The sequence below is a fragment of the Streptomyces sp. SN-593 genome (assembly GCF_016756395.1).
Classification (GTDB): domain Bacteria; phylum Actinomycetota; class Actinomycetes; order Streptomycetales; family Streptomycetaceae; genus Actinacidiphila; species Actinacidiphila reveromycinica.
Map to the genome: position 1 here is coordinate 2,531,688 of NZ_AP018365.1, position 115,343 is coordinate 2,647,030.

The 115,343-nt window shown below is 74.4% G+C and carries 90 protein-coding genes and 3 tRNA genes (2 of these 93 cut by a window edge); 51 read left to right on the forward strand and 42 right to left on the reverse strand.

Features of this window, described 5'->3' with window-relative positions:
* The 19 genes from RVR_RS10415 to RVR_RS10505 form a co-directional block, all read left to right on the forward strand.
* A protein-coding gene (locus tag RVR_RS10415; protein WP_202233574.1) for an NAD(P)H-binding protein crosses the window boundary here: on the forward strand, positions 1-273 show its 3' portion. 558 nt of this gene lie to the left of the window's left edge; 273 of the gene's 831 nt are visible here — the last part of the coding sequence; its start codon lies off the left edge, out of view; its stop codon occupies positions 271-273.
* A complete protein-coding gene (locus RVR_RS10420; protein WP_202233575.1) occupies positions 270-1,094 on the forward strand; it encodes an SDR family oxidoreductase in 825 nt (274 codons plus the stop codon). Before RVR_RS10415 ends, RVR_RS10420 begins: the two co-directional genes overlap by 4 nt.
* Before the next feature lie 77 nt (positions 1,095-1,171).
* Positions 1,172-1,660, forward strand: a complete 489-nt coding sequence (locus tag RVR_RS10425) for a flavin reductase family protein (RefSeq protein WP_237404672.1) — start codon at positions 1,172-1,174, stop codon at positions 1,658-1,660.
* A gap of 117 nt (positions 1,661-1,777) precedes the next feature.
* Positions 1,778-3,304 carry an FAD-dependent monooxygenase gene (locus RVR_RS10430; protein ID WP_202233576.1) on the forward strand — a complete coding sequence of 509 codons (1,527 nt, stop codon included), beginning with the start codon at positions 1,778-1,780 and terminating at the stop codon, positions 3,302-3,304.
* Positions 3,305-3,429: 125 nt separating this feature from the next.
* The gene (locus RVR_RS10435) at positions 3,430-4,488 is read left to right on the forward strand and encodes a methyltransferase (protein WP_202233577.1); all 1,059 of its coding nucleotides are present in this window, start codon (positions 3,430-3,432) and stop codon (positions 4,486-4,488) included.
* A gap of 149 nt (positions 4,489-4,637) precedes the next feature.
* A complete protein-coding gene (locus tag RVR_RS10440; protein ID WP_202233578.1) occupies positions 4,638-5,684 on the forward strand; it encodes a methyltransferase in 1,047 nt (348 codons plus the stop codon).
* 246 nt (positions 5,685-5,930) lie between these two features.
* Positions 5,931-7,319 (forward strand): FAD-binding oxidoreductase, encoded by a 1,389-nt coding sequence (locus RVR_RS10445; protein ID WP_202233579.1) that lies wholly within the window; start codon positions 5,931-5,933, stop codon positions 7,317-7,319.
* 319 nt (positions 7,320-7,638) lie between these two features.
* Positions 7,639-8,706, forward strand: a complete 1,068-nt coding sequence (locus RVR_RS10450; protein WP_202233580.1) for a glucose-1-phosphate thymidylyltransferase — start codon at positions 7,639-7,641, stop codon at positions 8,704-8,706.
* Complete coding sequence (gene rfbB, locus RVR_RS10455) at positions 8,703-9,740, forward strand: dTDP-glucose 4,6-dehydratase (RefSeq protein WP_202233581.1); 1,038 nt, start codon at positions 8,703-8,705, stop codon at positions 9,738-9,740. Before RVR_RS10450 ends, rfbB begins: the two co-directional genes overlap by 4 nt.
* Positions 9,730-10,767, forward strand: a complete 1,038-nt coding sequence (locus tag RVR_RS10460) for an NAD-dependent epimerase/dehydratase family protein (protein WP_202233582.1) — start codon at positions 9,730-9,732, stop codon at positions 10,765-10,767. The genes rfbB and RVR_RS10460 overlap by 11 nt, the downstream gene beginning before the upstream one ends.
* Entirely contained in the window at positions 10,764-12,068 is a 1,305-nt protein-coding gene (gene rfbH / locus RVR_RS10465) for a lipopolysaccharide biosynthesis protein RfbH (protein WP_202233583.1), read from the forward strand. The genes RVR_RS10460 and rfbH overlap by 4 nt, the downstream gene beginning before the upstream one ends.
* A 129-nt stretch (positions 12,069-12,197) precedes the next feature.
* On the forward strand, positions 12,198-13,607 hold the full coding sequence (locus tag RVR_RS10470; RefSeq protein ID WP_202233584.1) for an NDP-hexose 2,3-dehydratase family protein: 1,410 nt from the start codon (positions 12,198-12,200) through the stop codon (positions 13,605-13,607).
* The gene (locus RVR_RS10475; RefSeq protein WP_272933071.1) at positions 13,604-14,563 is read left to right on the forward strand and encodes a Gfo/Idh/MocA family protein; all 960 of its coding nucleotides are present in this window, start codon (positions 13,604-13,606) and stop codon (positions 14,561-14,563) included. Before RVR_RS10470 ends, RVR_RS10475 begins: the two co-directional genes overlap by 4 nt.
* Before the next feature lie 242 nt (positions 14,564-14,805).
* On the forward strand, positions 14,806-16,188 hold the full coding sequence (locus tag RVR_RS10480; protein ID WP_202233585.1) for a carboxylesterase family protein: 1,383 nt from the start codon (positions 14,806-14,808) through the stop codon (positions 16,186-16,188).
* Positions 16,189-16,304: 116 nt separating this feature from the next.
* Positions 16,305-17,267 carry a cyclase family protein gene (locus RVR_RS10485; RefSeq protein WP_272933072.1) on the forward strand — a complete coding sequence of 321 codons (963 nt, stop codon included), beginning with the start codon at positions 16,305-16,307 and terminating at the stop codon, positions 17,265-17,267.
* Positions 17,264-18,682 (forward strand): MmgE/PrpD family protein, encoded by a 1,419-nt coding sequence (locus tag RVR_RS10490; protein WP_202233586.1) that lies wholly within the window; start codon positions 17,264-17,266, stop codon positions 18,680-18,682. The genes RVR_RS10485 and RVR_RS10490 overlap by 4 nt, the downstream gene beginning before the upstream one ends.
* 186 nt (positions 18,683-18,868) lie before the next feature.
* Complete coding sequence (locus tag RVR_RS10495) at positions 18,869-20,059, forward strand: CaiB/BaiF CoA transferase family protein (RefSeq protein ID WP_202233587.1); 1,191 nt, start codon at positions 18,869-18,871, stop codon at positions 20,057-20,059.
* On the forward strand, positions 20,056-20,931 hold the full coding sequence (locus tag RVR_RS10500; protein WP_202233588.1) for an HpcH/HpaI aldolase/citrate lyase family protein: 876 nt from the start codon (positions 20,056-20,058) through the stop codon (positions 20,929-20,931). The genes RVR_RS10495 and RVR_RS10500 overlap by 4 nt, the downstream gene beginning before the upstream one ends.
* Positions 20,932-20,992: 61 nt before the next feature.
* Positions 20,993-22,099 (forward strand): phenylacetate--CoA ligase family protein, encoded by a 1,107-nt coding sequence (locus RVR_RS10505; RefSeq protein WP_202233589.1) that lies wholly within the window; start codon positions 20,993-20,995, stop codon positions 22,097-22,099.
* A 192-nt stretch (positions 22,100-22,291) separates the two neighbouring features.
* Here the strand turns inward: RVR_RS10505 and RVR_RS10510 are convergent.
* The 3 genes from RVR_RS10510 to RVR_RS10520 form a co-directional block, all read right to left on the reverse strand.
* Positions 22,292-22,365: transfer RNA gene (locus RVR_RS10510), tRNA-Ile, on the reverse strand.
* A 164-nt stretch (positions 22,366-22,529) separates the two neighbouring features.
* Positions 22,530-22,602 (reverse strand) — tRNA-Asn (locus tag RVR_RS10515).
* Between the two features lie 4 nt (positions 22,603-22,606).
* A tRNA-Asn gene (locus RVR_RS10520) sits at positions 22,607-22,679 on the reverse strand.
* Positions 22,680-22,859: 180 nt separating this feature from the next.
* Here RVR_RS10520 and RVR_RS10525 point away from each other — a divergent pair.
* The 3 genes from RVR_RS10525 to RVR_RS10535 all read left to right on the forward strand — a co-directional run bounded on the left by RVR_RS10525 (position 22,860) and on the right by RVR_RS10535 (position 26,809).
* Entirely contained in the window at positions 22,860-23,156 is a 297-nt protein-coding gene (locus tag RVR_RS10525; RefSeq protein WP_202233590.1) for a YtxH domain-containing protein, read from the forward strand.
* Between the two features lie 123 nt (positions 23,157-23,279).
* A complete protein-coding gene (locus RVR_RS10530; RefSeq protein WP_202233591.1) occupies positions 23,280-24,731 on the forward strand; it encodes an FGGY family carbohydrate kinase in 1,452 nt (483 codons plus the stop codon).
* A 341-nt stretch (positions 24,732-25,072) separates the two neighbouring features.
* On the forward strand, positions 25,073-26,809 hold the full coding sequence (locus RVR_RS10535) for an ABC transporter ATP-binding protein (protein ID WP_202233592.1): 1,737 nt from the start codon (positions 25,073-25,075) through the stop codon (positions 26,807-26,809).
* Positions 26,810-26,826: 17 nt separating this feature from the next.
* On the opposite strand, the gene RVR_RS10540 is transcribed toward RVR_RS10535, so the two are convergent.
* Positions 26,827-28,047 carry an IS110 family RNA-guided transposase gene (locus RVR_RS10540; RefSeq protein WP_202233593.1) on the reverse strand — a complete coding sequence of 407 codons (1,221 nt, stop codon included), beginning with the start codon at positions 28,045-28,047 and terminating at the stop codon, positions 26,827-26,829.
* Positions 28,048-28,475: 428 nt separating this feature from the next.
* On the opposite strand from RVR_RS10540, the gene RVR_RS10545 reads away from it, so the two are divergent.
* Positions 28,476-30,398: an ABC transporter ATP-binding protein gene (locus RVR_RS10545; RefSeq protein ID WP_202238524.1), complete on the forward strand. Its 1,923-nt coding sequence runs from the start codon at positions 28,476-28,478 to the stop codon at positions 30,396-30,398.
* An 82-nt stretch (positions 30,399-30,480) separates the two neighbouring features.
* On the opposite strand, the gene RVR_RS10550 is transcribed toward RVR_RS10545, so the two are convergent.
* From RVR_RS10550 to dnaG, 4 genes are all read right to left on the reverse strand, one after another.
* Positions 30,481-31,353 (reverse strand): hypothetical protein, encoded by an 873-nt coding sequence (locus tag RVR_RS10550; RefSeq protein ID WP_237404673.1) that lies wholly within the window; start codon positions 31,351-31,353, stop codon positions 30,481-30,483.
* Between the two features lie 158 nt (positions 31,354-31,511).
* A complete protein-coding gene (locus RVR_RS10555) occupies positions 31,512-32,168 on the reverse strand; it encodes a hypothetical protein (RefSeq protein WP_202233595.1) in 657 nt (218 codons plus the stop codon).
* Between the two features lie 152 nt (positions 32,169-32,320).
* A complete protein-coding gene (locus RVR_RS10560; RefSeq protein ID WP_202233596.1) occupies positions 32,321-33,439 on the reverse strand; it encodes an RNA polymerase sigma factor in 1,119 nt (372 codons plus the stop codon).
* Between the two features lie 251 nt (positions 33,440-33,690).
* Positions 33,691-35,652 carry a DNA primase gene (gene dnaG / locus RVR_RS10565; protein WP_202233597.1) on the reverse strand — a complete coding sequence of 654 codons (1,962 nt, stop codon included), beginning with the start codon at positions 35,650-35,652 and terminating at the stop codon, positions 33,691-33,693.
* A gap of 136 nt (positions 35,653-35,788) precedes the next feature.
* Here dnaG and RVR_RS10570 point away from each other — a divergent pair, with 136 nt between their 5' ends.
* Positions 35,789-37,738 (forward strand): glycoside hydrolase family 9 protein, encoded by a 1,950-nt coding sequence (locus RVR_RS10570; protein ID WP_202233598.1) that lies wholly within the window; start codon positions 35,789-35,791, stop codon positions 37,736-37,738.
* 148 nt (positions 37,739-37,886) lie between these two features.
* Here the strand turns inward: RVR_RS10570 and RVR_RS10575 are convergent, their stop codons facing one another.
* The 5 genes from RVR_RS10575 to RVR_RS10595 all read right to left on the reverse strand — a co-directional run bounded on the left by RVR_RS10575 (position 37,887) and on the right by RVR_RS10595 (position 42,302).
* Positions 37,887-38,327: a GNAT family N-acetyltransferase gene (locus RVR_RS10575; RefSeq protein ID WP_202233599.1), complete on the reverse strand. Its 441-nt coding sequence runs from the start codon at positions 38,325-38,327 to the stop codon at positions 37,887-37,889.
* A 28-nt stretch (positions 38,328-38,355) separates the two neighbouring features.
* On the reverse strand, positions 38,356-39,618 hold the full coding sequence (locus tag RVR_RS10580) for an NAD(P)/FAD-dependent oxidoreductase (RefSeq protein WP_202233600.1): 1,263 nt from the start codon (positions 39,616-39,618) through the stop codon (positions 38,356-38,358).
* Between the two features lie 538 nt (positions 39,619-40,156).
* Positions 40,157-40,318, reverse strand: coding sequence for a hypothetical protein (locus tag RVR_RS37470; protein ID WP_237404674.1), 162 nt, complete (start codon positions 40,316-40,318; stop codon positions 40,157-40,159).
* A gap of 515 nt (positions 40,319-40,833) precedes the next feature.
* Positions 40,834-41,490 carry an ATP-binding protein gene (locus RVR_RS10590; protein ID WP_202233601.1) on the reverse strand — a complete coding sequence of 219 codons (657 nt, stop codon included), beginning with the start codon at positions 41,488-41,490 and terminating at the stop codon, positions 40,834-40,836.
* Between the two features lie 95 nt (positions 41,491-41,585).
* Positions 41,586-42,302: a GntR family transcriptional regulator gene (locus RVR_RS10595; protein ID WP_202233602.1), complete on the reverse strand. Its 717-nt coding sequence runs from the start codon at positions 42,300-42,302 to the stop codon at positions 41,586-41,588.
* Positions 42,303-42,367: 65 nt separating this feature from the next.
* On the opposite strand from RVR_RS10595, the gene RVR_RS10600 reads away from it, so the two are divergent.
* Positions 42,368-43,177, forward strand: a complete 810-nt coding sequence (locus RVR_RS10600) for a class I SAM-dependent methyltransferase (RefSeq protein ID WP_202233603.1) — start codon at positions 42,368-42,370, stop codon at positions 43,175-43,177.
* A gap of 225 nt (positions 43,178-43,402) precedes the next feature.
* Here RVR_RS10600 and RVR_RS10605 read toward each other — a convergent pair whose 3' ends face one another.
* From RVR_RS10605 to RVR_RS10615, 3 genes are all read right to left on the reverse strand, one after another.
* Positions 43,403-44,722 carry a deoxyguanosinetriphosphate triphosphohydrolase gene (locus tag RVR_RS10605; RefSeq protein WP_202233604.1) on the reverse strand — a complete coding sequence of 440 codons (1,320 nt, stop codon included), beginning with the start codon at positions 44,720-44,722 and terminating at the stop codon, positions 43,403-43,405.
* A gap of 169 nt (positions 44,723-44,891) precedes the next feature.
* Positions 44,892-45,596 (reverse strand): sirohydrochlorin chelatase, encoded by a 705-nt coding sequence (locus RVR_RS10610; protein WP_237404675.1) that lies wholly within the window; start codon positions 45,594-45,596, stop codon positions 44,892-44,894.
* A gap of 584 nt (positions 45,597-46,180) precedes the next feature.
* Positions 46,181-46,555, reverse strand: a complete 375-nt coding sequence (locus tag RVR_RS10615; protein WP_346731445.1) for a winged helix-turn-helix transcriptional regulator — start codon at positions 46,553-46,555, stop codon at positions 46,181-46,183.
* Between the two features lie 285 nt (positions 46,556-46,840).
* Between RVR_RS10615 and RVR_RS10620 the strand changes: the two genes are divergently transcribed.
* From RVR_RS10620 to RVR_RS10655, 8 genes are all read left to right on the forward strand, one after another.
* Positions 46,841-47,701: an SDR family oxidoreductase gene (locus RVR_RS10620; protein ID WP_202233607.1), complete on the forward strand. Its 861-nt coding sequence runs from the start codon at positions 46,841-46,843 to the stop codon at positions 47,699-47,701.
* Positions 47,702-47,906: 205 nt separating this feature from the next.
* Positions 47,907-48,806: a DUF4132 domain-containing protein gene (locus tag RVR_RS10625; RefSeq protein ID WP_202233608.1), complete on the forward strand. Its 900-nt coding sequence runs from the start codon at positions 47,907-47,909 to the stop codon at positions 48,804-48,806.
* Entirely contained in the window at positions 48,803-54,124 is a 5,322-nt protein-coding gene (locus RVR_RS10630) for a hypothetical protein (protein WP_202233609.1), read from the forward strand. Before RVR_RS10625 ends, RVR_RS10630 begins: the two co-directional genes overlap by 4 nt.
* Positions 54,125-54,147: 23 nt before the next feature.
* The gene (locus RVR_RS10635; RefSeq protein WP_202233610.1) at positions 54,148-55,461 is read left to right on the forward strand and encodes an ATP-binding protein; all 1,314 of its coding nucleotides are present in this window, start codon (positions 54,148-54,150) and stop codon (positions 55,459-55,461) included.
* Positions 55,448-59,617 carry a DUF5682 family protein gene (locus RVR_RS10640; protein WP_202233611.1) on the forward strand — a complete coding sequence of 1,390 codons (4,170 nt, stop codon included), beginning with the start codon at positions 55,448-55,450 and terminating at the stop codon, positions 59,615-59,617. Before RVR_RS10635 ends, RVR_RS10640 begins: the two co-directional genes overlap by 14 nt.
* 423 nt (positions 59,618-60,040) lie before the next feature.
* A complete protein-coding gene (locus tag RVR_RS10645; RefSeq protein ID WP_202233612.1) occupies positions 60,041-61,975 on the forward strand; it encodes a hypothetical protein in 1,935 nt (644 codons plus the stop codon).
* A 360-nt stretch (positions 61,976-62,335) separates the two neighbouring features.
* Entirely contained in the window at positions 62,336-63,043 is a 708-nt protein-coding gene (locus RVR_RS10650) for a SanA/YdcF family protein (RefSeq protein ID WP_237405280.1), read from the forward strand.
* A gap of 105 nt (positions 63,044-63,148) precedes the next feature.
* The gene (locus RVR_RS10655) at positions 63,149-63,628 is read left to right on the forward strand and encodes an OsmC family protein (protein ID WP_202233614.1); all 480 of its coding nucleotides are present in this window, start codon (positions 63,149-63,151) and stop codon (positions 63,626-63,628) included.
* On the opposite strand, the gene RVR_RS10660 is transcribed toward RVR_RS10655, so the two are convergent.
* Positions 63,612-64,280 carry a hypothetical protein gene (locus RVR_RS10660; protein WP_202233615.1) on the reverse strand — a complete coding sequence of 223 codons (669 nt, stop codon included), beginning with the start codon at positions 64,278-64,280 and terminating at the stop codon, positions 63,612-63,614. The genes RVR_RS10655 and RVR_RS10660 overlap by 17 nt on opposite strands.
* Before the next feature lie 182 nt (positions 64,281-64,462).
* Between RVR_RS10660 and nirB the strand changes: the two genes are divergently transcribed.
* Together nirB and nirD are read left to right on the forward strand one after the other, a co-directional pair.
* Positions 64,463-67,051, forward strand: coding sequence for a nitrite reductase large subunit NirB (nirB, locus tag RVR_RS10665; RefSeq protein ID WP_202233616.1), 2,589 nt, complete (start codon positions 64,463-64,465; stop codon positions 67,049-67,051).
* Positions 67,048-67,485, forward strand: coding sequence for a nitrite reductase small subunit NirD (gene nirD / locus RVR_RS10670; RefSeq protein ID WP_202233617.1), 438 nt, complete (start codon positions 67,048-67,050; stop codon positions 67,483-67,485). The genes nirB and nirD overlap by 4 nt, the downstream gene beginning before the upstream one ends.
* On the opposite strand, the gene RVR_RS10675 is transcribed toward nirD, so the two are convergent.
* The 4 genes from RVR_RS10675 to RVR_RS10690 form a co-directional block, all read right to left on the reverse strand.
* Positions 67,478-68,881, reverse strand: a complete 1,404-nt coding sequence (locus tag RVR_RS10675) for a glycoside hydrolase family 10 protein (protein WP_202233618.1) — start codon at positions 68,879-68,881, stop codon at positions 67,478-67,480. The genes nirD and RVR_RS10675 overlap by 8 nt on opposite strands.
* A gap of 370 nt (positions 68,882-69,251) precedes the next feature.
* The gene (locus RVR_RS10680; protein WP_202233619.1) at positions 69,252-70,331 is read right to left on the reverse strand and encodes a LacI family DNA-binding transcriptional regulator; all 1,080 of its coding nucleotides are present in this window, start codon (positions 70,329-70,331) and stop codon (positions 69,252-69,254) included.
* 217 nt (positions 70,332-70,548) lie between these two features.
* Positions 70,549-71,166: a MarR family winged helix-turn-helix transcriptional regulator gene (locus tag RVR_RS38585; protein WP_202233620.1), complete on the reverse strand. Its 618-nt coding sequence runs from the start codon at positions 71,164-71,166 to the stop codon at positions 70,549-70,551.
* The gene (locus RVR_RS10690; RefSeq protein ID WP_202233621.1) at positions 71,163-72,584 is read right to left on the reverse strand and encodes an MFS transporter; all 1,422 of its coding nucleotides are present in this window, start codon (positions 72,582-72,584) and stop codon (positions 71,163-71,165) included. Before RVR_RS10690 ends, RVR_RS38585 begins: the two co-directional genes overlap by 4 nt.
* 123 nt (positions 72,585-72,707) lie before the next feature.
* On the opposite strand from RVR_RS10690, the gene dusB reads away from it, so the two are divergent.
* Together dusB and ppdK are read left to right on the forward strand one after the other, a co-directional pair.
* Positions 72,708-73,883 carry a tRNA dihydrouridine synthase DusB gene (gene dusB, locus RVR_RS10695; protein WP_202233622.1) on the forward strand — a complete coding sequence of 392 codons (1,176 nt, stop codon included), beginning with the start codon at positions 72,708-72,710 and terminating at the stop codon, positions 73,881-73,883.
* A gap of 432 nt (positions 73,884-74,315) precedes the next feature.
* Positions 74,316-77,078: a pyruvate, phosphate dikinase gene (gene ppdK / locus RVR_RS10700; protein WP_237404677.1), complete on the forward strand. Its 2,763-nt coding sequence runs from the start codon at positions 74,316-74,318 to the stop codon at positions 77,076-77,078.
* 160 nt (positions 77,079-77,238) lie between these two features.
* Here ppdK and RVR_RS10705 read toward each other — a convergent pair whose 3' ends face one another.
* The 6 genes from RVR_RS10705 to RVR_RS10730 all read right to left on the reverse strand — a co-directional run bounded on the left by RVR_RS10705 (position 77,239) and on the right by RVR_RS10730 (position 81,649).
* Entirely contained in the window at positions 77,239-77,778 is a 540-nt protein-coding gene (locus RVR_RS10705; RefSeq protein WP_202233624.1) for an NUDIX hydrolase, read from the reverse strand.
* Positions 77,779-77,786: 8 nt separating this feature from the next.
* Complete coding sequence (locus RVR_RS10710) at positions 77,787-78,908, reverse strand: adenosylhomocysteinase (protein WP_202233625.1); 1,122 nt, start codon at positions 78,906-78,908, stop codon at positions 77,787-77,789.
* A gap of 107 nt (positions 78,909-79,015) precedes the next feature.
* Positions 79,016-79,864 carry a helix-turn-helix domain-containing protein gene (locus RVR_RS10715; protein WP_202233626.1) on the reverse strand — a complete coding sequence of 283 codons (849 nt, stop codon included), beginning with the start codon at positions 79,862-79,864 and terminating at the stop codon, positions 79,016-79,018.
* A gap of 17 nt (positions 79,865-79,881) precedes the next feature.
* Entirely contained in the window at positions 79,882-80,328 is a 447-nt protein-coding gene (locus RVR_RS10720) for a DUF6879 family protein (protein ID WP_237405282.1), read from the reverse strand.
* 43 nt (positions 80,329-80,371) lie between these two features.
* Positions 80,372-80,605 carry a hypothetical protein gene (locus RVR_RS10725; RefSeq protein WP_202233628.1) on the reverse strand — a complete coding sequence of 78 codons (234 nt, stop codon included), beginning with the start codon at positions 80,603-80,605 and terminating at the stop codon, positions 80,372-80,374.
* Between the two features lie 156 nt (positions 80,606-80,761).
* Entirely contained in the window at positions 80,762-81,649 is an 888-nt protein-coding gene (locus RVR_RS10730) for a helix-turn-helix transcriptional regulator (RefSeq protein WP_237404678.1), read from the reverse strand.
* 293 nt (positions 81,650-81,942) lie between these two features.
* Between RVR_RS10730 and RVR_RS10735 the strand changes: the two genes are divergently transcribed.
* Positions 81,943-83,412, forward strand: coding sequence for an MFS transporter (locus tag RVR_RS10735; protein WP_202238526.1), 1,470 nt, complete (start codon positions 81,943-81,945; stop codon positions 83,410-83,412).
* A 419-nt stretch (positions 83,413-83,831) separates the two neighbouring features.
* The gene (locus tag RVR_RS10740; RefSeq protein WP_202233630.1) at positions 83,832-84,833 is read left to right on the forward strand and encodes an aldo/keto reductase; all 1,002 of its coding nucleotides are present in this window, start codon (positions 83,832-83,834) and stop codon (positions 84,831-84,833) included.
* Between the two features lie 207 nt (positions 84,834-85,040).
* Here RVR_RS10740 and RVR_RS10745 read toward each other — a convergent pair whose 3' ends face one another.
* Positions 85,041-85,466: a Fur family transcriptional regulator gene (locus RVR_RS10745; protein ID WP_237404679.1), complete on the reverse strand. Its 426-nt coding sequence runs from the start codon at positions 85,464-85,466 to the stop codon at positions 85,041-85,043.
* A gap of 262 nt (positions 85,467-85,728) precedes the next feature.
* Between RVR_RS10745 and RVR_RS10750 the strand changes: the two genes are divergently transcribed.
* Positions 85,729-87,111, forward strand: a complete 1,383-nt coding sequence (locus tag RVR_RS10750; protein ID WP_202233632.1) for a glycine--tRNA ligase — start codon at positions 85,729-85,731, stop codon at positions 87,109-87,111.
* A gap of 71 nt (positions 87,112-87,182) precedes the next feature.
* On the opposite strand, the gene RVR_RS10755 is transcribed toward RVR_RS10750, so the two are convergent.
* The 4 genes from RVR_RS10755 to leuA all read right to left on the reverse strand — a co-directional run bounded on the left by RVR_RS10755 (position 87,183) and on the right by leuA (position 91,734).
* Entirely contained in the window at positions 87,183-87,980 is a 798-nt protein-coding gene (locus tag RVR_RS10755; RefSeq protein ID WP_202233633.1) for an isoprenyl transferase, read from the reverse strand.
* A gap of 91 nt (positions 87,981-88,071) precedes the next feature.
* Complete coding sequence (recO, locus tag RVR_RS10760) at positions 88,072-88,818, reverse strand: DNA repair protein RecO (RefSeq protein ID WP_202233634.1); 747 nt, start codon at positions 88,816-88,818, stop codon at positions 88,072-88,074.
* A 149-nt stretch (positions 88,819-88,967) separates the two neighbouring features.
* Positions 88,968-89,669, reverse strand: a complete 702-nt coding sequence (locus RVR_RS10765) for a TerB family tellurite resistance protein (protein WP_202233635.1) — start codon at positions 89,667-89,669, stop codon at positions 88,968-88,970.
* Positions 89,670-89,961: 292 nt separating this feature from the next.
* Positions 89,962-91,734 carry a 2-isopropylmalate synthase gene (gene leuA, locus RVR_RS10770; RefSeq protein WP_202233636.1) on the reverse strand — a complete coding sequence of 591 codons (1,773 nt, stop codon included), beginning with the start codon at positions 91,732-91,734 and terminating at the stop codon, positions 89,962-89,964.
* Positions 91,735-92,032: 298 nt separating this feature from the next.
* Between leuA and RVR_RS10775 the strand changes: the two genes are divergently transcribed.
* Both RVR_RS10775 and RVR_RS10780 read left to right on the forward strand, forming a co-directional pair.
* Positions 92,033-93,157, forward strand: a complete 1,125-nt coding sequence (locus tag RVR_RS10775; RefSeq protein ID WP_202233637.1) for a M4 family metallopeptidase — start codon at positions 92,033-92,035, stop codon at positions 93,155-93,157.
* Between the two features lie 4 nt (positions 93,158-93,161).
* The gene (locus RVR_RS10780; protein ID WP_202233638.1) at positions 93,162-93,425 is read left to right on the forward strand and encodes a protealysin inhibitor emfourin; all 264 of its coding nucleotides are present in this window, start codon (positions 93,162-93,164) and stop codon (positions 93,423-93,425) included.
* An 81-nt stretch (positions 93,426-93,506) separates the two neighbouring features.
* On the opposite strand, the gene RVR_RS10785 is transcribed toward RVR_RS10780, so the two are convergent.
* The gene (locus RVR_RS10785; RefSeq protein ID WP_202233639.1) at positions 93,507-94,943 is read right to left on the reverse strand and encodes an MFS transporter; all 1,437 of its coding nucleotides are present in this window, start codon (positions 94,941-94,943) and stop codon (positions 93,507-93,509) included.
* A 176-nt stretch (positions 94,944-95,119) separates the two neighbouring features.
* On the opposite strand from RVR_RS10785, the gene RVR_RS10790 reads away from it, so the two are divergent.
* Complete coding sequence (locus tag RVR_RS10790) at positions 95,120-96,130, forward strand: Lrp/AsnC family transcriptional regulator (protein WP_202233640.1); 1,011 nt, start codon at positions 95,120-95,122, stop codon at positions 96,128-96,130.
* Positions 96,131-96,154: 24 nt separating this feature from the next.
* Here RVR_RS10790 and era read toward each other — a convergent pair whose 3' ends face one another.
* Positions 96,155-97,117, reverse strand: coding sequence for a GTPase Era (gene era / locus RVR_RS10795; RefSeq protein WP_202233641.1), 963 nt, complete (start codon positions 97,115-97,117; stop codon positions 96,155-96,157).
* A gap of 346 nt (positions 97,118-97,463) precedes the next feature.
* Here era and RVR_RS10800 point away from each other — a divergent pair, with 346 nt between their 5' ends.
* A complete protein-coding gene (locus tag RVR_RS10800) occupies positions 97,464-98,723 on the forward strand; it encodes an ammonium transporter (RefSeq protein WP_430393229.1) in 1,260 nt (419 codons plus the stop codon).
* Positions 98,720-99,058, forward strand: a complete 339-nt coding sequence (locus RVR_RS10805; protein WP_202233643.1) for a P-II family nitrogen regulator — start codon at positions 98,720-98,722, stop codon at positions 99,056-99,058. Before RVR_RS10800 ends, RVR_RS10805 begins: the two co-directional genes overlap by 4 nt.
* 40 nt (positions 99,059-99,098) lie before the next feature.
* Here RVR_RS10805 and RVR_RS10810 read toward each other — a convergent pair whose 3' ends face one another.
* Positions 99,099-99,494 carry a cytidine deaminase gene (locus RVR_RS10810; protein ID WP_202233644.1) on the reverse strand — a complete coding sequence of 132 codons (396 nt, stop codon included), beginning with the start codon at positions 99,492-99,494 and terminating at the stop codon, positions 99,099-99,101.
* A 127-nt stretch (positions 99,495-99,621) separates the two neighbouring features.
* Between RVR_RS10810 and RVR_RS10815 the strand changes: the two genes are divergently transcribed.
* Together RVR_RS10815 and RVR_RS10820 are read left to right on the forward strand one after the other, a co-directional pair.
* Entirely contained in the window at positions 99,622-99,831 is a 210-nt protein-coding gene (locus tag RVR_RS10815; protein WP_202233645.1) for a hypothetical protein, read from the forward strand.
* 174 nt (positions 99,832-100,005) lie between these two features.
* Positions 100,006-101,457, forward strand: a complete 1,452-nt coding sequence (locus RVR_RS10820; RefSeq protein ID WP_202233646.1) for an MFS transporter — start codon at positions 100,006-100,008, stop codon at positions 101,455-101,457.
* Between the two features lie 54 nt (positions 101,458-101,511).
* Here RVR_RS10820 and RVR_RS10825 read toward each other — a convergent pair whose 3' ends face one another.
* From RVR_RS10825 to RVR_RS10840, 4 genes are all read right to left on the reverse strand, one after another.
* A complete protein-coding gene (locus tag RVR_RS10825; RefSeq protein ID WP_202233647.1) occupies positions 101,512-102,915 on the reverse strand; it encodes a hemolysin family protein in 1,404 nt (467 codons plus the stop codon).
* A 19-nt stretch (positions 102,916-102,934) separates the two neighbouring features.
* Positions 102,935-103,429, reverse strand: a complete 495-nt coding sequence (gene ybeY / locus RVR_RS10830; RefSeq protein WP_202233648.1) for an rRNA maturation RNase YbeY — start codon at positions 103,427-103,429, stop codon at positions 102,935-102,937.
* A gap of 13 nt (positions 103,430-103,442) precedes the next feature.
* The gene (locus RVR_RS10835) at positions 103,443-104,531 is read right to left on the reverse strand and encodes a PhoH family protein (protein WP_237404680.1); all 1,089 of its coding nucleotides are present in this window, start codon (positions 104,529-104,531) and stop codon (positions 103,443-103,445) included.
* Positions 104,532-104,634: 103 nt separating this feature from the next.
* Positions 104,635-105,849, reverse strand: coding sequence for a carbohydrate kinase family protein (locus RVR_RS10840; protein ID WP_202233649.1), 1,215 nt, complete (start codon positions 105,847-105,849; stop codon positions 104,635-104,637).
* 287 nt (positions 105,850-106,136) lie between these two features.
* Here RVR_RS10840 and RVR_RS10845 point away from each other — a divergent pair, with 287 nt between their 5' ends.
* Together RVR_RS10845 and RVR_RS10850 are read left to right on the forward strand one after the other, a co-directional pair.
* Positions 106,137-107,543 (forward strand): family 4 glycosyl hydrolase, encoded by a 1,407-nt coding sequence (locus tag RVR_RS10845; protein ID WP_202233650.1) that lies wholly within the window; start codon positions 106,137-106,139, stop codon positions 107,541-107,543.
* 181 nt (positions 107,544-107,724) lie between these two features.
* Positions 107,725-108,534 (forward strand): HAD family acid phosphatase, encoded by an 810-nt coding sequence (locus RVR_RS10850; RefSeq protein ID WP_202233651.1) that lies wholly within the window; start codon positions 107,725-107,727, stop codon positions 108,532-108,534.
* Positions 108,535-108,579: 45 nt separating this feature from the next.
* On the opposite strand, the gene RVR_RS10855 is transcribed toward RVR_RS10850, so the two are convergent.
* Both RVR_RS10855 and RVR_RS10860 read right to left on the reverse strand, forming a co-directional pair.
* On the reverse strand, positions 108,580-109,488 hold the full coding sequence (locus RVR_RS10855) for a ribonuclease Z (protein WP_202233652.1): 909 nt from the start codon (positions 109,486-109,488) through the stop codon (positions 108,580-108,582).
* A 108-nt stretch (positions 109,489-109,596) separates the two neighbouring features.
* On the reverse strand, positions 109,597-109,953 hold the full coding sequence (locus tag RVR_RS10860) for a histidine triad nucleotide-binding protein (RefSeq protein WP_202233653.1): 357 nt from the start codon (positions 109,951-109,953) through the stop codon (positions 109,597-109,599).
* A 166-nt stretch (positions 109,954-110,119) separates the two neighbouring features.
* On the opposite strand from RVR_RS10860, the gene RVR_RS10865 reads away from it, so the two are divergent.
* Both RVR_RS10865 and RVR_RS10870 read left to right on the forward strand, forming a co-directional pair.
* Positions 110,120-110,482 carry a hypothetical protein gene (locus tag RVR_RS10865; RefSeq protein WP_202233654.1) on the forward strand — a complete coding sequence of 121 codons (363 nt, stop codon included), beginning with the start codon at positions 110,120-110,122 and terminating at the stop codon, positions 110,480-110,482.
* 98 nt (positions 110,483-110,580) lie between these two features.
* On the forward strand, positions 110,581-113,994 hold the full coding sequence (locus RVR_RS10870; protein WP_237404681.1) for a S41 family peptidase: 3,414 nt from the start codon (positions 110,581-110,583) through the stop codon (positions 113,992-113,994).
* Between the two features lie 123 nt (positions 113,995-114,117).
* Here the strand turns inward: RVR_RS10870 and RVR_RS10875 are convergent, their stop codons facing one another.
* A protein-coding gene (locus tag RVR_RS10875; protein ID WP_202233655.1) for a glycoside hydrolase family 3 C-terminal domain-containing protein crosses the window boundary here: on the reverse strand, positions 114,118-115,343 show its 3' end. Its footprint extends 1,585 nt past the window's final position; only the last 1,226 of its 2,811 coding nucleotides appear in the window; the start codon falls outside the window, past its right edge; its stop codon occupies positions 114,118-114,120.

Sequence of the window (115,343 nt, forward strand, 5' to 3'; positions counted from 1 at the left end):
TCGCTCAGCTACGCCGACCGGGCGCGGATCATCGGCGAAGTGGCCGGCCGGCCGGTCCGCTTCGAGGAGCTCACCCCCGACCAGGCCCGGCAGGAGTGGCTGCGGGCCGGTGTCCCCCCGCACGCCGTGGAGGCACGGCTGCGGATGTTCGCCCGGCTGGTCGGGCACCCGCACGAGATCTCACCGGTCGACCCCTACCTCGGCAGGCCCGGGCTGAGCTTCGCCCGGTGGGCGGCCGACCACATCGACTCGTTCCGAGAGGCGGCGTCATGATTCTGGTAACCGGTGCCCGGGGCAACGTGGGCGGCGAGTTGCTGCGGCAACTGAGCGCGGGGGGGCACGCCGTCCGCGCGCTCACCCGGGACGCGGCGCGGGCCGGGCTCCCGGCCGGTGCGGACGTGGCCGAGGGCGACTTCGGCACGGCGGGGTCGCTGGCCGCGGCGCTCGCCGGGGCGGACTCCCTGTTCCTGATGACCTCGGGCCACGAGACCGCGGTGCTCCGGGAGGCGGTGCGCGCCGGGGTACGGCGGGTGGTGCTGCTGTCCAGCATGGCCGCGACGACCCGGCCGCAGTCCCTCATCGGCAGGATGCACCGGGAGGCGGAGCTCGCCGTCGAGGCGTCCGGGGTGGAGTGGACGTTCCTGCGACCGGGCCAGTTCGCCTCCAACACGCTGGCGTGGCGGTCCCAGCTCGCGGCGGGCGACGTCGTGCGCACGCCGTTCGCGGACGTGGCCCTGCCGGCCGTCCACCCCGGCGACATCGCGGCGGTGGCCCGCACCGCGCTCACCCGGAACGGGCACGCCGGACAGGCGTACCCGCTCAGCGGGCCCGAGCCGGTCACACCCGTCGAGCAGGTGGCGGCGGTCGGCGAGGCGATCGGCCGGAAGCTGCGCCACGAGGAGATCGGCCCGGAGCAGGCCGCGGCGGCGATGGCCGCGCACATGCCGGCCCCGATCGTGGCGGCCAGCCTGGAGTTCCTCGGCAGCCCCACCCCGGAGGAGACCCGGCCGGTGCCCACCGTCGAGAAGGTGACCGGGACGCCGGCGCGGACCTTCGCGCAGTGGGCGCGCGACAACGCCGACGGATTCCGCTGACACCTGGTCACGAGGGAGGGAACGCGCGTGAGAGCACTGGTGCCCGCCGCGGCGGCCGCATCCCGGGGGGCGCGGCCATGCTGACCCAGCGCGGCTTCCGCGACGTCCTGGGATGCTTCAGCACCGGAGTGGTGCTGGTGACCGCGGACCATGACGGCGCGCCGGTCGGCATGGCGGTGAACTCCTTCACCTCCGTGTCGCTGGACCCGCCGCTGATCGCCTTCTGCGTCGCGCTGACCTCCACCACGTGGCCGCTCATCCGGGCGACCGGCGGCTTCGCGATCACCATCCTCAGCGACACGCAGGAGGACGTCTGCCGGGTCTTCTCGGCCCACGGCGCGGACCGGTTCGCCGACGGCGACTGGACCCGGACGCCCGCCGGGCGCGCCGTGACGGCCGACGGGCTCGGCTGGCTGGACTGCCGGATCAGGACGGTCCAGGTCGAAGGGGACCACGAACTGGTCATCGCCCAGGCGCTGGACTGGTCCATCGGGGCCGACGCCCGGCCGTTGATCTTCCACTCGGGCCGCTACGCCAGCCTCAGGGAGCGTTCGGATGCGGAATGACACCGCCGGCCGGCCGGCGCGCCCCTTCGCACGGCGGGCCGCGGGCCCCGCGGCCGACGCCACGACGGCCGACGCCACGACGGCCGACGCCACGACGGAACCACAGGAGGTGTCCTCATGACCGGAGTGATCGTCGCGGGCGCCGGCCCGACCGGGCTGATGCTCGCCTGCGAACTGCGACTGGCCGGGGTGGACGTCCTGGTCGTGGAGCGGCTCGCGGAGCCGAACGGCCGGTCGCGGGCCGGCGGCCTGCACGCCCGGAGCGTGGAGCTGTTCGACCAGCGCGGGATCGCGGAGCGGTTCGTCGCGGCGGGCCGGCCCGGGCCGTTCGCGCACTTCTCGTTCATCCCGCTGGACATCCGGGACCTGCCGACGCGGTTCCCGTACGCGCTGGCCATCCCCCAGGCCCAGGTCGAACGGCTGCTGGAGGAGCGGGCGGTGGAGCTGGGCGTACGGGTGCGCCGGTCCGCCGAGGTGGTCGACCTGCGCCAGGACGCCACCGGGGTGGACGTGCGGATCGCCGGTGAGCGGGGCGTCGAGTGGCTGCGCGCCGGCTACCTGGTGGGCTGCGACGGCGGCCGCGGCGCGGTGCGCAAGCTCGCCGGCATCGGGCTGTCCGGCACACCGGCCACGCTCACCGCGCTGCTCGGCGACGTGGTGCTCACCGACCCGCCCGCCGACGTGGTCTTCGGCGCCGACAGCCGCCGGGAGCACGGGTCCGTGATGATCTTCCCGGCCGACGTCCCCGGCCTGCACCGGGTGATCACCATGGAGTTCGGCAAGGTGACGGAGCGGGACTCCCCGGTGACCCTGGACACGCTGCGCCAGGCGTGCCTCGGGCTCGGGGGCACCGACTTCGGCATGCACGACCCGCACTGGCTGAGCAGCTTCAGCGACGCCGCCCGGCAGGCGGACCGGTACCGCGAGGGGCGGGTCCTGCTGGCCGGGGACGCGGCGCACGTCCACTTCCCCTCCAGCGGGCAGGGCATGAACCTGGGGCTCCAGGACGCCGTCAACCTCGGCTGGAAGCTCGCCGCGGTCGCCCGCGGGCAGGCCCCGGACGAGCTGCTGGACAGTTACGGCGCCGAGCGGCGCCCGGCCGTCGAGCGGATGCTCGACAGCACCCGGGCGCAGACCGCCCTGTGGCGCCCGGACGCCCAGATCGAGGCGCTGCGCGGGGTGTTCGGCGCCCTGGTCGGCTCCGAGGAGGTCAACCGCGCGCTGGGCGGCACCTGCACCCAGCTCGACGTCCGCTACCCCCTGGGCGACGGTTCGCCGGCCCTCGGCCGCCGGATGCCCGACCTCGACATCACGTCGCCCTCCGGGCACACCCGCGTCTTCGAGTCGCTGCACGCGGGGCGCCCGGTCCTGCTCGACCTCGGCGGCCGGCCGGGCCTCAGGGCCGCCCTTGAGGGCTGGACGGACCGGGTGGACCTGGTCGAGGCGCGGTGCGAGGACGACTTCTGGAGCTACCCGGTGATCGGCGACGTCCCGGCCGCCACGGCCGTGCTGATCCGCCCGGACGGCCACGTCGCCTGGGTCGCGCCCGCCGCGCCCGCCGCGGACGCCGTCGCGTCGGACGCCTCCGCCGCGTCCCTCGGGTCCGCGCTCACCCGGTGGTTCGGCCCCGCCCGCGGCCACTGACCCGTACCTGTACCCGTTCCCGTTCCCGTATCCGTATCCGTATCCGTACCAGGAGACCCGCCGCGACCGGCCCGCGCGCCGGGACGTGCACAGACCGGCACCGCCCACGTTGATCGGAGAATCGCGTGTCCAAGGACGAACTGACGCCCTCCCAGGAAGCCCCCGCGCTGCCCCCGGAGTTCGCCACGCTGATGCGGCTCGGCGACCTGGTGACCCCGATGGCGCTGCGGGTGGCCGCCCGCCTGCGGCTGGTCGACCACCTGCGCGGCGGCGTCCACGACGTCGAGTCGCTCGCGAAGGCGACCGGCTCCCACCAGCAGGCCCTCGGCCGGCTGATCCGCCACCTGGTCGCCGTCGAGGTGCTGGAGGAGTCCGAGCCGGGCCACTACACGCCCACCGCGCTCGGCGAACTGCTGGCCCACGACCACCCGGTGACCCAGGTGGGATGGCTGGACCCGACCCACATGATCGGGCGCGCGGACCTCGCGCTCATCCACCTCTTCGAAGCCGTCCGCGACGGCCGCCCCGTCTACGAGCGGCAGTACGGCAAGGAGTTCTGGGAGGACGTCTCGGCGGACCCGGTGCTCAGCGCCACCTTCTACGACCTGATGGCGCACGGCCAGAAGCACATCTTCGGCCTGGCGGTCGCGCAGCACGACTGGAGCGGCGCACGCCACCTGCTCGACGTGGGCGGCGGCGACGGGGACCTGATCGCCACCCTCCTCGCGGCGGAACCCGGCATCCGCGGCACGCTGGTGGAGCTGCCCGGTCCGGCGGCCCGGGCGCGGACGAAGTTCGAGGAGGCCGGGCTGGCCGGCCGGGCCGAGGTGGTGGCGGGCAGCTTCTTCGACCCGCTGCCGGTGACGGCCGACGTGATCGCGCTGTCCTTCGTCCTGCACAACTGGTCGGACCAGGACGCGGTGCGGATCCTGCGCAACTGCGCGCAGGCGCTGGAGCCCGGCGGGTCCCTGCTGCTCATCGAGTGCGCCGAGCAGTCGCCGTCGGCGCCGGACCCGGCCTTCACCAGCGGCGACCTGCGGATGATGGTCTACTTCGAGGGGCGCGAACGCACCCACGACCAGTGGCGGGAGCTCGCGACCGCGGCCGGCATGAGGATCGACTCGGTGTCCGGCGCGCTCGCGTACGGCGCCCGCGTGCTCACCCTCGTGAAGGCGTCCTCCTGACCGGCCGTCACCTCCACCGTCACCTCCATCTCGCGGTGCGCTCGCCCGGCACCGCCGGGCCGCACCGGCCACGCACACCAACCAGCCGGACCGCGGGACCGCGCCCCCGCGGCCGGATCGCGCACCGGCGCGGCGGAAGGGGAACCACTGTGGCGCACGACGAGGTCCGGGCGGCAGCCGCGGACGACCGCGGACACGTCATCCGACTCGTGTTCGGAAACCTGGCGGCGCGTGCCCTGCACGCGGCCGTCGAGCTGAGGATCGTCGAGCTGATCGGGGACGGGCAGCGGTCCGCCGCCGACCTCGCCGCGCGGGCCGGCACGGACCCGCAGTCCACGCTGCGGCTGCTGCGCGCGCTGACCGCCCTGGGCCTGCTCCGCGAGCCCGTACCGGGCACCTTCTCGGCCACGCCGGCCGGCGCGCTCCTCGACCCGGGCGCCCCGGGCTCGATGGCCGCGCTGGTGCTCTCCTCCGCGACCATGGAGCAGATGATGCGGCCCGGTTGGGACTACCTGGCCGACAGCGTCCGCACCGGGGACACCTCGTTCGAGAAGGTCTTCGACAAGGACTTCTTCAGCCACCTGCGGGACCACCCGGAGCGCTCCGCGCGCTTCAACGAGGCGATGAGCCAGGCCACCCGCAGCACCGCCGCGGTGCTGCCGGGCTCCTTCGACTTCGGCCGCTTCGGCACGGTCGCCGACGTCGGGGGCGGCGACGGCACCCTGCTCGCCGCCGTCCTGCGGGAGCACACCTCGCTGACCGGCATCCTCCACGACACCGAGGAGGGCCTCGCGCAGGCGCCGGAGACGCTGCGGCGCGACGGGCTCGCGGACCGCTGCTCCCTGGTGCCGGGGGACTTCTTCACGTCGGTGCCCGAAGGCGCCGACGTCTATCTCGTCAAGAGCATCCTGCACGACTGGCCGGACGACCGGTGCGCCACGATCCTCGGCCACTGCCGCGAGGTGCTGCCGGCCGGCGGGCGGGTGCTGATCGTGGAACCCGTGCTGGCGGAGGCGGTCGATCCCGGCGCCGTGGGGCTCTACCTCGGCGACCTCAACATGCTGGTGAACTGGGGCGGCCGGGAGCGCACCCGGACGGAGTTCGACGCGGTGTGCCACCGGGCGGGCCTGGAGATCGTGTCGGTGACGCCCCTCGCGGGCCCCGGCTTCTCCCTGATCGAGGCACGGGCCGTCTGACCGCGGGCACCTCCCCTTTCCCCGCCTTCGCGCCCCCGCATTCCGGTCGGCACGATAAACCGGAGGACCGATCCGGGAATTCCCATTTCCCCGACCGGCACCGGCCGTTGGCGTAAGGCGATCGGAGTTTCTCGGCTCCTTGACAGCCAATGGGCCGGGCTGACAGGGTCCGGGCGTCGGTCCGGCCCCGCTCGGAGCCGGACCGATCGGCCCGGGAAATCGCGACGCATATTACGGAGTCACTCCATGACAGCACCTCTCGACCGCGCCCCGCTTTCGGTCGGCGAACTCGACCCCGCACGGTACGGACAGGTCATCGGGCCCGGCGACGCCGGATACGACGCGGCACGCACCGTCTACGCCGGCGACGTCGACCGCAGGCCCGCCGTCGTCCTGCGCCCCGGCGACGCCGAGCAGGTCGCGCACGTCGTCGCCCTGGCGCGGGAGACCGGTCTGGAACTGGCCGTCCGCGGCGGCGGCCACAGCGCGGCCGGGCACAGCGTGTGCGAGGGCGGCATCGTCCTGGACCTGGCAGGCATGCGGGGACTGGAGATCGACGCCGAGGCCCGTACCGCCTGGGCCGAGGCCGGCGTCTTAGCCGGCGAGTACACCGAGGCCGCCGCGCGGCACGGGCTCGCGACCGGGTTCGGCGACAGCGCCGCGGTCGGGGTCGCGGGCATCACGCTGGGCGGCGGCATCGGCTACCTGACCCGCAAGCACGGCATGACCGCCGACGACCTGCTGGCCGCGGAGATCGTCACGGCCGACGGGGCGCTGCTGTCGGTGGACGAGCGGCACCACCCGGACCTGTTCTGGGCGATCCGCGGCGGTGGCGGCAACTTCGGGGTGGCGACCCGGCTGAAGCTGCGGCTGCACGAACTCGACGGCGTGTACGGCGGGATGATGGTCACCCCGGTGACCCCGGAGATCCTCGAAGCCTTCGTCGCCGAGGCCGAGGCCGCCCCCGACGAACTGTCCACCATCGTGAACGTGTGGACCGCGCCCCGGTTCCCCTTCATCCCGAAGGAGTACCACGGCAGGCCGGTCATCCTCGCGATGCTGTGCTACGCCGGCCCCGCCGAGGAGGGGGAGAAGGTCGTCGACCGGTTCCGGGCGATCGTGCCGCCGCTGGCCGACCTGGTGAAGGCCATGCCGTACCCCGGGATGTTCCCGCCGGTGAACCCCGACGAGCACCCGATCTCCGCGGCGCGCAACATGTTCATCGACCGGGTCGACAGGGCCACCGCCGAGACCATCGTGGAGCGGATCAGCACCTCGACCGCGCGGATGGCCTCGGCGCAACTGCGGGTGCTCGGCGGCGCCTTGGCGCGGGTCCCGTCCGAGGCCACCGCCTTCGCCCACCGGCGCAGCCGGATCATGGCCCACCTGGCCGCCGTCCACACCGGCGAGCCCGACGTGCACGAGGCGTGGGTCGAGGAGTTCGCGGCCGCCATCCGGCAGTCGGACTCCGGCTCCTACGCCAACTTCGTGGCGGCCGCGGACGCGGAACAGGTCCAAAACGCGATGTATCCCGGCGCCACGTGGGAACGGCTCACCCGGGTCAAGGCGGAATACGACCCGTCCAACCTGTTCCGCTCCAACCACAACATTCCGCCGGCGACCGCGCGCGGGTAATCAGGAACCGGAGGGAACGGAAAGGAAAGGGGAAGGAACGGCAGGATCGGGCGCGGGCGAAAAGGGGCGGCGGTCATACACCGACGGCTTTCGACGCCCGCCGGAAACGTGCCCGGCACGTGAGATCGAGCGGTCCTCCGAAGGCCGCGGTTCCCCTCAGTCAGCCCCCGCCCGTGCCGGCGGGGGCTCCGTCATGTCCGCGCGAGGCCCGCCCGTCCCGTCGGCGGGCCCGGGCTTTCCCGCGTGGGGCGTCCGGCCGGCCCGAACGCCCCTCGGCCGGCTCCACGGCACGAACACACGAACCCGAGAGGACCTCTCGATGAAGGCTCTGGTGCTCGCAGGCGGCTCCGGTACCCGCCTGCGGCCGTTCAGTTACTCGATGCCCAAACAGCTCATCCCCATCGCGAACACCCCCGTCCTGGTGCACGTGCTGCGGGGTGTCCGGGACCTGGGGGTGACCGAGGCCGGCGTCGTCGTCGGCGACCGCGGGCCCGAGATCGAGGCCGTGCTCGGCGACGGCTCCCGGTTCGGGCTGCGCATCACCTACATCCCCCAGGACGCGCCGCGCGGCCTGGCCCACGCGGTGTCCGTCGCCCGCGGCTTCCTCGGCGACGACGACTTCGTGATGTACCTGGGCGACAACATGCTGCCCGACGGGATCACCGGCATCGCCGAGCAGTTCGCCGCCCACCGCCCGGCCGCCCAGGTCGTCGTCCACAAGGTGCCCGACCCGCGCTCCTTCGGGGTCGCCGAACTCGGCCCCGACGGCGAGGTGCTGGCCCTGGCGGAGAAGCCGGCGCACCCGCGCAGCGACATGGCGCTCATCGGCGTGTACTTCTTCACACCGGCCATCCACGAGGCGGTGCGGGCCATCGGGCCCAGCGCCCGGGGCGAGTTGGAGATCACCGACGCGATCCAGTGGCTGGTCTCCTCAGGCGCGGACGTCCGGGCCGGCCAGTACGACGGGTACTGGAAGGACACCGGCGAGGTCGAGGGCGTCCTGGAGTGCAACAGCCGCCTGCTCGACCGCCTGGGACGGCGCGTCGGCGGCCACGTCGACGACGCCAGCGTCCTGGTCGGCCGGGTCGTGGTCGAGGCGGGGGCGCGCGTGCTGCGGTCCCTGGTCCAGGGTCCGGCGATCATCGGCGCCGGCACCGTCGTGGAGGACAGCCACGTGGGCCCGTACACCTCGATCGGGCGGAACTGCGTGGTCGCTGGCAGCCGGCTGGAGAGCTCCATGGCCCTGGACGGGGCGAAGGTCACCGGCGTCCTCGGCCTGCGCGACTCGCTGATCGGGCGGGCCGCCCTGGTCGGCACCACCGGCGCCGGCGCGGACCACCACTGCCTGGTCGTCGGGGACCACACCCGGGTGGAGGTGGCGGCATGAGAATCCTGGTCACCGGAGCGGCCGGCTTCATCGGCTCCCACTTCGTCCGCGAACTGCTCGCCGACGCCTACGCCGGGTGGGCGGGCGCCCACGTCACCGCCCTGGACAAGCTGACCTACGCCGGCAACCGGGACAACCTGCCCGCCGCGCACGAGCGGCTGGCGTTCGTCCACGGCGACGTCTGCGACCGCGACCTGCTCGCCGAACTCCTGCCGGGCCACGACGCGGTGGTCCACTTCGCGGCCGAGTCCCACGTCGACCGCTCCCTGGAGCACGCCGGCGCCTTCTTCCGCACGAACGTCCTGGGCACCCAGACCCTGCTGGACGCCGTGCTGGACAGCGACGTGGAACGCGTCGTGCACGTGTCCACCGACGAGGTGTACGGCTCGATCGAGGAGGGCTCCTGGACCGAGGAGTGCCCGCTGGCGCCCAACTCGCCGTACGCCGCCTCGAAGGCCGGCGCGGACCTGGTCGCGCGGGCCTACTGGCGCACCCACGGCGTGGACCTGTCCGTCACGCGCTGCTCCAACAACTACGGCCCCTTCCAGCACCCCGAGAAGCTCATCCCGCGGTTCGTCACGAACCTGCTGGAGGGCCGCCGGGTCCCGCTGTACGGCGACGGGCGCAACGTCCGCGAGTGGCTGCACGTGGACGACCACTGCCGCGGCGTCCACCTGGTGCTCAACCACGGCCAGCCCGGCGAGGTCTACCACATCGGCGGCGGCAACGCGTACACGAACCTCGCGCTGACCGAGGCGCTGCTCGACCTGACCGGCGCCGGCGAGGAGATGGTCCGCCGCGTGCCGGACCGCAGGGGGCACGACCTGCGGTACTCGATCGACGATTCGAAGATCCGCGAGCAGCTCGGCTACGCCCCGCGGACGGACTTCGCGACCGGTCTGGCCGAGACGGTCGCCTGGTACCGGGACAACCCGGACTGGTGGAAGGCCGCCGCGCACGGCGAGAGCCCCGCGCCCGGCGAGAACCCCGCGGACGGGGCGCGCCATGAGGACGGGGCGCGCCATGCGGTCTGACGCCCGCCCGGTGGCCGGGCTGCGCGTGGTCGTCCTGGGCGGTACCGGATTCGTCGGCCGCCACGTCGTCGAGGGCTTCGCCGCGCTCGGCGCGAGCGTGCTGCCGGTCTCCCGCACCGGCGGGCACGCCGGCGCGCGGGTGCGCCCGCCGCTGCGCCTCGACCTGCTCGCGGCGACGCCCGGGCGCATCGCCGGGATGCTCGGCGAGGCCGGCGCCGACGTGGTGGTCAACGCGGCCGGCCAGGTCTGGCGGTCGGACGAGGAGCAGATGGCGGCGGGCAACGCCGCGCTGGTCGAGCGCCTCCTCACCGCGCTCGCCTCGATGCCCGGCGATCCGCCGCGGCTCGTCCAGCTCGGCACCGTCCACGAGTACGGGGCCGGCGCGCCGGACGCCGGCACCGGTGAGGACCACCCGCCCGCCCCGGTCACCGCCTACGGGCGGACCAAGCTGCTGGGCACCCGGGCCGTGCTGGGCGCCGTACAGGAGCGGGGCGTGGACGCGGTGGTGCTCCGGCTCGCCAACGTGATCGGGTCCGGGGTGCCGGAGGGCAGCCTCTTCGGCCGGGTCGCGGCCCACCTCGGCGCGGCCGCGCACGCCGTCCGACGCGGCGGGCGGGCCGCCGAGTTGCGGCTCCCGCCGCTGCGCGCCGCCCGCGACCTGGTGGACGCGCGCGACGCCGCCGCGGCGGTGCTGGCCGCGGCCACGGCGCCGGGGGCGGCCGTCACGGGCCGGGTGGTCAACGTGGGCCGCGGCGAGGCGGTCCCGATGCGCGGGCTGATCGACCGGATGGTCGCGCTGAGCGGCATCCGGGTCCCGGTCGTCGAGGAACCGCTGTCCCCGTCCTCGCGCACCGACGTCGCCTGGCAGCGGCTGGAGATCGCGCGCGCCGGGCGGTTGCTGGGCTGGCGCCCGCGCCGGGACCTCGACGACTCGCTGCGCGACCTGCTCGCGCCCGTACTGCCGCCGGACCGGCCACCGCTCGGCGGCACGGTCCACGCACCGCACCCGGAGGAGGAGTCACCGTGAGCGACCGCAAGGAACGGATACTCGAGGACGTCCGCCGGCACCACCAGGAGGTCTCCCCGGAACGGGAGTTCGTGCCCGGCACGACGGAGATCTGGCCGTCCGGCGCGGTGCTGGACGAGACGGACCGCGCGGCCCTGGTGGAGGCCGCGCTGGACATGCGCATCGCGGCCGGGCGCAGCGCCCGCTCGTTCGAGTCCTCCTTCGCCCGGCGGATGGGGCGCCGCAAGGCCCACCTGACCAACTCCGGTTCGTCGGCGAACCTGCTGGCCGTGTCGGCGCTGACCTCGCACGTCCTGGGGGACCGCCGGCTGCGGCCGGGCGACGAGGTGATCACCGTCGCGGCGGGCTTCCCGACCACCGTCAACCCGATCCTGCAGAACGGCCTCGTGCCGGTCTTCGTGGACGTGGACCTCGCCACCTGCAACACGACGGCCGACCGGGTGGCCGCCGCGATCGGGCCGAGGACGCGGGCGATCATCGTCGCGCACGCGCTGGGCAACCCGTTCCCCGTCACCGAGATCGCCCGACTCGCCGAGGAACACGGCCTGTTCCTGATCGAGGACAACTGCGACGCGGTCGGCTCGCGGTACGACGGGAAGCTGACCGGCTCCTTCGGCGCCATGGCCACCGTCAGCTTCTACCCGGCGCACCACCTCACGATGGGCGAGGGCGGCTGCGTGCTGACCTCGGACCTGGGCCTGGCCCGGATCGTGGAGTCGCTGCGGGACTGGGGCCGGGACTGTTGGTGCGAGCCCGGCGAGAACGACAAGTGCCTCAAGCGCTTCTCGTACCAGATGGGCACCCTGCCTGCCGGGTACGACCACAAGTACATCTTCTCCCACGTCGGCTACAACCTGAAGGCGACCGACATCCAGGCGGCGCTGGGCCTGAGCCAGTTGGCCAGGCTCGACGACTTCATCGCGGCCCGGAAGCGCAACTGGCGGCGGCTGCGGGACAGTCTGGACGGGGTGCCCGGCCTGCTGCTGCCCGAGGCCACCCCGCGCTCCGACCCGAGCTGGTTCGGCTTCGTGCTCACCGTCGATCCCCGGGCGGCGTACAGCCGCGCCGAGCTGGTGGCCTTCCTCGAAGCCCGCAAGATCGGCACCCGCCGGCTGTTCGCCGGCAACCTCACCCGGCACCCGGCCTACATCGGGCGGCCGTTCCGGGTGGTGGGCGGGCTGGAGAACAGCGACGTCATCGCCGACCACACCTTCTGGATCGGGGTCTACCCGGCGCTCACCGACGAGATGTTGGACTACGTCTCCGCCTCGATCAAGGAGTTCGCGGCCTCGCACGGCTGAGCCGGCCGGCCGTCCGGAGCAGCCGCCCGCACCGACCGTCCCGAGCGGGCAGCCGCCCGCGTCCCACCGCCCCCGCGCCGCCGCGTCCGACCGCCGGGACCCGGCGCACCGAACCCAGGGAGACCCCTGATGCTTTCCCCGCCCCTCCGTCCCCCGCTCCAGGCGCGTGTGGACGCGCGCCTGCGCTCCCGCATCGCGCTGTCCGCCGCGGCCGAGGAAGGCGTCCAGTTGCGCACCGGGGACTTCGCCGCCTGGCTGGCCGAGCGCGGCCGGGCCACCGACTTCCGCGTGGAGCGCATCCCGTTCGCGGAGCTGGACGGCTGGTCGTTCGACGAGCGCACCGGCAACCTCGGCCACCGCAGCGGCCGCTTCTTCACCGTCGAGGGACTGCACGTCACGGAGGAGGCCGGCCCCTTCGGGGACGGCCCCTACGCCGACTGGTACCAGCCCATCATCAAGCAGCCCGAGGTCGGCATCCTCGGCATCCTCGTCAAGGAGTTCGACGGGGTGCCGCACTTCCTGATGCAGGCCAAGATGGAGCCGGGCAACCCGAACCTGCTCCAGCTCTCCCCCACCGTCCAGGCCACCCGCAGCAACTACACCAAGGCCCACAAGGGCGCGGACGTGAAGTACATCGAGTACTTCGCCGGTCCGCGCCGCGGCCGCGTCATCGCCGACGTGCTCCAGTCCGAGCACGGCTCGTGGTTCTACCGGAAGTCCAACCGGAACATGATCGTCGAGGCCACCGGCGACGTGCCGCTGCTCGACGACTTCTGCTGGCTCACCCTCGGCCAGATCAGCGCGCTGCTGCACCGGGACAACGTGGTGAACATGGACTCGCGCACCGTGCTGTCCTGCCTGCCGCACCCGGACACCGCGGCGCGCGCGCTGCTCAGCGACATCGAGCTGTCCTCCTGGATCACCGGGGAGCGCGCCCGGCACGACGTGCGCACCGAGCGGGTCCCGCTGGCCTCCGTCCCCCGGTGGAAGCGCGGCGAGAGCACCATCGAGCACGAGGACGGCCGCTACTTCCGGGTCGTGGCGGTGTCGGTGCGGGCGGGCAACCGCGAGGTCACCGGATGGACCCAGCCGCTCTTCGAACCGGTGGGCCAGGGCGTCACCGCCTTCCTGTCCCGCGCGTTCGACGGCGTGCGCCACGTCCTGGTGGCCGCCCGCGTCGAGGGCGGCTTCCTCGACACCATCGAGCTGGGCCCCACGGTGCAGTGCACCCCGGACAACTACGCCCACCTCGCCCCGCCGGACCGGCCGCTGTTCCTCGACACGGTGCTGCGCGCGCCCGCGGACCGCATCCGCTACGAGGCGATCCACTCCGAGGAGGGCGGGCGCTTCCTCAACGCGGAGAGCCGCTACCTGATCGTGGACGCGGACGAGTCCGACGCGCCGCAGGACCCGCCGCCCGGCTTCGCCTGGGTCACCCCGGCGCAGCTCACCTCGCTGGTCCGCCACGGCCACTACCTCAACGTCCAGGGCCGCAGCCTGCTGGCGCGCCTCAACGCGGCCGAGCCGGCCGGCCGGTGAGCACACCGGTGCGCATCGGGGTGCTCGGCTGCGCGGACATCGCGGTGCGCCGGATGCTCCCCGGTTTCGCGGCCGGTCCGGACACCGAGGTCGTCGCCGTCGCCAGCCGGCGGCTGGCGGCGGCGGAGCGGGTCGCGGAGCGCTTCGGCGGCCGCGCGGTGCGCGGCTACGCCGGGCTGCTGGAACTCGACGAGGTGGACGCGGTCTACGTGCCGCTGCCCGCCTCGCTGCACGACCGGTGGGCCGAGGCCGCGCTCGACGCCGGCAAGCACGTGCTCGCGGAGAAGCCCCTCACCGCGAGCGCCGCCCGCACCGGGCGGCTGCTGGACCTGGCCCGGGACCGCGGGCTGGCGCTGATGGAGAACGTCCTGTTCGTCCACCACCGGCGGCACGCGGCGGTACGGCGCCTGGTGGCCGACGGCGCGATCGGCGAACTGCGTTCGCTGCACGCCGCGTTCAGCATTCCCGCGCTGCCGGACACCGACATCCGCTACCGGCCCGAACTGGGCGGCGGCGCGCTGGCCGACGTCGGCGTCTACCCGCTGCGCGCGGCCCTGCACTTTCTCGGCCCCGGGCTGGAGGTCGCCGGGGCGGTGCTCGCCCGGGAGGACGGCCGCGAGGTCGAGACGTCCGGCGCCGCCCTCCTGCGCACCCGCGAGGGCCCGACCGCGCAGGTCGCCTTCGGCATCGGGCAGGCGTACCTGTCCCGGTACGAACTGCGGGGCAGCACCGGGCGGATCACGGTGGACCGCGCGTTCACCCCGCCCGCCGACCTCGTCCCGGTGATCGGGCTGCACCGGGGCGGACAGCGGGAGGAGATCCGGCTCGCCCCGCACGACCAGGTGGCCGCCGCAATCGCCGCCTTCGCCGCCGCGGTGCGCGCCGGCTCCGCCCCGGCCGAGGAGACGCTGCGCCAGGCCCGGCTGCTGGACGACGTCCGCGCGCACGCCGCGTGACCCGCCCCCGCCCGCGCGGGGTCCGGCCAGGGTGCGCACCGCGCGGTACCGGAGCGCCGACCCTCCCCCGCCCGCGCGGGGGTCCGTACGCCCTGCCCCGCCCGGGCGCAGGACCCGCCCCGCCCGCGGACGCGGGCCCGTACACCCCGCCCCGACCGCGGGCGACTGGCGAAACGGCCGGCGCCCCGTGGTCCGGCCACCGAGGAAAGACCGCTGCCCTGAGGATTCGGAGACGGCACCCGATGCGTGACCACACCGAGAGCGACCTGACAGTCCAGACCACGTCCGGACCGGCCCACGGCTTCCTGGACCGGGGCACGCCGAACTGGCGCGGCGTGCCCTACGGCCGGATCGAGCGGCGGTTCCGGCCACCGGTCCCCGCCGAGCCGGCCGGGCGGATCACCGCGCACCACTGGGGCCCCGTCAGCTGGCAGTTGCCGATCCAGCTCGGCACGACCTGGGCCCTCGTCCCTCTTGACGACGTCGAGGACGAGCAGTGCCTGAACCTGAACATCTGGTCCACCGGCTCACCCCGCGACGAGCCCCGCCCGGTCCTGGTGTGGCTGCACGCCGGCGGCCGGGTGTACGGCAGCGGCCGCACCTGGGTCGACCCGTGGCACCTCGCCGCCCGCCAGGGCGCGGTCGTGGTGACCGCCAACTACCGCCTGGGCCCGTGGGGATGGCTCTACCTGGGCGGCCACGACCCGGCCTTCAAGGACAGCGCGAACCTCGCGATCCTCGACCAGGTCCTGCTGCTGCGCTGGGTACGGGAGAACATCGCCGGGTTCGGCGGCGACCCGGCCAACGTCACGCTGTTCGGCATGTCCTCGGGCGGTTCCGACGTGGCGACGCTGCTGGCCACGCCCTCCGCCCGCGGGCTGTTCCACCAGGCGGCGGTCTACAGCGGCAACGCCGAGGCCCCGATCCCCCGGGAGGAGGCCGTCCGCTTCGCCGGGGAGTTCCTCGCCGCGGCCGGTCCGCTGGCGAGCACCCCGGAGGACCTGGTGCGGCTGCCGAACGCGGGGCTGCGGCACATCCACCGCAAGCTGCTCGAACAGGGCGCCACCGTCCGCTACGGCCCGGTCGTCGACGGCGACGTGCTGCCCGAGCAGCCGCTCGACGCGATCGGCGCGCCGCGCGGGACCGGCGGGCCGGACGTGCCGGTCCTGGTGTCGGTGACCTCGGACGAGGCGGGGCTGTACGCCGGTTTCGGCGAGGCGGCGGTCGACCGCACCTACGACATGCTGGTCGGCGGCGACCCGTCCCTCGACCAGGACGAGAAGATCAGGAGGATCTCCCGGACGTGCTTCTGGGAGCCCGCCGACCGGCTGGTGCGCGCGGTGCACCGTTCCGGGGGCAGCGTGTGGGCGCAGGAGTTCGCCTACGCCCCGACCACCTCGCACTTCGCGCGGACGAACCCGCACCTCGCGTCGCGTCCCGTGCACGGCACCGACACCGCGGCGCTGTTCGCCGACCCGGAGGGCACCGACGGCACCGCGGCCGACCGGATCGTCGCCGCCCGGGAGCAGGACGCGCTCATGGCGCTCGCCAGGCACGGACGCCCGCGCTGGGAGCCGTGGACCCCGCAGCGGCCGGTCACGCACCGGATCGCGGCACCCCGCTGATGCCCCGCACCCCACCGTCCCCCTCACCGTTCCCCCCGCCGGCGGCTCCCCCGCACGCGGCCCCGCGGACGCCGGCCGCGCCGCGCGCCGGGGAACCGGAAGGAGCCGAAGGAAAGATGCCGAGCAACGACCCCACGCACGCCGCCGCGACCGGCACCGTGACCGACCCCGCGCACGGCGCCGCGACCGACGCCGTCACCGACCCCACGCACGGCGCCGCGACCGACGCCGTCACCGACCCCACGCACGGCGCCGCGACCGCCGCCGTCACCACCGCACTCCTGGCCGGGATCGCCCGGGGGGTGCGCACCGTCGACCTGGGCCAACCGCTGTTCACCGGGATGCCGTGCTCGCCCAACCACCCCGGCTTCCGGATGGCGCTGACCCGCCGGCACGGCGACACCCTCCGCCCGGACGGCGGCTCCGCGAGCAGCGAGCTGATCGTCACCGGCGGGCACGTCGGCACGCACATCGACGCCCTCGCGCACGTCAGCCACGACGGCAGGCTGCACGGCGGCGTGGACGCGGCCGCGGCCCAGGCGGGCGGCTCCTTCGCCCGCCACGGCGCGGAGCACATCCCGCCGCTGGTCACCCGGGCCGTGCTGCTCGACGTGGCGGCCGTCCACGGCGTCGACGTGCTTCCGGCCGGATACGGCGTCACCCGGCAGGACCTGGCCGACGCGGCGGAACGCGCCGGCGTGCTGCCCGGGCCGGGCGACGTCGCCCTGGTGCGCACCGGGTGGGCCCGCACCTTCGCGGACCCGGTGGCCTACCTCGGGCACGCCTCCGGGGTGCCGGGCGTCACCGTGGAGGCCGCCGGATGGCTGGCGGCGCGCGCCGTCGCGGCCACCGGCGCGGACACGACGGCCTACGAGCAGATCCCGGCGGGCGACGGCCACCGGGTACTGCCGGTGCACCGGCTGCTGCTGGTGGAGCACGGCATCTACCTGATGGAGCACCTGAACCTGGAGCAGGCCGCGGCCGAGGGCCTGACCGAGTTCGTGATCGTGGTGGCCCCGCTGCGCATCGTCGGCGGCACCGGCTCCCCGATCCGGCCGGTCGCGGTGGTGGGCGCGTGAGCGCGACCCCCGCCGAGCGCCTGGCCGCGCTGGCCGCGCGCGTGCGCCGCGACGGCCTGCCGGCCCGGCTGCGCGACGACGTCGCCGGCCGGGTCCTGGACCTGCTGGGCAACTGCCTCGCGGCGCTGCCCGAACTGCCGGCCAGGGCGACCACCGCCGCGGTGCGGGAGTGGGGCGGCGCGCCGGACGCCACCGCCGTCGGGTCGGCCACCCGGCTGCCCGCCCCCTCGGCCGCACTGGTCAACGGCACGCTCGCGCACAGCATGGACTTCGACGACACCCACCTCCCGTCGGTGCTGCACCCGTCGGCCGCGGTGGTGCCGGCCGCGCTCGCCGTCGCCGAGGTGACCGGCGCCCGCGGTCCGGCGTTCCTGGACGCGGCGGCCGTCGGCATCGAGGTGACCTGCCGGCTGGGCATGGCCGGCTACGACGCCGAGCACGCGAACTCGGTGTTCTTCGACCGCGGGCAGCACGCGACCGCGATCTGCGGCACCGTCGGAGCGGCGGTGGCCGCCGGCATGCTGCGCGGGCTGACGGCCGATCAGCTGACCTCGGCGATCGGCATCGCGAGCAGCATGAGCTCCGGCATCATCGAGGCCAACCGCACCGGCGGCACCGTCAAGCGGGTGCACTGCGGCTGGGCGGCGCACGCGGGCGTGGTCGCCGCGGACCTGGCGCGGCACGGCCTGACCGGCCCGCCCACCGTGCTGGAGGGGCGGTTCGGGCTGCTGCGGGCGTTCTGCGGCGAGCGGTTCGCCCTCGACGCGGTCACCGAGGGGCTCGGCGAGCGGTGGGAGATCGACCGGATCTTCTACAAGCCGTACCCCTGCAACCACTTCACCCACGCGGGGGTGGACGCCGCCCTGCGGATACGCCGCTCCGGCGCCGATCCCGGGGCCGTCACCGGGATCGTCCTGGGCGTGCCCGAGCCGGTGCTGCGCACCATCGGCGAGCCGGCCGAGGAGAAGCGCCGGCCCCGCTCCGGCTACCACGCCGCCTTCAGCGGCCCCTACACCATCGCCGCGGCGCTGCTCGGCGGCGGCGGTCTCGGGCTGGGCCACGACGACTTCACCGACCGCGCGGTGGCCGACCCCGCGCGGCTGGCGCTGGCGGACAAGGTGCGGGTGGAGGCCGACGCCGAGTGCACCGCGGCCTTCCCGCACCAGTTCCCCGCGGTGCTCACCGTGCGGATGGCCGACGGGACGGTGCTGCGCGAGCGGGTCAGGAACAACCGCGGCGGCCCGGCCGACCCGCTGTCGCCCGACGAGCTGACCGCGAAGTTCCGGTCGAACGCGCGGCGCGCGGTGGACGGGGAAGCGGCCGCGGAACTCGCCCGCCGGGTGTGGCGGCTGACCTCCGACGGCCGGCCCGCACAGGTCGCCGAGGCGCTGCGCGACCACGCCCCCCGGCACTGAGCCCCGGCCCGCGCCGGGCGTCACGGCGGACAGGGCGGTGGGCGGTCACGGCAGTCACGGCGGTCACGGCGGTCACGCGTGACTCGGCCGCCAGGGCCGCCCGGCCGCCACGCGGAGCCGTCACGCGGAGCCGTCACGCGGAGCCGTCACGCAGACAAGCGGAACACGACGACGAGAAGGGTCACCGTGCCAGACACCCCCCTGCCCTTGGCCGGGCTATCGGTCATCGACGCGTCCACGCTGTTCGCCGGACCGTTCGCGGCGCGCGTCCTCGGCGACTTCGGCGCCGACGTCATCAAGATCGAGCAACCGGGCGGGGATCCGCTCCGCCGGTACGGCCACACGTACAACGACGTGCCGTTGCTGTGGAAGACCCTCAGCAGGAACAAGAAGAGCGTCGTCCTGGACCTGCACGAGCGCCGGGACGCGGAGCGCTTCGTCCGCCTTGCCGCGCGGGCGGACGTCGTCATCGAGAACTTCCGGCCGGGCACGCTCGAACGGTGGGGCCTGGGTCCGGACCGGCTCACCGAGGCCAACCCGCGGCTGGTCCTCGCCCGGGTGACCGCCTTCGGGCAGGACGGCCCCTACGCGCGCCGGCCCGGTTTCGGCACCCTCGCGGAGGCCATGAGCGGCCTGGCGGCGATGTCCGGCGAGCCGGACGGCCCGCCGATGCTGCCGGCGTTCCCGCTCGGCGACGCGGTGGCCGGCCTGCACACCGCGCTCGCGGTGCTGATCGCGCTCCGGGGCCGCGACCGCACCGGCGCCGGCCAGACCGCCGACGTCGCGATCACCGAAACCCTCATCGGGGCGCTGGGAGCCCAGATCACCGTCTACGACAAGCTGGGCGTCAAGCCGGCCCGGGTGGGGAACGGCTCGCACAACAGCGCGCCGAGGAACGTCTACCGGTGCGCGGACGGACGCTGGGTGGCCGTGTCGGCCCCCGCGCACTCGGTGGCCGAACGCGTCGTCCGGCTCGTCGGCCGTCCGGACCTGTGCGCGCGGCCCTGGTTCGCCGACGGCGCCGGCCGGGCCCGGCACCACGACCTCATCGACGACGCGGTCGGCCGGTGGATCTCCGCCCGCGACCGGGACGAGGTCCTCGAGGCGTTCGAGCGGGCCGAGGCGTCGGTGGCGCCCGTCTACGAGATCGACGACGTGCTCGCCGACCCGCAGGTGCGGGCGCGCGGCGTCGCGGTCGACGTGCCCGACGCCGAACTCGGCACCGTCCGCATGCCGGGCCTGCCGTTCCGCCTCTCGGCCACACCGGGGCGGATCCGATGGAGCGGCCCGCGCCTCGGCGAACACACCGACGAGGTGCTCCACAGCATCGACGGGGCCGGGGCGGCGGGCCCGCCGGCACGGAACGGACGGTCATGAGCCTCCTCCCCCACAAGCACGCGGTCTTCCGAAGCTGCCTGTACGTGCCCGGCAACCAGCCGGACCGGATCGCCCGCGCCTACGCCTCCGGCGCCGACGCGGTGATCCTCGACCTCGAGGACGCCGTCCCCGCGCCGCAGAAGGCCGCGGCGCGGGACATCGTCGCCGCCATCACCGCGGCTCCGGTGCCCAAGCCGACGTACGTGCGGGTGAACTCCGCCGAGTCCGGGCTGTGCGACGCCGACGTGCGCGCGGTGGCCGGCGAGGGCCTGGCCGGGGTGCGGCTGGCCAAGGCCGGCTCGCCCGACGACGTGCGGCGTGCGGCGTACCTGCTCCGGCAGGCCGGCAGCGCCGCGGTCGTCCACGTGCTGATCGAGTCGGCCGCCGCCCTGGAGAACGCCTACGCGCTGGCGACGGCGTCCCCCTCGGTCGGCATGCTCGGCCTCGGCGAGTCGGACCTGCGGGCCGACCTCGGCGCCGCGCCGGAGAGCCCGACGATGGACGCCGCCCGGGCCCGGGTGATCGTCGCCTCCCGCGCGGCCGGCCTGCCGAGCCCCTGCCAGAGCGTGTACCCCGAGCCCCGCGATCCGCACGGCCTGCTGGTCACCAGCCGGCACGGCCGCGGCCTCGGCTTCATCGGCCGGATGGCGATCCACCCGGCGCAGATCCCGATCATCCACGACGTGTACACCCCGACCCCCGACGAGATCGACGACGCCCGCTCGATCTGCGAGGCGGCCCGGATCGCGGCGGAGGCCGACCGGTCGATCGTCATCACCCCCAGCGGACGCATGGTCGGGCCGCCCGCGGTCGCGCGGGCGAAGCAGGTGCTCCAACTGGCCAGAACCCTCAACCTCATCGAGATCGCGTGACCGGACCGACCAGCGGTGCGGCGACCCGGAACACGGCGGCGGAAGCGGACGGAGACACCTGATGACGAGCACCACGACCGACCGGCGGTGGGACATCCTGGACCCGGCCGCCGACCCGGACGACCCCGAGGCGTACCTGCGGGCCGCCCTGGAGTGGCACTTCGGCGAGGAGACCGGCTCTCCGTTCTGGCTCCGGCGGGCCAGGAGCCTGGACTTCTCCCCGCTGCGGGACGTGCGCACCTACGACGACCTCGCCCTGTTCCCCAACGTCGCGGACGAGCTGCGCGACGTGCCCGTGCAGGACCTGGTCCCCCGCGGCTACGGCCCGCGGCCCCCGGCGCCCCGGGTCTTCGAGACCGGCGGCACGACGGGCGCGCCCAAGCGCGTGATCATGATGCCGGACTGGCTGGAGGCCTCGATCGACCGCATGCTGGCCGGCCCGCAGTTCGCCGGGCGCCCGCCGTCCAACATCCTCATCGCGGCGCCGACGGGCCCGCACAAGATCGGCTGCATGTACGACTACGCCGTCGCACGGCAGAACACCGTCAAGTTCGCCGTCGACCTCGACCCGCGCTGGGTGAAGAAGCTGATCGGCCGGGGCATGGCCGACGAGGCGGCGGCCTACGTCGAGCACGTCCTCGACCAGATCGAGCACGTGCTGGCGAGCCAGGACGTCGGGCTGCTGGTCACCACCCCGCCGCTGCTCGGCGCCTGCGCACGGCGGCCCCGGCTGGCGGCGCTGATCGACGAGAAGGTCGAGCTGGTGTTCTGGGGCGGGGCGCACATGGACGTGGACCAGCGCTTCCGGCTGATGTACGAGTCCTTCCCGAACGTCCGGATGACCAGCCGGTACAACAGCGCGCTGATCCTGGACGGCGCCCGGGAGCGGCCCGGGACCGGCCCGGGCGAGGAGGTCGTCTACGACACGCGCAGCCCCGTCGTCACCTTCCGCGTGGTCGACCCCGCCACCCGCGCACCGGTGGAGTACGGCCGGCGCGGCCAGGTCGTCATGAACCACCTGAGCAAGGGCTGGTTCCTGCCGAACAACCTGGAGCGGGACACCGCCATCCGGATCGAGGCGCCGGCCGGGCACGTCGGCGACTCGGTGGCCGGACCGCGGCCGGTCCAGGAGTTCGGAGGGGAGCGCGTGATCGAGGGGATCTACTGAGCCGGTCGCCGGGGGGCGCCGCGCGTGCCCGGACCGGGTGGCGCGGTCCGCGCCGGCGCCGGACTCGTCCGATCGGGGTACCCGGGTCCGGGCGGGCCCCGCTCCGCCCCGCCGGCGCCTCCCGGGCCGCCACGGCAGGGCCCGGCGGACGGGTCCTCGCAGGTGGGCCCGCCGGGGCGGGGTGCGGCGGGGTGGGGCGGGTGGGACTCGAACCCACGACCGACGGATTATGAGTCCGCTGCTCTAACCGGCTGAGCTACCGCCCCGTACGGCGTGCCGTGCGCGCCGTCTGCCGCAGCATAGCCGCTCATACGATCTGTCGCCCTCGCGGGTGTACGGACGCATCGTCAGGTGGACGGGGCGCGGGCCGAACTGACGGCCCGGAGGCGGCCGGAGACGAAAAAGGACCCCGAAGGGTCCTGATCCCGCGCTCCCCCGACTGGACTCGAACCAGTAACCTGCCGGTTAACAGCCGGCTGCTCTGCCAATTGAGCTACAGGGGATCAGCTCCCCCGACTGGACTCGAACCAGTAACCTGCCGGTTAACAGCCGGCTGCTCTGCCAATTGAGCTACAGGGGATCGCGCTGCGTGCGCCGAATGCACCCACAGGGATCTCCCCGGCGGGCGCACGGTCGGTGCGACACATACATTAGCGCAAGCGGGGGGGTGCTCCGCCAACCGCTTGCGGGGGGTTGTCCCCCACGACGCAGGGTAGGCGTCCAGGAGTCCCGCAGAATCTGAGTGAGGAAGGGTGGAGCCATGCGCTACCGGCTGACGTTCATCACCGGAGCCCTGGTCGGTTTCGTGCTCGGCGCCCGCGCCGGACGCGAGCGGTACGAACAGCTGCGCGAGACCGCCCGGAAGTTCGCGCAGAACCCGGCGGTGCGGAACACCGCGGAATCCGCGGTGCAGCAGGGCCGCACCGCGGCGGGCAAGGCCAAGGAGACGGTCACCGCCAAGGTCGGCGACCGGATGCCCGACGCCCTCGCCGGGAGGATCCGGGCGAGCCGCAACGGCAACACCCCCGACAGCGACTGGGGCACCTCGAACACCTGACCCGCCCCGAGGGCCCGTCCCACCCTCCGCGAGGCCGCCCGCGCCGACAGGCCGGGCGGCTTGGCGCGCACCCGATCCGGAGGAGGCGCGCGCGCCGGGCCCGCCGTACGGCATCATCAGCGCATGGGGAAAGTCGCCGGCATAGACAGCTCGACCACGGGCACCACCATCGTCGTGTGCGACACGGACACCGGGGCCGTGCTGCGCCAGGGCCACGCCCCGCACCCCCTCGACGACGACGGCGCGAAGCCCACCGAGACCGACCCCGAGGCGTGGCTGCTGTCGCTGGGCGAGGCGGCGTCCGGCGGCGTGCTGGAAGGCGTGCAGGCGATCGGCATCGCCGGACAGCAGCACGGCCTGCTGGCCCTGGACGCCGGCGGCGTGACGGTGCGCCCGGCGCTGCTGCGCGGCGACAAGCGGGCCCAGGTGCAGGCCGCGGAACTGGTGGAGGAGCTGGGCGGACCGGCCGGCTGGGCCGAGGCCGTCGGCGCGGTGCCGCAGGCGTCCTACCCCGTGGCCAAGCTGCGCTGGCTGGCCCAGCACGAACCGGCCGCCGCCAAGCGCGTCGCCGAGGTGCTGCTCCCGCACGACTGGCTGGTCTGGCAGCTACTGGGCCGCCCCGAGCGCCGCACGACCGACCGCGGCGACGTCTCCGGCACCGGCTACTGGTCGGCGGCCACCGGCGAGTACCGCCCGGACCTGGTGGAACGCGCGCTGGGCCACAGCGCCCGGCTGCCCGACGTGCTCGCACCCGCCGAACCGGCCGGCCAGACCCCCGAGGGCCTGCTGATCTCGGCCGGCACCGGCGACGCGATGGCCGCCGCGCTGGGCCTGGGCCTGGGCCCGGGCGACGCGGTGGTCTCGCTCGGCGCCGGCGGCACCGTCTTCGCCGTCCACCCGCAGGCGCTGCGGGACCCCACCGGCACCGTCACCTCGTACGCCGACGCGACCGGCAACCACCTGCCGCTGCTCCAGGTCCGCAACGCCGTGCGCACCCTGCGCGGCACCGCCGAACTGCTCGGCACGGACCTGCCGGGCCTGTCCGAGCTGGCGCTCACCTCGACGCCGGGCGCGTACGGACTGGTGCTGCTGCCGTACCTGGAGGGCGAGCGCACTCCCGACCTGCCGCACACCGCGGGCACGCTCAGCGGGCTGCGGCGGGACTCGATGAAGCCGGAGCACCTGGCGCGGGCGGCGTTCGAGGGGATGCTGTGCGCGCTCGCCGACGCGCTGGACGTGCTGCGCGGCAAGGGCGTCGAGGTGCGCCGGGTGTTCCTGCTGGGCCCGTCCGCCGAGCTGCCCGCGGTGCAGCGCATCGCGCCGCCGCTGTTCGGCGTGCCGGTGGTGGTGCCGCAGGCCGGGGAGTACGCGGCGCTGGGCGCCGCCCGGCAGGCAGCCTGGTCGCTCGGCGCGGTCCTCGGTTCGCGGACCGAGGACGGCCCGCCGCACTGGCCCCTGGAGGGCGCCCGGCACTTCGAGCCCGGCGAGGACGCGGCCGTGGGCGGCGCGGTCCGCCAGCAGTACACGTCGGTACGCGAGCACACGCACCCGGGCGCCTTCGACGCGCTGCGCTGAGGCACCGGGCACGGGCCGGGCGACCGGGCCGACCGCACGGGCCGTGACCGGGCCGGGCGGCCGGGCCAGGCGACCACCCGGGCGACCGGCCCGGATGAAGGCCCCACGGCCGGCCCGGGTGACCGCCCGGACGGCCGGCCCGGGTAACGGCCTGCCCGCGAGCCGGCAAACTCCCCGCTATTCCGGTGCGCCGGCGGCATGGCGGACGATACGTTGGCCGGTCGCTCAACCCCCCGGCGCGGCCGCGGCGTCCTAGCGGTCGGCGTCCCAGCCCGTGCCCTGCCCGCGTCCCCGCTCGTGCCCTGCCCGAGGCAACCCGAGGTAACCCGAGGTAACTGATTGTGCTGATCCGACTCCTGCGCTCCCACCTGAGACCGTACAAACGTCCCATCGTGACGCTGATCACGCTCCAGCTGCTGTCCACGATCGGCGCCCTCTACCTGCCGACCCTGAACGCCGACATCATCGACAACGGCGTGGTCAAGGGTGACACCGGGTACATCCTCGGGCTGGGCGGGGTCATGCTCGGCGTGACCGTGGTGCAGATGACGTGCGCGATCGGCGCGGTCTACTTCGGCGCCAGGACCGCGATGTCCGTCGGCCGCGACCTGCGCAGGTCCGTCTTCACCCAGGTGCAGAGCTTCTCCGCGCGCGAGGTCGGCCAGTTCGGGGCGCCGTCGCTGATCACCCGCAGCACCAACGACGTGCAGCAGGTCCAGATGCTGGTGCTGATGAGCTTCACGCTGATGGTGACCGCGCCGATCATGTGCGTGGGCGGCATCATCATGGCGCTCGGCCAGGACGTGCCGCTGTCCGCGCTGCTGCTCGTCGTGGTCCCGGTGCTCGGTGTCTCGGTGAGCCTGATCGTCCGCAGGATGCGCCCGCTCTTCCGCACCATGCAGAAGCGCGTCGACTCCGTGAACCGGGTGCTGCGCGAGCAGATCACCGGGATCCGGGTGATCCGCGCGTTCGTCAAGGACGGCTACGAGCGGCAGCGCTTCGGGGCCGCCAACGACGAGCTGACCGCGGTGTCACTGTCCACCGGGCGGCTGATGGCGCTGATGTTCCCGACCGTGATGGCGATCGTGAACGTCTCCAGCGTGGCCGTGCTCTGGTTCGGCGCGCACCGGATCGACAGCGGCGGTATGAAGATCGGCGCGCTCACCGCGTTCCTGACCTACCTGATGCAGATCCTGATGTCGGTCATGATGGCCACCTTCATGTTCATGATGGTGCCGCGCGCCGAGGTGTGCGCCGAGCGGATCCAGGAGGTGCTCGGCACCGAGTCCAGCGTGGTGCGGCCGGCCGCGCCGGTCACCACCCTGCGCCGGCACGGCCACCTCGAACTGCGCGGCGCGACCTTCGCCTACCCCGGCGCCGAGGCCGCGGTGCTGCGCGACGTCGACCTGGAGGCCCTGCCCGGGCAGACCACCGCGGTGATCGGCTCCACCGGCAGCGGCAAGTCCACCCTCCTCGGCCTGATCCCGCGGTTGTACGACGCGACCGCCGGCCGGGTACTGGTCGACGGCGAGGACGTGTCCCGGCTCGACCCCGCGCTCCTGGCCGAGACCGTCGGCCTGGTACCGCAGAAGCCCTACCTGTTCTCCGGGACCGTGGCGAGCAACCTGCGCTACGGCAAGCCCGACGCCACCGACGAGGAGCTGTGGCACGCGCTGAGGGTCGCGCAGGCCGAGGACTTCGTCCGGAAGCTGGAAGGAGGTCTGGAGGCGCCGATCGCGCAGGGCGGCGGCAACGTCTCCGGCGGCCAGCGGCAGCGGTTGGCGATCGCCCGCTGCCTGGTGCGGCGCCCCGAGATCTACCTCTTCGACGACTCCTTCTCCGCGCTGGACTACGCCACCGACGCGGCGCTGCGCCGCGCGCTGGCGGAGGAGACCGCCGAGGCCACCGTGGTGATCGTCGCCCAACGGGTCTCCACGATCCGCGACGCGCACCGCATCGTGGTCCTCGACGAGGGCCGCGTGGTCGGCACCGGCACCCACAGCGAGCTGATGCGCGACAACGAGACCTACCGGGAGATCGTGCTGTCCCAGCTCACCGAGCAGGAGGCGGCGGCGTGAGTTTCCTGAGTCAACCTCTATGCCGCCAGGGGGGCGTCGGCGGTCGTGTTGATCTTGTTGTTGGCTTGGTGGATGTCGGGGTCGTAGCAGGTGCCGGTGCGCCAGCAGGCCCACATCACCCGGAGCCAGGATCGGGCGAGGATTCGGACGGCGTGGGGGTGCCGCTTTTTGCGGGCCCGGGCGTCGTCGTAGATCTTGGCGGCCCACTGGCTGCCGTGTCGGCTGTTGTCGGCGAAGGTCGTGAGCGCGACGCGGGCTCTGCGGTTGGTCGCGAAGCGGAAAGCGACTGTGCGGGACTTGCCCGAGGCGCGGGTCACGGGGACGACGCCGGCTTCGGCGATCAGCTGTTCGCAGGTCTGGGCGCGTTCCAGGAGCGGGCCGATCTCGCCGATGACCTGGCCGAGGCTGATCGTGCCGATGCGCGGCAGGGTGGCGAACAGCGGCGCGTAAGGGTGCGTGGCGGTGGCCTCGGTGATGGCCTTGTCCAGGGCGCGGATGGTCGCGCGTATGCCGTGCACGAGCTGGACCTGGACACGGATGAGGTGCTCGACGACCGTCTCGCTGAGGCGGGAGGCGGCTGTGGGGGCCGAGCGCAGGCGTTCGATGAGGACGCTGCCGGGCTTCTTGCCGGAGTAGCCACGGCGTTTGCACCAGGTTTCCAGGCGCCCCGCGGTGAGCTTGGCGGCGGAGGCCGGGGTCGGGTAGCGCTCCAGGAAGGCCTGGGCGATGTCGCTGTCGAGCTTGCCGAAGACTGCCTTGCCGCCGGGCCAGTGTTCGTCCAGGAGCGCGGCGAGTTGGTTGACGGCGGCGATGCGGGCCTCGATGTGGTCGGCGCGCTGGCGGGTGAGGGCCTGCAGGTCGAGAGTGGCCGGCTCGGTGGGCTCCAGCCGGGGCAGCAGGTGGCCGTCGGTGCGCAGGTAGTCGGCGAGTTTCATGCTGTCGCCGGCGTCGGTCTTGGCTTTGGAAGCGCCCCAGCGTGCCCGCATCGCGTGAAAGGCGTTCGGGTGCACCGGCACCACCGGGTGCCCGGCGGCCAGGAGCCGGTCGACGGCCAGGCCCCTGGTGGTCTCGATGGCGACCGGCAGGTCGGCGGGATCTGCGTGCTTGCGCAGCCGGGCCAGGGTCTTGGCGAACCCTTCCTCGGTGTGGGTCGGTTCCCACCGGTCGATGCGTTTGCCGGTGTCGTCCATGACCGTCACGTCGTGCGTTTCGGTCGCCCAGTCCCATCCGATGAACACGTGCGTCGTACTCCTGTACCGCTGGCGGAGCACCTGCCCGGTGGTGAGGTCGTCTGCCGGGAGCTCATTAATCGGCCCTCTGCGGGGCGTGTCCCTGAAGCCGATCAGACGGCCTCGGCCCGGCAGGGCTGGCAGAACTCACGCTGGCCGTCGAACGGCTCGCGACGATGGCCATGCACCCGCCGGGACCGAGAGGTCACAACCCTACCGAAGAGGGCTGCAGAAGGGATGGTCCTCTAATGAGCGACGGTGTGAGCGGGCGCGCGAACGGCAGCCCGAACGGCCACGCGAACGGCAGTGGCGGCGACCCGAAGGGCAGCGGCCCGAACGGGAGCGGTGCCGGCGCAGGAGCCGGAGCAGGTGCCGGGGCGGGTGCCCCGGGCGGCGACCGGCTGGCCAAGGCGCCGACACGGCGCGGACCCTCACCGGTGGCCGGGCCGGGAGGGGGCCGCTTCATCGGCGGCGGCCCGATCGAGCGGTCCATGGACTTCAAGGGCTCCCTGAAGCGGCTGATCGGCCTGATGCGGCCGGACCGGGCCTGGACGTACCTGGTGCTGGTGCTCGGCACCGCGAGCGCCGGGCTGGCGGTGACCGGGCCCCGTATCCTCGGCCACGCCACCGACCTGGTCTTCGCCGGCGTGATCGGCCGGCAGACCCGCGGCGCCGACAAGCAGCAGGTGCTCGACACGCTGCGCGCGCACGGGAACGGCAAGGTCGCCGACCTGCTGTCGGGCATCGACTTCACCCCCGGCCAGGGCATGGACTTCGGCGCGATCGGCAACGTGCTGCTGCTCGCGCTGTGCGTGTACCTCGGCGCGTCGCTGTTCAGCGTGATGCAGATGCGCACCGCGACGAAGGTGATCAACCGCGCGGTGTACCGGCTGCGCCGCGACGTGGAGGACAAGCTCTCCCGGCTGCCGCTGGCGTACTTCGACCAGCAGCCGCGCGGCGAGGTGCTCAGCCGGGTCACGAACGACATCGACAACATCGGCCAGACCATGCAGCAGACCCTGGGTCAGCTCGTGAACGCGCTGCTGACCATCATCGGCGTGCTGGCGATGATGTTCTGGATCTCCTGGCTGCTGGCACTGGTCGCGCTCGTCACCATGCCGGTCACGCTGCTGGTCGCCACCCGGGTCGGCAAACGGGCGCAGCCGCAGTTCGTCAAGCAGTGGAAGACCACCGGCCAGTTGAACGCGCACATCGAGGAGATGTACACCGGGCACTCCCTGGTGAAGGTCTTCGGCCGGGCGGAGGAGTCCGCGGCGGTCTTCGAGGAGCACAACGAGGCGCTCTTCCGCTCGGGCTTCCGGGCGCAGTTCATCTCCGGCACGATCCAGCCGCTGCTGACGTTCATCGGCAACCTCAACTACGTCCTGGTGGCGGTGGTCGGCGGGCTGCGGGTCGCGACGGGCGCGCTGTCGGTCGGCGACGTGCAGGCGTTCATCCAGTACTCACGGCAGTTCAGCCAGCCGCTCACCCAGGTCGCGAGCATGTCGAACCTGATCCAGTCCGGGGTGGCCTCGGCCGAGCGGGTCTTCGAACTCCTCGACGCCGAGGAGCAGTCGGACGACCCGGCGCGGCCGGCGCGCCCGCCGGAGACGCGCGGCCGGGTCGCGATGGAGGAGGTCTCCTTCCGCTACGTGCCGGACAAGCCGCTGATCGACGGCCTGTCGCTGGCGGTGGAGCCCGGCCACACGGTGGCGATCGTCGGACCGACCGGGGCGGGCAAGACCACCCTGGTGAACCTGCTGATGCGGTTCTACGAGGTCTCCGGCGGCCGGATCACCCTGGACGGCACGGACATCGCCGCGATGTCCCGGGAGGAGCTGCGCTCCTCGATCGGCATGGTGCTCCAGGACACCTGGCTGTTCGGCGGGACCATAGCCGAGAACATCGGCTACGGCCACGAGGGCGCCACCCGGGAGCGGATCGAGGAGGCGGCCCGCGCCGCGCACGCCGACCGCTTCATCCGCACCCTGCCGGACGGCTACGACACGGTCATCGACGACGAGGGCACCGGCGTCAGCGCCGGCGAGAAGCAGCTCATCACGATCGCGCGGGCGTTCCTCTCCGACCCGGTGATCCTCGTGCTCGACGAGGCGACCAGCTCGGTGGACACCCGCACGGAGGTGCTCATCCAGCGCGCGATGGCGCGGCTCAGCCACGGCCGTACCAGCTTCGTCATCGCGCACCGGCTGTCCACGATCCGCGACGCCGACGTCATCCTCGTCATGGAGTCGGGCGCGATCGTCGAACAGGGCACCCACGACGAACTGCTCGCCGAGGACGGGGCCTACGCCCGGCTGTACTCGGCGCAGTTCGCACAGGCGGTCGCCGAGGTCGACTGAGCGGCCGCCGCCGGGGCCGACCGGACACGGCGCCGCCCCCTCGCGTGTCGGGACGCGAGGGGGCGGCGGTGTGCGCGCGCCGTCAGCGGTTGACGCTCTGGATCTCCTGCACGGTGACCTCCTGCGGGGTGCCGAACGTGCCGCTCGGCAGAGCCTTCGGCGTGGCCTGGCCGGTGCCGGTCCAGCTGATCTTCCACGTCACGGTCGCCGTCAGCCGGTACGAACCGCCGTCGGTGGACTTCAGGTAGGTCACCCCGCACGGCGGGTCGCCCTTCGCACCGTCGGTGTACTGCACGCCCAAGGTGCCGTCCTTGCCGGCCACGCAGGTGCCGGAGGAGGGGAAGAGCTGCGCGTCCGAGGTCCCCGGGTCGATGTGCAGGCTCACCGGGGTCGCGGTCGTGGTGGCCTCGACGCCGTAGTCCGGGAGGTAGGCGCGCACCGACACCGGGTGGAAGTCCGCGCCGTCCATCCACACCCACGTCGGCAGGTTGACCGTCTGCGTCCCCGCGGGGTTGGTCTGCGCGGTGCCCTGCGGGATGAGGATCTGGCGGTAGGCCAGTTCGGCGAGGATCTCCGGGGTGACCGCGTTCTTGTGCTCGGGCGGCGGAGCCTGGCCGATGGGGACCCAGAAGGGTTCGTCGGTGCAGGAGTTCGCCCCGGGCAGGCCGCCGTTCTCCGGCGGGGAGTAGCCCTGCCAGAAATACCCCTTGCCCTGCTGGTCGAGGTTGAAGTCCTTGTACGGCTTGCCGTTGACGTACCGGTCCTTCTCCTTGCTCTTCCACTCCTCGCTGGGCGAGTCCTCCGACCACACCTGCTCCGACTCCGCCTTCATCTCCTTCGGGGAGTAGGTCGGCTGGTACCAGCAGGCAGGCGGCGACCAGTTCCCGACGGGCGTCAGCGGACCGACGCTCGTGCCGCCGCCTGACGTACCGTTCTTGGACTTGTCGTACTGCACTCCGACGGTCGCGGAGATGGATGGGCCGCTGCCGGGGTCCTTCGTGTTGGCCTGACCTGCCGCATCTGTCGTTCCGCCCAACCCCGCATAGGCAACACCTGGTGTCAGGGCGAGGAGAAGCCCGGCACACGCAGCAATTCCCCTCCCCACCCGCGGACTTACGGTTGGCATTGCTTGTCCCCCCTGTAGGACGTCACATTGTCGGTCTGCCAGACACCTTGCGCGTTCTTCTTGAGGTCCGTGTTGTACAGCACGTAGTCGAGAGAACTCCCCGCAGTGTGTTCGACCTCGCCGGTCTTCCGGTCCTTCGGGAACGCCTTGCTCTCGTCCGAGCAGTAGATCACCGCCGCGTCGTTCGAACTCAGCAGGGTCACCTTGCGGTCGAAGAACAGCACCGTCCCCGTCCACGACTTCCCCTTGTCCAGGAAGCCGCGAATGTACGGAAGCGCCTTCTGGTAACCCAGGCCCACTCCGTAGAAGGGCAGCGCCTTCGTCTTCGTGGTCCCCTGGAAGACCGCGTCGTCCATCGCTTCGACCCAGTGGGCGTTGTCCGCGAGGATCGCGTCCTTCGCCGCGTCTCCCGTGCTCTGGTCCTCGAACACGTCATGCGCGTCCGAAGGGAACGTGATCGTCGGGCGGTCGGCTGCCGCGGACGAGGTGGAAGGCGAGGCGGACGCCGCCGCGGACGTGGACGGCGAACCGCTCGGCGACTGCTGGATCTTGTCCGCCGAGTCCGAGCCACCGCCGCAGGCGGTCAGCAGCAAGGCGGTGGACGTCGTCACGCAGACGGCAACGAGTGCGATCGGTGCGCGCATGGTCAACAGGCTCCCGTTCGTTCGACGGACGCCGTCGAACCGGACCCCACGCACCCACGCACATGCGCCCCGCCCGCGGCCCCCTGGCACTTGGTCCCCACATTACCCAACCCCGCGGCGGCCGGACACCGGCTTCCCGTGCGGAAGGAGGGTCAGTCGAGGTAACCGCGCAACTGCTCCGCGAAGGTGTGGTCGCGCAGCTTCGCCAGGGTCCTGGACTCGATCTGGCGGATGCGCTCCCGGGTGACGCCGAAGATCGCGCCGATCTCCTCCAACGTGCGGGGCCGCCCGTCGGTCAGGCCGTACCGGAGCTGGACCACCCGGCGTTCGCGCTCGCCGAGCGTGGACAGCACCGCCTCCAGGTGCTCGCGCAGCAGCAGGAAGGCGGCCGACTCGACGGGGGACGCCGCGTCGCGGTCCTCGATGAGGTCGCCGAACGCCACCTCCTCCTCGCCGACCGGCGCGTGCAGGGAGACCGGTTCCTGCGCCAGCCGGAGCACCTCGCCGACCCGCGCCCGCGGCAGCTCCAGTTGGGCGGCCACCTCCTCCAGGGTCGGCTCGCTGCCGCGTTCCTGGACCAGCCGGCGCTGTACCCGCACCACGCGGTTGATCAGCTCGACGACGTGCACGGGCACCCGGATCGTCCGGGCCTGGTCCGCCAGCGCCCGGGACATCGCCTGGCGGATCCACCAGGTCGCGTAGGTGGAGAACTTGTAGCCGCGCGCGTAGTCGAACTTCTCGACCGCGCGGATCAGGCCGAGGTTGCCCTCCTGGACCAGGTCGAGCATGGTCAGGCCGCGCCCGATGTAACGTTTCCCCACCGAGACCACCAGGCGCAGGTTCGCCTCGATCAGCCGCCGCTTGGCCATCCGGCCCATGACCACCAACCGGTCCAGGTCCACCGCGAGCTGCGAGTCCAGGTCCGGGAACGCGGCCAGCCGCTCCTCCGCGAACAGGCCCGCCTCGACCCGCCGGGCCAGGTCGACCTCCTCCGCGGCGGTCAGCAGCGGGATGCGGCCGATCTCGCGCAGGTACTGGCGGAAGAGGTCGGCCGACGGCCCGGCGGAGAGGTCCGCGCGGTGGAGGGGCGGCTCGACGCCCGGTGCGTCCGCCCGCTCGTCCCCCGGCTCGCCCGGCCCCGCCTCCCGCTCCGCGGCCGGGGCCTCGATCGCGCGCAGTTCCTCCGCCGGGGGCTCCCGCGCCACCACCTCGGCGAGGGCAGGGGGAATCGGCTCGTCGGGCGTGATCTGGACCTGGGCGTGTGTCCGCACGGAAGCGACCTCCGCGGTGAGCGCGTCGTCGGGCTCAATAGAGGGCTCGGCACCGGGACCCCAGTGTGACCCAAGGGGCCGCCCGCCACGAGGGGCGCGCGGCGCCTTTTTCACGCCATGTCACCGCGTGTCCGCCGGCGGTCACGGGTGCCGCCGGCGGCCGCCCTCCTCCGGGACGCGCCGGGACGCGCCGGGAAGCACCGGGGCACGTGACGGCCGCGCACCACCCGTGGCATCTGCCGCGCGGGGGGTCAGAGCGCGGCGGCTCCGTTGACGCGCAGGCGCTGGGCGTACTGCTGGAGCGCCCACAACTCGTTGGCCGCCGCGGCGGCCTCGGGCGCGTCCGAGGGGACGCCCTGCGCGGCCAGCCGGGCGCCGGTGGCGTGGACCTGCGCCACCCGGCGGTCCACCGCGAGCAGCCGCACCCGTACCAGCACCTCGCCCGCGTAGACCTCGGGGACCTTGTGCATGACCGGTTCGACGGCCAGTTCGGTGACCATGCCGCGGACCGTGTCGTCGGGCGCGGCCTCGCGCACCCGCAGCAGGTAGTCCGCGTCGGCGTACTCCGCGCCGCCGGCCTCCGCGATGGCGCGGCGCACCGCGGCGTACGGCGCACCGGTGAACTCGTCCTCGCCGTACGCGTCGAAGGCCGGGGAGACCAGGGCGGGGAACTGGAGCGCGAGCTTGAGCAGTTCGCGCTCCACGCGGTGCGCGGGGCTGCGCAGGTCGAGCCGCGGGCCGGCCGGCGGGCGCCGGTCGCCGTCCCGCTGGCCGGCGGGACCGGCCGGTCCGCCGCCGCGCGCCGCGCCGCCGTACGGCCCGCGCGCGGGACCGCGGCCCGGGTCCTGGCCGGGACCGGAGGCGCCGCTCGCCGCGCGGGCCCGGGACATCGCCCGCACCCGGCGGATCATGCTCTGCTCCTCCGCCTGCGTGGAGATCCCGGCCATCCCGACCAGCCGGATCGCGTAACGGTCGCGCAGCGCCTGGTTCTTGATCGCCGCGACCACCGGCACGGCGGCGTCCACGGCGGCGACCCGGCCCTCGTCGGTGTCGAGGTTGTAGCGGCCGACGATCGAGCGGAGCGCGAACGCGAAGAGCGGGGTGCGGCCGTCGATCAGCCGCTGGATCGCCGGATCGCCCTCGGCCAGGCGCAGTTCGCACGGGTCCATGCCGCCCGGGGTGATCGCGATCGACGTCTCGGCGGCGAACTTCTGGTCGTCCTCGAAGGCGCGCAGCGCGGCCTTCTGCCCGGCCTCGTCGCCGTCGAAGGTGAAGACCACCTCGGAGGTGGAGTTGTCCATCAGCAGCCGGCGCAGGATCTTGATGTGCTCCCCGGCGAACGCGGTGCCGCAGGTGGCGATCGCGGTGGTCACGCCGGCGAGGTGGCAGGCCATCACGTCGGTGTACCCCTCGACGACGACCGCGCGGCCGGTCCTGGCGATCTCCTTCTTGGCGAGGTCGATCCCGTACAGCACCTGGGACTTGCGGTACAGCGGCGTCTCGGGCGTGTTGAGGTACTTCGGGCCCTGGTCGTCCTCGCGCAGCTTGCGGGCGCCGAAGCCGATCACCTCGCCGGTGATGTCCCGGATCGGCCAGATCAGCCGGCCGCGGAACCGGTCGATCGCGCCGCCCCGGCGGCTCTCGGAGGCGAGCCCGGAGGTGATCAGCTCCTTGTCGCTGAAGCCCTTCCCGCGCAGGTACCGCACCAGGTGGTCCCAGCCGGCCGGGGCGTACCCGACGCCGAAGTGCTCGGCCGCGGCCTGGTCGAAGCCGCGTCCGGCGAGGAACTTCCGCCCGATCTCCGCCTCGGCCGAGCCCAGTTGCTCCACGTAGAACGCGGCGGCCGCGCGGTGCGCCTCCACCAGCCGGATACGCTCGCCCTGCTGCCGCCCCGGTACGTGGCTGCCCTCCTCGTACCGCAGCGTGATCCCGACCCGCGCGGCCAGCCGCTCCACGGCCTCGGTGAAGGAGAGGTGGTCCACCTTCATCACGAAGCCGAGCGTGTCCCCGCCCTCCCCGCAACCGAAACAGTGGTAGAGGCCCTTGGAGGGGCTGACCTGGAAGGAGGGGGACTTCTCGTCGTGGAAGGGGCACAGGCCCTTGAGGTTGCCGCCGCCGGCGTTCTTGAGCTGGAGGTAGTCGGAGACGACGGCGTCGATCGGGACGGCGTCACGTACCGCCTTCACGTCGTCGTCCCTGATCCGTCCCGCCACGGGGGTAGTTTACGGCCAGGGACGGACAGGTCCGGGGCGCGGTGCCGGGTGGACGCATTGACCCGGTGGGCGGGGCGGTCTAGCGTCCTCGGTATTGGTTAGGAATCCTTACTGTTCCGCGAGGAGTCGCCGCCCTATGCCCTCCAGCCGTGTGGGGACGGCCGCCCGCCGGGCGGCGTCGAGCAAGATCGCGACCGCCGTCGCGTGCGGGCTGACCGCGGCGGGGCTGCTGGCCGCGCTGTCGCTGACCGGCTCCGACGCCGGCGCGGCGGCCACCCCTCGCGGGCTGGTCCGGGTGAACCAGGTCGGGTACGCGGCGCAGGGTGCCAAGGAGGCGTTCCTGCTCGCCGCCTCCCCGGTGAAGGGCGCGACGTGGCGGCTGGTCGGGGCGGGGGGCCGCACGGTCGCGTCGGGCCGCACCGGCGGGAGCCTGGGCGGGTGGAACGCCGCCTACCGGGCGGTGTACGGCATCGACTTCGGCACGGTCCGCGCCCCCGGCCGCTACCACCTGGTGGTCGGGGGCGGCGCGACCGGCACCTCCCCGGCGTTCACCATCGGCACCCCGACGGCCGTCTTCGGGCGGCCGGCCGCCGACACCACCGCCTTCTTCCAGGCCCAGCGCGACGGCGCCGGCACCGTCCCCGGGCAGCTCGGCCGCGAGCCCTCGCACCTGAACGACACGCACGCCTCCGTCTACGCCTGGCCGTCCTTCACCGACCCCGACGAGAGCGACACGATCGAGGCCGCGCCGAAGAGGACCGGCGGCCCGGTGGACGTGTCGGGCGGCTGGTTCGACGCGGGCGACTACCTGAAGTTCACCGAGACCACCTCCTACGCGGTCGCCGCGCTGGAGGTCGCGGGCCGGGACGGGGGCGGCGGGCCCGACTCCCCGCCGGGTGCCGAGGCCCGGTACGGCCTGGACTGGCTGGACAAGATGTGGGACGGCGCCACCGGGACCCTCTACATCCAGGTCGGCCTGGGCTCGGGCACCCAGGACGGCGGCGTCGTCGGCGACCACGACGTGTGGCGGCTGCCGCAGGCGGACGACACCGACGACGCGCACCCCTTCCTCCAGGACCGCCCGGTCTTCGCGGCGGGCGCGCCCGGCAGCCGGATCAGCCCGAACCAGGCCGGCCGGCTCGCCGCCGACTTCGCGCTGGCCGCGCAGTCCTACGCGGCGACCGACCGCGCCAAGGCCCGCGGCTACCTCGCGACGGCCGCGCGGATCTACGCCCTGGCCGACACCCACCCGGGCACCCTGGTCACCACGGTCCCCGCGAGCTACTACCCGGAGACCAGTTGGCAGGACGACCTCGCCTTCGGCGGCGCCGAACTCGCGCTGGCCGCCCAGCAATTGCACGATCCGCGGGCCGACGGCTGGCTGGCGCAGGGCGCGGCGTGGGCGAAGGGCCACCAGAGCGAGGCCGGCACCGACACGCTGAACATGTACGACACGAGCGCGCTCGCCGACCTCGACCTGGCCCGCGCGATCCGGACGGCCGGCCGCTCCGGTACGGGCCTGGCGGTCACCGCGCGGCAGCTCACCGGCTACGTCCGGGCCCAACTCGCCACCGGCCGGGCCCGCGCGCAGGCCGACCCCTTCCACGCGGGCGCGGTCTACGACGACTTCGACGCCGACTCGCACACGCTGGGACTCGTGGCGACCGCCCGCCTGTACGCGGCCACCACCGGCGACCACACCTTCGACCGGTTCGCCGTCGACCAACTCGACTGGGTGCTGGGCGCGAACGCCTGGGGCACGTCGTTCGTCGTCGGCGAGGGCAGCACCTTCCCCCGCTGCACCGCGGGCCAACTCGGCAACCTGGCGGGCGGTTCCGACGGCCGGCCGCCCCTGGAGGTGGGCGCGGTCGTCAACGGCCCCAACGGCTCAGACCAGTTCGAGGGCGGCCTCGGCGACTACCTCGACGGCATGCGGCGCTGCCCGGCCGGCGGCGACTCCTTCGCGCGCTTCACCGGCCACGGCAGCACCTACGCCGACGACGTGCGCTCGTGGCAGAGTTCGGAGCCGGCGCTCGACATGGACGCCTCCGGCGTCCTCGCGTTCACCCTGTCCGCGCGGGGGTAGCCCGGCCCGGGGGGAGCCCCGCCCGCGGCGCCGTCGCCCGGGGAGCCGTCGCCCGGGGTCAGGTGCCAGGTGCCAGGGGTCAGGTGCCAGGTGCCAGGTGCCAGGGATCAGGGATCAGGGATCAGGGGTCAGGGCCGGCCCGGCGGGGTCACCCCAGGTCCTTGGTCACGAAGACGTAGTGGGGCCCGCTCGGCGCCAGTTGGAACTCCTCGCCCGTGGCGGTGAACCCGAAGTGCTCGTAGAAGCCGCGCGCGGAGGTGCGGCCGTTGCACCAGACGACCTGGGCGCCCCGGGCGGCGGACTCCCGCATCCCGGCCCGCAGCGCGGCGGCGCCGTATCCCGCGCCGCGCAGGTGGGGGGCGCTGCCCATGCCGCGGAAGCGGTACGCGGGCGCGGCCTCGCCCGGGAGGGGGTCGGCGAAGAAGGTGACGCACGCCCGGACCACGCCCTCCTCGTCGTAGGCGGCTATGTGGAAGGTGTCGTCGCGCGCGTCCTCCGGATAGACGGCGGCCTCGCGCGGCATGCCGGTCCGGAGCACCTCCCAGCGCAGCGCGAAGATCTCCTCGACGGGTACGACGGCGGTGCGCATGCGGTACGTCCTCAGCGTTCGTTCCTGGTCAGTCCAGGAACGAGGCTAGCGGCACGGCCGGATCGGACAGTGCCTCGGGGTCGACCGGACGGCCGTCGCGGATCAGGTTCTGGACGGGTTCGGTGACGTCCCACACGTTCACGTTCATCCCGGCGAGCAACCGCCCCTCGCGCAGCCAGAACGCGATGAACTGGCGCTTGCCGACGTCGCCGCGGCAGACCACCTGGTCGTACGTCCCGGGCGCGGCGTGCCCGGAGAACTCCATGCCGAGGTCGTACTGGTCGGAGAAGAAGTACGGAACGCGGTCGTAGCTGACCTGCCGGCCGAGCATGGCGCGGGCCGCGGCGGGGCCGCCGTTGAGCGCGTTCGCCCAGTGCTCGACCCGCAGCCGCCCCCCGAGCAGGGGGTTCTCCGCGTTGGCGACGTCGCCGGCCGCGAAGATGTCGGGGTCGGAGGTGCGCAGCGAGGCGTCCACGGCGATGCCGCCGCCCTGCGCGCGGTCGGCGAGGACGAGCCCGGCGGCCTCGGCGAGCGCGGTGCGGGGGGCGGCGCCGATCGCGGCGAGCACGTCGTGCGCGGGGTGCTCGGTGCCGTCGTCGGTGACGGCCGCCAGCACCATGCCGTCCTGGCCGGTGATCTCGGTGAGCCGGCTGCCGAAGTGGAAGCGCACGCCGTGCTCGGTGTGCAGGTCGGTGAAGACCGAGCCGATCTCCGGGCCGAGCACGCCGTGCAGCGCGGTCGGCTCGGGCTCGACCACGGTGACCTCGGCGCCGTAGCCGCGGGCGGCGGCGGCCACCTCCAGGCCGATCCAGCCGGCGCCGGCGATCACCAGGTGGCCGTTCTCCCGGCCGAGGCTGGTCAGCACGTGTTTCAGGCGCTCGGCGTGGGCGAGCCGGCGCAGGTGGTGCACCCCGGCGAGGTCGGTGCCGGGGATGTCCAGGCGGCGCGGCTCGGCTCCCGTCGCGAGCAGGAGCTTGTCGTACTGGAGTACGGTGCCGTCGCCCAGGCCGACGGTGCGCGCGGCGCGGTCGAGGTGCACCACGGGCTGGCCGAGGTGGAGTTCGACGTCGTGCTCGGCGTACCAGGCGGCGGGCTCCACGAACACGGAGTCGCGTTCGGCGCTGCCGTTGAGGAAGCCCTTGGAGAGGGGTGGGCGCTCGTAGGGGTGGTCGCGCTCGTCGCCGATCAGTATCACCCGGCCGGTGAAACCCTCGGCGCGCAACGTCTCCGCGGCCTTCGCCCCGGCGAGGCCGGCTCCGACGATCACGAAGGTCTGGTGCGCGTCCACCACAGTGTGCCTCCCCGGCGGGTAGTCCGTTGCCCTGCTGAGCGTCCCGCACGGCGGCCCGGACGGGAAGGGTGCCGCGCCGGTCCGTCCCCGCCCGTGATCATCCCACGGTGCCCCCGACCCCCCCGGCTGCCCCCGCCCCCGCAGCCCCGGGACCACCCCGGTGCAGGGCTCCCCCGGCAGCGCCCGAGGGTGCCCCTGCGGTGCGGGCCTCCTGACGGCCGGGGCGGTGACGTGCGTTGCCGAACGGCTGTCGGGAGCCGAATCGGGCCCGCTGCCGCCCCCGCTGAGCACGAGCAGCACCAGGACTAGGACCAGGAGCATCAGCCCGCCGCCCCGCACGCGGCTGCGGCAACGGGGCAGCAATCCGGCGATGGTGTGACCGGACACGGACGCCGTCCGCACGGACGTAGCCAGGCACGTGTGTCGTCGGCTCAGCCTGCGCCGAGTGGGCTCGTGAGGCGGAAGCGAGGAGGACCTACGCGTAGGTCCGACGCCCGGGTTCCGCCTCTTCGGACCTGGGAGGACGACATCGGGCTCACTACGCCATGGGATCGTCGAGGTCGACGGCGGTGTAGTCGAGCAGTTCCACCAGGAGCTGGCCCCCGAGAAGCCAAGGGATGCGGGGGTCGGCGAGCTGGAGGGTCCGGGCGTCGTAGGGACGAGGACCGGTGGGTTCGGCGAGGTAAAGGGCGCCACGCACGCTGAAGGGCCTGAACCTGCGGACCCGCAAAGCGACCTGCCGGGTTCGCAGATGGGGGCAGGCGCGTATCGAGAGGTGGGCGCAAGGGCGGCAGATCGGAGGGTGGGCGGTGATTTCGCCTGCGGGGAGCAACTCGGCGAGGTGGGCGTCGACGAGCCAGAGCAAGCCGTCCGGTCGACGGTCGGCGGGGCCTCCGCATACCTGGCAGCGCAACCCGCTCATGCACAGCCGCTGCCGAAGGCTGTGGACCCTACCGAACTGCGGTACTCCCCGGCCGGGCTGGGAGGGTGCGCGCTCCCACAGGACACCGTGCGCGTCGCGGTCGAAGCTGCGCTCGTCGGCGTAGGAGATCCCGCGCCGGCCCCGGCGGAACACCACAGGCATCGGCCCCCGCTCCTCACCACTCCACCGTGCGATGAACGGGACCGGAACGCGCGCAGCGCGCTGACCCAGGCCGCCGAGCGGAACATCCTCCGACGCCGACTCCTGTGAGCCCCGGCCATGCGGGTCCGTCGTCATCGCACCGCACCTTCGCGCCGGTCCGGGCTCGGGACAACCTGGGCACGACGCACCGAGCGGCACGTCTCGGCAAACCGTCCGGAGACCGAGATCACAGCCTTGCGGACGCTCCACTTGGAGCGGGGAAAGGCGATCTCGAACCAGACGACCTTGCCGCCAGGCCGCAACTCCGTACCCCACCGGGTGGACAGCGCCTCGACCAGCACCAGCCCCCGCCCGCCCTCCGCCTCGGACAACGCACTACACGGCACGGGCAGCACCGGATGCGTATCGGAGACCTCCACCCGCACCCGCGCCTCGCTCCACCGCACCACGACCACGCACACGGCCCGCGAATACCGCACGGCGTTCGTGAGCACCTCGGCGGTCAGCAGCTCAAGATCGCCCCACGACTCCGCCGACAACGGCAGCCCCCGCCCCCGCAGTCCTCCCACCACCGCCCGCCGCGCCACCACCACGTCCGCCGGGTCCGGTTGCACCAAGAGCGTCGCGGAGGCTTCGTCGCGCCATGACGCGCGCGGTACTTCCCCCAAGCCACCGTGCGGCGGAGCCGCACGCGCATAACCACGACCGGACATACCGATCCCACCCGCCCTTTCACAGATGAACACGAGGCACAGCACTCCCCTGAGCGCCGGATGGCACACCGCCATGTGACACAGACTGGACCGGTGGACCGGTCCAGTCAAGAGTGAACCATCCCCGCGGCCATGAACGTTGGGCATGCTGCGCGGTCCCGCCCCCGCCGCTACATCGAGTAGGTGTTCCTCTGTTCCCAGAAGGCCCCAGGCGTGACGCCCTCCTCGCAGACCAGCGGGTTCCCGTCGTGGTCGTACGCGACATGGAGCGTCACGGCCACCGCGGCCGGCAACTCCAAGCGGAGTTGGCGCGCCTCCTCGTCCGTGGCGAGCCGCACCGTCGTGACGTCGGTGCCCTCCGCCGGGTGACGGCCGGTCTGCAGCCTGACGTGCCTCGTGGTTCCCTCGGCGATCGGTGCGTCCTGCTCCAGGCGGGGCGCCCGGTCGGCGACGTCCGGCGGGAACCATGCATCGACGTAGCTGTGCGGGGTCCCGTCGGGCAACTGCATCAGCCGGGAGCGGCGAAGCGCCACCTCGCCGTCGGACAGGCTCAGGGCTGTGGAGATGCGGGCCGGAGGAGTCACGCGTTCAGGACGGCCGACCCGAGTGAAGGGCATGCCGCCGGTCACCCGCGGGTCCCCTGCTTTCCGATTCCCCGCAGGACGTCCGATGGCCGTGTCGGCCACGACGAAGCCGGAGCCCTGCCGGGCCTCGACCACGCCGTCATTGCGCAGGACGTCCATGGCCTTGACCACGGTGGCGCGCGAGACCCGCCACTGCTCTGCGAGATCCCGGCCCGACGGGAGCATCGCACCGGGCGGAAACTCGCCGCTCGCCATCCGGATCCGCAGGGATTCCGCGATCTCCTCGTATTTCAGTATCGCCATGGCTCCTCGTGGGGTCGTCGGAAGGACTTCTGGACCGGTCCACCGGTGCAGAGGATACTGCCGGGATGGCGTTCCCCGAACTGGCACCCGAGGTCACCACCTTCTACACCCACCACTTCGACGAAGGGGGCCGATTGACGTCCTCCGCCGACGGGAGGTTGGAACTGCTGCGCACGCAGGAACTGCTGCGGCGCTTCCTGCCGAAGGCGCCCGCGCGCGTGCTCGATGTCGGGGGCGGGACGGGCGTGCACGCGCGGTGGCTGGTGGACGACGGCTACGAGGTGCGGCTCGTGGACCCGGTGGCGCGGCACGTGGAGCAGGCCCGCGAGATCTGCCCGGCCGATCTCGGTGACGCCCGCAGCCTCGTGGCCGAGGACTCGTCGTACGACGTCGTGACGCTGCTGGGCCCGCTCTACCACCTGCCCGAGCGCGGGGACCGCCTACAGGCACTTCGCGAAGCCGTCCGCGTCACCCGCCCCGGCGGCCTCGTCGCGGCCGCGGCGATCAACCGCTACTCCTCCCTCTTCGAACACACCGCCCTGGCCCACCTGCACACCGACCGCCTGCGGGCCTCGATCACCGACATCCTCGCCACCGCCACCTACGACGGCCGACGCGGCTTCACCGTCTCCTACTTCCACCGGGCGGAAGAACTCGCGGCAGAAGCGCAGGCCGCAGGACTCGAGAACATCCAGGTGTTCGGCGTCGAAGGCCCCACCTGGTCCCTGCTCAAGGCCGTCGAACAGTCCTCGGGCACCTCACCGAGTGAAGACCTCTTCCAGTCCGCCCTGACCGCCGCCCGCCTCGCCGAGCCCTATCCCGAACTCCTCGCCGCCAGCTCCCACCTGTTGGCCGTAGGGACGACGGCCGGTTGACCGGGCCGGCCCTCGGCTGCCGTCGGGTCGACCGCGGCTCGGCATCCCTTGGCGGGGCATGCCCGAGGCCGTCAGGCCGCTCGCCCGTCGATAACCCGACGTCGCGGAGATCACGTGCTGGCGGTTGCCAGGGGAAGCGGGTCCGGCTGTTCACACCAACCGCCTCCTCGGAGTGCTGTCTGCATGTGGCGCACTGATTCCAGACCACGGCCCGGGTGGGTGGGGTTACCGGCGGAGACGGTGCGTCGCGGCCGCGTCCGTGAGCGACGCGATCTGGTCGACGACCGCGCGCCGGCGACCCGCCTCGTCCCCGGCCCCCTCGAAAATCGCCCGGAACTGCGGATCCAACCCCTCCGGCGCCCCCGCGAGCAGCGTCTCCGCGAGTTCCCCGATCACCACCCGCTGCTCGGCGCGCCGCCGCTCCTGCGCCGCGCGCTGCATGACGTACCGGTCGGCGACCGCCTTGAGGACGGCGCACTCGAGCCGCTGCTCGCGCGGCACGACCAGCTCCGCGCCGTAGCGGGTCAGCCGCGCGGTGCCGTGGCGCCTGCGTGTCGCGGACTCCGCGGCGAGGCAGAACCGCCCGATGAGCTGGGACGCCGCGTCCTTCAGCCGTGCCTGCCCGAGCGCGGAGTCGTCGTGGCGGTGCGGCCACCAGGGCTGCGCGAGGAGCCGGTCGAGGGCCTCCGCCAGTTCCTCGGGCGAGGTGTCCGGCGGGGCGTAGCGGCCACGGGCGCAGGCGAAGACGTCGGCCCGCTCGGCCCCGGAGGACAGCGCGCGCGGGTCGATGTGCCCGGCCTGGAGCCCGTCCTCCACGTCGTGCACGGAGTACGCGACGTCGTCGGCCCAGTCCATCACCTGCGCCTCGAAGCAGGTCCGCCCCTCGGGCGCGCCCTCGCGCAGCCACGCGAAGACCGGCAGGTCGTCCGGGTAGACCCCGAACTTGCGGGACCGCGGGTCCGTGGGGTGTCCGCCGCGCGGCCACGGGTACTTCGTGGCCGCGTCGAGCGCCGCGCGGGTGAGGTTGAGGCCGACGCTGAGGAGCGCGGGCTCGCCGGTCACGGGGTCGGTGCCCTGGGTGAACCGCTTGGGTTCGATCCGCGTCAGCAGCCGCAGGCTCTGCGCGTTGCCCTCGAAGCCGCCGCACTCCGCGGCGAACTCCGCGAGCACCATCTCGCCGTTGTGCCCGAACGGCGGGTGGCCGAGGTCGTGCGCGAGGCAGGCCGTCTCCACGAGGTCCGGATCGCAGCCCAGGGCGGCGCCCAGCTCGCGGCCGACCTGCGCGCACTCCAGGGAGTGGGTGAGCCGGGTGCGCGGGCTGGTGTCGGTGTCCGCGGTGCCGCCCGCCTCCGGATCGACGACCTGCGTCTTCCCGGCCAGGCGGCGCAGCGCCGCGGAGTGCAGCACCCGGGCCCGGTCCCGCTGGAAGGCGGTGCGCCCGGGCCGCTTGTCCGGCTCGGGGACGTAGCGCTCGACGTCGGCGTCGGTGTATCCGCCCGACCGGCGTGCGTCCGGCCGCTCGGCGCCTGGCTGGTTCGCGTCCATACCGACGACGTTAACCGGCCGGAGCGCCCGTCATCCGCCGTGAGTCGATGGTCGTACGAAAGGGCCGACGGGGACGCGTGCCGATACGGGGGCCGGTCCGTCCACGCGCGGGGCTCGGGTCAGGTCCGGCCCCCGGCTCGGGGCGGGTCCGTGCGCCCGCGGGCCCGGGTCAGGTGCGAACGCCCCCGGGCGTGCGGCGCGGCAGACCGGCGCACGCCTCGTCGTAGCGGCGCAGCACCAGTTCGGCCATGGCCGGATGGGCGCCCAGCGGCGCGGAGACGATCCAGGGCGCCGCGGCCGCGCTCTGCGCGGCGAACCGCCCGGGCGCGGTGAAGCACGACGCCACGGCGATCCGGCGCAGGCCCCGCGCCGCGAGCCCGTCCACGGCCTGGGACACCGTGGGGCGCGCGGCCGAGGCGTAGGCGGGGACGACCGGCACCCCGCCGAGCCGGGCGGACAGCAGCGCGGCCGTGCGTTCGGTGTCGCGGGTGGCCTCCGGGTCGCGGGAGCCGGCCGCGGCCAGCACCACGGCCTGGCCGTCGTCGGTCCAGCCGGCTTGCGCGAGCCGGTCGTGCAGGGCACGTGCGAGCAGCGGGTGCGGCCCGAGCGCCGGGGCGACCGCTCCGCGCAGGTGGGCGGCGTCGGCGAGCGCCCGCGGCAGGTCGTGCTTGACGTGGTACCCGCGGCCGAGCAGCAGCGGTACGACGACGGCCTCGCCGGCGAGCCCGGCCAGCACGTCGCCGACCAGCGGCCGGTCGATCTCCACGTACCCGATCCGCACGTCGGTCCCGGGGCGCGACGCGCGCACCCGGGCGACCAGTTCGGCGAGGGTGCGGGCGGCCCGCGGGTCCCGGCTGCCGTGCCCGACCGCCACGAGGGCCGGGGGGCGCCGGACCCGCGCGGTGGCCGTCCGGGACCCGGACGGCGCGCGGCCCGCCGGGCCCGGGGGGCCGCCGCGGGCGGTCGCAGCGGCCGGTGCCGGGGGTGCGGCCGCGGGCGGGGCCGGGGCCGGGGCGCCCGGGGGCGCGGCGGCCGGCCCGGGGCGCCGGGGCCGCGCCGTGTGGTCCGACCGCTCCGCGCGGTCCCCGCGATCCTTGCGGTCCGACTGCTCTGTCCGCTCCGTCCGCTCCGTCCGCTCCGTGCGGTTCCTGCGGCTCATCCGGTCCGTCCCCTGGTCCGCTCGCCCTGCCGGGTCCGCCCGCTCGCCCACGTCATACCCGCGATCCTGCGCACCGGCTGTGTCGGCGCCGTTGCGACCGGATGCCGACGGGTGACGGTCCGCTCACCCGCGCGCGGCGGGCGCTGTGAGCCGGTTCGGTGGTCCATATCTCCGCTTTTACCCGATACGCGGCCGTGCAGCCGTCCCGGTCGGCCCCGTCATCCCGGCCGTCGCCCCGACCGGTTCACCGACCGCCACCCCGACCGGCTCCGTCGACCGACTTCCGGCCCCCTGCGCCCTCACCCGCGCCGATCCGGCCGCGGGCGCGGGGCACCCGGCCCGGGCGCGGGAGTGCCGGCCGCGGCGTCGTCGAAGGTACGGCGTGCCTGCTCGACACGTCCGAGGTTCGCCTCCGACCACTCGGCGAGCGTCGAGAAGAGCGGCGCGAGGCTGCTGCCGAGGTCGCTGATCTCGTACTCCACGCGCGGCGGCACCTCGGGGTGGTAGGTGCGGACCACCAGGCCGTCCCGCTCCATCTGCCGCAGCCGCTGGGTGAGCACCTTCGGCGTGATGGTGCCGATGAGCCGCTGGAGTTCCACGAACCGCTGCCGCCCGTGCGCGTGGAGCGCCCAGAGGATCGGCGTGGTCCAGCGGCTGAAGACGATGTCGACCACGGGCGCGATCGGGCACGCCTGCGCCGGGCCCACCGGCTCCGCCCCGCCACCGGGTCCCACGTCCCTCCGCCGCGCCACCGCCGTCACGCTCCCTCCGGGATAGTCGCTTTCCTCTAGGTACCTACTTTCCTTCGGATGTTAGCTTCCCTGACGAGTCGGCGCCGCGCCGACCTGGCCCCCACGGCCTGGTCCCGCCCGGTCGTACGGCGGCGCGCCCCGCGCCCCCGTACACCCCGCGCCCTCTCCCCTCCCCCGTTCCCTTCCAACCCACTTCCAGGAGTACGCATGATCGTGGTGACCGGAGCCACCGGAAACATCGGACGGCCGCTGGTGGCGGCCCTCGTGGCGGCCGGCGAGCAGGTGCGGGCGGTATCCCGCAACCCGGTGACGGACGAACTCCCCGACAGCGTGGACCACTTGGCGGCCGACCTCGCCGAACCCGGCAGCATGAGCCGGGCGGTGGACGGCGCCGACGCGCTGTTCCTTCTGGTGGCGGGCGAGTTGGCCAACGGCAGCGGCGATCCGGCGCGCGTCCTCCGGGCGGCGGAGGCCGGCGGGGTGCGTCGGGTGGTCCTGGTGTCGTCGCAGATCGTCGGCACCCGTCCCGACGGCACCTCGCACGCCGGGCTGCGCGCGTTCGAAGCGGCGGTCCGCGCCTGCGGTCTGCCGTGGACGATCCTGCGCCCGAGCGGCCTGGCGAGCAACGCGTACGGCTGGATCGACGGTGTCCGCGCGAGCCGGACGGTCGCGGCGCCCTTCGGTGACGTCGCGCTGCCCGTGGTCGATCCCGCCGACGTCTCGGCGGTGGCGGCCGCGGCGCTGCGCGAGGACGGGCACGCGGGCCGCACCTACGAGGTGACGGGCCCGGCCCCGATCAGCCCGCGCGAGCAGGCCGTGGCACTCGGGGCCGCGATCGGCACGGAGTTGCGCTTCGTGGAGCTGACCCGGGAGCAGGCCCGGTCCGAGATGGCGCGGTTCATGCCCGCCGACGTGGCGGACGGCACCCTCGCGCTGCTGGGCGACCCGCTCCCGTCGGAGCGGCGGGTCAGTCCCGACGCCGAGCGGGTGCTCGGCCGGGCGCCGGGCGACTTCGCCGGCTGGGCCGCGCGCCACGCGGCGCCCTTCGGCGCAAGGACGGCCGGCTGAGGGCCCTCCCCGGAGGGGGAAGCCCGCGCGTGGGGCCGACGGAGGTCCACCAGGTCTTCCCGGCGCGCGACTTGGGCCCCGAAGACCTCTTCGCGCCCCTCGGCCCCCTGCCGTTCCGCCCGCCCGGTACCGAGCGGGAGCGATTGTCGGTGGTGGCTTCTACTGTGATCCACCTCGCAGGCGAACGTGCTGGAGGGGACCGGGGATGGGCTGGATCGAGGCGGCGGGCGGCTATGCCGTGACGCTGGAGGGCACGCGGGTGGTGTGCCGCAACGCCGCTGGACGGACGTTGAAGCAGGTGCCGGGCAAGCTGCGGACGGACCCGGAGGTGGTGCGGCTCCAGCAACTGGTGGAGTGGCTGGAGCGGCACGAGCGGGAGTGCCTGGCGGAGGTGGACGGCTGGCTGGTGCGCTCGCTGCCGGTGCCGGCCGCCCTGATCGCCCGGGTCTGGCCCGACGCGGCCTGGCGGGCGGCGCTGCGGGACCTCGTGGTGGCGCCGGTCGGCGCGGACGGCGGTCCCGACCTGGCCCGCGCCGGCTTCCTGCGGGACGCCGACCCCGAGCGCGGCATCGGCGTGGTGGACCTCGACGGCGACTCGGTGCGGCTGGCCGCGCCCGCCGTCCTGGTGCCGCACCCCGTGCTGCTCACCGACCCCGCCGACCTGGACGAACTCCGGGAGTTCGCCGCCGAGTTGGAAGTGCGGCAGAGCATCGGCCAGTTGTTCCGCGAGGTGTGGCGGCGCGGCGAGGAGATCGACGGCACGGCCACCGCGCTCGACACGTACGCGGGCGGCAGGTTCGCGCAGTTGCGGCACGCCACCGCTCGGGCCACGCAACTCGGCTACCGGGTGCGCGGCGGTCAGGCGGTCTGCCAGGTCGTTGCGGCCGGGCGGCCGGTGGAGGCGGCGCTGTGGCTCGGCGCGGACTACCCCGAAGCCGAGGCCGTCACCGGGGAGTTGGTGTGGCGCGACGGCGGGGGCGCCCGGCTGCGGCTGTCCGAGGTGGACGCCGTCGCGTGGTCCGAGGGGCACCGGATGGCGTCTGCACTGTACGCGGGCCGTGTCGTGCCCGAGGAGAACGAAGAGGGCGTGGAGGGGAAGCGATGAACGACGGGGATCTGCTGGCCGCGGGGGCGGTGCTGCCGCTCGACGGGCAGCCGGGCACGGGGGCCGGCACGCGTCAGGGGTCCGGCCGGGCTCCGGCGTCCGGCGCGGCTCCGACATCGGGCGCGGCTCCGGCGTCCGGCGGGGAGCGGCCGGGCGGCACGACCGACGTCCTGGTCGCCCGTGCCTACGCGCACCCGGTCCTGGACGGCCGCACCGTGGTGCGGCTGGTCCCCGAGGCGCTGGGCGAGGCGGAGGACCTGTCCCTCGAATACCTGGGCTTCGCCCCGGGGTTCGCCGCCGAGGCGGACGCGGCGGAGACGACCGCGGCGGACGCGGGCGACGGCGCGCAGCCCGCTGACGACGGGGCCTCGGCGGACGCGGGCGACGGCACGGCCGGCACCGGGACGGCCGGGGAGCCGGCGGCCGCCGGCACCGCCGTACCCGTCGGCCGGGTGCTGCGTCAGTCCCTCGGCTTCCCCGCCTGGGCCCTGGTGCACGACCCGGCCAACGCCCGCCACGCGCTCGCCGTGGTCAAGGAGATGGAGCGGCTGACCCGGCTCGCGGCCACCCGGCCCGGCCACGCGAAGGACGGCTTCTCCGAGATCGGCGAGCGCCTGGACCGCTCGGTGCCGCACTTCCTGCCCACGTACTACGAGGAGGTGGCGCGGATCTTCCTCGCCGCCGAGTCCACGGGCTACGCGTCCTCCTACTTCGGCAAGGCGCGGGAGGCCGAGCGGCGGCACGCCCTGGAGATCGACGAGGAGCGGCTGCGCGAGGTCTTCCTGGAGTTCGCCTCGGCCGGGGCGCTGTCCGGGAAGACGCTGCGCGAGCAGGCCCGCGGGCTGTCCGAACGCCTCTCCCCCGAGACCGCGTTCACCCAGTTCCGGCTGCTGTGCGTGGAACGCGCCACCGCCGGACTGCCGCCGCACGCCGGGCTGGTGGAGGACCTGCGCCGCCTGGCCAAGGCCGCCGGGCTCGACGCCCCCGCCGAAGAGGCTTCCCTGGTCGGCGAGTTGCTCGGCACCAGCGCGATCGACCGCGCCGGGGTGTCGTTCTGGAAGTCCGCCCGCACCGCGCTGCTGACCGCCGCCCGCGACAGCCGTGCCGCCCGGGCCCGGCTGCTGCGGCTGTTCCCGGCCGAGGCGACCAACATGTCCGACGGGCGGGCCGCGATCGACACGATGTGGCTGGAACTGCTGGAGCACTCGGGCGCGTTCGCGCTGCTCGCCGAGGGTCCGGGCCGCCCGCCCGGCGCCGATGCCCCGGACCCGCGAGGGCGGGCGGCGACGGGCGCGGAGACGGGCGCGGGCAAGGGCGCGGGCGCGGAGGCGGAGGCGGACGCCGACGTACCGGGGGCCGCCTGGTGGTTCGGCCAGTGGGCGCAGTTCCGCCGGCGCGGCTACCGCCGCCGCGAGGAGCGGCTCGCGGCCGAACTGGAGCTGGTGGAGCGGTTCGCGCCGCAGCTCGCCCGCGAGGGCGTGCGGGTGCGGCTGACCGCCGAGCGCGGCCACCGCGAGGTCTCCCCCGACCTGCTCGACGTGTGCCTGGCCGCCGGCGTGCCGGTCGCCGACCCGCACGACGGCGTCGTCATCGACCTGGCCGACTGGCTGGCCGACGACCGCCCCGGCCGCCGCGACCTGGCCGCCGTCGCCGCCGACCCGCGGTTCGCGCCGCTGCTGCGCTCCGGCGTCGAGCAGGCCGCGAGCCGCGCCGACGGGACGGAGAACCTGCGGACGCTGGCGGCGCACCCCGTGCTGTCCGCGGCCGTGGCCGGCTGGCTGGCCGACCGCGCCGACGACCTGGACCGGCCGCTCGGACTCCCCCTGCTCGACCGTCAGTTGAGCCGCCTGGCGCAGTTCGGCGACCCTCGCGTGCTCGCCACCGCGCCCGCCGCCGTGGACCGGCTCACCTCGTTCGACGTGGCCCCCGTGCTGGCCCGCACGCTGCGCGCCGGCGTCATGGACGAGCTGGGCTGGCCCGCCCTCGACGCCTACGTCGCACGGCACCTGGACCTGACCGCAGGCGGCCAGTGGTTCGAACTCGACGACGCCTGGCCCGCGTTGATCGTGGCCCACGGCACCCACGTGGCCGCCGTCGGCCCCGACGCGGTGCTCGACGAGCGCACCCTGCCGCTGCCCGCGCCGAACCCGTACTCCTGGATGCGGCCCACCGTGCGCTTCGTCGACGGCCAGTGGCTGATCGTGTCGGGATACGGCGACGAGCGGCGCGCGGCCTGGTCCGGCCGGCCCGCCGACACCTTCCGCCCGGGCGGTGACCCCTCCTCGCCGTACCGCGGTTCGGGGTCGGTGTCGCTCGCGCTGGCCGGCGGCGGCCGCTGGTTCGGTTCCCGGCCGGTGCTGCCGGGCGACACCTCGTTCGCCGCGCGCCGCCCGGTCGCGTCGGACGGGATCTCCCACTGGGTGCTGTACGAACGCCACTGGCACGAGTACGACCCGGCGGGCGCGGTCCGCGGCCGCGCGTCCCTGCCGGCGTTCTTCGACAGCGCCCTCGCCGAGGACGGCGCGGGCACGCGGCTGGAGGAGTCCTCCTCCTACCTGTTGCCGCTCCAACCCGGCCTGGAGGGAACGCCGTTCGGCAGCAAGGACGGCATGCTCGGCTGGTGGGTGCGGCGCGACGAGGCCACGGCCACGTGCACCGCGGGCTCGGTGGACGGCAGCCGCAGCCCGGCGACGTCCGGCGGCGCCACCCCGCTGCCGCCGCTGCGCCTGCCGGGCGGCGCCGCACTGCACCCGACCGTCCGCGGCTCCTGGACCCAGACGGTCACCCTGTACGGCGCGGACGGCGTCGAGTGGGGCAGCGTGGACACCTACGGCCGCGGCGGGCACTTCGCCAGCGGCACCGACCTCGTGCCGCCGCTGTGGTACTGGCACGCGCTGCGCCCCCGCGACGAGGCCGGCTCCGCGCTGCTGCGCGACGTCACCGACGCGCAGGCCGCCGCGCTGCTGGCCGCGGTGCCGGACGAGAAGTCCGACGCGGCCGCGGCCGTCCGCGAGGTGCTGCCGGGCATCAGCGACCCGCGGCTGGTCAAGGGCGTCGCCTCGGTCGTCGGCATGGCGGCCGCTGCGGCCCGTCGCATCGCGCTGCTCGGCGAGCGCCGTAGCCGGCCGGCCCAGGACCCGTCCGCGACGGCCGAGCACGCGGGCGACACCGTCCTGGGCGAGGCGATGCGCGGGCTGATCGACCCGGTCCATGTCGGCGGCTACCCCGGCGGGGGCGCCAACCGGCAGACGTTCACGGCGATGGACACGCTCCGCACGCTGAACGCGGTCACCGCGGGCACCCGACCGGAGCGCCCGGCACCGCCGGCCGAGAAGGACGGACGTTTCCCCTTCGGCGACACCTACCACCGGCGTCGCAGCATCGACTGGCTCACGCTCGCCGGCGCCGGCGTCACCGCGGCCGTGGCCCGCGCCGCCGCGCCGGGTACGCCGGCCGAACAGCGCGCCGCGCTGCTGGAGTTCCTGCGCACCGCGCTCGGGCTGGACGCCGAGGGCGTGAACGGCGACGGGGCGACCGGTGCGCAGGGAACCGGGGCGAGCGTGCTCGCCGACCCGCGCGGCCGGCTCCGGCTGGTGGACATCACCGGCAAGAAGGCGCCGAACAGGATCGGCCAGGTGATGTGCAGCGGCGGGCGTTCGCTGCTGGTGGTCGCCTTCTGGCGCGACGAGGACCAGGACGAGGAACAGACCTGGAAGGCCGTCGAGTTCGCCCCCGACGGAAGGTTCGGGGCGTGGGAGGGCTTCACGCTCGTCGAGGACCGCGTGCTGGGGACCCCGGCCCCCGCCGGACCCGGCGGGACGCCCGCCGAGTCCGCCGCGACGGCGGCCCTGCTCGCCGGGATCGCCGCGCGCGGCCCGGTGCCCTACCGGCCGGAGGCCGCCGCGCGCTTCGCCGAACGCACCGGCGCGGACGTGTCGTTGGCCGCACTGCTGCTGCTCGGCCTGCCGGGGCTGGGCGGGTACGGCAAGTGGGGGCTGCCGCCTGCGGAGGTCCTGGAGCTGGCGGAGCTGCGGCCGAACCGCGCCCTCACCGCGCGGGACGCGCTGCGCCGGCTCACGACCGCCGACCGGGTCCGGCTGCTCGCCGCGCTGGTGCCCGCCGACCCGTCCGCGGTCGACCGCCTGTGGACGGACGGCTTCGACCCGGACGCGCTCGCCGACGCGTGGCTGTCGGTGCGCGGCGGCCGCCGTCCGGTGCCGATCGAACTGGTCGAACGTGCCGAGCGGGAGGGCGACTTCGGCGGCTGGATCGAGACGGTCGTCAACTCCGAGGCCGACCCGGCGCTGGTCGGCCGGACCCGGCAGCGGCTCGACGCGGACGGCCACCTGTGTGCCGACGACCCGCGGGCCGTGCTCGACGGGAACGAACTGTGGCGCTACACCGGCGCGCTGCGCTGGCTGGCGTACCGGCTGCCGTACGGCCACCCGTTGCGCCCGTCGCTGCGCGACACGCTGGCCGCGCTGCGCGCGCGGCTCGCCGACGAGAACCTCCTGCTGGACCCCAACCTCACCTGGAGCAGCGAGGGCAAGCCGGTCGCGCCGGCGCTGCGCGAGGCGTACGGCCTGCCGGAGACGGGCGGCGAGGACGCGGACGGCCTGGTGCGGGTCGGACCCGCGATCGTGCTCACCCCGTCGCGGCGCGGCGCGAAGTACGAGGACGTGTGGCTGCGTTCGGCCGCGGTGGTGCCCGGGGCGTCGCCGGAGGGCGGTCCCGACCACCCCGCGCTCGTCCTGCTCGCCGGGTTCGGCGGACCCTCCAACCCGTACACTCAGGCGCTGCGGGACGTGCTGGGCGAGGACCTGGCGGCCGCCGTGGCCGCCGACGGGCCGGCCGGCGCCGCGCAGGATCCGACCCACAGCGTCCCGGAACTGACCGAGCAGGTCGCGCGGCACCTGGGCCTGTCGCCGGACGCGGCCGCGCTGTACCTGATGCTGCTCGCGCTGCCCGATCCGACGGACCGCAACGTGACGGTGTGGACCGGCTGGAAGCCCGCCCGGACGAAGCGGGCCAGGGCCGAACTGGCGGGCACCGACCTGGTGGTGGAGGCGAAGCGGGCGCGGGCCGGGCGCTCGCTGTTCCTGCCCGGCGGCTGGCTGGAGGCCAAGGCGCCGGCGCTGCCGATGGAGTCGTGGAAGCAGCCGCTGTTCCGCGCCGGCCAGTTGGAGATCACCGCCCAGCCCATACCCGAGCTGCCGGTGCCCGAGCTGTTCCGGCGGGCGTGGCAGCGGGTGCTGGACGGAGACCCGCCGGCCTTCGAGGAGTTCGTGCAGCGCCGGACCGGACGGGGCCGACGGTGAGCGCCGCGGAGAAGGGGCCCGGCATGGGCACGGGGGCAGGCCCGGCGGATGGTGAACGAACGGATGAGGGGGACGGGTTGGGCGCGCAGCCGGCGCGGCGGCAGATCGAACTGGCCGAGGACAGGTACGCCGAGGAACTGGAGTTCCTGGCCCGTTGGGACCGCGGTCCGCGCCCGCCCGGGTGGCGGCTGACCCCGAGGGCCGTGGTCGTCTTCGTCTGCGGCTCGGGCGGCGAGACGCTGCGGGCGGAGGCCGAACTCCCTGAGGGGACAGGCCAGTCGGCGCCGGCGGACGGCGGGAAGGCCCCGGCGGACGGCGGCAAGGCGCCCGCGGACGGGGGGTCGGCGCGCGCCGGGTCGGCCGGGGAAGGGCCCCGCGAGCTGGTGGTGGCCCGCAAGTTCGTCGGCGACCGGGCGCTGGTGGAGCGGTGCGTGGTCACCCTCGCCGGGGAGCGCGGCCTGCTGCTGGTGGGCGAACCCGGCACCGCCAAGTCGATGCTGTCGGAGCTGCTGTCGGCCGCCGTGTGCGGCACCAGCGGCCTGACCGTCCAGGGCACCGCCGGCACCACCGAGGACCAGGTCCGCTACGGCTGGAACTACGCGGCGCTGCTCGCCAACGGCCCCAGCCGGGCGGCCCTCGTGCCCTCCCCCGTGCTCACCGCGATGACCCGCGGGGCGGTGGCCAGGATCGAGGAGATCACCCGCTGCCTGCCGGAGGTGCAGGACGCGCTGGTCTCGATCCTGTCCGAACGGCGCATGGCCGTACCCGAGTTGGCCGGCACGGCGGACGGGGCGGACGGCACGGTCCACGCCGTGCCCGGGTTCACGGTCATCGCCACCGCCAACCTCCGCGACCGCGGCGTCTCGGAGATGTCCGCGGCCCTCAAGCGCCGCTTCAACTTCGAGACGGTCGGGCCGATCGGCGACCTCGACACCGAGACCGCCCTGGTCCGCGCCCAGGCCACGGCCGCCCTCGCCCGCGGCGGTGCCGGCTTCGCCGTCGACCAGGCCGTGCTGGAGGCCCTGGTCACCGCCTTCCGCGACCTGCGGGGCGGCCGCAGCGCGGAGGGCTGGGAGGTGGAGCGGCCGTCCACGGTGATGAGCACCGCCGAGGCGGTCCACGTCGCCACCTCGATGGGCCTGGCCGCGGCCTACCTGCCCGACGGGCGGGACCCGCTGCGCACCCTGCCCGGGCACCTGCTCGGCACCGTGCGCAAGGACGACCCGGCCGACCACGCCCGGCTGCTCGGGTACTGGGACGGGCCGGTCCGCCGCCGCGCCGAGCAGGGCGCGCCGCTGTGGCGGACCCTGTGGGAGCTGCGCGATGCGCTCGGCTGAGGACACGGCGCCCGCGGCGGGCACGGTACGGACGCCCGGGTCCGCAGCGGCCGACCGCGCGCCCCTCGCGGGCGGCGTGGCCGGCGGGGCCCGCGGGGCCGGAACCGCGCGAGGCGCGGCTCGGACGGCGGCCGGGCCCACCGTGGCCGGCGGAGGCGGTACGTCGGCCGCGACCGGCGGGGCCGAGGGCGCCGGCGAGGGCCGCGCCCCGCACGACGACCCTGGCAGGGGTCTCGGCACGGGTGGCGGCCCCGACGCGCACGGCGCCACCCGAACGGGTGACGGCCTCGGTACGGGTGGCGGCCTCGGTACGGGTGACGGTCCGGCCGGGGACCGGCGCCTCGGACGGAGCGAGGTCGAGGCCGAGTCGGCGGCGCTCGCCGGGTGCCGGGAGCCGTACCTGATCGGGGTCAGGCACCACTCCCCGGCGCTGGCCGCCGCCGTGCCGGAACTGCTGGCGGAGGCGGCGCCCGACGTGCTCTTCGTCGAGTTGCCCGAGGAGTTCGGGCGCTGGCTGCCGCATCTGGCCGACCCCGAGGTGCTGCCGCCGGTGGCGCTGGCCGGGCACGGGCCGCGCGGGCTGGTGTTCCTGCCGTTCGCGGAGTTCTCGCCGGAACTCGCGGCGCTGCGCTGGGCGCGGGCGGCCGGGGTGCCGGTGGTGGCGTTCGACCTGCCGGTCGGGGCGCCCGAGGAAGACGGCCCGCGCCGCGGAGGGGGCGGCGCGGGCACCCACGGCCGGCCGGATCGGCCCGGTCTCGCGGACGCGATGCGGGACCGGGCCGGCGGCCGCGCCGAGGACGACCTCTGGGACCGCCTGGTCGAGTCGGCGGCACCCGGCGGCTCGCCGGAGGCACTGCGGCGCGCCGCCCTCCTGGTCGGCTGGGCGCTGCGCCACGACGCGGCCGCAGAGGACCGCCTGGACCCGCACGACCTGCGGCGCGAGGCCCACATGCGGCGCGTCATGGCGGAGCACGGGGCGGTGCGGCCGGCGGCGCTGGTGGGCGCGTTCCACGCGCCGGCCCTGCTCCCGGCGGCCTCCGGCGCGCCGGGGCGCCCGGCCGTCGGCGCGGACCTCGTTTCGGCGCCCCGGGCGGGCTCCGGGGCGGCGCCGGAACCCGGAACCGCGCCCTCCGACCGGCCCGGGCCCGTACCCGACAGCGACACCGGTACCGGCAGCGGCAGCGGCAGCGGCGCCGACAGGGCGCGCCGGGACCGGGCCGGCGGAGGCGGCGGGGCCGGGGAGACCGCCGTGACCACCTCGCTCGTCCCCTACACGTTCGCGCTGCTGGACGAGCGGTCCGGGTACCCCGCCGGAATCCGCGACCCGCAGTGGCAGCAGGGCGTGGTGGAGGCGGCGGGCGACCCGCGGCGGCTGGACGAGCTGCTGGTGGCCACGGCGGTACGGATCTGCGCCGCCGTACGCGCCGCCGGCCACCCGTGCGGACCGCCCGACGCCCGGGAGACGGTGCGCCACGCACGCGACCTGGCCACCTTGCGGGGCCGACCCGCCGCCGGACGGGCGGAGTTGCTGGAGGCGGCGCAGACCGTCCTCACGCAGGGCCAACTGCTCGGCCGGGGACGGGTGGTGGCGCAGGCGCTGGAATCGGTGCTGGTCGGCACCCGGCACGGCAGGCTCGCGCCGGGCACCCCGCGCTCCGGGCTCGGCCCCGCCGTGGAGGCGCTGCTCGCCGAACTGCGGCTGCCCGCGCCGGGGTCGCCAGAGCAGCGCGAGGTGCGGCTCGATCCGCACCGGTCACCGCTGGACCGGCGGCGGGAGGTGGCGCTGCGCAGGCTGGCGGTGTGCCGCGTGCCGTACGGCGAGGTGGTCCGCGGCGGGGGCACGCCGCTCGGGCCACCCGGGTCCTCGACGGCTCCCGGGCCCGCGGGCGGCGGCAGCGGGGCAGCGGAGACCGGCGAGGGCACGATCGGCGTGCGCTGGACCGTCGGGTGGACCCCGGCGACGGCGGCGATGCTGGACGCCGTCGCCGCCCACGGCAGCGACCTGGCGCAGGCCGCGGCCGGGCTGCTGCGGCAGCGCTCGCTGGCCGAGCGGCGGCGCGGCGGCCCGACGGCCGCGGAGGTGCTGGCCGGTTTCGAGGAGGCGGCGCTGTGCGGGCTGCCCGACGCCGCGGCCGACCGGCTCGCGGAGACCGCCGACGTGCTCCCGGCCACCGGAACCCTGCCCGAACTCCTCGCCGGGACACGGCTGCTGGACCGTGTCGCGGCCGGACTGCTGCCCGGGCTGCCCGACGGCTGGGAGCAGGCACGGATCGCCGACGCGCTCGCCGCCCTCACCACGGCGGGCGTCCGCGCGCTGGACGGGCTCGCCGGGTCCGACGACCCGGACGACGCCCGCGCGCTCGCCGAACTCGCCACCCGCGGCGGTTCCCCGGGGTTGCGGGTCCGCGACGCCCTTACCCGGCTGGCCGCCGAGGGCAGCCCGCTGATCAGGGGGGCGTCCGCCGCGACCCGGGTCCTGGTCGACGACATGACGCCCGCCGCGTTCGGCACGGCGCTGGCCGCCCGCACGCACGGCGCGACCAGTCCCGAACTGCGCCTGGACCTCGGCGCGTTCCTCGCCGGAGCGCTCACCGCCGCCGGGCCGCTGCTCGAATCGGGACCGTTGCTGGCGCCGGTCGCGGAACTCGTCGCGGAACTGCCGGACCGCGCCTTCCTCACCCGGCTGCCCGCGCTGCGGCACGGCTTCGACGCCCTGTCCCCCGCCGCCCGCGGGCGCCTGCTCGCCGCGGTCCGCGCCCATCCGTCCGCGCCGGGCGCGCGGGGTTCCGCGGTGCCCGACCCGCACGCCCTGGCCCGCCACACGGCGGCGGACCTCGCCGGGCGCGAAGTGCTGGCGGCACGCGGGCTGTTGGGAGTGCTCGACGAGGAGGGCGCCGCGGCAGCGTCCGCACCGGGGCATGAGGGCGCCGCGCCGCCGTCGCCCGAACCGCACGCGACAGCGAGCCCCGCGGGCACCGAACCCGGGACCCCCGCGGTGCCCGCAGCCGCACCCACACCCGCTGCCGCACCCGCACCCGCACCCGACGGCATCTCCGCCGACGTCCGCTGGCAACTGCTGCTCGGACAGGTGGAGGACGCAGGAGCCGGCCGCGCCGGGCGGATCGCCACCGCGCTCGACGAGCTGTACGGTTCCGGGCACGGCGAGGGCGCGGCGAGCGTGCCCCACACGTCCGGCGGCGGCCAGGAGCCTCCCTACCCCGACATCCGGTCCTGGGGCGAGGAGTTGGCGGACCTGTTCGGCGCGGACGTGCGCGAGGAGGTGCTCTCCGCGGCGGCCACGGCCGGCCGGCTGGACGCGGCGCTGGCCATCGACCCGGCCTCGGCCCGGCCCTCGGTCGACCTGCTGCGGACCGTGCTGTCCTACGCGGGCGGCCTGCCCGAGGGCCGACTCGCCCGGCTGCGGCCCCTCGTGGCCCGTATCGTGGCCGAGTTGACGCGTGCGCTCGCGGTCCGGATGCGGCCGGCGCTGACCGGTCTGACCCACCCGAGGCCCACCCGGCGCCCGGGCGGGCCGCTGGACCTGGCCCGCACGCTGCGGGCCAACCTCGCCACGGCCGAACGCGATCCGGTCACCGGCGCGGTCGGCGTACGGCCCGAGCGGCCCGTCTTCCGCACCCGGGCCCGCGCTTCGGCGGACTGGCGGATCGTGCTGGTCGTCGACGTGTCCGGGTCGATGGAGGCGTCCACGGTCTGGGCCGCGCTCACCGCGGCCGTGCTCGCCGGGGTGCCCGCGCTCACCACGCACTTCGTGGCCTTCTCGACGGAGGTCCTCGACCTCACCGACCACGTCGCCGACCCGCTGTCCCTCCTGCTCGAAGTGCGCGTGGGCGGCGGCACGTCCATCGCCCGCGGGCTGCGGCACGCCCGCACCCTCGTCACGGTGCCCTCGCGCACCCTCGTGGTCCTCGTCAGCGACTTCGAGGAGGGCGGCCCGGTCGGCCCGCTCCTGACGGAGGTGCGGGCACTGGTCGACGCCGGCTGCCGCGTGCTCGGCTGCGCCTCCCTGGACGACGCCGGGCGGCCCCGCTACTCCACGGGTGTCGCCGGTCAACTCGTCGGCGCGGGCATGCCCGTGGCGGCGCTCGGCCCCCTCCAACTCGCCTCGTGGATCGGCGAACAGGTGCGAGCCCGCTGAGTGCGCCGCCCGGGTGCCCTCTCCGCGCCCGGGCGGCCACACGGGGCGCGGACGACTCGCCGGCCCACCGGGGGCGCCGGCCGTCCGCCGATCGGCCCGCGCCGGCCCGCATCGGCCCGCGTCGGGCGGCACCCGGACCGCGTTCGCCCCCCGGTCGCCCCGTTCGCCCGTGTTCGCCCCCGGAGCCGGCGCATCCGCATCCGCACCCGCTCCGGCCTCCCGCCGAGGGCTCCCCGACCATCCCGGGAGGCCACGCCGTACGGAAGCCGCCGACCGCGTCCCTGCCTCCCGCACTCGCCTGGCCCGGCGGACCCGGCGGTCCGCGGCCGGGGGGCCGGGTGGCCGGGCCGGGCGGGGTTGTCGTACCCCTGGGGCAGGATGGCGTCGGTAGCGGGGCGGAGTGCTGCGAGGGGAAGGCGCGGGATGGAGACGGGTGCGGGGTTGCCGCCGGTCACGGCGGGTGCGGCGGCGGACGCGCTGGCGGATCTGCCGCCGAGGCTGCGCAAGCGGCTCGACGGCGCGGTGGCGAAGGCGGCCGGGTGGCCGGCGACCCGCGCGGAGGGCACCGTGCGGGTCGCGGTGGACGCGGACACCACGGTCGTGCTCACCCTCACCGCGCACGGCACCGTGGCCCGCGCGGCCGCGGTGAGCTGTGACTGCCTGCTCGCTCCGGCCTGCCTGCACAGGGCCGCCGTCCTCGCGGCGGCGCCCCTGGCGGAAGAGGAGGACGACGAGGAGGGCGCCCCGGCGGAAGAGGGGGAGCCCGCACGCGAACCGGCGCCCGGCAGCGAAAGCGGCAGCGGCACGGATCCGCGCACCGCCCCAGGCCCGCACCCGGCGCCCGATTTTCACGGGCACGGACACGCCCCCGGCTCCGGCTCCGGCCCGGACACGCCCCAGGCCCCGGCGTCCGTGCCACGACCGCCGCACACGCCCCCGCCCTCGGCCCCACCCCCGCCGGACCCCGCGGCGCGGCAGGCCGCCCGCGCGTTGTGGGCCGCCGGGGTCGCAGCCCTCCGCGAGGGTGCCGTCGCCTCCACGCTCCCGCGCACCGGCCTGCTGCACGCCACCCGGTCCGCGCGCCTCGCCGGCCTGCACCGCCCCTCCGCCGCCGCGGTCCGCGTCGCCCGCCGCCTCGGCGAGGCCCGCGCGGCCGAACCGTCCTTCCGGCTGGCCGCGTTGGTGGACGACCTGGCCGAACTGCTCGACCTGGCGCGTACCGTGCGGGACGCCGACCCGGACGACGCGGCGGCCCGTTCCGCAGCGCACCGGGCCGCGGGCGAGGCCCGCCGGACCTACCGCCCGAGCGGATCGCTGCGGCTGTACGGCCTGTTCACCGAGCCGGTGGTGACCGCGTCGGGCTACGCGGGCGCGCGGACGTTCGCCCTGGAGACGGGCGGCGCGCTGCGCACCGTGGCCGTGGTCGCGCCGGGGCCGCCGGACCGGGCCAGGCAGGCCGCTGGCGCCCGGGTGCCCGGTGGAGCAGCCCTCAGCCTGCGCGAACTCGGCCGCGGGGCCGGCCTGCTGGCCACCGGCGCGACGCTGACCGAGGACGGCCGGATCGGGGGCGGCGCCGCGCTGCGCACCGTCACCGCGGCCGGCGCGGACTGGTCCGCGGACCCGCTCGACGCGCTGTGGCGCCCGGCGCCCGCGCAGCAGGTCCGGACGGCACTCGCCCACCATGCCACCGACGCCGACCGACGGCCGGCCGGCTCCGACCTGCTCTTCCTCGAAGGAACCGTGGCCGAGCGGGGCGGGCGGCCCGTGCTCCTGCCGGACGACGGCCCGCCGGTGCCGCTCCACGCGCCCGACGAGCGGCCGGAGTTGGCATACGCGGACAACCTGCGGCGGCTCGCCGAGCGTCCCGGCGGCCGGGTCCGGCTGATCGGGCGGCTGGCCCCCGACCGGCCGTCGGGGGTGGACGCGCTGGCGCTGGCGACCGCCGCCGGCGACCGCTACGACCTCGGCCTCGACCGGCTCCCGCCCGGCCCGCCCGGCGCCGACGGGCGGGCCGCCCTCCCGGCGGACGCGCCGCTCGCTCCGCCCCCGGTCGAGTGGGAACTGCTGAGCCGCGCGGTGGCCCGTACGGTGGCGGGCGGCCGCGCGGTGGCCGCCGCCGCGGTCGATCCGGAGCTGCCGGGGAGACTGGTGGCCGCGGGACTGCCCACGGCCGCGGCGTGCGCGCGGGCGCTGGCCGCCGCGACCCGGGCCCGCCGGCCGGACCCGCTGGGTGCGATGCTGCCCGCCGACCCGGACGCCTTCGCCACCGCCTGGCTCGCCGCGGCGCTCTACACGGGCGCCGCGGCACGGGAGTTCACCGCAACCGCGTGGGCCGGACGAACGTCCCTCAGCGTGTAGGGCCCGTCCGGCGGATGCGGGTCCTGCCCGCCACGCGCCCGGCGCGGTCCGCCGGACACGCCTCAGGGCCGGGCGGGCGGCGGGGCGCGGGTGCGCGCGTCGCGTGGACGAGGGCGCCGAGGGCAACCAGGGCAACCAGGGCAACGATCCAGGGGGTACGGAATGCGGGAGCGGACCAGTCGGGCGGGTGCCCGGGCGGCCGGGGCGGCCCGAGGCGCCGGGGCCCGCGTGTTCCGTCCGCGCGCGCCGAGGACCTCCCGGACCGCGGCTGCCGCCCGGAACACGGGAACCGTCCGCGCCGCCGGGGCCCGGCGGGCCGCGCCCGACCCGCACCTCCCGCTGACCCGCGACGGCCTGCTCGTGCCGGACGGCTCGCGCCACCCGCTCCTGCTCCGCCTGCCCCGCCTGCCCCGCACCCGTCACGCCCGGCGCCGCCTGCTGCGCTGCGCCGTGGCGCTGTGCGTGCTCGCGCTGCTGCCCTCCGCCTGGCTGCGGCTGACCCAGGACGGCCGGGTGCGCTCCGAGCGGGACGTGCCGAGCGAGCCGGTCGCCGTGGTGTTCGGCGCCGGGCTGTCCGACGGCGCCCCGTCGGCCTACCTCGCGCACCGCCTCGACGCGGCGGTGCGGCTCTACGACACGGGCAAGGTGCGGGTGATCCTCGCCACCGGTGACAACAGCCGCCCGTCGTACGACGAACCGGCCGCGATGCGCGCGTACCTGGTCGCGCACGGCGTGCCCGGCTCCCAGGTGGTGCTGGACTACGCGGGGTTCGACACCTGGGACTCCTGCGACCGGGCCCGGCGGATCTTCGGCGTGGACCGCGCGGTGCTGGTCACGCAGGACTTCCACATCGACCGGGCGCTGGCGCTGTGCGGGGCCGCCGGGATCGACGCGTACGGCGTCGGCGTCGACGAGAGGCACGACGCCACGTGGTACGCGAGCGGGACGCGGGAGGTGCTGGCCGCGGACAAGGCCGCGCTCGACGTCGTCCTCAAGCCGGACCCGCAGTTCCTCGGGCGGCACGAGCCCGGGGTGGCCCGCGCGCTCGCCGCCCTGCCCAGGCCGTAGCACCGGCACCGGACGCCGCGGGCTCCCCGGCATGATCGCCGGGGCCAGCCCTTAGCATGGCCGTCACGGCGCCCGCCGGCCGCCACCGACCCGAGGGAGCACGCCATGCCGTCCGCCCGGCAGCACATCTACCGGACCGAGCTCGTCTGGACCGGCAACCTCGGCACCGGCACGGACTCGTACCGGTCCTACCGGCGCACCCACGAGGTCACGGCGCCCGGTACGCCCGTCATCGCCGGGTCCTCCGACCCCCACTTCCGCGGTGACGCCGACCGGTGGAACCCCGAGCAGATGCTGCTCGCGGCGCTCTCCCAGTGCCACATGCTCGCCTACCTGCACCTGTGCGCGGTCAACGGCGTCGTGGTGACCGGCTACACCGACCGCGCCGAGGGCACCATGACCGAGACGGCCGACGGCGGCGGCCACTTCACCGAGGCCGTCCTCCGCCCCGAGGTGGAGGTCGCCGCCCCCGACATGGTGGAGAAGGCCCGGTCCCTCCACAGCCGCGCCCACGAACTCTGCTTCATCGCCCGCTCCGTCAACTTCCCCGTCCGCCACATTCCCTCCGTCACCACCCCCGCCTGACCCTCCCCGCCCCGCCGCCACCGTCCGCCCCACCGTCCGCTCGGCCGTCCGCCCCACCGTCCGCCCCGCCTCCACCGTCCGCCCGGCCGTCCGGCACGTCGAGCGCGCCGACCGTGAGCACTCCGTGCCCGGACCCGCCGCCCGCAGGACCGCTCCGCTCCCACAGCCGGGTGACGCCCGCCGCCGCCCGGGCGATCGCGGCGCCGTCCAGTTCCGCCCGGAACCCCGCGACGCCCGCCTCCCGCCACGATCCCGACAGCAGCACCCGCCCGCGCGCCGGCAGCGGGGCGACCCACAGGTGCGCGTCCCACGCGACCGCGCTTCCGCTGCCGCTGAGCTGCTGCACGGCGAGGGGCGTTCGCCCGCCTCCTTCCACGGCCGCTCGCCGCGCCGAGATGCCGCCGGCGCGGCCGCCGGCCTCGTACCGAACGTCCAGCCGCAACCCGTCGTCGCCGTCCCACACGCTGCTGGGCACCGCCTTTCCGTCCGTCATCCGCACCGGGTCCCTCGGCACCCGCCGGATCACCCGCAACGCGCACACGAACCCGGCCGAGTAGACCCTCAGCGCGCCCATCCAGGCACCGGCGTCCGCCGTGGCGAACAGCACCGCGTCGCCCGCCGCGGGCACCGGCAGCTCTCCCTCGCGTTCCATCCGTCCACGGTCCCACGCACCCCGGGCAGGGGCACCGGCGTTCTCGGACAGGCCGCCGATCACGGGGGCGCGGCGGGCTCGGAGGGGGCTCACACGGGCGGGGTGGGGGGGATGAGGGCAGCGTTGCCGGGGGGTAATCGGCGGGATGTGCCCGGGTAACAGCGGGCCCGCACGCTTGCGGCATGGAGAACCGAACCGAGACGCGCCCGACGATCGTGCTGGTCGGCCACGGCATGGTCGGGCAGCGCTTCCTGGAGGCCCTGGCCGACCGAGGGCTCACCGCGAGCGCGCGGGTGGTCGTGCTGTGCGAGGAGCCGCGCGCGGCCTACGACCGCGTGCATCTGACGTCGTACTTCTCCGAGGGCACCGCCCCGGAGGACCTCGGCCTGGTCGAGGACGGCTTCATGGCCCGGCACGGCATCGAGCTGCGGCTGGGCGACCCGGCGGTGGCCGTGGACCGCGACGCGCGTACGGTGACGGCCCGTTCGGGGCTGGTGGTGGCGTACGACACGCTGGTGCTGGCCACCGGCTCGTACCCGTTCGTGCCGCCGGTGCCGGGCCGCGACGCCGAGGGCTGCTTCGTCTACCGCACCATCGAGGACCTGCTCGCGATCGAGGCGTACGCGGCGGGCGCGCGGACCGGCACCGTGGTCGGTGGCGGGCTGCTCGGCCTGGAGGCGGCGGGCGCGCTGAAGGGCCTCGGCCTGGACACGCACGTCGTGGAGTTCGCACCGCGCCTGATGCCGGTGCAGGTGGACGAGGGGGGCGGCCGCGCCCTGCGGCGCAGCGTCGAGCAGTTGGGCGTGGCGGTGCACACCGGCATCGGCACCCAGGAGATCGTCCCCGGCCCGGACGGCCGGGTGGGCGCGATGGCCCTGTCCGACGGCTCGACGCTGCCCACCGACATGGTGGTGTTCTCCGCCGGGGTGCGGCCGCGCGACGACCTGGCCCGCGCGTGCGGCCTGCCGGTCGGCGAGCGCGGCGGCATCGTGGTCGACGCGTCCTGCCGCACCGCGGACCCTTCCGTGTACGCGATCGGCGAGTGCGCGCTGGCGGCCGACGGCCGTGTCTACGGGCTGGTCGCGCCCGGCTACGAGATGGCCGAGACGGCGGCGGCCAGGATCGCGGGCGGGGCGGCCGCGTTCACCGGCGCGGACACCTCCGCGAAGCTGAAGCTGCTCGGCGTGGAGGTGGCGAGCTTCGGCGACGCGCACGGCGCCGCCGACGGCTGCCTGGACGTGGTGTACTCCGACCCGCGGGCCGGGGTGTACCGCAAGCTGGTGGTCGCCGAGGACGGCACCCTGCTCGGCGGGGTGCTGGTGGGCGACGCCGAGTCCTACGGGCTGCTGCGCCCGTTGACCGGCACGGTGCCGCCGGTGGCGGCCGAGCACCTGGTGCTCCCGGCGAGCGCGGGCGCGTCCGCGGGCGCCGCCGGGCTGGGCGTCTCCGCGCTGCCGGACGGCGCGGTGGTCTGCTCCTGCCACAACGTGTCGAAGGGCACCGTGCGCGCGGCCGTCACCGACCACTCCTGCGCCTCGGTGCCGGACGTGAAGAAGTGCACCAGGGCCGGCACCGGCTGCGGTAGCTGCGTCAAGGTGCTCGGGCAGATCGTCGGCGCCGAACTGGCCGCCAACGGCGTCGAGGTGGACACCGGCCTGTGCCGCTGCTTCCCGCAGACCCGCACCGAGCTGTACGAGATCGTGCGCGCGCTGCGGATCACCTCCTACCGCCGGCTCCTGGACGCGCACGGCCGTCCGGAGGCGCGCGGCGGCGAGGGCTGCGAGGAGTGCAAGCCCGCGGTCGCCTCGATCCTCGCGTCGCTGGCGCCGGTGATCGGGGCGAGCGGCCACGTGCTCGACGGCGAGCAGGCCGCGTTGCAGGACACCAACGACCGCTTCCTGGCCAACATGCAGAAGAACGGCTCCTACTCGATCGTGCCGCGTGTCCCGGGCGGCGAGATCAGCCCGGAGAAGCTGATCGTGATCGGCGAGGTGGCACGGGACTTCGGCCTCTACACGAAGATCACCGGGGGCCAGCGGATCGACCTGTTCGGTGCCCGCGTCGAGCAGCTCCCGGTGATCTGGGCGCGGCTGGTGGACGCCGGCTTCGAGTCGGGGCACGCCTACGGCAAGGCGCTGCGTACCGTGAAGTCCTGTGTGGGGCAGAGCTGGTGCCGCTTCGGCGTGCAGGACAGCGTGCGGATGGCGATCGACCTGGAGCTGCGCTACCGCGGGCTGCGCTCCCCGCACAAGCTCAAGTCGGCGGTGTCGGGGTGCGCCCGGGAGTGCGCGGAGGCGCAGTCGAAGGACTTCGGGGTGATCGCCACCGCCTCCGGCTGGAACCTCTACGTCGGCGGCAACGGCGGGGCGACCCCGCGCCACGCGGACCTGCTCGCGAAGGACCTGTCGGACGCCGAACTGGTGCGGCTGATCGACCGGTTCCTGATGTTCTACATCCGCACCGCGGACCGGCTGGAGCGCACCAGCGTGTGGCTGGAGCGCATACCGGGCGGCCTGGACCACGTGCGGGACGTGGTGGTGCACGACACGCTGGGCATCTGCGCGGAGCTGGAGGCGCTGATGGCCGAGCACGTGGCGCACTACCGCGACGAGTGGGCGGACACCGTCAACGACCCCGAGCGACTGCGCCGGTTCGTGTCGTTCGTCAACGCGCCCGGTACCCCCGACCCCACGGTCCGCTTCGTGCCGGAGCGCGACCAGATCAAGCCCGAGCCGGTGCTGCTGGCCCTGACCGAGACGGTGACCGTATGAGTGCCCCGACCGACCTGACCGACCTGACCGGCCCGCCCGCCGTGACCGCCCCGGCCGGGTCCGCCACCGAGGAGCGCCCGGCGGGCGACCTCCCCGGCGGCTCGGCGACCGTCGAACTACGGTCCCCCGGCGGCTGGTTCGCGGTCTGCCCGCTCGACGCGCTGGAACCCGGGCGCGGGGTGGCGGTGCTGCTGCCCGACGGCGCGCAGGCCGCCCTCTTCCGGCTGCGCGACGGCGGCCTGTACGCGATCGGCAACGTGGACCCGTTCACGGGTGCGGGCGTGCTCAGCCACGGCCTGGTCGGTTCGACGGTGCCCGGCAACCGCCCGTACGTCGCCTCGCCGCTGCTCAAGCAGCGGTTCGACCTGGCGGACGGGCGGTGCCTGGACGACGACGCGGTGTCCGTGGCCAGTTACCCGGTGCGGGTCAACTGACGGTGCACGCCGTGCCGTTGAGCGTGGCGCCGGAGGGCTTCGGGTCCGAGCCCGACCAGTCGGCGTTGAAGCCGAACGACACGCTGCCGCCGGCCGCGACGGCCCCGTCGTAGGACAGGTTGGTGGCGCTGACCGTGCCGCCGCTCTGCGTGACCGTGGCGTTCCACGCCTGGGTGACGGTCCTGCTGCCACCGGGGTAGGTCAGCACGACCGTCCAGCCGTTCAGCGCCGACGCGCTGGTCACCGTGACGTTGGCGGTCACACCGGTGTTCCACTCGTTGGCGGTGTAGGAGACCGCGCAGGTCCCGCCGCCCGGGGGCGAGGTCGGCGGACTGGTCGTCCCGCCGCCGCCCAGCGCGGTCTGGATCGCGTAGTAGGCGGGCTTGGGCTGGTAGTTCGTGTCGTACGGGGTGGCCGCGCCCTGCCCGGGGAAGGTGCTCGGGACCCACGAGGTGGCGTCGTTGAAGCCCCACACCGTGATGCCCTGGCAGCGCGTGACGCCCAGGCAGTCGTTCACGACCTTGGTGTAGTCGGCGGCCTGCTGCTGGAGGTTCGCGGCGCTGGCCGGGGTGGCCATCCGCACGTCGAGTTCGGTGACCGCGACGTCCACGCCGAGGTCGGCGAAGCGCTGGAGGTTCGCCTCGAAGTCCGACGGGACCTGCCCGAGGATGAAGTGCGCCTGGAAGCCGACGCCGTCGATCGGCACGCCCTGCTGCTTCAGCGACTTGACCAGGGTGTACATCGCGTTGCTCTTCGCGTTCTCGCCCTCGGTGTTGTAGTCGTTGAGGTAGAGCTTGGCGGCCGGGTCCGCGGCGTGCGCGGCGGTGAGGGCGTCGGCGATGTAGGACGGGCCGATCTGGTTGTACCAGAGGTCCGAGCGGTAGCTGCCGTCCTCGTTGAACGGCTCGTTGACCACGTCCCAGTGGACGACCTCGCCCTTGTAGTGGGTCACCTCGTCGGTGACGTGCTTGACCATGAGGTCGTGCACCTGGGTGTTCGTGAAGCTGCCGGAGGTCAGCCAGCCGGGCAACTGGCTGTGCCAGACCAGGTTGTGGCCGCGCACCTGCATGCCGTGCTGCTGGGCGAAGCCGACGATCTGGTCGCCGGGGCCCCAGTTGTAGGTGCCCCGGGTCGGCTCGACGGTGTCCCACTTCATCTCGTTGCCCGGGGTGACCTCGTCGAACTGCGTGCTCGCGATGGACGCCGAGGTGCCGGTCAGCTCGCCGGCGGTCAACGCGGTGCCCATGTAGACGCCCTTGGCCTCGGCGAGCGTGCGCAGCGGGGTGTCCGCGGCGTGGGCGGACGGTGTCGTGGCGGCGACCAGCGCGGCCGTCACGGCGATCAGGGCGACGCCGGAGCCGCCCGCGGCGGATCTCAGGGTGCGCTTCGAGAACATCGGGGTTACCTCTCTCCAAGTGGGGGTTGGACAGGGCTGCTGCGTCCCCGGAACGGCCGCGCCGCCGCGGGCGTACCACGGGGGGCGGATCGAAACTTTCGGGGACGATTCCGATCTGCGCGCAGACCATACGGCGGCATGTGTCGGTCGTCAACACTCGGGGCGGTCACCGCAGGTGAGCGAGCGGGAGCGCTCCCATGACCCGCCGTTTCCCGGGCGCCCACGTCCGTGCACCGGGTCACCGGGGCACCGCGTCGCCGGGCCACCGCGTCGGTACGCGCGGGCCGTACGACCGGGTCCGCACCAGCGGCCCTCCCCGGGCGCCGCAGGCCGCACGGATCGGCCGATCCGTGCGGGCCGCGCGGCCCGGCTACTCCCCCGCCGGGCCCTCCGCGCCGGCGCGGGGCGGCGCGCTGCTCGCCCGCTCGACCAGGCGCGTGGCCAGGTCCACCCGCAGGGTGCTCGGCTGGCGGCCGCGCGCCAGGTCGAGCACCAGCCGCGCGGCGGCCTCGGCCATCTCAGTCAGCGGCTGCCGGACCGTGGTCAGCGGCGGGCTGATCCAGCGGGCCAGCGGCAGGTCGTCGAACCCGACCACGCTCACGTCCTGCGGGATGCGCAGGCCCAGTTCGCGGGCGGCCTCGTAGAGCCCGAGGGCCTGGAGGTCGTTGCCGGTGAAGACCGCGGTGGGGCGGTCGGGGCGGCCGAGCAGCGCCAACCCGGCGGTGTAGCCGGCCTCGTGGTGGAAGTCGCCGGAGCGCACCAGGTCCGCCTCGTAGGCGACGCCGGCGGTCTCCAGGGCGGCGCGGTAGCCGTCGATCCTGGCCCGGCTGCACATCATGCCGCCCGGGCCGCCGATCACACCGATCCGGCGGTGGCCGAGCTCCAGCAGGTGGCGGGTGGCGGCGAGGCCGCCCTGCCAGTTGGCGGCGCCGATCGCGGGCACGTCCTCGCCCGGGTCGCCGGCCGGGTCCAGCACCACGAACGGGATGTCGCGGCTGGTGAGTTGGGCGCGCTGCGCGGGGTCGAGACCGGACAGCACCAGGATCACGCCGGTCGGGCGGCGGGCCAGCACGCCGTCCACCCAGGTCTGCCCGGGGCTGAGCCGGCCGGCGGACTCCGACAGCACCACGTTGAGGCTCTCCTGGCGGGCCACGTTCTCCACCCCGCGGATCACCTCCATCGCCCAGGAGCTCTCCAACTCGTGGAAGACCAGGTCGATCAGCGGTGCGGGCTGCACGCTGCCGCGCCGCCGCTGGTAGCCGTGCCGGCGCAGCAGTTCCTCGACCCGGCTGCGGGTGGCGGGCGCGACGTCGCCCCGGCCGTTGAGGACCTTCGAAACAGTCGGAGCCGACACCCCCGCGGCCCGGGCGATCTCGGCAAGCGTCGCGCTGCCGCCGCCGGGCGTCTCCGGCTGGTCGTCGCGGGGCGGCTGCACGCTGGTGGCACTCATGCCAGTGATCGTAGCCCGCCGGAGCCCCGTAGGCAGCGCCCCGCGGGCACCGCAACGCCGCCCGCCCGACGCCGTAACCTTCGCCGTCGAAACCGAAACATTCGGATCGACCCGGCGCGCCGGTCCTCGGCCCGCGCACGGGCATCGGCCGACGCACGGGCGAGGACCGCCTCCCCGGCCGGGCACCCCGAGGAGCACCCGGCCGCAGGACGGACGCCTACTGGCCCGGTTCGACGCCGGTGCCGCCTCGCGCCGCGGCCAACGCCTGGGCGCCCGCGGCGACGAGCCCCGAGACGATCCGGTCCAGCGCGGCGAGGTCGTCCGGGGGCAGGGCGGCCAGCGCGGGCGGGGCGTTGCCGAGGATCGCGTTCGCGCGGACGGCGGCCTCCCGCCCCTTCTCCGTCGCCGAGACGATCTTGCAGCGCCGGTCGGTGGGGTGCTGGCGGCGCTCGACGAGCCCGCGCTCCTCCAGGTCGTCGACGATCAGGGTGAGGTAGGGGCGGTCGGAGGCGAGTTCGGTGGCGAGGTCGCTCATCCGGTACGGCCGCGCGGCGATCCGGCGCAGCGCCTTGACCCGGAAGAAGCTCATCCCGAGCGCCTCGGCGGTCTGCTTGCGCCGCTCGTTCTGCTCCAGCACCAGGGCCCGCAGGTTGCTCCAGACCCGCTCGGCCGCGCCCGCGGCCTCCTGCGACCCCTCGGCCACGCCGACCGGAGCGGCCGCCGCCGGCCCCTCGCCCTCGCCTGCGGCCGGAGTGACCGCCGCGCCGTGGTCGGGTCCGGCCGCCGTGCCGTGATCGGGTCCGTGCGCCGTGTCGTGTGCGTGCGCCGTGGTCATGACGTGCTCACCGCCACCTTGTCCTTCTCCGCCTCGGGCGCCATCAGCGCCGACGCCGTCCGGTCCGCCGTGCCGCGCGCCCAGCGGCCGGTGGTGAGGAAGCCGAGCCCGAGCACGGCCGCCCCGCATCCGGCAATGATCCACCATGCCCCCTCGTGCAGTCCCGCGGCGAGCGCCGCGCCCAGCACCGCGACGCCGAGGGACGAGCCGACCTGGCGGCTGGTGGACGCGACCGCGGCGGCCACGCCCGCCTGCGCGCGCGGCATGCCGGACACCGCGGTGTTGGTGATCGGCGCGTTGATCAGGCCGAACCCGATGCCGAACAGGACGTACGCGGCGAAGAGTTCCACGTCGTGCTCCTCGGCGTGGAAGGCCGAGAAGAGCAACCCGCTCGCGGTCATCGTGATCCCGGCGAGCACCAGGGGCAGCCGCGCCCCGCGGGTGCCGATCAGCCGGCCGGACACCGGCGCGAAGATCAGGCACATCAGGGCCATCGGCACCATGTACAGGCCGGCGTCCAGCGCGGACAGACCCCGGTCGTTCTGGAGGTAGAGGGTGTTGAGGAAGAGGAACCCGCCCAGCGCGGCGAAGCCGCAGACCGCGATGAGGGTCGCGCCGCTGAACGGGACGCTGCCGAAGAAGCGCACGTCGATCAACGGGTCGACGCGGCGCCGTTCGTAGCCGGCCAGTGCCAGCACCGCCGCCGCGGCGACCACGAAGCTGCCGACGATCAGCGGCGAGCCCCAGCCCGCGCCGGTGCCCTCGATGATCCCGTAGGTGAGGCTGCCGAGCAGCAGGATCACCAGCACCTGGCCGATCGGGTCGATCCGGCGGGCGCGGGGGGCGCGGGAGTCGGGCACGAAGCGCGCGGTCAGCACCAGCGCGGCCACGCCGACCGGCACGTTGATCCAGAAGATCGAGCGCCAGCCGACCGACTCCACCAGCGCGCCGCCGATGATCGGCCCGGCGGCCATGCTGATGCCGACCACGCCGCCCCACACGCCGATGGCCTTGGCGCGCTCCTTGGGGTCGTCGAAGGTGTTGGTGATGATCGACATGGCCACGGGGTTGAGCATCGAGCCGCCGACCGCCTGGAGCATGCGGAAGGCGATCAGCCAGCCCAGCCCCGGAGCGAGGCTGCACAGCGCCGATCCGAGGGTGAAGACCACCAGGCCGATCTGGAAGATCCGTTTGCGCCCGACCCGGTCGGCGGTGGAGCCGGCCAGCAGCAGCAGCGAGGCGATCACCACCAGGTAGGCGTCGATCGTCCACTGCAACCCGGAGAGCGAGGCGTGGAAGTCCCGCTGCATCGACGGCAGCGCGACGTTCAGGATCGTGTTGTCCAGGCTGACGATCAGCAGGCTCATGCAGCAGATCGCCAGGACCAGCATCCGGCGCCGGTAGGTCAGCTCGGGCATACCTTCGCGTCCCCGCCCTCTCCTTGCTTGTACAAACAGAATCATTACTACTGTACAACCGATTTGGTTGTTGTCGTACAACCGTCTTCCCGACCCGCTCCGCCGGTACGGGACAATGGGCGCATGACCGCTGACGCCACCCTGGCCCCGCCCGCAGCCGGCGCGCTCCGGATCGGCCCGCACACCGTGTGGCCGCCGGTCGTCCTGGCCCCCATGGCGGGCATCACCAACGCGCCCTTCCGCACGCTGTGCCGCGAGTTCTCCGGCGGCCGGGGGCTGTTCGTCAGCGAGATGATCACCACCCGGGCGCTGGTCGAGCGCAACGAGAAGACGATGCAGCTCGTGCACTTCGACGCCGGCGAGACCCCGCGCTCCCTCCAGCTCTACGGGGTGGACCCGGCGACCGTCGGCAAGGCGGTGCGGATGATCGTGGACGAGGACCTCGCCGACCACATCGACCTCAACTTCGGCTGCCCGGTGCCGAAGGTCACCCGCAAGGGCGGCGGCTCGGCCCTGCCCTTCAAGCGCAACCTGCTGCGCGCGATCCTGCGCGAGGCGGTCGGCGGCGCGGGCGACCTGCCGGTGACCATCAAGATGCGCAAGGGCATCGACGACGACCACCTCACCTACCTCGACGCCGGCCGGATCGCCGTGGAGGAGGGGGTCACCGCGGTCGCGCTGCACGGCCGCACCGCCGCGCAGCACTACGGCGGCACCGCCGACTGGGAGGCCATCGCCCGGCTGAAGGAGCACGTCCCGGAGATCCCCGTACTCGGCAACGGCGACATCTGGTGCGCCGAGGACGCGGCGCGGATGATGCGCGAGACCGGCTGCGACGGCGTGGTGGTCGGCCGCGGCTGCCTGGGGCGCCCGTGGCTGTTCGGCGACCTGGCCGCCGCGCTCGCCCCGGACCCCGACGGCGGCCCGACCGCCCCGGCGCGCCCGGACTTCGCCGCGGTCGCCGCGGTCATGCTGCGCCACGCGGACCTGCTGGGCCGCTGGCTCGGCGACGAGACGCGCGGCGTGGTGGACTTCCGCAAGCACGTGCCCTGGTACACCAAGGGGTTCGCGGTCGGCTCCGACGTCCGGCGGGCCCTGGCGACCGCCTCCTCGCTCGCCGAACTCGCCGACCTGCTCGGCTCGCTGGACCAGGCGCAGCCGTGGCCGGCCCACGCCGACGGGCCGCGGGGCCGTACCGCCCCCGGCAAGCGGGTCGTGCTGCCGGACGGCTGGCTGGACGACCCCTTCGCGTGCGCCGTCCTCACCGAGGACGCGGAGTCGGCGACGTCCGGCGGATGACCTCCGGATGGCCCGCGGGCGGCGCCGGGGTGACTTCCGGACGTCGCCCGGGAGGCTCGCGCGCGCCCGATAGGGCCGTTTCCGCGCCCGGTGTGGCGTAGGCCGGCTACGTCCGACGGATGAGACGCGGGGCACGCGGAACACGTGATTCACACCACGTCTGATACTTCATTCGCTCAAATGAGCGCACATCAGAGCGCGCCACTTCTCGAATGCACGGCACTCAGTGCCACCGGGTTGTGTACACACGGGGACCGCGATCGTCACCCCCCGTAGCCGAATGGCCTTCCGCACCTCGCGCTGCGAGGTCTTCCGTTCGACTCGTGAACGCACCACCCGATGCCGCCGGGCGGCCGCCCGCTTTGGATTAGACGGCAGACGAGCGGTTACACCCGTGTGTCGTGATGATGGACGTCGTTGGGAACCTTCGAGATGGGTACGCTCCCCGCCGTCAGGGCATCCAGGACGCGAGGAGTCAACGGACCCGTGTCGACACGCGAGAAGAAGCGCAAGTACGTCTACGACTTCACTGAGGGCAACAAGGACCTCAAGGACCTGCTCGGCGGGAAAGGTGCGAACCTCGCCGAGATGACCAACCTCGGTCTGCCCGTCCCTCCGGGCTTCACCATCACCACCGAGGCGTGCAAGGTCTACCTGGAGTCCGGTGCGGAACCGGCCGCGCTCCGCGACGAGGTGAGTGCGCACCTCGACGCGCTGGAGAAGCGGATGGGCCGCACGCTCGGCCAGCACGAGGACCCGCTGCTGGTGTCGGTGCGCTCCGGGGCCAAGTTCTCCATGCCGGGGATGATGGACACCGTTTTGAACATCGGGCTGTCGGACGCCTCGGTGGCCGGTCTGGCCGCGCAGTCCGGCGGCGACGAGCGGTTCGCCTGGGACTCCTACCGGCGCCTGGTGCAGATGTTCGGCAAGACGGTGCTCGGGGTGGACGGCGACCTCTTCGAGGAGGCGCTGGAGGAGGCGAAGCGGGCCAAGGGCGCCGACAGCGACCTCGGGCTCGACGCCGCCGACCTGCGCGGACTCGTCGAGCGGTTCAAGGCGATCGTCGCCGAGCAGGCCGGGCGGGAGTTCCCGCAGGAGCCGCGCGAGCAGATGGACCTGGCGATCCGGGCGGTCTTCGACTCCTGGAACACCGAGCGGGCCAAGCTCTACCGCCGCCAGGAGCGCATCCCCGGCGACCTGGGCACCGCGGTGAACGTCTGCTCGATGGTCTTCGGCAACCTCGGCCCCGACTCCGGCACCGGGGTGGCCTTCACCCGCGACCCGGCCAGCGGCCACCAGGGCGTCTACGGCGACTACCTCCAGAACGCCCAGGGCGAGGACGTGGTGGCCGGCATCCGCAACACGGTGCCGCTCGCCGACCTGGAGAAGATCGACAAGGCGTCGTACGACGAGCTGATGAAGATCATGGAGACGCTGGAGACGCACTACCGGGACCTGTGCGACATCGAGTTCACCATCGAGCGCGGCCACCTGTGGATGCTCCAGACCCGGGTCGGCAAGCGGACCGCGGCCGCCGCGTTCCGGATCGCCACGCAACTGGTCGACCAGGGGCTGATCGACGAGGCCGAGGCGCTCCAGCGCGTCAACGGGGCGCAGCTCGCCCAACTGATGTTCCCCCGCTTCGAGGACTCCGCGACCGCGGGGGCGAAGTTCCAGCGGATCGGCTGGGGCATCGCCGCCTCGCCCGGCGCGGCCGTCGGGAAGGCGGTCTTCGACTCGTACACCGCGGTGAAGTGGTCGCGGTCCGGCGAGCGGGTCATCCTGATCCGGCGCGAGACCAACCCGGACGACCTGAACGGCATGATCGCCGCCGAGGGCATCCTCACCTCGCGCGGCGGCAAGACCTCGCACGCGGCCGTGGTGGCCCGCGGGATGGGCAAGACCTGCGTGTGCGGGGCGGAGGAGCTGGAGGTCGACACCAAGCGGCGCCGGCTGACCGCGCCCGGCGGGGTGGTGATAGAGGAGGGCGACCTCATCTCGATCGACGGGTCCTCGGGGAAGGTCTACGTCGGGGAGGTGCCGGTGGTGCCGTCGCCGGTGGTCGAGTACTTCGAGGGCCGGATGCACGCCGGCGCCGACGAGGCCGACGAACTGGTGCAGGCGGTGCACCGGGTGATGGCGTACGCCGACCGGGTACGGCGGCTGCGGGTGCGGGCGAACGCCGACAACGCCGAGGATGCCTCGCGGGCACGGCGGTTCGGCGCGCAGGGCATCGGGCTGTGCCGCACCGAGCACATGTTCCTGGGCGAGCGGCGGGAGTTGGTCGAGCGGCTGGTGCTGGCCGACACCGACGCCGAGCGGGAGGAGGCACTGGGCGCGCTGCTGCCGCTGCAGAAGGCCGACTTCGTGGAGCTGTTCGAGGCGATGGACGGACTGCCGGTCACCGTACGGCTGTTGGACCCGCCGCTGCACGAGTTCCTGCCCGACATCACCGAGTTGTCGGTTCGGGTCGCGCTCGCCGAGGCCCGCAAGGACGAGAACGAGAACGACCTGCGGCTGCTCCAGGCCGTGCACAAGCTGCACGAGCAGAACCCGATGCTGGGGCTGCGCGGGGTGCGGCTCGGCCTGGTGATCCCCGGGCTGTTCGCGATGCAGGTGCGCGCGATCGCCGAGGCCGCCGCGCACCGCCGCTCGGTCAAGGGCGATCCGCGTCCGGAGGTCATGATCCCGCTGGTCGGCACCGTGCAGGAGCTGGAGATCGTCCGCGAGGAGGCGGACGCGGTGATCGCCGAGGTCGAGGCGGCCACCGGCACGCAGCTCAAGCTCTCCATCGGCACCATGATCGAGCTGCCGCGGGCGGCGCTGACCGCCGGGCAGATCGCGGAGGCGGCCGAGTTCTTCTCGTTCGGCACCAACGACCTCACGCAGACGGTGTGGGGCTTCTCCCGCGACGACGTGGAGGCGTCGTTCTTCACCGCCTACCTGGAGAAGGGCATCTTCGGGGTCTCCCCGTTCGAGACGATCGACGCCGACGGGGTGGGCTCGCTGGTGCGCGCCGCCGCGGAGGCCGGCCGCGCGGTGCGCCCGGGCCTGAAGCTCGGGGTGTGCGGCGAGCACGGCGGTGACCCGGAGTCCGTGCACTTCTTCCACCGGACGGGCCTGGACTACGTCTCGTGCTCGCCCTTCCGCATCCCGGTCGCCCGTCTCGAAGCCGGCCGGGCGGCGGCCCGTTGACCATCTGAAACCGGGGCCGGGTCCGGCCCGCCGGCGGCGGCCCTGCCCTGGGCCCACCCTCACCGTCCGGCACCTTCCGACCCGACCCCACCCGGGGGCGGCGCTCCGTGCGAAAGCGCCGCCCCCGACCCTTTCCCAAGCGCCCCGGCCCGGCAGGTGGTCAGAGCGCCGGCAGCCGGCTGCGCAGCGGCTCGGTGGTGATGGTGTCCGCGAACTGCCAGGAGTAGTCGAGGACCTCCTCGGCTTGGAGGCCGGCCACGTCGGCCGTTGTCCGGAAGAGGAACCGGAAGTCGAAGTGCTGGTGGTCGGGTTCGTCCTTGGCGGGGTTGGCGGGGATGGGGTGCACGTCGATGTGCAGCGGGACGGCGCTGTCGGGGGTGACCGCGTCGGGACTGATGCCGGTCTCCTCGGACAGTTCGCGCAGGGCGGCTCCCATGAGGGTGTCGTCCATCTCCTCCAGGTGGCCGCCGGGGAAGAGCCACTTCCCGAGGGCCTTGTGCTCCACCAGCAGCACGCGGCCGTCGGGGCGCAGCAGCAGGGCCCCGGCGGTGGCGTGGCCCCGGAACTCCTTCCGAGAGGCGATGGTCTCGGCGGTGTCCTCCAGTGCGTCGAGGAGGCCCGTGACGGAGTCCTTGTCCTCGGGGTGCTGGTCCAGGTACGCGGTGAGGGTGGCGCGTACGTGCCGGGCGGTGATGGGCATGGGTCTCCTCAGCGGTTGAAGTAGGTCAGCCAGGTGTCGGCGATGACGGCCCGGTCGGCAGGGTTCACGGCGTGCATGCCGTTCGTGAGGTCGCCGCGGACGAGCATGCGGATGGCCGCGAGTATCTCGGCCTGGACGAGGAAGATGAACGGGCCCACGCTGGCGCCGTGCAGGAAGTTGACGGCGTTGCCGCCGTTGAGCAGGTAGAAGTAGTGGCCCGTGGTCTGGTAGCGCGTGACGTGTTCACCGTCTCGGGTGCGCTGGTAGACGGCGGGCAGCCCGGCCAGGTCGAGTTCGTCCTCGCTACTGGTGACCGTGGCGACGTAGGCGCCGTTGCGCAGCGAGGAGAAGTCCTCGCTGCGCAGACAGACGGCGCCGGTGGCGCACAGGACCAGGCCCGCTCGGTGCAGGGCGGTGTCCCGGTCGCGGGCGACGGTGAAGCCCTGGGAGAGGGCCTGGGTGCGGCGGATCGGGTCGATGTCGTGCACGGTGACCTGGACTCCCTTGGCGTGCAGGAGTCGGGCGATGGAGGAGCCGAGCTTGCCGAACCCGATGACCAGGGCGGGCCGGCCGTGCAGGATGTCACCCCGGCCGCGCATCAGCGCCTCGGTGGAGAAGACGACGGACTGGCCGACGAGGAAGTCCTCGGGGTCCTTCAGGGGGGAGCGGGCCACGGACACGACGGGGCAGGGGTGCTTGTCGAGTGCGGCGTACCGCCGGTGGCCGTTCTCGGTGTCCTCGACCACTCCGAGGACCGTGCCGGAGAAGCGCTCCTGAACGGCGCCCAGGGTCGGGGCGAAGTACCCGCCGACGTCGAGCAGGACCACGGGCTCACCCGCCGCACGGCTCTCCAGGTACTCCACGGCCTGGTCTGCGTCGGCGAACAGGTCCCGGCTGAGGGGGTCGCACTGCGCGATCCCCTCGACCTCGCGCAACGCCGGAGGCGCGATCGACTTCGGCTTGGGCAGCACCGCGCGCAGGTGGGACGCGGAGGCCACGGCCCGGACGAAGCTCGGACGTTCGGGCAACAGATGGGTGACCAGCAGCGACGAGGACTGTGTCTCCGGGCGGAAGTGCGACGTGATCTTCCCGAAGTAGGCCTCCAACCGGGCGCGTTCGAACGACTCCACGGGTCCCCCTTCGGCAGGCCGACGTACCCGACGTCGGCGACGACGTCTGCCGAGCGTAGGAACGAGTCCGTGGTCGCCTCCACGGTCTTGCGCGGGTTTGCACCGATTCACCCCAGCACATCGAGGGCCGTGCCGATGAGGGACCTCGCGGCGGCGCCGTGGACCGCGATCCCCGCCAGCTCGGTGAAGGCTCGCGCGTAAGCGCCGATCTCGCCCGGCTGGGTGACGGTCAGGTGGGCGGACACCAGCTCCACGTTGACCTGCGCGTCGTCGTAGATGGTGAAGGACTCGACGGGCCATCCGACTCCGCGAGGCCGACCGAGGGGCACGACGCCAAGGCTCACGGACGGCAGTGCAGCGGCCGTGACGAGATGGCGCAGTTGCCCCGCCATGACATCCGCGTCTCCGATGACCGTCCGCAGGACCCACTCCTCGATCAGTACGGCGAAGCGGTGGTCGCCCGAGCGCAGGACCCGCTGGCGGTCCATGCGCACGGCCACGGCGGCGTCGATGTCGTCCGGCACGTCCCGGAGTGCGCTGACGGTGCTCAGCACGGCACGCGTGTAGGAGTCCGTCTGGAGCAGGCCGGGGATCACCCATGACTGGTAGGTGCGGAAACGCCGCGTGCGCTCGAACAGCGGGCGCACCGACTCCTGCGCGTGCGTGAGGCCCGCTTGTTCCATGCGTCGCCACTCGACGTACTGGCCCTCGATGCCGCGCGCGGTGGCGATGAGGCCGGCCGTTCGATCGGCCACGTCACAGATGTCCGTCCACGCCCTGATGTCGGCGACGGAGGGCGGCGTCCTGCCGTGCTCCAGCCGTGAGGTCTTCGACTCGTGCCAGCCGGCGCGCCTGGCCAGTTCCCGGCCGGTCAGACCTGCTTCCTGCCGGATCTCGCGCAGTCGCCGGCCGAGCGCGTGCCGGGCCTCGTGGACGCTTGAGGAAGGGGACGTCACTGCCCTCGTACCGCGTTTCAGCCGATCGCGTAGTCAGCGTGCGGCACGGCACGCTCCCACACCCTCGTGAAGGCATCCGCGCACAGTCGCACGGCGGCCTGGTCGGTCCGCACCTCCTCATCGTCGGCGGCCGGTTCGCCCTCCCCGTCGAAGTGGTGGAAGACGACGACGTCGCCGTCGAAGAGCCAGAAGTCGTTCCCCGGAAGCGCCAGGTCCGATGCCCGCCGCCGGGCCAGCCAGCGGACCTGCTCGCCGGCCGTGACATTGCCGGCCGTCAGGTGGTGCTCGAACCGGACGTAGTCGCTCACCGGCTCCGAGACGATACGGGCCCGCCGCACCGGAACGCCCCGGGACGTCGTCTCCGCGATGAGGGACAGCCATGCACCGGCCACCACGAGGCCGTCCCGCTCTCCCGCCCGCCAGGCCGCGAAACGCGGATCGGAGCGCATGTACCCGTCCCGCATCTCCAGGTGCACGGCGCTGCGGCGGCAGGAGCGCAGCCGGTCCTCAAGAGTTGGTGCCGGTCCCGCCACTGCCGTTGACCTCCGGGAAGAACTGCATCATGCGCTGGGGGAACTCGATGACGGTCTCGTGGTCGGGGATGTCCAACTGCCGCAGGCGCTCGGCGTCCAGCACCTTCCATCCCTGCAGGAGATAGTGGCCCGTCACGTCGTCGTAGTAGACGGTGGGCGACTTTCCCTCGGGGCTCTCCGGGTCCTTGCCCAGCCTGTGCAGCGTCATGGTCTCTCCGCCGGGGACGGTCTGCGAACTGCCTGTCTCCGGAAGCTTCCTCCGTCCCGCCCGCGCTTCCCACCGCCTTGCACGAACTTGCACGAAACGAGGCGACCGGCCCTGTCCCGCCCCCGGGATCCGACGGGGGTGGCCCCGGGGTGTCGTTCAGACGGCCAGGGGGTGGGGGGTGGCGGGGTGGGAGGGCTCCGTGGTGATCAGGGTGTGGAGGCGGTGGAGGCGTTCGCGGGTGGTGTCGTCCGCCGGGACGTAGGTGGTCAGCCGCGGGCCCTGCTGCGGGCCGAGCCACAGGTGGGTGAAGTCGAAGGCGAGCAGGCCGACATCGCGGTTGAGGTAGCGCTTGACGTGGCTGTCGGGCTGGACCAGCACCTCGTGGCGCTCCCACATCGCGCAGAACTCCGGAGACCCCTGCTGGAGCCTTCTGAGCAGGGCCTTCCACGCCGGGTCCGCGAGGTGCTGCGCCATCGAGGCGCGGAACTTCGCCGCCATCAGCCGGATATTCTCCTCGCGGTCCAGCATCCGCTCGCGCCACGCCGGGTCGGTGAAGGCGAGCCACATCAGGTTGCGGTCCTCGGGCGGCATCCCGTCCAGGTCGCCGACCAGGCGCCCGTAGGTCCGGTTGTGGGCGATGATGTCGTAGCGGCTGTTCAGGACGGCCGCGGGCAGCGGTTCGAGCTGGTCGACCATGGCGCGCACGGTCGGCGACATGCCCGGGCAGTCCAGGTCCGGGTGCGGGTCGGCGGCCCCGGCGAGCGTGAACAGGTGGCGCCGCTCCATCCGGTCCAGCATGAGCGCGCGGGCGATGGCGTCGGCGACCTGCCCGGAGACCTGGATGTCCCGGGCCTGCTCCAGCCACGTGTACCAGGTCACCCCGACCGCGGCGAGCTGCGCGACCTCCTCGCGGCGCAGCCCGGGGGTGCGCCGGCGGCGGCCGGGCGGCAGCCCGACCTGCTCCGGCGAGATCCGCTCGCGGCGGCTGCGCAGGAAGGACGCGAGTTCGTGCCGGCGGCTCCGCGCGGCGGTCCCGGCGTCCACGGCCGCGCCTCGGCTCCGCCCCGCGGTCCGGCCACCCGGCGCGCCGCGGTCACCCGACGCACCGGCGCCCAAGGCCGCGGCGGCGTTCCCCGCGGTGGGCCCCGCCGTGACCCCCGCCGAGACCCCCACCGTGGGCCCCGCCGCCCCGTCGGCGCCCGTACCGCCCTCGCTCGATGTCATGCTTCCAGCGTGCCGCACTCCCCAGCCCGTTGCCAGGTGGTCCGTATACCTGGATAAACGCTCTCTGGTACCCCCCTGAGCGGCGGTCCATCGTGGTCCGGGTGAGCGATCGCATGGAACACACCCTGACGTCCCGGGCCCAGGTGCTGCCCCGGGTCACCCACCTCGGCGCCGCGAAGGGCACCACCCCCGCCCCCGCCCCCGGCCTGAGCGCCCTCGGACTGCTGACCGTCCTGCTGGGCGCCGCCCTCCCGATGGTCGACTTCTTCATCGTCAACGTCGCCCTGCCCACCATCGACCGCGACCTGGACGCGGGCTCCGCGGTGCTGGAGATGGTCGTCTCCGGGTACGGCGTCGCGTACGCGGTGCTGCTGGTGCTCGGCGGCCGGCTCGGCGACATGTTCGGCCGCCGCACCCTCTTCCTGTGGGGCCTGGCGCTGTTCGCCCTCACCTCGCTGGCCTGCGGCGTCGCCCCCGACGCGTGGACGCTGGTCGGCGCGCGGGTCGCCCAGGGCGCGGCGGCGGCGCTGCTGCTGCCGCAGGCCCTGGCCACCATCCAGTCCGCCACCTCCGGCAGCGGCCGCGGCAAGGCGCTGAGCTACTACGGCGCGACCGCGGGCGTCGCCAGCGTGGTCGGGCAGGTGCTGGGCGGTGTGCTGGTCTCCGCGGACATCGCCGGCAGCGGCTGGCGGGCGATCTTCCTGGTGAACGTGCCGGTCGCCGCGGTCGCCTTCTTCCTGGCGCTGCGCTCGGTGCCGGAGACGAGGTCGCAGCACCCGGCGCGGATCGACCGCGCGGGCACCGGGCTGCTCGCGGTGGCCCTGATCACGCTGCTGCTGCCGCTCACCGAGGGCCGGGCGGCCGGCTGGCCGGTGTGGGCGTGGGTGCTGCTGGCGCTGTCGCCGTTCGCCGCGGCCGGGTTCGTGGCGGTGGAGGTGCGCGGCGAACGCGCCGGCGGCAACCCGCTGCTGCCGCCCTCACTGGTGCGCATCCACAGTGTGCGCAGCGGGCTGATGCTGATCGTGCCGTTCTGCCTGGGCTTCGGCGGGTTCATGTTCGTGCTGGCGGTGGCGATGCAGGACGGGCTGGCGTTCAGCGCGTTGCAGGCGGGCGCGGCGCTGACCCCGCTGTGCGCCGCGTTCTTCGCCGCCTCGCTGCTCGGGCCGCGCGCGGTGGCGCGGTGGGGGCGGCTGACCGTGACCGGCGGGTCGCTGATCCAGGCGGTGGGCCTGCTGGTGCTGGCCGGCACGTTCTTCCAGGGCTGGCCGCACCTGGGGGTGTGGTCGCTCGCGCCGGGCATGGCGGTGGCCGGGTTCGGCCAGGGCCTCGTGCTGCCGGTGGTGTTCCGGATCGTGCTCAGCGAGGTGCCCGCGGCGCAGGCGGGGGTCGGCAGCGGCGCGATGGCCACCACGCAGCAGTCGGCGCTGGCGCTGGGCGTGGCGACGCTCGGCACCCTCTTCCTGAGCCTGTCGGGGTCGTCGATCGGCATCCGGGACGCGCTGGTGTGGACGCTGCTCGTCCAGCTCGTGGCGGTGGCGGCGACGGTGGCGCTGAGCCTGCGGCTGCCGCGCAGGGTGGTGTGACGCGGGCGGGGGCACCGCGGGTCTCGGGCACTGCCCCGGGCAACGGTCCGGGGCTGGCGGGCCCCGGACGACCGGACGACCGGACGGCGGTACGGTCCCGCCGCCCTCCCCGGCGGCCCGGGCGACGGTTCCTGGACGGCGGCCCGGGGAACCGGCCGGCCTGCCAACGCGGGGTGGTCGCCCGGAAAACGGCCGCCCGCGTGGGACCGTGGAGAGGACGTGCCCCGGCTTCGGACCCGACCCGACCAGGACCCGGACCAGGACCCGGACCAGGACCCGGACCACCGTCGCCCCACCACGCCGGACGGCCGGGCACCGCCCCGCCGGCACGTCCGCCCGTACCACCCCCGTCCCCGACCCGCGCCCCGCGCCCCGCCTTCGAACGACCACCACCCCCGTCACCACGAGGAGAACCCTTGATGCGCACCCGCACCCTCGGCAGGACCGGCCCCGCCGTCTCGGCCCTCGGCCTCGGCTGCATGGGCATGTCCGCGGTCTACGGTGCCGCCGACGACGCCGAGTCGATCGCCACCATCCACGCCGCCCTCGACGCGGGGATCGACCTGCTCGACACCGGCGACTTCTACGCCATGGGCCTGAACGAGCTGCTGATCCGCGACGCCCTGCGCGCCCGTCCCGGCAGCCGCGAGCAGGCCGTGATCAGCGTCAAGTTCGGCGCGCTGCGCGACGCCGCCGGCGGCTGGGGCGGGTACGACGGCAGGCCCGCGGCGGTGCGGAACTTCCTGGCGTACTCCCTCAACCGGCTCGGCACCGACCACGTGGACGTCTACCGGATCGCCCGGGTGGACCCGGCGGTGCCGATCGAGGAGACCGTCGGCGCGATCGCCGAGGAGGTCCAGGCCGGGCGGGTACGGCACATCGGCCTGTCCGAGGTCGGCGCGGAGACCCTGCGCCGGGCCGCGGCCACCGCGCCGATCTGCGACCTCCAGATCGAGTACAGCCTCTTCTCGCGCGGCATCGAGGAGTCGATCCTGCCCACCGCCCGCGAACTGGGCATCGGCGTCACGGCGTACGGGGTGCTCTCCCGCGGCCTGCTCAGCGGCCACTGGACGAAGGAGCGCGGCACCGACCCGACCGACTTCCGCAACCGCAGCCCGCGCTTCTCCGGCGACCACCTCGACCGCAACCTGCTCCTGGTCGAGGCGCTGCGCGAGGTCGCGGAGGGGAAGGGCGTCACGGTGGCCCAGGCCGCGATCGCCTGGGTGCTCTCGCGCGGGGAGGACATCGTGCCGCTGATCGGCGCCCGCCGCAGGGACCGGCTCGCCGAGTCCCTGGGCGCCCTCGACGTGGCCCTCGACGCGTCCGACCTGGCCGCGGTCGAGGCCGCGGTGCCGGCCGACGCGGTGTCCGGCACCCGCTACGACCCGGCCCAGATGAAGCACCTCGACAGCGAACGCTGAGCCCCCGCAGGGCGGGTGGCCCGGCAACCGGATCGCCGGGCGTCCCAGGTCCCGCGGTCCCCGGCTCCGGCCGCCGCGCCACCCGCCCACCGGGCCCACCGGCCCTGCGGTGCCGCCGCATGTCGGCCCGGGCGGGGCGGGGGGCGGGCAGCACCGGCGGCGCGGGCCGACCCGAGCGTCCGGCCCCCGCCATGAAGCCCCCGCGGGTCAGCGCGCGGCCCGCTCCGCGCCCGCGCACTCCGCGCAGGTCCCGATGATCTCCATCGTGTGCGAGACGTCCACGAACCCGTGGGTCGCCGCGACGGACTCCGCCCACTTCTCCACCGCGGGCCCCTCGACCTCGACGGCCTTGCCGCAGCCGCGGCAGACCAGGTGGTGGTGGTGGCCGCCGCCGGAGCACCGGCGGTAGACGGACTCGCCGTCGCCCGTGCGCAGCACGTCCACCTCGCCGGCGTCGGCGAGCGCCTGGAGGGTGCGGTAGACGGTGGTCAGGCCCACCGAGTCGCCGCGGTGCTTGAGCAGGTCGTGCAGGTCCTGCGCGCTGCGGAACTCGTCGACCTCGTCGAGGGCCGCCGCGACCGCGGCGCGCTGGCGGGTGGAGCGGCCGCGCACCGGCTGCTTCGTGCTGTCCACCGGGTGCCTCCTTCTCGGTCGTCGTCCCGGACGCCCCGATCGCCCCCGGCGCGCCCTCGCGCACCTGTCCGGGCGGCCCATTGTGCCAGCCCGGGCCCGATCGCCACGGCCGGGACAAGTGGAAACCGTTGTCAAGTATGGCGCACTCCGGGCCGTACCGGACAGCGCCGCCGGCCCGCGCGCCGGAACGGATTTGATATGGGCCCCGCACCCGCCGGTAATCTGGGGCGACCGAACCCCCCGTCGCACTGAAGAGAGCACCGTGGCCGCCGACAAGATCGACACCATCGTCAGCCTGAGCAAGCGCCGTGGCTTCGTTTTCCCGAGCAGTGAGATCTACGGCGGTTCCAAGGCCGCCTGGGACTACGGACCGCTGGGCGTCGAGCTCAAGGAGAACATCAAGCGCCAGTGGTGGCGCTCCATGGTGATTTCGCGTGACGACGTGGTGGGACTCGACTCGTCGGTGATCCTCGCCCCCGAGGTGTGGGTCGCCTCCGGCCACGTGGCCACCTTCTCCGACCCGCTCACCGAGTGCACCTCCTGCCACAAGCGCTACCGCGCCGACCACCTGGAGGAGGCGTACGAGGCGAAGCACGGCAAGCTCCCCGCGAACGGCCTCGCCGACATCAACTGCCCGCACTGCGGCACCAAGGGCGCCTTCACCGAGCCCAAGCAGTTCTCCGGCATGCTCCAGACGCACCTCGGCCCGACGCAGGACGCGGGCTCGGTGGCGTACCTGCGGCCCGAGACCGCGCAGGGCATCTTCGTGAACTTCGCCCAGGTGCAGACCACCGCGCGCCGGAAGCCGCCGTTCGGCATCGCCCAGATGGGCAAGTCGTTCCGCAACGAGATCACGCCCGGCAACTTCATCTTCCGCACCCGCGAGTTCGAGCAGATGGAGATGGAGTTCTTCGTCAAGCCCGGCGAGGACGAGAAGTGGCACGAGTACTGGATGCAGGAGCGCTGGAACTGGTACACGGGCCTCGGCATCCGCGAGGAGAACATCCGGTGGTACGACCACCCGAAGGAGAAGCTCTCCCACTACTCCAAGCGCACCGCGGACATCGAGTACCGCTTCCAGTTCGGCGGCCAGGAGTTCAGTGAGCTGGAGGGCGTCGCCAACCGTACGGACTTCGACCTGTCCTCGCACGCGAAGGCGTCCGGCCAGGACCTGTCGTACTTCGACCAGGAGGCCGGCGAGCGCTGGTACCCGTACGTGATCGAGCCCGCGGCCGGCGTGAACCGCGCCATGCTCGCCTTCATGCTCGACGCGTACAACGAGGACGAGGCGCCGAACGCCAAGGGCGTCATGGAGAAGCGGACCGTGATGCGGCTCGACCCGCGGCTGGCGCCGGTCAAGGTCGCGGTGCTGCCGCTGTCCCGCAACGCGCAGCTCTCCCCCAAGGCCAAGGGCCTGGCGACCGCGCTGCGCAGGAACTGGAACATCGAGTTCGACGACGCGGGCGCGATCGGCCGCCGCTACCGCCGCCAGGACGAGATCGGCACGCCGTTCTGCGTCACCGTCGACTTCGACACGCTCGACGACAACGCGGTGACGGTGCGCGAGCGCGACACGATGAAGCAGGAGCGCGTCTCGCTCGACCAGGTCGAGTCCTACCTCGGCTCCCGCCTGCTGGGCTGCTAGCCGCCGCACCGGGGCCACGACGCCCCGGGGGAGGAGGGTTCCGGCCCCCTCCCCCGGGGCGTCGTCGTGCGCTACGCCTGGGCGGAGCCGAAGCGGCGGTCGCGCTGGGCGTACTCCAGGCAGGCGCGCCACAGGTCGCGGCGGTCGAAGTCCGGCCACAGGACGTCCTGGAAGACCATCTCCGCGTAGCTGCTCTGCCACAGCAGGTAGTTGGAGGTGCGCTGCTCGCCGCTGGGGCGCAGGAAGAGGTCCACGTCGGGCATGTCGGGGTAGTAGAGGTACTTCGCGAAGGTCTTCTCGTTGACCTTCGACGGGTCCAGCCGGCCCGAGGCCACGTCGCGGGCCAGCGCCTGCGCGGCGTCGGCGATCTCGGCGCGCCCGCCGTAGTTCAGGCAGAAGTAGAGCGTCATCGCCCTGTTGCCGACGGTCTGCTCCTGCGCGACCTGGAGCTCCTGCACCACGGACTTCCACATCTTCGGCATCCGGCCCACCCAGCGGATGCGGATGCCGAGTGCGTCCATCTCGTCCCGGCGGCGGCGGATCACGTCGCGGTTGAAGTTCATCAGGAAGCGCACCTCCTCCGGCGAGCGCTTCCAGTTCTCGGTGGAGAAGGCGTACAGCGACAGGTTCTTGACGCCGATCTCCAGGCAGCCCTTCAGCACGTCGAGCACGACGCCCTCGCCGACCTTGTGGCCCTCGGTGCGCGGCAGGCCCCGCTCGGTCGCCCACCGGCCGTTGCCGTCCATCACGACGGCGACGTGCTGGGGGACCAGGTCGCTCGGGATCTTCGGCGGCCGGGCGCCGGAGGGGTGCGGCTCGGGCGCGCTGTAGCTCTTGCGGTGACGGGTGAGGATCCCGCGTCGTGCCATGGTGGTACGTCTCCCGACAGGTCGTGGCAGGTCGTCGTCGATCATGCGGTGCGGTGCGGTGGGGGCGTCGCGGTACGGAGCGGCGCGGGCGTCACTTCTCCACGAAGCGCAGCGACCGCAGCCCGCGCTCCAGGTGCCACTGGAGGTAGGCCGCCACCAGCCCGCTGCCCTCGCGGCAGTGGCGTGGCTCGCAGGCGTCCGCGGTCTCCCAGTCGCCGCCCAGCAGCGCCCCGAGGAGTTCCAGTGCCTCCCGTGAGGGTACGACGCTTCCGGGCACCCGGCACTCGCCGCAGACGACTCCTCCCGCGCCGACCGAAAAGAACCGGTTCGGTCCGGCCATGCCGCACCGCGCGCAGTCGTCGAAGCTCGGGGCGTAGCCGTTGACGGCCAGCGAGCGCAGCAGGAAGGCGTCCAGCACCAGCCGGGGTTCGTGGCTGCCCGCGGCGAGCGTGCGCAGCGCGCCGACCAGCAGCAGGTACTGCTGCACGGCGGGCTCGCCCTCGTGGTCGGTGAAGCGCTCGGCGGTCTCCAGCATGGCGGTGCCCGCGGTGTAGCGCTCGTAGTCGGCGACGATGGCACCGCCGTACGGGGCGATGGTCTCGCCCTGCGTGCACAACGGCAGGCCGCGGCCGACGAGTTCGCCGCCCCGGGTGAAGAACTGCACGTCGACGTGGCTGAACGGCTCCAGCCGGGCGCCGAACTTCGACTTGGTGCGGCGCACCCCGCGGGCCACCGCGCGCACCCGGCCGTTCCTGCGGGTCAGCAGGGTGATGATCCGGTCCGCCTCGCCCAGTTTCTGGGTGCGCAGCACGATGCCGTCGTCGCGGAACAGACTCATGCCGTCCATTCTCGCCTACCGGGAGGCCCCCCGGGGAAACGGTTCGCCCCGCCGCGCCACGCGCCCCCCCGCGCGGCGACCCCCGCGTCCCGCACCGCGCACCGCGCCCCGCCGCCGTACGCCCCGTACGCGTACGCCGGCGAAGCGCGCTACGCCGCCGTCGCGGCCGCCCGCAGCAGGCGGTCGATGTCCTCGGTGCCCATCGACAGGCAGCGGCCGATCGCCTCCAGCACGTCCCGCTCGGCGGGCAGGTAGGGGCCGTCGGCGAGCGCGATGTGCGCGCCTTCGAGCAGCACCCGCTCGCGCCCCTGCGGCGCGAGGTGGTCGGTGAGCGGCTCCAGCGCCTCGTGCAGCTCGATCGACAGCCAGCTACCGCAGCCGTCGACGGCCTCGGCGAAGGAGTCGGGCCCCAGTTCGTCGGACCGGCGGAACCGGCCCTCGTCGGCGACGATCGCGGCGAGCAGGCCGAGCAACTGGTCCTCGGTGCAGTCGCTGAAGCCCGCGGCGCGCACCGCGCCGACCGCGGCCTCCCGGGTGGGCCGGGCGTCGGCGCCGCCCGCGGTGAGCACGGCGAGCGCGATGGTGTGCACCGCGTCCCGCAGCATCGCGGAGAAGCGGGTGGTGGTGGGACAGGCCAGCACCTCGGAGCCGTACTGCCGGTGGCAGGCGGTGCACTCGATCACGCTGCCGGCCGAACCCCGCGCGAACAGCGGGACGTTGAGCACGGTCAGCCTGCGGGTGCCGGTTCTGCGGTGGTAGGCGCGGTCACCGCCGCACTCGGGGCAGTAGAACTCGCCGTCGTCCTCGGTGTGCCAGGACGTGCGCACACTCCAGATAGGCCCCAGTTTCATCGCACCCTCCGGCCGTCGTCGTCCCGGTACGCATCCGCAACGGCCCAACGCGCGCAGCGGCCACGGTGCCGTTGAGCGTGATGTTAGCCACAGTTGGCTACGCCGTCAGTACCGCGTGCGGGGTCAGTTGCCCTCGGCCGGGGCCGACCCGGGTCACCGGGCCGCCCGTTCGGCACGTTTTCGGCACCTTCTGCCGCGGAGGGTTTGCGCGCGGCCCCTCGCACCCCGGCGCGCGAATCACCCACCGGGCGGAAGGTCCGATCCGTGTTGACGGGCGGCCCGGACGCCCCCGCTACCGCGCCGCGCGGTTGACGGCCGAGACGACGGCCTGGAGCGAGGCGCGGGTGGTGTTGGCGTCGATGCCGATCCCCCACATCACGCGGCCGTCGATGGCGCACTCGATGTACGACGCGGCCTGCGCGGACGCGCCCTCGCTGAGGGTGTGCTCGGAGTAGTCCAGCAGCCGGGCGTCCACCCCGACGGTGGCCAGGGCGTCGAAGAACGCCGAGATCGGGCCGTTGCCGGTGCCGGTCAGGGTGGTCGGCTCGCCGTCCACCTCGGCGCCGACGGTCAGGGCGTCGGTGCCGTCGCTGGAGCTGGAGGTCTGGGCGGTGCGCAGCGCGATCCGGCCCCACGGGTTGCCGGGGGTGGGCAGGTACTCGTCCTGGAAGATCTCCCAGATCTGCGCCGGGGTGATCTCGCCGCCCTCGGTGTCGGTCTTGGTCTGGATGATCTTCGAGAACTCGATCTGCATCCGGCGCGGCAGGTCCAGCTTGTGGTCGTTCTTCAGCACGTAGGCGATGCCGCCCTTGCCGGACTGCGAGTTGACCCGGATCACGGCCTCGTAGGAACGGCCGACGTCCTTGGGGTCGATCGGCAGGTAGGGCACCGCCCACTCGATCTCGTCGACGGTCCGGCCCTGTGCGGCGGCGTCGGCCTCCATGGCCTCGAAGCCCTTCTTGATGGCGTCCTGGTGGGAGCCGGAGAAGGACGTGTAGACCAGGTCGCCCGCGTAGGGGTGGCGCGGGTGGATCTCCATCTGGTTGCAGTACTCGGCGGTGCGGCGGATCTCGTCGATCTGCGAGAAGTCGATCTGCGGGTCGATGCCCTGGCTGAACAGGTTCATCCCCAGGGTGACCAGGTCCACGTTGCCGGTGCGCTCGCCCTGCCCGAACAGGCAGCCCTCGATCCGGTCGGCGCCGGCCATCAGCGCCAGTTCGGCGGCGGCCACCGCGGTGCCGCGGTCGTTGTGCGGGTGGACCGACAGGCACACGTACTCGCGCCGGGACAGGTTCCGCGACATCCACTCGAACCGGTCGGCGTGCGTGGAGGGGGTGGAGCGCTCCACCGTGGCCGGCAGGTTGAGGATGATCTCGCGGCCCTCCTCGGGCTGCCAGACGTCCATCACGCCCTCGCAGACCTCCAGCGCGAAGTCCAGCTCGGTGTCGGTGAAGATCTCCGGGCTGTACTGGTAGCCGAAGACGGTGTCCCCGCCGAGGATCTTGTCGGCGTACTCCACCACCAGGCGGGTGCCGTCGACCGCGATCTGCCGTACCTGGTCGCGGCTGCCGCGGAAGACCACCCGCCGGAAGACCGGCGCGGTCGCGTTGTACAGGTGGACCGTCGCGTTGCGGGCGCCGACCAGGGACTGGACGGTCCGCTCGATCAGCTCCTCGCGGGACTGGGTGAGGACGGAGATCGTCACGTCCTCCGGGATCGCGTCCTGCTCGATGATGGAGCGGACGAAGTCGAAGTCGGTCTGGCCGGAGGCGGGGAAGCCGACCTCGATCTCCTTGTAGCCCATCCGCACCAGCAGGTCGAACATCTCGCGCTTGCGGGCCGGCGACATCGGGTCGATCAGCGCCTGGTTGCCGTCGCGCAGGTCGGTGGACAGCCACCGGGGGGCCTTGGTGATCCGGGCGTCCGGCCAGGTGCGGTCGGGGATGTCGACCTGCTCGTACCGCCCGTACTTGTGGATCGGCATCGAGGTGGCGCGCTGGGCGACCGTCGCGGCGGTGATGGGCGTGGGACGGCCGACACGGTTCCGGCCGGGCTGGGTGGTCATCGGGGTGGCTCTCCTCGGGGCTCCGCTCGGGGCGGCCGACGGCTGGGGAACGCCGAAACTCCGCGGGGAGGGGGTCGGCCTACGACTACAGGCCCTCGCCGCGGCGGCTAAGGAGAAGCAGCCCGAAACGCATGGCATCGACCCTAGCCGAATCACGGACGGAAGACGCACCCGGTACGTACATCCTCTCAGCATGCAAGACGACCGGCCGTCCACCACGGTCCGCACGGTTCCCCCCATTCCGTGGTGTGAAAGGGAATCCGGTGACACAGGGTACCCAGGGTGTCACAGTTCGTTCATGGGAGTTTTCTGCACGATCGTGCCGCCGCACATCCTGGACCGCCTCGCCCGATCCGACGACCCCGACCTCGCCGGCGCCGCGCGCCACGCCCTGGAGCACGACGCCCGGCAGCGGACCCGGCGCCTCGTCCCGGCGGCCCGGTCCGCCGCCGCTCCGGCCCCCTCCGCGGCCTCCGACCAGCCGCGGCGCACCGTCTACGACGCCGGGCACAAGGACGACCTGCCCGGCCGCAAGGTCCGCGCCGAGGGCGCCGAGCCCTCGAAGGACGCCAGCGTCAACCGCGCGTACGACGGACTCGGCGCGACCTTCGAGACCTACCTCAAGGCGTACGCCCGGCACTCCATCGACGGCCACGGGCTGCCCCTGACCGCCAGCGTGCACTACCAGAAGGGCTACAACAACGCCTTCTGGAACGGCGAGCAGATGGTCTTCGGGGACGGCGACGGCAAGCTCTTCCTCGACTTCACCATCCCGGTCGACGTCATCGGGCACGAACTCACCCACGGCGTCACCCAGTACACCGCGAACCTCGACTACCAGGACCAGTCCGGCGCGCTCAACGAGTCGGTGTCCGACGTCTTCGGCAGCCTGATCAAGCAGTTCGCCCTCGGCCAGACCGCTGACCAGGCCGACTGGCTGATCGGCGCCGGGCTGCTCGCCCCCGGCGTGCACGGCGTCGCGCTGCGCTCGATGAAGGACCCGGGCACGGCGTACGACGACCCGCGCCTGGGCAAGGACCCGCAGCCGGGCACCATGGCCGGATACGTCTCGGGCTCGGACGACAACGGCGGGGTGCACGTCAACTCCGGCATCCCCAACCACGCCTTCTACCTCGTCGCGGCCGCGCTGGGCGGGCACGCCTGGGAGCAGGCCGGGCAGATCTGGTACGACACGCTCACCGGCGGTTCGCTCGCCTCCGACGCGGACTTCGCGGCGTTCGCGGCGGCCACCGCCGCGGCGGCGAAGGCGCGTTACGGTGAGGGGGCGCAGTACCAGGCGGTGCGCTCGGCGTGGTCGACGGTCGGGGTCACGGGCTCCGGCTCCGGTTCCGGCTCCCCCGCCGGCTCCGGCTCGGCCGAACTGCCGCGCCAGCAGCCCGGTGAGCAGACCCAGGAGGCGTGACTTCGTGCGTATCGAGGTGGTCCGCTCCGGAGGGTTCGCCGGCGTTCCGCGGCGGGCCATCCTCGACACCGCCGGCCATCCCGGCGGCCCGCGCCTGGAGGCTCTGGCCCGCGCCGCCCTGGCCTCCCCGCGCGCGCCGCGCCACCCGGTCCCCGACGGCTTCACCTACGTCGTGACCGTCGACGACCGCACCATCCACTGCGCGGACCCCGAACTCACCCCCGCCCAGCGCGACCTGATCACCGTGGTCCTGGAGGAGGGCGCCTGACCCCCGCCCCGGAGGAGGCCGCACCCGCCCGGGGCGCGGGGCCCCTCCCCCGGTTCGCCGGACAGGCCCCGAGCGGCGCGGTCAGCCACCGCGGACCGCGAGGTCCCGCTGCTCCGGGGCCGGGGCGCTCCGGGGGGTCCGGTCGCCCTGGGAGCGGCGCACCGTGAGGAGGACCACCACGCCGCCGGCCAGCGCGGCCACCGCCGACGCGAGGAAGATCCGGTCCAGCCCCGAGGCGTAGGCCGCGCGGACGGACCCGCCGTGCGAGGTGACCTCGCGCATCCGCGCGGTGAACATCGAGCCGAACAGCGCGATGCCCAGGCTCATCCCGAGCTGGCGGAAGGTGTTGACCGCGCCGCCGGCCATGCCCGAGCGGTGCGGCGGCACCGCCTCGACCGCGGAGGACACCAGCACCGGCGTGGCCAGCCCGACCCCGGCGCCCATGACCGCGAGCCCGGCGAACAGCGAGGGGGCGTGCGAACCGGCCGACACCGACTGCCACAGCACCGCCGCGCCCACCCCGATCAGCACCATGCCGCCGCCGATCGACAGCGCGGGCGCGATCCGGTGAGCATGGCGCCCGGCCGCCGCGGCGACCACGAACGACGCGACGGCCAGCGGCATCAACGCCAGGCCGCCGCGGATCGGGCTGAGGCCCAGCACGTTCTGCAGCCACAGCGAGACGTAGACCAGGGCGCCGAAGGAGCCCGCCTGGAAGAGCACCGCGCTGCCGAGCAGCCCGGAGAAGGTGGGCCGGCGCAGCAGCGACAGGTCCAGCATGGGGTGCGAGGAGCGCAGTTCGGCGAGCACGAACGCGATCGCGGCCACCCCGGCCAGCACGAAGGAGCCGATCGTCAGCCCGCCGGTCCAGCCGTCCTCGCCGCCGCGGATCAGCGCGTACGTGAGGGCCGCCGCGGCCACGGTGAAGGCGAGCGCGCCCGGCAGGTCCACCCGCCCGGCGCCGCGCCGCCCGACCGGCAGCACCCGCAGGGTCAGCGCGACGGCGACCACCGCCACCGGCAGGTTGACCAGGAAGATCGCCTGCCAGCCGAAGCCCTGGGTGAGCAGCCCGCCGAGCACCGGCCCGAGCGCGGCTGCGGCGCCGTTGACCGCGCCCCACACGCCGAACGCGGTGCCGCGGTCGCGGCCCTGGTAGGTCGCGGCGACCAGGGCCGCGGAGGTGGCGAACATCGCCGCGCCGCCGACGCCCTGCACCGCCCGCGCGGTGATCAGCGTCGCCGCGTTCGGCGCGAGCGCGGCCGCGAGCGAGGCGAGCGCGAAGACGGTCAGTCCGATCACGTACAGCCGCCGGTGGCCGAAGAGGTCGGCGAGGGAACCCGCGGCGAGCAGCAGCGCGGCCAGCGCGAGGGCGTACATGTCCATCACCCACTGGAGGGAGGTGAAGGACGCGTGCAGGTCGGACGCCATGCTCGGCAGGGCGACGTTCACGATGGTGACGTCGACCAGCAGGATGAAGGCGCCCAGGCAGATCGCCACCAGTGGCAGCCACTTGCGCATGGGTGGGGCTCCGTTCGGGTTCACGGGGTGGTCGCGGGGGCGGCGTGCGGGCGGTGCGCGGGACCGCTCCGGGCCCGCCCCGACGAAAGGGACCACCCCACCATCGGGCACGGCCCGGCCCGACCCCAGCCGGCGCCGTCCTGGCGGCGCATTCCGACAGAACCTAGGCTGTGGTGATGGAATCCGACATGATCTGGAGCCCGCTGGCCGGTCTCGATCTGCTCGACCGGCGCCTGGTGCACGCCCTCCAGATCGACGGGCGGGCGCCCTTCAGCCGGATCGCGGAGGTGCTCGGCGTCTCGGACCAGACGGTGGCCCGCCGCTACGGCCGGCTGCGCCGGGACCGCACGGTCCGGGTGCTCGGCCTGACCGACCCGCTGCGGATCGGCCTGACGCCCTGGCTGGTCCGGGTCCGCTGCACCCCCGACGCGGCCGCGTCGATCGGCGCGGCGCTGGCCCGGCACGCCGACGCCCGCTGGGTCAACCTGATCTCCGGCGGCACCGAGATCAGCTGCCTCGCCCACGCCGCCACGCCCGGCCACGACGACACGCTGCTGCTCCAGAAGCTGCCGCGCACGCCGCAGGTGGTGCACGTGGCCGCGCACGCCATGCTGCACATCTTCTTCGGCAAGGACCTCAGCCCGGTCAGCCGCAGCAGCGCGCTCGCCCCGGACGAGGCCGCCGCGCTGGCGCCCTCCGACGCGCCGGCCGGGCCGCCGCCCGAGGCGTTCGAGGCGCCGGTTCCGCTCGCCCCCGGCGACCACCTGCTGCTCGACGCGCTCGCGCACGACGGCCGCGCCCCCGCCGCCGAACTGGCCACGGTCACCGGCTGGTCGCAGAGCACCGTACGGCGGCGGCTGTCCGAACTGCGCGCCGCCGGCGCCCTCTACTACGACCTGGACTTCGGCAGCGGCCGGCTCCAGTCCGAGCTGCGCGCCGGGCTCTGGCTGGAGGTCGAACCGGCCCGGCTCGCCGAGGTGGGCGCCGCGCTGGCCGGGCACGGCGAGGTCGCGTTCGCGGCGGCCACCACGGGGGCGACCAACGTCTACGCGGCCATCAGCTGCAAGGACCCCGGGGCGCTCTACCGCTACCTCACCGGGCCGGTCGCCGCGCTGCCCGGCCTGCGCCGGACCGAGACCGCGCCGATCCACCGCCTCCTCAAGGGCCCCGGCCCCTACCCGGCCTGACCGGCGGCCGGGGCGGGACGCCCTCTAGAAACCCAGCTTGCGCAACTGCTTGGGGTCCCGCTGCCAGTCCTTCGCCACCTTCACGTGCAGGTCGAGGAAGACCGGCGTGCCGAGCAGCCCCTCGATCTGCTGCCGGGACCTCGTCCCGACCTCCTTCAGCCGCGCGCCCTTCGGACCGATGATGATGCCCTTCTGGCTGGGCCGCTCGATGTAGAGGTTCGCGTGGATGTCGAGCAGCGGCCGGTCCGCGGGCCGCCCCTCGCGCGGAATCATCTCCTCGACCACCACCGCGATGGAGTGCGGCAGTTCGTCCCGCACCCCTTCGAGCGCCGCCTCGCGGATCAGCTCGGCCACCATCACCTGCTCCGGCTCGTCGGTGAGGTCGCCCTCGGCGTAGAGCTGCGGGCCCTCCGGCAGCAGCGGGACGAGCAGGTCGGCGAGGAGCCCCACCTGCTTGCCGCCGACCGCCGACACCGGCACGATCTCGGCCCACTCCAGCCCGATCTCCCGCCCCAGCCGGTCGATGGCGATGAGCTGCCGCGCAAGCTGGTCGCCGTCGACCAGGTCGGTCTTGGTGACGATCGCGACCTTCGGCGTCTTCCTGATCCCGGCCAGCTCGCGTGCGATGTAGGTGTCGCCCGGCCCGAGCTTCTGGTCGGCCGGCAGGCAGAAGCCGATCACGTCCACCTCGGCCCAGGTGGTGCGCACCACGTCGTTGAGCCGCTCGCCGAGCAGCGTGCGGGGCTTGTGCAGCCCGGGGGTGTCCACGAGGACGAGCTGCGCGTCGGGCCGGTGCACGATCCCGCGGACGGTGTGCCGCGTGGTCTGCGGCCGGTTGGAGGTGATGGCCACCTTCTGGCCGACCAGAGCGTTCGTGAGGGTGGACTTGCCGGCGTTGGGGCGGCCGACGAAGCAGGCGAAGCCGGACCGGTGCGGGGGGGTCCCGGTGGACCCGGCGGCTCCGGCGGAGGGGGTACGAGCGCTCATGGGCCCCATTCTCCCCGATACCGCAGAGGTGTACGGACACCGCTCGGCCGACCGGTGCCCGCACCCGTCGCGCGGGGCCGGCCGGCCGCCGCGGGCGGTGAGGCGCCGGAAACGCGGAGGCAACACGAAACACCGGGGAAACACGGACGTCCACTTCCGGTAACGCGCACGTCGGACGCTCGTGCGAGTGCCGCGACCGAAGGGACCCCTCGTGCTGCTCTCGCCCACCGGCCACCCCGCCTCGCCCACCGCGCTCCTGGCGGCCGGCGCGCGGCACGCCCACCCGGCGGTGATCAGCGCCGGCGACACCGCGTGGCTGCTGGCGGCCACCGCGCTGGTGCTGCTGATGACGCCCGGCCTCGCGCTCTTCTACGGCGGGATGGTCCGCAGCAAGAGCGTGCTCAACATGCTGATGATGAGCTTCGTGTCGATCGCGCTGGTCACCCTGGTGTGGCTGGTGGCCGGCTACACCCTGGCGTTCGGCCCGGACGCCGGCGGCCTGGGGCTGATCGGCGGCCTGGACCACCTCGGCATGCACGGCGTCGGACCGGCCGACGTCGTCGGCCACGTGCCGGCGCCGCTGTTCGCCGCGTTCGAGCTGTCGTTCGCGATCATCACCGCCGCGCTGATCAGCGGCGCGGTCGCGGACCGGGCCCGGTTCGGCGCGTGGGTGGTGTTCGTGCCGGTGTGGACGCTGGCCGTATACGTCCCCGTCGCGCACTGGGTGTTCGGCGCCGGCGGCTGGGTGGTGGCCGACCTGCACGCGCTGGACTTCGCCGGCGGCACCGTGGTCGAGGTCTGCTCCGGCGCCTCCGGGCTGGCGCTGGCACTGGTGCTCGGGCCGCGGCTGGGCTTCCGCAAGGACGCGATGCGCCCGCACAACCTGCCGCTGGTGGTGCTGGGCGCCGGGCTGCTGTGGTTCGGCTGGTTCGGCTTCAACGCCGGTTCCGCGCTGGGCGCGAACGGCCTGGCCGCGTCCGCGTTCCTCAACACCCAGGCCGCCGGCTGCGCCGGGCTGCTGGGATGGCTGGTGGTGGAGCGGCGCCGGGACGGCCACGCCACCACACTGGGCGCCGCGTCCGGCTCGGTGGCCGGCCTGGTCGCGATCACCCCGGCCTGCGGCAGCGTGGACCTGCTCGGCGCGGCCGTGGTGGGCCTGGCCGCCGGGGTGCTGTGCTCGTACGCGGTGAGCTGGAAGTTCCGCTGGGGCGTGGACGACTCGCTGGACGTGGTGGGCGTGCACCTGATGGGCGGCATCGCCGGCACCCTGCTGATCGGCCTGCTCGCGACCTCCGCCATGACCGGCGGCCCGCGCGGCCTGCTCTACGGCGGCGGCCTCGGCCAACTCGGTCGGCAGGCGGTGGCGGTGGCCGCGGTCGGGGCGTACGCGTTCGCGGTGACGTACGGCCTCGGGCGGGCGATCGAGCGGCTGATCGGCTTCCGGGCCAGCGAGGAGGAGGAGCGCACCGGCCTGGACCTGACCGTGCACGCCGAGACCGCCTACGATCACGGCGTACTCACCCACGGCATGGCGGGCGGGGCACCGTTCCCGGCGGGCGCCGGGCACCTCGTTCCGGCCGCGAAGGACAGGAGCCCACGGGCATGAAGCTGGTCACCGCCGTCATCAAGCCGTACAAGCTGGATGACGTGAAGACGGCGCTGCAGGAGATGGGCGTGCAGGGCCTGACCGTCACCGAGGCGAGCGGCTACGGGCGGCAGCGCGGGCACACCGAGGTGTACCGCGGCGCGGAGTACCGGGTGGACCTGGTGCCGAAGGCGCGGATCGAGGTGCTGGTGGAGGACGCGGAGGCGGACGCGGTGATCGACGCGCTGGTGGCCGCCGCGCGGACCGGGAGGATCGGCGACGGCAAGGTGTGGGCGGTGCCGGTGGAGACCACGGTGCGGGTGCGGACCGGGGAGCGCGGCCCGGACGCCCTGTAGGCGCGGGGCGACCGGGCGCCGGGGCCCGTCCGGGAGGCGGTCAGCCGGCGGTGACGGTGGCGCGGACGGCGCCGTCGGGGCCGGCCAGCAGCAGCGGGGTGTCCGGGCCGCCCAGGTCCCGGACGGCCGCGCGGTCGGCGTCCGACGCCTCCTCGGCCGCGGTGACCACGGCGGCGGCCTCCAGCGACCTCGCGCCGCTGGCCACGGCCATCGCGACCGCCGTCTGGAGGGCTGTCAGCCGCAGCGACGGGAGGTCCACGGTGCCGGCGACGTAGGTGCGGCCGGTCTCGTCGCGGACGGCGGCGCCCTCCGGCACGGAGTTGCGGGCCCGGGCGGAGCGGGCGAGCGTGAGGAGCTTGCGGTCCTCGGGGTTCTCGGGGGCGGCGGGCGGCGCGGTGGGATCGGCGGCTGCGGACGGCGTCTGCGACTCGGTCATACGCGCGATCATAGGACGCCCCGCCCCGCCGGCCGCGTCCACCCACGATCACCCTCCGTCCGTGGAAATGCGCGGAGCGGCACGGGCGCCCAGCCTCGTGGGATCAAACGCCCTCGTATGAGGAGATGTGGGTGATCCGACGATGGTGCTGCACATGCCCTTCGTCCTCGCACTCGCCGCGGCCACGTTCTTCCTGAGCCGCAAGGCCGGGCTCAAGGCGACCCACGCGGTGGTCTGCGGTGCCTTCGGCTTCTCCCTCGCCGACACCAGCCCGGCCACCTCCCTCCACTCCGCCGGCGCCGGCATGCTCGGCATGATCGGCGGCATCGGCCCCTGAGCCCGGCGCCGGGCCCCGACGGCCGTCGGACTTCCCGCCGAGCGACTGCCACCCACAACCTCTGGTTGTGACTCGGTGGACGGATGGTTGTTTGCCCGGGCGCCACCGCCCTTGCTTTCATGGCGCCGGTCAACGCGGGGTTGTACCGGTGACAGGGCGAGGGGGGCGCTGAGCATGGCGGGCGGCAGGGCGCAGGACGGCACGGCGGACGGGACCGATGCGGCGGACGCGGGGTCCACAGGGCCTGCGGGGGCCGCGGGAGCCGCGGCATCGTGCGGGACGGACCGGGGTGCGGGGAAGCCGCCGCCCCCCGCCACGCCGCCACCGCGGTCGCTGGGCCGCCCCTTCGGCTGGCTCTGGGCGGCCTACGCCGTCAGCGCCTACGGCACCGGGTTCGGGTTCGGCGCGTTCGCGCTGCTCGCGATCCTGGTGCTGCACGCCGGGGCCGGCGAGGTGTCCGCGCTGTCGGCCGCCGGGCTCGCGGTGGGCGCGGTGGCGGCGGTGCCGCTGGGCCCGTGGGTGGAGTTCCACCGCAAGCGGCCGGTGATGGTCGCGACGGACCTCGTCCGTTTCGCGGCGATGGCCTCCCTCCCGGTGGCGTACGCCTGCGGCCGGCTCGGCTTCGTCCAACTCCTGGTCGTGTCGGTCGTCGTGGCCACCGCGAAGATCGCCTTCCGGTCGGCGAGCGGCGCCTACCTCAAGTCGCTGGTCCGCCCGGAGCACCTGCTCGTCGCCAACGGCCGCTTCGAGTCCACCACCTGGAGCGCCACGGTGCTCGGGCCGCCGCTCGGGGGCGCCGCGATCGGCCTGTTCGGCCCGGTGACGACCGTGGCCGCCGACGCGGTCAGCTACCTGCTGTCGGCCCTCGGGGTGGGGGCGATCCGCGGGAAGGAGCCCGACCCGCGCCCCCGCACGGCGCGCGTACCCGCGCCGGACCGCCAGGGGCGGGGCACCGTGCCCCGCCCCTGGCACGCCGAACTCCTCGACGGATGGCGGCACATCCTCGCCCACCCGCCGCTGCGGCTGCTCTTCCTCAACACCCTCCTGCTCTCCGCCCTGCTGCTGGCCACCGAACCGCTGCTGGCCGTCCTCATGCTCGGCCGGCTCGGCTTCGCGCCCTGGCAGTACGGCCTCGCCTTCGCGCTGCCCTGCACCGGCGGCCTGCTCGGGGCGCGGCTGTCCCGGCGGCTGGTCGCACGGTACGGGTCACACCGCGTCCTGGTCGTCTCGGGCGCGCTGCGCGCGTGCTGGCCGCTGTGGCTGGCGTTCACCCGGCCCGGCGCGGCCGGCATCGCACTGGTGGTGGTCGCGCAGTTCGGACTGGTCACCAGCATCGGCGTGTTCAACCCGGTGCTCGCCACCTACCGGCTGGAGCAGACCGCGAGCGGCCACGTGGCCCGCACGCTGTCCGCGTGGACGGTCACCGGCAACCTCGCCACCGCCGCCCTGACCGCGCTGTGGGGCCTGCTCGCGGCCGCCACCTCGCCCCGGCTGGCGATCGGGGCCGCCGGACTGCTCATCCTCGCCACGCCCCTGCTGCTGCCCCGCCGCGCCACTCCCCCGCCGGCCCCCGCGCCCGCCGCACCCCCGGAAGCGGGTCCCGAAGCGGCCCCCGGCGCGGTGTGAGCGCGAGCCGCCCCGCCGAGGCGCGCCCGCCACCTCGACGCGGGCCCCCCGGCGTCAGCCCGGGCCCGCCCGGGAAGCGTCGTCGGACTCCGCGTCGGCGGGCTCGTCCTCCTGCGGCCCGGCACCGGTACGGCCGGGCCCGGCACCGGAACGGGTCGCACCGGACGCCTCCGCGCCGCTCACCGGCTCCACCAGCACCGTGCCGATCCGGTTCCGCCGCCCCGCCTGCGTCTCCGCGGTCAGCCGCAGCGCGACCGTGCCGTCCGGGCCGACCGACGAGGGGTCCACCGGCAGCGGGACCACCGCGCCCGCGCCCGGGATCGGCACCCGGCCGAGCGCCTTCGCCAGCAGGCCGCCGACCGTCTCCACGTCGTCGTCGTCCAACGGCACCCCGTACAGCTCGCCGAGGTCGCCGATGTCCAGCCGCGCGGTCACCCGGAACCGCCCGCCGCCCAGCCGCTCCACCGGCGGCGTCTCCCGGTCGTACTCGTCGGTGATCTCCCCGACGATCTCCTCCAGGATGTCCTCGATCGTCACGATGCCGGCGGTGCCGCCGTACTCGTCGACGACGACCGCGACGTGGTTGCGCTGCTGCTGCATCTCGCGCAGCAGGTCCCCCGCGTTCTTGGTGTCGGGCACGAAGAACGCCGGGCGGATCAGCGCGGACACCTGGTCGGACTCGGCGTCGCGGTTGACGTGCACCCGCCGTGCCAGGTCCTTGAGGTAGACGAAGCCGACCACGTCGTCCTCGCTCTCCCCGGTCACCGGAATCCGCGAGAAGCCGCTGCGCAGCGCAAGCGTCATGGCCTGGCGCACCGTCTTGAAGCGCTCGATCATCACCAGTTCGGGGCGCGGCACCATCACCTCCCGCACGATCGTGTCGCCCAGCTCGAAGACCGAGTGCACCATCCGGCGCTCCTCGTCCTCGATCAGCGACTCCGACTCGGCCAGGTCCACCGCCGCGCGCAGTTCCGCCTCGCTCGCGAACGGCCCGCGCTTGAAGCCCTTCCCGGGCGTGAGCGCGTTGCCCAGCAGGATCAGCAGCCCCGGCACCGGCCCCATCACCCGGGCCAGCGGCAGCAGCACGTACGACGCCGCCGTGGCGGTGTTCATCGGGTGCTGGCGGCCGATGGTGCGCGGCGAGACCCCGACCGCCACGTACGACACCAGCACCATCACGCCGATCGCGACGCACAGCACCTGCCAGGTGCGGTCGAAGTGGCGGTCGGCGACGACCGTGATGAGGACGGCCGCCGCCGTCTCGCAGGCGACGCGCACCAGCAGCGCCACGTTGAGGTAGCGGGTGGGGTCGGAGGCGACCGCGACCAGGTTCGCGGCCCCGCGCCGGCCGGAGCGCAGCGCGTCCTCGGCGCGGAACCGGGAGACCCGGGCGAGCCCGGCCTCGGCGCACGCCGCGAGCCAGGCCACGATGACGAGCAGTACGGCGAAGACGACCATGGGGGTCCAGCCGCCCCGGTCAGCGGGTGGTGGGCGCGGGCGAGGGGCCCTCGACGCCGCGCTCGGCCCGCCAGCCGTCCAGGATCGCCTTCTGGAGGCCGAACATCTCGGCCTTCTCCTCCGGCTCCTCGTGGTCGTATCCCAGCAGGTGGAGCACGCCGTGCACGGTGAGGAGCTGGAGCTCCTCGTCCATGGAGTGCTTCGTCGGCGCCTCCTCGCCCTGCTTCTTCGCCACCTCCGGGCACAGCACGATGTCGCCGAGCAGGCCCTGCTCGGGTTCGTCGTCCTCCTTGCCCGGGCGCAGCTCGTCCATCGGGAAGGACATGACATCGGTGGGGCCGGGGAGGTTCATCCACTGGAGGTGGAGCTGCTCCATCGCCGCGGCGTCCACCAGGATCACCGACAGTTCGGAGAGCGGGTGGATGCGCATCCGGTGCAGGGCGTAACGGGCGGTGTCGAGGACCGCCTCGTCGTCGATGTCCCAGCCGGACTCGTTGTTGACGTCGATCGCCATGGTGGTGGGGTGGTTACTTTCTCTTGGGCCCCGAGCCGTTGCCGCGGGCGCGCCCGGCGTCCCGGTCGCGCGCGGCCCCTTCCTCGGCCTGGGCGTTGTCGTAGCGCTCGTAGGCGTCCACGATGCGCCCGACCAGCTTATGGCGGACCACGTCGGTGCTGGTGAGCCGGGAGAAGTGCACGTCGTCCACGTCGAAGAGGATGTCCTGCACCTGGCGCAGCCCGCTCTTGGTGCCGCCCGGCAGGTCGATCTGCGTGACGTCACCGGTGATGACGATCTTGGAGTCGAAGCCGAGCCGGGTCAGGAACATCTTCATCTGCTCGGCGCTGGTGTTCTGCGCCTCGTCCAGGATGATGAACGCATCATTAAGCGTACGTCCCCGCATGTAGGCCAGGGGGGCGACCTCGATGGTGCCGGCGGCCATCAGGCGGGGGATGGAGTCGGGGTCCAGCATGTCGTGCAGCGCGTCGTAGAGCGGGCGCAGGTACGGGTCGATCTTCTCGTACAGGGTGCCGGGCAGGAAGCCGAGGCGTTCGCCGGCCTCGACCGCGGGGCGGGTCAGGATGATCCGGTTGACCTGCTTGGACTGGAGGGCCTGCACGGCCTTCGCCATCGCCAGGTAGGTCTTGCCGGTGCCGGCCGGGCCGATGCCGAAGACGATCGTGTGCCGGTCGATCGCGTCGACGTAGCGCTTCTGGTTGACCGTCTTGGGCCGGATGGTGCGACCGCGGTTGGAGAGGATGTTCTGGGTGAGGACCTGGGCGGGCGTCTCCGCCTCGCCGTCGGCCGACCGCCCGTTCGCCCGGAGCATGGCGATCGACCGCTCGACGGCGTCCTCCGTCATGGGCTGGCCGGTGCGCAGCACCAGCATCATCTCGTCGAACAGCCGCTGGACCAGGGCCACGTCGGCCGCGTCGCCGACCGCGCTGATCTCGTTGCCCCTGACGTGGATGTCGACCGCGGGGAACGCCTGCTCGATCACCCGGAGGAGGGCGTCACCGGAACCCAGGACGGTCACCATGGGGTGCTTGGCCGGTACGACGAAGTGCGCGCGTGCCTGGTGCGGCTGCTGCGGCTGCTGCTGGGTCGGTGTCTGAGTCATGGGCCGGCGCTAGGGCCTGCTCATCCCGCCTTCTGCTGGTCGATGGGCCCATGGGGCCTTGGAGTACCAAGCGTACGACGCGGAACGCCGCAGGCAGAGGGGATTACGGCTCGCCCTTCCGGACCGCGCCGCCGGGGGCCGCCGCCGGCCCGCCGGCCGGTCCCCGAGCCGGTCCCTGCCCCGCCCCCTGCGCCGGTCCCCGTGCCGGTCCCTGCGCCGGGCGGAAGCCGATCGTGGGAACGGCGCGGCGCAGCGGCCAGGGGCGGGTGGCCGCGGGCAGCAGGTCCTCCAGGAAGCCGTACCGGCACAGCGCCTCGCGGTGGGCCGGGGACTGGCCCGCGTACGCCTTGGCCTGCTCCCACCAGCCGGCGATCTCGATCCAGCCGGGCGCGGACAGCGACCCGCCGAACTCCTGCACCGACAGCGCGGCGCACAGCGAGGCGAACGCCAGCCGGTCGGTCAGCGGCCACTGAGCGAGGGTGCCGGTGACGAAGCCGGCCACGAAGACGTCCCCCGCGCCGGTCGGGTCCAGCGCCTCCACCGCCAGCGCGGGCACCTCGGCGGTGCGGCCGGTCGAGGAGTCCACCGCGAAGGCGCCCTGCGCACCGAGGGTGACCACGGCGAGCGGTACGCGTTCGGCCAGGCGCCGGGCGGCCTCGCGGGGGCCGTCGGCCCGGGTGTAGCGGACCGCCTCCTCGGCGTTGGGCAGGAAGGCGGCGCAGTGCCGCAGCCCGTCGAGGTCGGCGGGGTCCCAGCGGCCGGTCTCGTCCCAGCCGACGTCGGCGAAGACCTTCGTGCCGGTGGCCGCGGCCCGCGCGATCCAGTCGCCCGGCTCCCCGCCCGCGTCCGGTCCGCCGAGCGAGGCGACCGCGGCGCGGGCCGGCGGCGGGCAGGTGGGCACCGCGTCCTCCGGCGGCGGGGCGCGGTGGCCGTGGCTGACCATGGTCCGCTCGCCCTCGTACGCCATCGAGACGGTGACGGGGCTGTGCCAGCCGGGGACGCGGCGGGACGGGCCGAGGTCGATGCCCTCGCCCTCGCGCAGGCTCTCCCAGCAGTAGTCGCCGTACATGTCGTCGCCGAACGCGGCGGCGAGCGTCGTGCGCAGGCCGAGGCGGGCCAGGGCGGTGGCCATGTTGGCGATGCCGCCGGGGCTGGAGCCCATGCCGCGCGCCCACGACTCGGTGCCCCGCACGGGGGCCTGGTCCAGCCCGGTGAAGATGATGTCCAGGAAGACGGTGCCGGTCAGGTACACGTCCGTCGCCGGGTCGCCCGGCGCGCGTACTCCCCCCAACGGGTCCAGAACGGGATGATCGTCCATCCCCCCACTCTGCCACGGCGTCCCCGGACCACCCGGTTGCCACGTGCTGCGGGTTCCGTGGGCGACCCGCGGGGTCGACGGTGCCGGGGGCGGGGACGGCCCGCCGGCGGGGGCCGGTCGCGCCGTTCTCCGGGGAGCCGCGCCGGGGAGGGACCTGCGCGCGCCGCTGAGGTGGTGCGGGTCCGAGGCGTCGGCCGTGGCACTGTTGGTCCCGGATCCCGCCGCGGCCGGCCCTCGGCGGCGCGGGGTCCGGCGACGGCGTCGGTGCGGCAGAGGGGACGGACACGGTGCGGCTCACCATCCTCGGCGGAGGCGGCTTCAGGGTGCCGCTGGTCTTCCGCGCGCTCCAGGGGGACCCGACGGTCACGGAACTGGTGCTGCACGACACGGACCCGCTGCGCCTGCGGGTCGTCGCGAAGATCCTGGCCGAGCAGGCGGCCGGGGGCCCGCGCGGGCCCCGGGTCCGGGTCGAGACCGACCTCGACACGGCCCTGCGCGCCGCGGACTTCGTCTTCTCGGCGATGCGGGTCGGCGGCACCGAGGGCCGGGTCCGCGACGAGCACATCCCGCTGGCGGAGGGCGTCCTCGGCCAGGAGACGGTGGGTGCGGGAGGCGTGCTGTACGGCCTGCGCACGATTCCGGTGGCGTTGCACGTCGCGGAGCGGGTCCGCGCGGTGGCCCCGTCCGCGTGGGTGATCAACTTCACCAATCCCGCCGGGATGGTGACGGAGGCGATGGCCCGCGTGCTGGGCCCGCGGGTGATCGGCATCTGCGACTCGCCGGTCGGCCTGGTGCGGCGGGCCGCGCGGGCGGCGGGCGCGGACCCGGACGCGCCGGGCTTCTCGTACGACTACGTGGGCCTGAACCACCTCGGCTGGCTGCGCGGACTCGCGGCCGACGGGCGGGAGTTGCTGCCGGGGCTGCTCGCGGACCCGGCGGCGCTCGGGTCGTTCGAGGAGGGCCGGCTGTTCGGCGCGGAGTGGCTGTCGGCGCTGGGTTCGGTGCCGAACGAGTACCTGCACTACTACTACTTCCGGCGGGAGGCGCTGGCCGCGGTGCGCTCGGCGGACGCCACCCGGGGGGAGTTCCTGCACCGGCGCCAGTCGGAGTTCTTCGCGGCGGCGGACCGTGCGCGCGGCGCCGGCGAGGGCGCGGCCGGCGAGTCCGGCGGCGCGGGGGCCGGGGCGGAGGCCGGGGCCGGGAACGGGAACGGGGCCGGGTCGGACGGCGGGCCTTCGGCGTACGGCCTGTGGGACCGCGCCCGGTTGGAGCGCGAGGAGACCTACATGGCCGAGAACCGCGCGGCCACCGGCGGCTGGCAGCGAGACCCGCACGACCTGGACGGCGGCGGCTACGACAAGGTGGCGCTCGCGCTGATGCGCGCCATCGCCCGCGACGAGCGCACCGTGCTGATCCTCAACGTGCCCGGCGGCGGGGCCGTTCCGCTGCTCGACCCGGACGCGGTGGTCGAAGTGCCGTGCGAGGTGGGCGCGTTCGGGGCGCGGCCGATTCCGGTGGCGGCCCCCGACGAGCACCAGGCCGGGCTGATGCTGGCGCTGAAGTCGGTGGAACGGGCGGCGATCGAGGCGGCCACCACCGGTTCACGGGCGGCGGCGCTGCGCGCGCTGGTCCGGCATCCGCTGGTGGACTCCGCGGCGGCGGCGAGCCGCATCCTCACCGCCGCGAAGTGGTGAGCGCCGCCCGGCGACACCGGCCCGCCCGGCACCGGCCCGCGCGGCCCTGAACTGCGGGTTAACCGCACCGAAACCGCCGGTGGACCCAGCCGGGTACCGCCACGCGCGTAGACGGCTCTTGACCTGCTCGGATGGCGGGGTCTACATTCCGCCGCACCACCGAGCTTGAAGGAGCACCGCCATGCCCCGTGCCCGACTGTCCCTGCGTACCCGCGCGCTGGCCGTCACCGCCACCGCGGTCACGCTGGGCGCCACGATCTACGGCGTCGGCGTCGCCACCGCGGACAACTCCGTGCCGCGCAGCGACAAGCAGATCCCCAACCTCACCAACGTCGTCAGCGAGATCAAGGCGTACTACGGCGACACCGTGGACGCGTCGGGCGAGCACCAGGCGTCGCCGACCAGCAACTACGCCAAGCAGGTCGCCGGGATCGAGGCGAAGGCGAAGTCCTACCTGGCACAGGCGGCGGCCACCGGCGGCCACGGCAAGGGCCACGGCAAGAGCGGCAAGCCCGCGATCGTGCTCGACGTGGACGACACCAGCCTGCTGACGTACAACTACGAGCTGGAGGTGGGCTTCAACTACACCCCGGCGAGCAACCAGACGTACCTGGACACCAAGAACATGCCTCCGGTCTTCGGCGTGGACACCCTGGTCAACTGGGCCGCCTCGAAGGGCATCACGGTCTTCTGGATCACCGGCCGCCCGGAGGCGCAGCGCGCCGACACCACGCGGAACCTGACCGCCGAGGGCTTCAAGGCGCCGTCCGACACCGCGCACCTGTACCTGAAGAACACGGCCACGCCGCCGTCCTACCTGTCCTGCGGCGCGACCTGCACCACGGTGGAGTACAAGTCCGGCACCCGGGCGCACATCGAGTCGCTGGGCTACGACATCGTCGGCAACTTCGGCGACCAGTACAGCGACCTGGAGGGCGGCCACGCGGACCGCTCGTTCAAGCTGCCGAACCCGATGTACTACCTGCCGTAGCCGCGGGCCGGGCGGGTTCCGCCCCGTACGGCGGTAACGTCGCCGTCAGGGGCGGCGCCTGGGCACCGGGACACGCATCAGGTCGTGGGCGACGGTGAGTTCGCCGGTGAAGCCCGCCGCGCGGGCCTGGTGCCCGAAGTCGTCCGGGCCGGGGTAGCGCTGCGAGAAGTGGGTGAGCACCAGGTGCCGCACACCCGCCTCAGCGGCCACCCGGCCCGCCTGGCCGGCCGTCAGATGGCCGTGCTCCTCGGCGCTGCCGGCGTCCTGGTCGAGGAAGGTGGACTCGATCACCAGCATGTCGCAGCCGGCGGCGAGTTCGGGCACCGCGGGACACATCCGGGTGTCCATCACGAAGGCGAACGACTGGCCCCGGCGCGGCTCGCTGACCTGGTCGAGCCGCACCCCGCGCAGTTCGCCCTCCCGTTGCAGCCGGCCGATGTCCGGGCCCGCGACGCCGTGTGCGGCCAGCCGCTCCGGCAGCATCCGCCGCCCGTCCGGCTCGTCCAGCCGGTAGCCGTACGCCTCCACCGGGTGGGACAGCCGGCGGGCCGACAGCGTGAACCCCGCGGTCGCCGCGATCGGGCCGTCCGCCTCGACCGGCTGCTCGCGCAGGTCGGCGGTCTCGTGGTAGGCGGTGGCGTACCGCAGCCGGTCGAAGTAGTGCCGGCCGGCCGCCGGGTAGTGCGCGGTGACCGGGTGCGGCACCCGGTCCAGGTTGATCCGCTGGACCACCCCTGCCAGGCCCAGGCTGTGGTCGCCGTGGAAGTGCGTGACGCAGATCCGGGTCAGGTCGTGGGCGGCCACGCCGGCGTGCGCCATCTGCCGCTGGGTGCCGTCGCCGGGGTCGAAGAGGATGCCCTCGTCGTCCCAGCGCAGCACGTAGCCGTTGTGGTTGCGCTGCCGGGTCGGCACCTGGCTGGCCGTGCCGAGCACGACGAGTTCGCGGGGTGACATGGCGCTGGTGTCCGTACGGTCGGCGGGGCGGGGGTGGAACTGCAGGGGCTGGGGGCGCGGGGCCGGAAGGCGCGGGGCCGGAGCGGCCGGCGCGGGTCCGGCCCGGGGTCAGACCAGCCGCTGGAGGTCGCAGCCGCCCAGCACGTGGGCGTGCGCGTGGAAGACCGTCTGGCCGGCGCCCGGGCCGGTGTTGAAGACGATCCGGTAGCCGGTGTCGGCGACCTTCTCCTGGGCGGCCACCTCGCCGGCCTCCCGCAGCACGTCGGCTGCCGCGGCCGGGTCGCCGGCGGCCAGCTCCGTCGCGTTCGCGTAGTGCACCCGCGGGATCACCAGGACGTGGGTCGGCGCCTGGGGGTTGATGTCCCGGAACGCGATGGTGGTCGGCGTCTCCCGCACCACCGTGGCCGGGATGTCCCCGGCCACGATCTTGCAGAACAGGCAGTCCGGCTGTGCTTCTCCCGCCACCGCGGCACCCCTTGGTCTCGAACTCGTCCGGTCGGTCCGCGCGCCGGCGCCCTCCGCCGGCCCGCCACCCGGCATCGTATCGGCCCGGGCCGTCCCGCGCCGTGAGGGCGGACGTCCACCGTGTGGGGGATGGCCCGCGGTCCAAGGAACGGGGCATCGTGGGGGGATGGGACGTTTCCGGAGGAACTGGGGTGTGGGGGCGGCGGGAGCCGCCCTGGCGATGGCGGCGGTCGCGGCGTGCGACCCGGTGGACGGGCTGAACAGCTCCAACGTGTCGGTGAGCACGGACCAGTTGGCCACCAAGGCGCTGAAGGCGGACCACGTCGACGTGCAGTGGCTGTCGTGCAGCGCGACCGAGGACACCACCGACCCGAAGGTCGACTGCCTGGGCCGCACCGACGAGCAGCACAGGATCACGGTGCGGGGCGACGTGACCCGGCAGTCGGACCTCAGGTGCGTCCGGGGCCACCTGACCGCGGTGGTGGACGGCCGCACGGTGTTCGACGTACGGGGCCTCGGGGCGTGTTGACCCGGGCCGGGCGCGCCCCCGGTCCGCCCGGTCCCGCCCCCGGCGGCCGATCCCGACGCCCCCTGCTCAGCGCGGTTGATGGTGGCTAGGCTGGCGTCGTGACGCAGTCCTCGCTCTCCACGCGGCTCTCGGGCCCTGTTCGTCCCGCGCACCACCCGTCGTACCTGCGGAACCCGCACCCGCACGGTGACCTGGTCGTCTTCACCGCGGAGGACGACGTGTGGGTCGCGCCGCTCGACGGCGGCCGGGCGTGGCGGGTCAGCGCGGACAACATGCCGGTGCGGCGCCCGCGGATCTCCCCGGACGGCGTGTCGGTGGCGTGGACCTCCACCCGCGACGGGGCTCCCGAGGTACACGTCGCGGACCTGGCCGGCGGCCCTTCGCGCCGGCTCACCTACTGGGGCAACCCGCTCACCTCGGTGCGCACCTGGACCCCGGGCGGCGAACTGGTGGTGGTGACCGCCGCCGGCGAGGCGTCGATCCGCCGCACCTGGGCGCACCGGCTGCCGCTGGACGGCGGCCCCTCGACGCGGCTCCCGCTCGGCCCGGTCGGCGACCTCGCCCACGGTCCGGACGGCGCGCTGCTGCTCCAGTCGGTGACGATGGGGCGCGAGGCCGCGTACTGGAAGGGCTACCGGGGCGGCACCGCGGGCAAGTTGTGGCTCGACCCCGACGGCGGCGGGGAGTTCGCCCGGCTGCACGAGGGGGTCGACGGCAACATCGAGTGCCCGATGTGGGTCGGCGACCGGATCGCCTTCCTCTCCGACCACGAGGGCCAGGGCGCGCTGTACTCCAGCCGGCCCGACGGCGCCGACCTGCGGCGCCACACGCCGCTCGGCGGCTTCTACGCCCGGCAGGCCGCCACCGACGGCACCCGGGTCGTGTACACCGCCGGCGGCACCCTGCACCTGCTGGACGGCCTCGGCGAGGACGTGCGGCCGCGGCCGCTGGAGATCGGGCTCGGCGGCCAGCGCGCGGACCTCCAGCCCCTCCCGGTGCGCCCGGCCGCCTACCTGGGCGACGCCCGCCCCGACCACACCGGCCGGGGCAGCGCGGTCGAGGTGCGCGGCACCACCCACTGGGTCACCCACCGCGGCGGCCCGGCCCGGGTGCTGTCCGCGCGGCCGGGCGTGCGCACCCGGCACCCGCGGGTGTTCTCGCAGGGCGAGGACCAGTACGTGGTGTGGGTGACCGACGCCGACGGCGACGACGCGCTGGAGATCGCCCCGGCCACCGGTCTGCCGGCCGGCACCGCGCCGCGCCGGCTCGCGGCCGGACGGCTCGGCCGGGTGCACGAGATCGAGGTGTCGCCCGACGGCCACCGGATCGCCGTCGCCTCGCACGACGGCCGGGTGCTGCTGGTGGACACCCAGACCGGCGAGGTCCGCGAGGTGCCGACGGCCGGCGGTTCCGCCGCGGACGGCGACCCCTCGCCGGCGCCGGAACCGGCCCGGAACAACGCCGACGCGAGCGACCTCGCCTTCTCCCCCGACTCCGGCTGGCTGGCCTGGTCCCAGCCCGGGCCGGGCTCGCTGCGGCAGATCAAGCTCGCCTCCACCGCGGACCTGACCCTGGTGGAGGCCACCCCGCTGCGCTTCATCGACTACGCCCCCGCCTTCACCGCCGACGGCCGGCACCTGGCGTTCCTGTCCGAGCGCGCCTTCGACCCGGTCTACGACGCCCACGTGTTCGACCTGTCCTTCCCCAACGCCTGCCGCCCGTACCTGCTCACGCTCACGGCGACCACCCCCTCGCCGTTCGGCCCGCAGCGGCACGGCCGCCCGTACGACGACGAGGCGGACGACGACGGGCACGGCGACGGCGCGGGCACCGACGCCGCCACCGACTCCGGCGCGGACGCCGGCCCGGACGGCGAGGGCGAGGGCGCGGGCGGGAACGCGGACGGCGGCGGGCCGGGCCGCTCCGGGCACCGGGACCGGCCGCGCGCCACCAAGGTCGACGCCGAGGGCATCGCCGACCGGATCGTGCCCTTCCCGGTCGAGGCCGGCCACTACTCGGGTCTGCGCGCTGCCAAGGGCGCGGTGCTGTGGCTGCGGCACCCGCTGACCGGCACGCTCGGCGCCGCCCTGGCCACCCCGGAGGCGGAGCCGCCGGAGTCCGTCCTGGAGCGCTACGACCTGCGGCGGCTGAAGGTCGACGAGATCGCCTCCGACGCCGAGGGCTTCGCGGTCTCCGGCGACGGCACGAAGGTGCTCGTCAGCAGCGGGTCGCGGCTGCGGGTCGGCCCGGCCGACAGCAAGTCCGACGAGGACTCCGACAGTTCGGTGGGTGTCGACCTGTCCCGGGTCCGGGTCACCATCGGCCCCGCGGACGAGTGGCGGCAGATGTTCGACGAGACGCACCGCCTCGCGCGCGACCACTTCTGGCGGCCCGACATGGGCGGCCTCGACTGGGACGGGATCGGCGAGCGCTACCGCGCGCTGCTGGACAAGGTGGCCACCCACGACGACCTGGTGGACCTGCTGTGGGAGCTGCACGGCGAACTGCGCACGTCGCACGCCTACGTCACCCCGGCCGGCGCCTCCCACGACCCGCGCCGCCGCCAGGGGCTGCTCGGCGCCGACCTCTCCCGGAGCGAGGACGGCGCCTGGCGGGTGGACCGGGTGCTGCCCGGCGAGTCCTCCGACCCGCGGGCGCGCTCGCCGCTGGCCGCGCCCGGGGTGGCGGTCCGCGCCGGCGACGTCCTGGTCGCGGTGGACGGGGTGCCGGTCGACCCGCTGGCCGGTCCCGCGCCGCTGCTGGTGGGCACCGCGGGCAAGCCGGTCGAGCTGACGGTCGAACCGGCCGCGGGCGGCCCGGTCCGGCACGTGGTCGCGGTGCCGCTGGCCGACGAGGAGGCGCTGCGCTACCACGACTGGGTCGCCGACCGGCGCGCGCACGTGCACCGGGCGTCCGGCGGGCGGCTGGGCTACCTGCACGTGCCGGACATGGTCAGCAGCGGCTGGGCCGAACTCCACCGCGACCTGCGGGTCGAGATGGCCCGCGACGGTCTGGTGGTCGACGTCCGGGAGAACCGCGGCGGCCACACCTCGCAGCTCGTCGTGGAGAAGCTCGCCCGGCGGGTCATCGGATGGGACCTGCCGCGGCACGGCCATCCCTTCAGCTATCCCCAGGACGCCCCGCGCGGCCCGGTGGTGGCGGTCGCCAACGAGTTCTCCGGGTCGGACGGCGACATCGTCAACGCGGCGATCCGCACGCTCGGGATCGGCCCGGTGGTCGGCACCCGCACCTGGGGCGGCGTGATCGGCATCGACAGCCGCTACCAGCTCGTCGACGGCACCGGGGTGACCCAGCCGAAGTACGCCCTGTGGTTCGAGGGGTTCGGCTGGTCGGTGGAGAACCACGGGGTGGACCCCGACGTCGAGGTGGTCGTCACCCCGCAGGACCACGCAGCCGGCCGCGACCCCCAGCTCGACCGGGCCGTGGAGATGGCCCTGGAGGCGCTGGCCGCGCACCCCCCGAAGTCGCCTCCGACCGACCTCCCGTCCTGACCCGTCCCGGCGGGGCACCCCGGGATCGGGGTGCCCCGCCGGATCAGGACCGGGCCGGGCCTGGGCCGGGACGATCCGGGCCGGGGCCGGGTCGATCCGGGCCGGGGCAGGGTCGGAACCGGGTCAGGACTGCGTCCAGACCTGGTTGGCGGCGGCGGTGCAGGACCAGATCTGCACCTGGGTGCCCGGGGTGGTGGACCGCTCGGTGTCGTCCAGGCACTTGCCCGAGGACGGGTTGAGCCAGGTGCCGTCGGACTGCGGCTCCCAGACCTGGGCGCCGGTGCCGTTGCAGGTGTAGAGCTGGACCGGTGTGCCGTCCGCGGTGCCCGCCGACTTCACGTCCAGGCACTTGCCGAGCGCGCGCACCGTGTGGTCGGCGCCGACCGTCCACTGCTGGGCGGCGGTCCCGTTGCAGGTGTAGACGTCGACCTTGGTGCCGTCGGCGGAACTCGCGGAGGCCACGTCGAGGCACAGCCCCTGGTAGCCGACGATCGGGGCGGCCAGCGCCGCGTTCGCGGGCACCACCGTCCACAGGAAGGTGGTCGAGGCGGTCGCCCCCGCGCCGTCGCGGGCGGTGACGGTGACCGTGCTGGTGCCCGCCGTGGTCGGGGTGCCCGTGACGGTGCCGGAGGACGAGATCGACGTGCCGGCCGGCAGCCCGGTGGCGGTGAAGGACGGGGTCTGGCCCGCGGTGGTGTCGTGGGCGGTGACCCGCACCGACACCGCCGCGCCGGTCAGCCCCTCCTGGGCGCCCGGGGCGGTGAGGGTCAGCGGCGTGCCGAGCTGCGCCGACGTCACGTTCAGGGTGCCCTTCAGCGGCAGGTTGCCGTCGGAGTCGCCGACGGAGATGCCGTAGGCGCCGGTCGCGGTGGTCCACGCGCCGGACGACGCGTCGTACGCGCGCAGGTTCTGCTGGCCCACCGGGAAGGTGACGGTCTGGCTGGCGCCGGGCTGGATGTCCACCCGGGCGAAGCCCTGCAACTGGCGGGGCGGTTCGCCGTTGCCGGCCGGCTGGCTGACGTAGAGCTGGGCGACGTCGGCGCCGGCCCTGCTGCCGGTGTTGGTGACCGTCGCGGTCACGGTGGCCGTGCCGCCCGCCGCCAGGGTGCCCACGTGCAGGTTGCTGAAGGAGAACCCGGTGTACGACAGGCCGTAGCCGAACGGGAAGAGCGGGGTGAGGTTGTTGGCGTCGTAGTAGCGGTAGCCGACGTCCACGCCCTCGGAGTACTGCACCTTCCCGCCGGTGCCCGGCCACTGCGCGGTGGTGTGTGCGGGGACCTGGGAGAGCGAGGTCGGGAAGGTCACCGGCAGGTGGCCGGAGGGGTTGGTGTCGCCGAAGAGCAGCGAGG

Excerpts from the sequence above, each read along its gene's own strand:
- RVR_RS10485 (WP_272933072.1), top strand. The coding sequence starts at position 16,305 with ATGCCGAGCAACGACCCCACGCACGCCGCCGCGACCGGCACCGTGACC.
- RVR_RS10735 (WP_202238526.1), top strand. The coding sequence starts at position 81,943 with ATGGAACACACCCTGACGTCCCGGGCCCAGGTGCTGCCCCGGGTCACC.
- RVR_RS10605 (WP_202233604.1), bottom strand. The coding sequence starts at position 44,722 with ATGGACGCGAACCAGCCAGGCGCCGAGCGGCCGGACGCACGCCGGTCG.
- RVR_RS10570 (WP_202233598.1), top strand. The coding sequence starts at position 35,789 with ATGCCCTCCAGCCGTGTGGGGACGGCCGCCCGCCGGGCGGCGTCGAGC.
- era (WP_202233641.1), bottom strand. The coding sequence starts at position 97,117 with ATGAGCGCTCGTACCCCCTCCGCCGGAGCCGCCGGGTCCACCGGGACC.
- RVR_RS10430 (WP_202233576.1), top strand. The coding sequence starts at position 1,778 with ATGACCGGAGTGATCGTCGCGGGCGCCGGCCCGACCGGGCTGATGCTC.
- RVR_RS10420 (WP_202233575.1), top strand. The coding sequence starts at position 270 with ATGATTCTGGTAACCGGTGCCCGGGGCAACGTGGGCGGCGAGTTGCTG.
- RVR_RS10820 (WP_202233646.1), top strand. The coding sequence starts at position 100,006 with ATGGCGGGCGGCAGGGCGCAGGACGGCACGGCGGACGGGACCGATGCG.
- nirB (WP_202233616.1), top strand. The coding sequence starts at position 64,463 with ATGGAGAACCGAACCGAGACGCGCCCGACGATCGTGCTGGTCGGCCAC.
- RVR_RS10480 (WP_202233585.1), top strand. The coding sequence starts at position 14,806 with ATGCGTGACCACACCGAGAGCGACCTGACAGTCCAGACCACGTCCGGA.
- RVR_RS10840 (WP_202233649.1), bottom strand. The coding sequence starts at position 105,849 with ATGGACGATCATCCCGTTCTGGACCCGTTGGGGGGAGTACGCGCGCCG.
- RVR_RS10630 (WP_202233609.1), top strand. The coding sequence starts at position 48,803 with ATGAACGACGGGGATCTGCTGGCCGCGGGGGCGGTGCTGCCGCTCGAC.
- RVR_RS10470 (WP_202233584.1), top strand. The coding sequence starts at position 12,198 with ATGCTTTCCCCGCCCCTCCGTCCCCCGCTCCAGGCGCGTGTGGACGCG.
- leuA (WP_202233636.1), bottom strand. The coding sequence starts at position 91,734 with ATGACCACCCAGCCCGGCCGGAACCGTGTCGGCCGTCCCACGCCCATC.
- RVR_RS10625 (WP_202233608.1), top strand. The coding sequence starts at position 47,907 with ATGGGCTGGATCGAGGCGGCGGGCGGCTATGCCGTGACGCTGGAGGGC.
- RVR_RS10790 (WP_202233640.1), top strand. The coding sequence starts at position 95,120 with ATGGAATCCGACATGATCTGGAGCCCGCTGGCCGGTCTCGATCTGCTC.
- RVR_RS10810 (WP_202233644.1), bottom strand. The coding sequence starts at position 99,494 with ATGACCGAGTCGCAGACGCCGTCCGCAGCCGCCGATCCCACCGCGCCG.
- RVR_RS10660 (WP_202233615.1), bottom strand. The coding sequence starts at position 64,280 with ATGGAACGCGAGGGAGAGCTGCCGGTGCCCGCGGCGGGCGACGCGGTG.
- RVR_RS10725 (WP_202233628.1), bottom strand. The coding sequence starts at position 80,605 with ATGACGCTGCACAGGCTGGGCAAGGACCCGGAGAGCCCCGAGGGAAAG.
- dusB (WP_202233622.1), top strand. The coding sequence starts at position 72,708 with ATGACCGCTGACGCCACCCTGGCCCCGCCCGCAGCCGGCGCGCTCCGG.
- RVR_RS10865 (WP_202233654.1), top strand. The coding sequence starts at position 110,120 with ATGGGACGTTTCCGGAGGAACTGGGGTGTGGGGGCGGCGGGAGCCGCC.
- RVR_RS10655 (WP_202233614.1), top strand. The coding sequence starts at position 63,149 with ATGCCGTCCGCCCGGCAGCACATCTACCGGACCGAGCTCGTCTGGACC.
- RVR_RS10620 (WP_202233607.1), top strand. The coding sequence starts at position 46,841 with ATGATCGTGGTGACCGGAGCCACCGGAAACATCGGACGGCCGCTGGTG.
- RVR_RS10850 (WP_202233651.1), top strand. The coding sequence starts at position 107,725 with ATGCCCCGTGCCCGACTGTCCCTGCGTACCCGCGCGCTGGCCGTCACC.
- rfbB (WP_202233581.1), top strand. The coding sequence starts at position 8,703 with ATGAGAATCCTGGTCACCGGAGCGGCCGGCTTCATCGGCTCCCACTTC.
- RVR_RS10680 (WP_202233619.1), bottom strand. The coding sequence starts at position 70,331 with ATGAGTGCCACCAGCGTGCAGCCGCCCCGCGACGACCAGCCGGAGACG.
- RVR_RS10775 (WP_202233637.1), top strand. The coding sequence starts at position 92,033 with ATGGGAGTTTTCTGCACGATCGTGCCGCCGCACATCCTGGACCGCCTC.
- RVR_RS10525 (WP_202233590.1), top strand. The coding sequence starts at position 22,860 with ATGCGCTACCGGCTGACGTTCATCACCGGAGCCCTGGTCGGTTTCGTG.
- ybeY (WP_202233648.1), bottom strand. The coding sequence starts at position 103,429 with ATGGCGATCGACGTCAACAACGAGTCCGGCTGGGACATCGACGACGAG.
- RVR_RS10645 (WP_202233612.1), top strand. The coding sequence starts at position 60,041 with ATGGAGACGGGTGCGGGGTTGCCGCCGGTCACGGCGGGTGCGGCGGCG.
- RVR_RS10675 (WP_202233618.1), bottom strand. The coding sequence starts at position 68,881 with ATGTTCTCGAAGCGCACCCTGAGATCCGCCGCGGGCGGCTCCGGCGTC.
- RVR_RS10460 (WP_202233582.1), top strand. The coding sequence starts at position 9,730 with ATGCGGTCTGACGCCCGCCCGGTGGCCGGGCTGCGCGTGGTCGTCCTG.
- recO (WP_202233634.1), bottom strand. The coding sequence starts at position 88,818 with ATGAGTCTGTTCCGCGACGACGGCATCGTGCTGCGCACCCAGAAACTG.
- RVR_RS10720 (WP_237405282.1), bottom strand. The coding sequence starts at position 80,328 with ATGCGGGACGGGTACATGCGCTCCGATCCGCGTTTCGCGGCCTGGCGG.
- RVR_RS10640 (WP_202233611.1), top strand. The coding sequence starts at position 55,448 with ATGCGCTCGGCTGAGGACACGGCGCCCGCGGCGGGCACGGTACGGACG.
- RVR_RS10555 (WP_202233595.1), bottom strand. The coding sequence starts at position 32,168 with ATGCGCGCACCGATCGCACTCGTTGCCGTCTGCGTGACGACGTCCACC.
- RVR_RS10450 (WP_202233580.1), top strand. The coding sequence starts at position 7,639 with ATGAAGGCTCTGGTGCTCGCAGGCGGCTCCGGTACCCGCCTGCGGCCG.
- RVR_RS10805 (WP_202233643.1), top strand. The coding sequence starts at position 98,720 with ATGAAGCTGGTCACCGCCGTCATCAAGCCGTACAAGCTGGATGACGTG.
- RVR_RS10835 (WP_237404680.1), bottom strand. The coding sequence starts at position 104,531 with ATGACTCAGACACCGACCCAGCAGCAGCCGCAGCAGCCGCACCAGGCA.
- RVR_RS10690 (WP_202233621.1), bottom strand. The coding sequence starts at position 72,584 with ATGCCCGAGCTGACCTACCGGCGCCGGATGCTGGTCCTGGCGATCTGC.
- RVR_RS10740 (WP_202233630.1), top strand. The coding sequence starts at position 83,832 with ATGCGCACCCGCACCCTCGGCAGGACCGGCCCCGCCGTCTCGGCCCTC.
- RVR_RS10445 (WP_202233579.1), top strand. The coding sequence starts at position 5,931 with ATGACAGCACCTCTCGACCGCGCCCCGCTTTCGGTCGGCGAACTCGAC.
- RVR_RS10575 (WP_202233599.1), bottom strand. The coding sequence starts at position 38,327 with ATGCGCACCGCCGTCGTACCCGTCGAGGAGATCTTCGCGCTGCGCTGG.
- RVR_RS10635 (WP_202233610.1), top strand. The coding sequence starts at position 54,148 with ATGGGCACGGGGGCAGGCCCGGCGGATGGTGAACGAACGGATGAGGGG.
- RVR_RS10505 (WP_202233589.1), top strand. The coding sequence starts at position 20,993 with ATGACGAGCACCACGACCGACCGGCGGTGGGACATCCTGGACCCGGCC.
- RVR_RS10755 (WP_202233633.1), bottom strand. The coding sequence starts at position 87,980 with ATGGCACGACGCGGGATCCTCACCCGTCACCGCAAGAGCTACAGCGCG.
- RVR_RS38585 (WP_202233620.1), bottom strand. The coding sequence starts at position 71,166 with ATGACCACGGCGCACGCACACGACACGGCGCACGGACCCGATCACGGC.
- RVR_RS10600 (WP_202233603.1), top strand. The coding sequence starts at position 42,368 with ATGGCGTTCCCCGAACTGGCACCCGAGGTCACCACCTTCTACACCCAC.
- RVR_RS10595 (WP_202233602.1), bottom strand. The coding sequence starts at position 42,302 with ATGGCGATACTGAAATACGAGGAGATCGCGGAATCCCTGCGGATCCGG.
- ppdK (WP_237404677.1), top strand. The coding sequence starts at position 74,316 with ATGGGTACGCTCCCCGCCGTCAGGGCATCCAGGACGCGAGGAGTCAAC.
- RVR_RS10425 (WP_237404672.1), top strand. The coding sequence starts at position 1,172 with ATGCTGACCCAGCGCGGCTTCCGCGACGTCCTGGGATGCTTCAGCACC.
- RVR_RS10800 (WP_430393229.1), top strand. The coding sequence starts at position 97,464 with ATGACGCCCGGCCTCGCGCTCTTCTACGGCGGGATGGTCCGCAGCAAG.
- nirD (WP_202233617.1), top strand. The coding sequence starts at position 67,048 with ATGAGTGCCCCGACCGACCTGACCGACCTGACCGGCCCGCCCGCCGTG.
- RVR_RS10500 (WP_202233588.1), top strand. The coding sequence starts at position 20,056 with ATGAGCCTCCTCCCCCACAAGCACGCGGTCTTCCGAAGCTGCCTGTAC.
- RVR_RS10765 (WP_202233635.1), bottom strand. The coding sequence starts at position 89,669 with ATGAAACTGGGGCCTATCTGGAGTGTGCGCACGTCCTGGCACACCGAG.
- RVR_RS10530 (WP_202233591.1), top strand. The coding sequence starts at position 23,280 with ATGGGGAAAGTCGCCGGCATAGACAGCTCGACCACGGGCACCACCATC.
- RVR_RS10705 (WP_202233624.1), bottom strand. The coding sequence starts at position 77,778 with ATGCCCATCACCGCCCGGCACGTACGCGCCACCCTCACCGCGTACCTG.
- RVR_RS10825 (WP_202233647.1), bottom strand. The coding sequence starts at position 102,915 with ATGGTCGTCTTCGCCGTACTGCTCGTCATCGTGGCCTGGCTCGCGGCG.
- RVR_RS10590 (WP_202233601.1), bottom strand. The coding sequence starts at position 41,490 with ATGGCGGTGTGCCATCCGGCGCTCAGGGGAGTGCTGTGCCTCGTGTTC.
- RVR_RS10785 (WP_202233639.1), bottom strand. The coding sequence starts at position 94,943 with ATGCGCAAGTGGCTGCCACTGGTGGCGATCTGCCTGGGCGCCTTCATC.
- RVR_RS10855 (WP_202233652.1), bottom strand. The coding sequence starts at position 109,488 with ATGTCACCCCGCGAACTCGTCGTGCTCGGCACGGCCAGCCAGGTGCCG.